We start from the raw sequence: 108,510 nt of genomic DNA, 5'->3' as shown, positions 1-108,510 counted from the left end.
CAGATCTCCCAGGGTAATTCGCGCGACCTTCCTGCTTATGCCTGTCGGATCTACGTCACAGCGTTCCGTGCAAGTATTGGGCTTTGGCAATTTTGGCTACCTTACCCCGCTGCACCGCCTAATCCGCTTCCTGTTCGTCAGGCCAGCATTTTGCCTCGGGCTTCCTTCAGATTCGCAGTCACCCGCGACACCCTTGCCTCTGGCTAACACTTCCCCTTGCCGGGTGTGTAGAGGACTTTCACCTCCAAGTCACCAGCGTGACCACCACAGCCAAGCTGGTTGCGCTTGCGCGCAACGCGCCATGCCTGGCGCACCAAAAGAAAACCCCGCCGAAGCGGGGCTTTGCAGACTGTTTCCCTGACATCCATTTCACTCCGCCTTCCTGGCAGAATCCTACGTGTCCGTGTTGTTACTTTTGCGCATCCTGCGCGGCGTCCATGTGAAGTAGATTAGCCTTGGATCCAACCTGCCGATAGAGGGAAAACGCCAGCACATTGTGTAAGCGTTTGCTTACACAATGTCAGTTTTTAGAACTGTCCGGGCTCCAGCAAGAACAGCGACTCGCTCCCTGCCTTCACCGAAGCACTCAAGGAGTGAATACGCGGCAGCAGGCGGGCGAAATAAAACCGCGCCGTGCCCAATTTGCTCGCGTAGAAATCATCCTGGCTTTCTTTGCCCAAGGCCGCCCTGGCCATCAGAGCCCACATGTAGGCATACGCGGTGTAGCCAAACGCCTGGAGATACTCCACCGACGCCGCGCCGATTTCGTTCGGGTTGCTTTTCGCCCGGTCCAGCAACCATTCGGTCAGCTCATCCAGCGTACCGACCGCATCGTTCAGCGGCTTGGTGAACTCCGCCAGGTCGCTGTTCGCGGTGGCAGTGAAGTGCCGGATTTCATCGGCAAACAACTTGTAGAACGCACCGCCGCTGCCGACGATCTTGCGCCCCACCAGGTCCAGCGCCTGGATACCGTTGGTGCCTTCGTAGATCTGGGTGATACGCACATCGCGCACCAGTTGCTCCTGGCCCCATTCACGAATGTAACCGTGGCCGCCGAACACCTGTTGACCATGGACTGTGGTTTCCAGGCCCAGGTCGGTCAGGAAGGCCTTCGCCACCGGTGTCAGCAACGCCACCAGGTCTTCGGCGCGCTTGCGCGTGACTGGATCTTCGCTGAACTTGGCGGTGTCCAGTTGCATCGCCACGTAGGTGGAAAATGCCCGACCGCCTTCGTTCGAGGCTTTCATGGTCAGCAGCATCCGACGCACGTCGGGGTGGACGATGATCGGGTCGGCGACCTTGTCCTTGTTCTGCGCACCGGTTGGCGAACGACTTTGCAGGCGGTCACGGGCATATTCGATGGCGTTCTGGTAGGAACGCTCACCGGAGGCCAGGCCTTGGATACCGACGCCCAGACGTTCGTAGTTCATCATGGTGAACATCGCCGCCAGGCCCTTGTTCGGCTCGCCTACCAGATAACCCACGGCTTCGTCGAAGTTCATCACGCAGGTGGCGGATGCCTGGATGCCCATCTTGTGTTCGATCGAGCCGCAGTTGGCCGCGTTGCGCGCGCCCAGGCTGCCGTCGGCATTGACCATGAACTTGGGCACCAGGAACAGCGAAATGCCCTTGGGGCCTGCCGGCGCGTCCGGCAGTTTCGCCAGCACCAGGTGAATGATGTTCTCGGTGAGGTCGTGTTCGCCGCCAGTGATGAAAATTTTCGTGCCGCTGACCTTGTAGGAACCGTCGGCCTGGGGTTCGGCCTTGGTGCGGATGATCCCCAGGTCCGTACCGGCATGAGGCTCGGTCAGGCACATGGAACCGGCCCAGACGCCGGCGTACATGTTCGGCAGGTACGCTGCTTTCAATTCTTCACTGGCGTGGGCATTGATCGACAGGCAGGCGCCGGCGGTCAGCATCGGGTACAGGCCGAAGGACAGGCTGGCGGAGTTGACCATTTCCTCGACCTGGGCCGAAACGGCCTTGGGCATGCCCATGCCGCCGTACACCGGGTCACCGCCGACACCGACCCAACCGCCTTCAGCGTAAGTCTTGTAGGCCTGTGGGAAACCTGCCGGCGTGGTGACGGCGCCGTCGGCCCAGTGGCAACCTTCTTCGTCAGCGGCGCGGCTGAGGGGCGCGATGCTTTTGCTGGTGACTTTGCCGGCTTCTTCAAGGATCGCTTCGACCGTTTCGGCATCCACGGCATCGGCCAACGCCGGCAATTGGGCCCAGAGTTTCGCGACCTCGAACACTTCATTGAGGACGAAGCGCATATCGCGCAGGGGCGCTTTGTAGTCAGCCATGGCAAACCTCGCAGGATCTAAACAGTTGGTTCGAAAGAAAACGCTTTTTGCAGTGGCTTGAGTGTACCCCAACAACTTTTGAGACACATAGGGTCGACCTATGACTGTTTTGTTATTTTTAGTCAATATACAGGCTTGAATGTTGATGGTGGCTAGGGAGCTTGCTCCCGCTTGAGTGCGCAGCACTCACAAAAAGGGCTGCTACGCAGCCCAGCGGGAGCAAGCTCCCTCGCCACGGGTTCAGTCAGAGGGCAAACAACTCTGCCGGTAGCTTCATCAGGCAGTCGCTCCCGGCCTCGACCGCAGCCCGATGGGCGGTCGTACGCGGCAGCAGGCGCTTGAAGTAGAACTCGCAGGTCGCCAGTTTGGCCTGGCAGAAATCGCCGTCACCGTTGCCGCTGTCGAGTTGCGACTGAGCCACCAATGCCATGCGCAACCACAGGTAGGCCAGGATGATGTAACCGCTGTACATCAAATAATCCACGGAGGCGGCGCCGACTTCATCTGGATTCTTCATGGCGGCCATGCCAACCCGAGTGGTCAGCTCGCCCCACTGCTGGTTGAGCCCGTCGAGTTGCTCGACGTACGCCTTGAGCTGCGGGTGTTCGGCATTGGCCACGCAGAATTTATGGACGATTTTGGTGAAACCTCGCAACAATTTGCCCTGGCTGCCCAGCACCTTGCGTCCCAGCAGATCCAGGGCCTGGATTCCATTAGTGCCCTCGTAGATCGGCGCGATGCGGCAATCTCGCACCAACTGCTCCATGCCCCACTCACGAATGAAGCCGTGACCGCCAAACACTTGCATGCCGTGGTTGGTCACCTCCAGCCCGGTGTCGGTCATGAAGGCCTTGCAGATCGGCGTGAGGAACGCCAGCAGGTCCTCGGCCTCCTGGCGGACGGTTTCGTCCGGGCTCAGGTGCGCGGTATCGAGCAATTGCGCGGTGAAATAGGTCAGCGCCCGATTGCCTTCGTTGAAGGCTTTCATGGTCAGCAGCATCCTGCGCACATCGGGATGGACGATGATCGGGTCGGCGACTTTTTCCGGCGCCTTGGGGCCGGTCAGCGCGCGCATCTGCAAACGGTCGTTGGCGTACCTGATGGCGCCCTGGAAGCTCGCCTCGCCCAGGCACAGGCCCTGCATGCCAGTGCCGAGCCGGGCGTGGTTCATCATGGTGAACATGCAATTGAGGCCCTTGTTCGGCTCGCCGATGAGGAACCCCTTGGCCCCATCGAAATTCAGCACACAGGTGGCCGATGCCTTGATGCCCATCTTGTGTTCAATCGAACCACAGGACACGCCATTGCGCGCCCCTGCCTCACCCCTGGCGTCGGGCAGGAACTTGGGCACGATGAACAGCGAGATGCCCTTGGTCCCGGCGGGAGCGTCCGGCAACTTGGCCAGCACCAGGTGGATGATGTTATCGCTCATGTCGTGTTCGCCGGCGGAAATGAAGATCTTGCTGCCGGAGATCGCATGGCTACCGTCGGCCTGGGGCACGGCGCGGGTCTTGATGATGCCCAGGTCGGTGCCGCAGTGGGCTTCGGTCAGGCACATGGTGCCTGTCCACTGGCCGGCGGTGAGTTTGCTCAGGTAGGTCTGTTTCTGTTCTGCCGTGCCGTGGGCATGAATCGCCGACATGGCGCCATGAGTCAGGCCCGGGTACATGCCCCAAGATGTGTTGCTGGAGCCGATCATCTCGCTGATGACCAGGCCCAGGGAGCTAGGCAAGCCCTGGCCGCCATACGCCGGGTCCGCCGCCAGCCCATGCCAGCCGCCCTCCACATACTGTGCGAAAGCCTGCTTGAAACCTGTCGGCGTCGTGACTACACCGTTGTCGAAATGGCAACCCTCTTCATCACCGGAGCGATTGAGCGGCGCCAGCACGTTCTCACAGAACCTGGCACCTTCTTCGAGGATCGCGCTGACCATGTCCGGGCTTGCGTCGCTGGCGCCCAGCTCGGCATAGCGACCATGGAAATCGAAGACGTGATCGATCAGAAAGCGCATGTCGCGCAGTGGGGCTTTGTACTCGGGCATGGTGGTTTTCTCCGGTAGCAGATCGTTTCAACCTACTGCCGGCCACCCAGGCCCACAATCACAGTCCAGACGCTGAATGCGCCGTCATCACTCAACCCGCGGCAGCCTCCATGCGCACCGCACCGCGGCGGTTCTGCCCGAAGGCAATCACACAGTTACGCCCCGCGCCCTTGGCGTTATAGAGCGCCTGGTCGGCGGACTTGAGCACTTCTTCAGGCGTGCGTTGCTCGAGGCGTTCCGCGACACCGATGCTGACCGTCACCGAGACACTGGACGCACCGGCACCGGAGCGACGCTGGCGGCCTTGCTGGTCGTCCTGGGGACGACTGTCAGGGTTGCGCAGTTGGATGGCGTACGTCTCGATGGACTGGCGAATGACTTCCAGATGGGGCATGCACTCGTCGATGGTCTTGCCTGCGAACACCAGGGCAAATTCCTCACCGCCGTAGCGATACGCCCTACCGCCACCGCCGATTTTCGACAATTTGCTGGCCACCAGGCGCAGGACCTGGTCCCCCACATCGTGGCCGTGGGTGTCGTTGAATTTCTTGAAGTGGTCCACGTCACTCATCGCCAGCACATAATTGCGGCCCAGGCGCTGCATGCGTTCGTTCAGCGCCCGACGGCCCGGCAGGCCGGTGAGTTCATCACGGAAGGCCATTTGATAGGCCTCATGGGCGACCGCTGCCGCGATCATCAACATCACCTGGCTGCACATGATGTTCAAGGTGAACGGCAGGATGAAGGTTTTCGGCAACATCCAGAACAACCCCAGCACCCCCACCAATTGCGCAGCATGCAGTGGCCGGGGGTTGCGCCAATATTGCCAGGCCAGCAGCAGGAACGCGGCGGCGAACATCGGGTAAGACAATTGGATCAGGCTCATCCAGGCACCGTGCAACGCCGGCCAGCGGATCTCCGAAAGCCACAACAGCAAGGCCTGGGGGTAACTCTGCTCCAGGGCCAGCGCCACGCTGCCAAAGACCAGCAACACCGCGAACCGCGCCACCATGTCCTGGAACAGATGGGTGCGCTCCTGCCACGCGGCGAACAGCCCGAACAACAGCGGCAACAACAGGCAAACGAGATGGAACACCACCGCCGCGTCTTCGCGCACCTTGCCGTTATCGCGATAGAAGTCAGTCTGGGTGTCCAGCAGGAAATAGGCGATGTACACCGTGACCATCAGAAACAGTTCACGTTGACGTCGGTAGACCGCGCAATACGCCCCACCCAGCAACAACACCAGCGTCGGGAGCACGTTGAACAGCGAGGTGAAGAAAACGTTGAGATCCTTGACGTAGGCAGCCGCAAGCCCCGCCAGCAACAGCAGCAATGACGGCAGGAAATGGCTGAAACGTACAGCGGAAGAACGCGGCAAGGGTAAAGCTCCAACCCGGCTGATCAAAGATGGCATTGTGCCTGCAACTGGAGCAGTAAGGCACGCGAGATGTGACAGATGTCACACTGCCATCGCTGTAACGGCAGAGGTGACGGTTTTCTTAGGGTCGAGTTGGATGAATATTGTTTCAGGATCCTGGTTGCCCCTGTGTGCGAGCTTGCTCGCGATAGCGGTGTGTCAGCCATGAAGGTACTGACTGAACAAACGCCATCGCGAGCAAGCTCGCTCCCACAAGGGCCTGCGGTGAATACAAATTTGTGGCAGGCATGAAAAAGCCGCTGCTCCCGAAGAAGCAGCGGCTTTTGGAAGAAGCGCGTGAGGCTTAGTAGCCCAGCGCGAAGTCCTCTTCCTTCATGTCCATCAGGTTGTTGGCGCCCGACAGCATGGTTGCCACGTGGGTACGGGTACGCGGCAGGATGCGCTGGAAGTAGAAGCGCGCGGTCTGCAGCTTGGCGGTGTAGAAGGCTTCTTCAGTGGTGCCGGCTGCAAGTTTTTCCGCCGCCAGGCGCGCCATGTCGGCCCAGAAATAGGCCAGGCAGGCGTAACCGGAGTACATCAGGTAGTCCACCGACGCGGCGCCGACTTCTTCGCGATCCTTCATGGCCGCCATGCCGACCTTCATGGTCAGCTCGCCCCATTCCTTGTTCAGCGCAGCCAGGGGTTCTACGAATTCCTTGACCGCTTCGTTGCCTTCGTTGCCCTGGCAGAACTTGTGGACGATCTTGGTGAAGCCCTTGAGTGCCTCGCCCTGGGTCATCAGCACTTTACGGCCCAGCAAGTCGAGTGCCTGTATGCCGGTGGTGCCTTCGTACAGCATCGAGATACGGCTGTCGCGAACGTTCTGCTCCATGCCCCACTCGGCAATGAAGCCGTGGCCGCCATAGATCTGCACGCCGTGGTTGGCCGATTCGAAACCGACTTCGGTCATGAAGGCCTTGGCGATCGGCGTCATGAACGCCAGCAGTGCATCGGCCTTTTTCTTCTCTTCTTCATCCACGCCGTACTTGACGATGTCGACCTGCTTGGCGGTGAAGTAGACCATCGCCCGGTTACCTTCGGCGAAGGCCTTCATGGTCAGCAGCATGCGACGCACGTCAGGGTGGACGATGATCGGATCAGCGGCCTTGTCTGGCGCTTTCGGGCCGGTCAGGGAACGCATTTGCAGGCGGTCGCGAGCGTATTTCAGGCCGCCCTGGAAACCGATTTCGGCGTGGGCCAGGCCTTGCAGCGCGGTGCCCAGGCGTGCGGTGTTCATGAAGGTGAACATGCAGTTCAGGCCTTTGTTCGCCGGGCCGATCAGGTAACCGGTGGCCGCGTCGAAGTTCATCACGCAAGTGGCGTTGCCGTGGATGCCCATCTTGTGTTCCAAGGAACCGCAGCTCACCGCGTTGCGCTGGCCGATGGAGCCGTCGGCGTTAGGCAGGAACTTGGGAACGATGAACAGCGAAATGCCCTTGGTACCAGCCGGTGCGTCCGGCAGGCGCGCCAGCACGATGTGAACGATGTTGTCGGCCATGTCGTGTTCGCCGGCCGAAATGAAGATCTTGGTGCCGGAAACCTTGTAGGAACCATCGGCCTGAGGCTCGGCCTTGGTGCGCAGCATGCCCAGGTCAGTGCCGCAGTGTGGTTCGGTCAGGCACATGGTGCCGGTCCATTCACCGGACACCAGCTTGGTCAGGTAAGCCTCTTGTTGCTCAGGCGTACCGTGCTCGGAAATGGTGTTCATCGCGCCATGGGACAGGCCTGGGTACATGCCCCACGACCAGTTGGCTTCACCGACCATCTCGCTGACTGCCAGGCCGAGGGATTCCGGCAGGCCTTGACCGCCATGCGCGACATCATGGGCCAGGCTTGGCCAGCCGCCTTCGACGAATTGCTTGTAGGCTTCCTTGAACCCGGTCGGGGTCTTCACACCGGACTCGCTCCAGGTGCAGCCTTCGAGGTCGCCCACGCGGTTCAGCGGCGCCAGCACCTGCTCACAAAACTTGGCGCCTTCTTCGAGAATGGCGTCAACCATGTCCGGAGTTGCGTCCTGGCAAGCCGGAAGGCTCTGATAATGCGCTTCGTAGCCAAGCAGTTCGTCACGAACGAAGCGAATATCACGCAAGGGGGCCTTGTAGTCAGGCATAGCGATAAACCTCTGCTGATGTAACCGGGAATGAACGACCGCGTGGATTTGTTGTAGCGATCAAACAGTTGTTTGAAACATACGTTTACGCCGAAATCTTGTCAAGCACCGATCCGTTACCACTCGTCCCTCGTCTTGAAATTGATCGCGCTTGGCGCGGACCAACGCCACGACTGTCAACCTTTACAGGTTCGGCTTTGCGAGAAAACTGGTGTACTGACTCCGAGGCACAGAACAGCGCCGTTTCGGTCCAGACTAGTTCCCAATGGAGGAAAGCACATGGCCACTCAATCCGCAGGAGACAGTTCGAATCGCATACCAGGCGAACTGGACCGGAAATTTGGTACAGATGGCTATATTCAATTCAATGAACGAGGTAGCGCCACCACGATTGCTCACGACAGGGAAGCCAAATTGGTCTTTGCCTTGCAACTCCAGGATCATTTTGCACTGACGCGCTACCTGCCTAACGGGACCAGGGACGAGGCGTTCCAGGAAATTGGTTGGAATTTCCGGGATGGCGACAAGAGCTGGCCGACACGCGTATTGCTGCAAGAGGATGAGAAAATCCTGCTCATCGGAGCTTCGTCAAAAAACAGCGAGTGGAACCCGGCGGCGGTGCGTTTTCTTGCAAATGGCGGTCATGACATCGTGTTCGGTCGTAGGAGCCTCCCTGGCCCCGTCAATGCAAACCATGGGTCGATATGGAATGACAAACTCGTAGATGGATGCCTGCAAAAAAATCAAAAAATATTGATCTGCGCCACTTACTTCCTTTTTCCTGACGAAGAAAAACCAGAAGCATCGCTTAGTCGCCTGTTTTGCCTGCAACCCAACGGGGAACTTGATACTGGCTTCGGCGCAGGCCGCGGCTTCATCGATATCCGATTCCATGACCACGCAAGCTTCGCCTGTAATGTGCAGGTACAAAGGGATAGCAAGATCATTGTGGCTGGCAGTTGGCGACGCCTGGACGAAACCCTGAGGACGCGAACCGTTGCTCGCTACATGCCGACAGGCGAATTGGACCTTAGCTTTGGTAATAACGGTTTCGCCGATATCGTTGTTGAAGGAGAGGCCGCGCAATTGCTGCCTGCAGAGCGCTTTAAGCCGGAGATCGTTACCCGCGTGCTGGTCCAGAATGACGACAAGATTCTCGTCGCCGGCTACGCCAACGCTCCAGACGACCTGCAAAGCGGCTTACTTGTCAGATTGGAAGCGAACGGTGAAATGGATGGAAGTTTCAATAACGGTGACCCGCTACTGATTTCTCGCACTTTAAACAAACTGAGCCACAACTCGATGACTCTGCAACTGGACGGCAGAATCGTGGTGGTAGGTACCGCCGTCTCGGCAGGTGTAAACCTGAGGCAGTACGAGCGCGTGACTCAGAGCGGACAGTTAGAGGGCTTCTTTTTGGCGCAAAGCCCCGGCGACTGTGCAGATGTGACAGTCCAACCCTTGGGGCGGGTTGTTATTGCAGGCAGCTCTGGAGTTGGTAGCGCAATTACCCCAACGATCTGGGGATACATCGGAAGCTCATGAGGCGGGATGGTATGCACTCAAATCGGCATGAAGCGTTGAGTGCATTTGCCTAACGACGTTCAGGCAAACGTATCGATCAACGTACCGAGCATTTCGTCGGATGCCTTGGCGACATTAACACCCAGTTGCACCTGGAACTTGCCTTGGGCCATATCGACCATGTTGCTGGCCACGTCCGATTGCTGGCTACGGTCCACCGAGCGCAGGCGATCGACCTGGACTTCGGACGACTGGCTGGTGACCGAACGCTCGATCGTATTGTTGGCGATCTGGCTGGAGGCCTGATCGACGCGGTTCTGCCCTGTCTGAATCGTGCTCAGACCGGCATAGAACGCGGTACTTCCTGAGATTTCCATGGCAGAGCTCGTCTTCTTGAAGGGTCGACAGTGGCCATTGAATCAGAAGCCCCGGGAAAAGGCCCGACAAAAACACTAATGGCACAGTGCCGCGTCATAGGCAAAACCTTGGCGGGACTCAGTCCAGCAGATCCAGTTGCAGGTGTCCGGCCACGGCTTCGGCCGTCACGCTCTGAATCCGCGCCACCCTGCCCAGGCACGGCGCCGGAAGTCGCTCGGCCAAGGTTGCCAGGTTTTCTTCCAGGCGCGAGGTGGCCGGGTCGACGATGTTCGCGACCCAACCGGCAAGCTGCAAGCCATCACGGGCGATAGCCTCGGCGGTCAACAACGCGTGGCTGATGCAACCCAGGCGTACGCCCACCACCAGAATCACCGGCAAGCCCAGCGCGATCGCCAGATCGGAAAGATTGTCCTGGCCGGCCAGCGGCACGCGCCAACCACCCGCGCCTTCGATCAAGGTGAAGTCGGCGCCCAGCGCCAGCACTTCGCGCATCGGGCCGAGTAGCGACTGCACCGTCAACGCAACGCCCGCTTCCCGAGCGGCCAAGTGCGGCGCTATTGCCGGTTCGAACGCCACCGGATTGACCTGTGCATACGTCAACGGTATCGAGCATTCGGCCAGCAAGGCCAAGGCATCGGCGTTGCGCAGGCCCTTGGGCGTCACGTCGCAGCCAGAGGCCACGGGTTTTCCGGCAGCCGTGCTCATGCCAGCCTGCCGGGCAGCATGCAGCAGGCCCGCCGCGACGGTGGTCTTGCCTACATCGGTGTCGGTGCCGGTAATGAAATAGGCCTGGCTCATAGCGGTTTCTCCAAAACGGCGTAGACCACCTGGTAAGTCGCCGGCAGTCCCAGCGCCTGACGAAACTGCTCATAGGCTTCAACCAGCGCCAGGATCCGCGCCCTGCCGGTCAAGCCGCCGGGGCGGCCGGGGTTCAGATTGTGGGCGCCCAAGGCTTTCAATTCATGCGTCAGGCTGCGCACGTCGGGGTAATGCAACACATGGGGACGGTTTTCCAGACTGACGACATTCAGCCCGCTGTCCGCGCAAAGGTGTTGATACGTCTCGAACCCACGGAAACGATTGACGTGCACCAAGCCATCCACCTGACGCCAACTGTCGCGCAATTCGTACAAAGTGCCTACACAAAGGCTGGTGAAGGCAAACACCCCACCCGGTTTCAACACACGATGGGCCTCGCTCAGCACCGCGGCAAAATCCGCACACCATTGCACCGCCAGGCTGGAGAACACCAGGTCACAGCTCGCCGCTTGCAAAGGCAACCGCTCAGCATCACCCGCGACAAAATGCGCAGCGCCACCTTGGGGACGAGCATGGTTGAGCATGCCTTCGGCGATGTCCAACGCCAGGCCGGAATCCACGCCATAACGCGCGCCCAGGGCCCGGGTGAAATAGCCAGTGCCGCAGCCCAGGTCCAGCCAACGTTGTGGGATAAACGAAGACGGCAAGCACCCGAGCAACTGTTGGCCCACGTCGCGCTGCAGTTCGGCCACGCTGTCATAGCTGGTTGCCGCCCGGGAAAACGAAGCCGCCACCTGGCGCTTGTCGGGCAAGGCACCGGGCAATTTGGGAAGAGACAGATCAGTCATCGCCGGACTCATGCAAAAAAGCCTGGATCGCCCCCGCGACACCGTGCGGGTCCTCCAGAAGGAATCCGTGGCCGGCCTGTTCGATCAGGCCGATTTCGACATCCGGCAGCAAGACCAGCAACTCACCCGCGGCTTCGGCCGGCACCAGGGCATCGAGCCCGGCAAACAGATGCAATTGCGGGCCACGAAAGCGCTGCAATGCGGCGCGAGTGTCCAATTGCGCCAACAGTTCGAGCCCGGCCATCAAGACCTCGGGCGATGTGCCCGGCGCCCCGGCCAATAACAACCGCGACAACCCGCGTGGGTCGCTGCTGCCCTGGGCGCACAGCAAACTGAAGCGCTTGAGGGTCTGGCGTGGATCGGCCGCACAGCCGGCGAGAAAACCATCGAAGGTTGCTCCATCCATCGCACTCGGCCATTGCTCATGGGCAACAAAGGATGGATTGCTCGCCAGGGTCAGCAGGCCGCAGCAGCGCTCACCCCGACGCGCCGCCAGCGCCGAGGCCAGCATACCGCCCAGGGACCAACCGCCCAGCCAGGCATCCTGGGGCACGGTGGCGTCCAATTCTTCGAGCCATTCATCCGGATCGTTCGATAGCAACGCCGGCAACGGTTCGATTTCCACTCGCAAGTGTTCGTCGAGCCCGTGCAACGCTGCCGCCAGCGGCTCCAGCGGTGAAACGCCCAAGCCCCAGCCCGGCAGCAATATCAGTCGGTCACGCATCGCTTGGCTCCGGTCCCAACAGGGCAAAACACTCGGCCAGTGCATTCAACAATAGCTGCACCTGGGCCTCGCTGTGAGCAGCGGTCAGGGTCACGCGCAAACGGGCGCTGCCAGCCGGTACGGTGGGTGGGCGGATCGCCGTGACCATCAGCCCGCGCTCACGCAGCATTTGCGACAAACGCATGGCCCGTCCCGCATCGCCAATCAGGATCGGCTGGATCGGCGTGAAGCTGTCCATCAATTGCAGGCCGATCTGCTCGGCGCCCTGGCGGAACTGACGAATCAGCACCTGCAAGTGCTCGCGCCGCCAATGCTCGCTGCGCAGCAGCTCAAGGCTCTTGAGCGTGGCGCAAGCCAGGGCCGGCGGTTGGCTGGTGGTGTAGATGTAGGGGCGAGCGAACTGGATCAGGCTTTCGATCAGTTCTTCACTGCCGGCGACAAAAGCCCCGGCGGTGCCAAAGGCCTTGCCCAGGGTGCCCACCAACACCGGCACGTCATCCTGGCTCAAGCCAAAATGCTCGACGATACCGCCGCCATTGGCTCCCAACGGGCCGAAACCGTGTGCATCGTCGACCATCAGCCAGGCGCCCTTGGCCTTGGCTTCACGGGCCAGGGCCGGCAGGTCGGCGATGTCGCCGTCCATGCTGAACACGCCATCGGTAACCACCAGGGTATTGCCGGTGGCTTTTTCCAGGCGGCTGGCCAAACTCTGGGCATCGTTGTGCAGGTAACGGTTGAAACGCGCACCAGACAACAGGCCGGCGTCGAGCAGCGAGGCATGATTGAGGCGGTCTTCCAGTACCGTGTCGCCCTGCCCCACCAGCGCGGTGACCGCACCGAGGTTGGCCATGTAACCGGTGGTGAACAGCAACGCCCGCGGGCGGCCGGTCAGGTCGGCCAAGGCTTCTTCCAAGGCGTGGTGAGGGCCGCTGTGGCCGGTCACCAAATGGGAGGCGCCCCCCCCGACACCCCAACGGAGCGCCCCGGCGCGCCAGGCTTCGATCACTTGCGGGTGATTGGCCAGGCCCAGGTAATCGTTGTTGCAGAACGCCAGCAATGGCTGGCCGTCCACCACCACTTCCGGGCCCTGCGGGCTTTCGAGCAGCGGGCGCTGGCGATAGAGGTTGTCGGCACGACGGGCAGCCAGGCGTGCGGCGAGATCGAAGGGCATGCAGGCCTCAACTGTTTAAAGACTGGCCAAAGCCCCTTGTGGGAGCGAGCTTGCTCGCGATAGCGGCGTGTCAGTCGACATCAATGCGAATGTTCCATCGCCATCGCGAGCAAGCTCGCCCCCACAGGGTCTTGCATTCCAATCCGGGTATCGGTGAGTGGTCAGACAGCGGCGTTGTAGAACTGCTCGCTGCTCTTCTGCTCCACCAGCGCCTGTTCAATCGCTGCCTGGTGCACTTCGTCGGCATGTTCTTCGCGGGCTTCGGGCTGGATGCCCAGGCGTGCGAACAACTGCATGTCCTTGTCGGCTTGCGGGTTGGCGGTGGTCAACAGCTTGTCGCCGTAAAAAATCGAGTTGGCACCGGCCAGGAACGCCAGGGACTGCATCTGCTCGTTCATCGCTTCACGGCCGGCGGACAGCCGCACATGGGACTGGGGCATCATGATCCGCGCCACGGCGAGCATGCGGATGAAATCGAACGGATCGACGTCCTCGGCATTCTCCAGCGGCGTGCCGGCGACTTTGACCAACATGTTGATCGGCACCGATTCCGGGTGCTCCGGCAGGTTCGCCAGTTGGATCAGCAGGTTGGCGCGGTCGTCCAGGGACTCGCCCATGCCGAGGATGCCGCCCGAGCAGATCTTCATCCCCGAATCACGCACATAGGCCAGGGTTTGCAGGCGCTCGCTGTAAGTGCGGGTGGTGATGATGCTGCCGTAGAACTCCGGCGAGGTGTCAAGGTTATGGTTGTAATAGTCCAGGCCGGCCTGGGCCAGCGCTTCGGTCTGTTCCTGGTCGAGACGGCCCAGGGTCATGCAGGTTTCCAGGCCCATCGCCTTCACGCCTTTGACCATTTCCAGCACATACGGCATGTCCTTGGCCGACGGATGTTTCCAGGCCGCGCCCATGCAGAAACGGGTCGAACCGATGGCCTTGGCCCGTGCAGCCTCTTCGAGGACCTTCTGCACTTCGAGCAATTTCTCTTTATCCAGGCCGGTGTTGTAGTGACCGGACTGCGGACAATATTTGCAATCTTCAGGGCAGGCGCCGGTCTTGATCGACAGCAGCGTGGAAACCTGGACGCGATTGGCGTCGAAGTGCGCGCGGTGCACGGTCTGCGCCTGGAACAGCAGGTCATTGAATGGCTGGACGAAGAGTGCTTTGACTTCGGCCAAAGACCAGTCATGACGCAGGTTGGCAGTAGTGCTGGCGCTCATGGGCATTTCCTTGATTATGCTTGGCTGGCGCCTGGGGACATGGAATACCCACAGGCGCGACACGGATGTTCGGCATATTTAAGGAAGAGTCATGCGCTGTCAACCACGATACAAAGGACAGGTTTACATCTGGTTAAAAAACAAACAATCCTGCCTGCTGTGCGGCGAAAGCACCGATACGCCGCAGCCTATCTGCACCCCTTGTGAAAGCGAGCTGCCCTGGCTCGGCGATCAATGCAGCGTCTGTGCCTTGCCGCTGCCCATGGCCGGGCTGCGTTGCGGACAATGCGCCGCGCAGCCGCCGGCCTTCGAACGGGTCCTGGCGCCCTGGGCCTACGACTTCCCGGTGGACAGCTTGATCACCCGTTTCAAGCATCAGGCGAAATGGCCCCTGGGCCGACTGCTGGGCGACCTGCTCGCGCAGTCGTTGCAACATCATTTCGACGAAGGGCTGGAACGCCCCGACGCACTGGTCCCGGTGCCACTGGCGACCCGGCGTTTGCGCCAGCGCGGTTTCAACCAGGCAGCGCTGCTGGCCCGCTGGCTCAGTGGGCCGTTGGCGATCCCTTGCGAAGAACACCTGCTGCGACGCACCCAGGACACCCCCGCCCAACAGGCACTCGATGCCAGGGCTCGGCGGCGAAACCTGCGTCAGGCCTTTGCCCTGGCACCCCAGGCTGCGTTGCACAACCGTCACTTGGCGTTGGTCGACGACGTGCTCACCACGGGCGCCACCGCCCAGGCGCTGGCCGCCCTGCTGCTCGATGCCGGCGCTGCGCGGGTCGATGTGTACTGCCTCGCTCGCACGCCGAAACCCGGAGAGTCGGCTTGACGCGCCACGCCCAAGGCGCCAACGTCCGCTCATCGACCTTTGCACGCAGTTTTCCGTCATGTCCTTGCCCACGCTTCTGACCCAGCACATCGCTCGGCGACCACAACGCATCGCCCTGTTGCAGCACATCGCCGAACAAGGTTCGATCACCCGCGCCGCCAAGAGCGCGGGCCTGAGCTACAAGGCGGCGTGGGATGCCATCGATGAGTTGAACAACCTCGCCGACCAACCGTTGGTGGAGCGCAGTGTTGGCGGCAAGGGCGGTGGCGGCGCCAGGCTGTCGGAGGAAGGCCAACGCGTGCTGCGCCTGTATCTGCGCCTGCAAGCGCTGCAGACACAACTATTGGAAGCGAGCGAGGATGCCGACGACCTGGGCCTGCTCAGTCGCCTGATGCTGCGCACCAGCGCCCGTAATCAATTGTATGGCAAGGTCCTGGGCATCGAGGCCCAGGGGCACAACGACCGGGTACGCCTGGAGCTGGCCCGGGGCCTGGTCATCGAAGCCCAGATTACCCACGACAGCACGCTGCGCCTGGAGCTGGATGTCGGCACCAACGTGGTGGCGCTGATCAAGGCCGGCTGGCTGGAATTACACCCTGTCGAGCAAGTGGAAAAAACGCGGATCAATACGCTGCGCGGCATGATCGAACAGGTCGACGCCGCCGAAGACGGCCCCAGCGAAGTGCGCATCAGCCTGCCCAACGGCCAGACGCTGTGCGCCCTGGCCGACCCGCTTGAGCTACAAAAGCAGCATTTGGAAGGCGGCTCACCGGTGCAAGTGACGTTTTCAGCGACAAATGTGCTGCTCGGCACACCGCTGTAGCGTGTTGCAACAATAGTTTCATCGACCCGCTTTAAGGTGACTGCCAAAACCAGCAGGGAGCCTGAGATGAGCCTATTAGAAGAAAACCAATCCACCGACCTGGAAAAGATCGTCGGCCTGAGCCGGCGCAGCTTCATCAGCGCCGGCGCCCTGTGCGGCGCGGCGATGTTCCTGGGCGGCAACCTGCTGAGCCGCAGCGTGCTGGCCGCCGCCGTGAGCGAAGGCAACAGCCGGCTGCTGGGCTTCAACAGCATCGCCGCCGCCACGGCCGACACCATCACGCTGCCGCCGGGCTACAAAGCCTCGGTGCTGATCAGTTGGGGCCAGCCCCTGCAGAAAAATGCACCGGCGTTCGACCCCAGTGGCAACGGCACCGCCCGCGCACAGGAAGTGCAGTTCGGCGACAACAACGACGGCATGAGCCTGTTCCCGTTCCCCGGCGACAACAACCGGGCGCTGATGGCGATCAACAACGAATACACCAACTACCAATACCTGTTCCCTCACGGCGGCCAGCCACAGTCGGCCGAAGACGTGCGCAAAGCCCAGGCCAGCGAAGGCGTCTCGGTGATCGAAATCCAGCGTCGGCGCGGCCAATGGCAATTCGTCCAGGAATCGCGCTACAACCGCAGGATCCACGGCAACACACCGATTCGCCTGCGTGGCCCAGCTGCCGGGCACGACCTGCTGAAAACCAGCGCAGACAAGAGCGGCAAGAAAGTGCTGGGCACCTTCCAGAACTGCGCCAACGGCATGACGCCTTGGGGCACCTACCTGACCTGTGAAGAGAACTTCACTGACTGCTTCGGCAGCAGCAAGTCGGACCTGCAGTTCGACGCGGCCCAGAAACGCTATGGCGCCACAGTCACCAGCAGTGAAATCAACTGGCACTTGCACGACCCGCGCTTTGACCTGGCGAAGAACCCCAACGAACTCAATCGCCACGGCTGGGTAGTGGAAATCGACCCGTTCGATCCGCAATCCACCCCGGTAAAACGCACCGCCCTGGGCCGCTTCAAACACGAAAACGCCGCCCTGGCGCAAACCAATGACGGTCGCGCCGTGGTGTACATGGGCGATGATGAGCGTGGCGAATTCATCTACAAGTTCGTCAGCCGCGAGCGCATCAATCACAAGAACGCCAAGGCCAATCGCAACCTGCTGGACCATGGCACCTTGTATGTCGCGCGCTTCGATGCCGGCGACGGCAACCCGGACCATCCCAAAGGCCAAGGCCAGTGGATCGAGCTGACCCATGGCAAGAACGGCCTCGACGCCAGCAGCGGTTTCGCCGACCAGGCCGAAGTTCTCATCCATGCACGCCTGGCCGCCAGCGCCGTTGGCGCCACCCGCATGGACCGCCCGGAGTGGATCGTGGTCAGCCCGAAAGACGGCCAGGTCTATTGCACCCTGACCAACAACTCCAAACGCGGCGACGCCGGCCAACCGGTGGACGGGCCTAACCCTCGAGCCAAGAACGTCTACGGGCAGATCCTGCGCTGGCGCACCGACCGCGACGATCACGCCGCCAAGACCTTCGCCTGGGACCTGTTCGTGGTCGCCGGCAACCCGGCGGTACATGCCGGCACGCCAAAGGGCGGTTCCTCCAACATCACCCCCCAGAACATGTTCAACAGCCCCGATGGCCTGGGCTTCGACAAAGGCGGACGCCTGTGGATCCAGACCGACGGCGACTCGAGCAACGCCGGGGACTTCGCCGGCATGGGCAATAACCAGATGCTCTGCGCCGATCCCAACAGCGGTGAAATCCGTCGTTTCATGGTCGGGCCGGTGGGCTGCGAAGTGACCGGGATCAGCTTCTCGCCGGACTACAAGGCTATGTTTGTCGGTATCCAGCATCCCAGCGGCGGCTCAACCTTCCCCGAGCACCTGCCCAACGGTAAGCCGCGATCGTCGGTGATGGTGATTACCCGCGAAGACGGCGGGGTCATCGGCGCCTGACCCTTGTCTGGACCGGGGACATAACACTTCGTGGCGAGGGAGCTTGCTCCCGCTGGGTTGCGCAGCGCGCCCTTCTTCTTTGGGCGCTTCGCACCCAAGCGGGAGCAAGCTCCCTCGCCACAACGATGCAAGTCTCACCGATCAATCCAAGCTGCTTTGCGCTACCATGCTGGGCCGGACGCGGCAGCCCTGCCGCTGCGCAGGAGTCAGCATGTCCCATCCGTTTGAAACCCTCACGCCCGACCTGGTACTCGATGCCGTTGAAAGCATCGGTTTCCTCAGCGACGCCCGCGTGTTGGCCCTCAACAGCTACGAGAACCGCGTCTATCAGGTCGGCATCGAAGATTCCGAGCCGCTGATCGCCAAGTTCTATCGCCCTCAGCGCTGGACCAACGAAGCGATCCTGGAAGAGCACAGCTTCACCTTCGAGCTGGCCGAATACGAAGTGCCCGTGGTCGCGCCACTGATCCACAACGGCACCAGCCTGCACGAACACGCCGGGTTTCGTTTCACCCTGTTTCCCCGTCGCGGCGGTCGTGCACCGGAGCCGGGCAACCTCGACCAGCTCTATCGCCTGGGGCAATTGCTCGGGCGCCTGCACGCAGTCGGGGCGACCCGTCCGTTCGAGCATCGTGAAGCCTTGGGCGTGAAGAACTTCGGCCACGATTCACTGGCCACTGTGCTGGCAAGCGGCTTCGTTCCTCGTAGCCTGCTGCCGGCCTACGAGTCGGTGGCCAGGGATCTGCTCAAGCGCGTCGAAGAGGTCTACGCCGCCACGCCCCACAAGAACATCCGCATGCACGGCGATTGCCACCCCGGCAACATGATGTGCCGCGACGAGGTGTTCCACATCGTCGACCTGGACGACTGCCGCATGGGCCCGGCGGTGCAGGATTTGTGGATGATGCTCGCCGGCGATCGCCAGGAATGCCTGGGCCAACTGTCGGAACTGATGGACGGCTACCGAGAGTTCCACGACTTCGACCCGCGAGAACTGGCACTGATCGAGCCACTGCGGGCACTGCGCCTGATGCACTACAGCGCCTGGCTGGCGCGGCGCTGGGACGACCCGGCGTTCCCCCGCAGCTTCCCGTGGTTCGGCAGCGAACGTTACTGGGGCGACCAGGTATTGGCGTTGCGCGAGCAACTGGCGGCGCTCAATGAAGAGCCGTTGAAGCTGTTCTGACGACCGCCGCGGATCCCCTGTGCGAGCTTCTTGCTCGCGATTGCGATCGAACATTCGACACCCTTGTCGACTGATCCACCGCTATCGCGAGCAAGCTCGCTCCCGCAAGGAATTGCAGTGAAACGCTCACAAAGGTTCACAGCACGACCCGACAAATCTCCTTACAATCACGCCTTTGTTAGCTGCCTAAGCAAGGATTCTGCATGCAAGCCGCCAACCCGCGTCGCGGGTATATCCTGGGCCTGAGTGCCTACATCATCTGGGGTCTGTTCCCGATCTACTTCAAGGCCATCGCCAGCGTGCCGTCGGTGGAGATCATCATCCATCGGGTGCTGTGGTCGGCCCTGTTCGGCGCGGCGTTGCTGCTGGTCTGGAAACACCCGGGCTGGTGGCGCGAACTGCGGGACAACCCACAGCGCCTGGCTATCCTCGCCCTGAGCGGGACGCTGATCGCAGCCAACTGGCTGACCTACGTCTGGGCGGTGAACAACGAGCGCATGCTCGAAGCCAGCCTGGGTTACTACATCAACCCGCTGGTGAACGTATTGCTGGGCATGTTGATCCTCGGCGAGCGCCTGCGCCGCATGCAGTGGTTGGCGGTGGGTTTGGCGGCGGTCGGTGTGGCGCAGCAGGTCTGGCAAGTGGGCAGCCTGCCCTGGGTGTCACTGGTGCTGGCGCTGACCTTCGGCTTCTACGGGTTGATCCGCAAGCAGGCACCGGTCAAGGCATTGCCGGGGCTGGTGGTAGAAACCTGGATGCTGGTGCCGATCGCCATCGCCTGGTTACTGTTCAATCCCACGGCCACCAGTGCCCAGGCGGCATTCTGGACCACCTCCGAAGCCTGGTGGCTGGTGGCGGCAGGCCCCGTGACGCTGGTGCCGTTGGTGTGCTTCAACGCCGCAACACGGCATTTGCCCTACACTACCATCGGTTTTCTCCAGTACATCGCGCCGACGCTGGTGCTGCTGCTCGCCGTGATGCTGTTTGGTGAGCACCTGTCGTCCAGCACACTGGTGGCGTTCCTGTTTATCTGGGCCGGGCTGGCGGTGTACAGCGTCGATGCGGTGATCAGCATGCGTCGGCGCAACTGATCAAAAAACGCACAAACCTCTACAGGCCACGTCTGGCGTGGCCTGCGCTCATCCTTCCCAAGGTTATCCACAACGTGATCCCCGCCGTTTGTGCACAAGCCCTTGAAAACTGATGATTTTTTGAGCATTCCTCGCCGAGGCCCGGCGGGCTTGGGCTGGAGCCGGGTCTCTACAGGTTATCCACAGGCAGGCGCAGTTTTTCCTTGGATAACCTTCGTCACGCTTCGTCGCTGAGCTTGAGCTCCACCATCAACTCATCGGCCAGGGTCTCCAGGCGTTCCTGCAACGTCTCCAGCGACAGGGTCAAGGGCACCCCCAGGATCGCTTCGGCGTGGAACAGCAACTCGCTGCTCATCGGCGCCGGCCGGACGTAAGTCACCAGACGCTCGACATTGACGCCCTGCTCGCTCAACAGCCGGGTGATGTCCCTCACTATGCCGGGACGGTCGTTGCCCACCAGCTCCATGGTGATGGGTTTCCAGGTGCAGGACTCCTCGAGGGCGCTTTCAGCGATCAACACGCGGATGTCGTAAGTCGATAGCCCCTGCAAGGCTTCGATCAGTTCCTCATGGGCCTCGGCGGGGGCGCCGATTCGCAGGATCCCGGCAAACTGCCCAGCCAGGCGCGACATGCGGCTTTCCAGCCAGTTACCGCCGTGGTCGGCGATGCAATCGGCAATGCGCTCGACCTGCCCGGGCTTGTCCGGGGCGAAAACAGTGATGACGAGGTGGTCCATGGCGCAGTCCTCTTGTTGGGGAAGGGACAGTATAGGCAAGCCATGAATCGGCACCGCCCTGCTTTCGTGGCGAGGGAGCTTGCTCCCGCTGGGCTACGCAGTAGCCCCCCTAAATAGGGGAGCGCTTCGCACTCCAGCGGGAGCAAGCTCCCTCGCCACGGTAAATGTGTACATTAATTAGATTTATCTGGAACAATGATCCGTTTTTTTGAGAACATCCGCTACCGCGTCGTGACTGTACTGCTTTAGTCGGTCGCGGAACGACGCAATTAGTCTAATTTTCACAACCGCAATTGATCATGTAGTATGCCGCAGCGAGCACTACATAACGTTGTACCGATGTCTGCTTAAGGCGCAGTCGCATCCCTGAAAAGCCCCGTCAGCAAGGCTTACCACCCAGCCGCCAGCGATGGCATGTACTGGTTCCGGGGTTTGTGCTTTAAATGTCCCGAGGCTTCATTGTCAAAATCGAAGAGCTGAAAAGCGAAATAGCTGAGCAGAGTGAGGCAAGCAATGACTGAACACGTTCAAGTCGGTGGCCTGCAGGTCGCCAAAGTCCTGTTCGACTTCGTGAATAACGAAGCCATTCCCGGAACCGGCCTCACCGCCGACGCGTTCTGGGCCGGTGCCGACAAGGTCATCCACGACCTGGCGCCGAAGAACAAAGCCCTACTCGCCAAACGCGATGATTTCCAGGCGCGGATCGATGCCTGGCACCAGGCCCGTGCTGGCCAGGCCCACGACGCCGTGGCTTACAAAGCCTTCCTGCAAGACATTGGATACCTGCTGCCAGAAGCGGCGGATTTCCAGGCTACGACCCAAAACGTCGATGACGAAATCGCCCGCATGGCCGGCCCGCAGCTGGTGGTGCCGGTGATGAACGCCCGCTTCGCCCTCAACGCATCGAACGCCCGCTGGGGTTCGCTGTATGACGCGCTGTACGGCACCGATGCCATCAGCGAAGCCGATGGCGCGGAAAAAGGCAAAGGCTACAACAAGGTCCGCGGCGACAAGGTCATCGCCTTCGCCCGTGCCTTCCTCGACGAAGCCGCGCCCCTGGCGGCCGGCTCCCATGTCGACTCCATTGCTTACAAAATCGTCGACGGCAAACTGGTGGTCACCCTCAAGGGCGGCAGCAACAGCGGCCTGCGTGACGATGCCCAGTTGATCGGCTTCCAGGGCGATGCCTCGGCACCGACCACCGTGCTGTTGAAACACAACGGCCTGCACTTCGAAATCCAGATCGATGCCAGCACCCCGGTCGGCCAGACTGACGCCGCTGGCGTCAAAGACATCCTGATGGAAGCCGCGCTGACCACCATCATGGACTGCGAAGACTCGGTCGCCGCCGTCGATGCCGATGACAAAGTGGTGATCTACCGCAACTGGCTCGGCCTGATGAAAGGCGACCTGGCTGAAGAAGTCGCCAAAGGCGGCCAGACGTTCACCCGCACCATGAACCCCGACCGTGTCTACACCGCCGTCGACGGTTCGAGCGTGACCCTGCACGGCCGCTCGCTGTTGTTCGTGCGTAACGTCGGCCACCTGATGACCATCGACGCGATCCTGGACCAGCACGGCAACGAAGTGCCGGAAGGTATTCTCGACGGCCTGATCACCAGCCTGGCAGCGATCCACAGCCTCAACGGCAATACCAGCCGTCGCAACAGCCGCACCGGCTCGGTGTACATCGTCAAGCCGAAGATGCACGGTCCGGAAGAAGCTGCGTTCACCAACGAGCTGTTCGGCCGTGTCGAAGACGTACTGAACCTGCCGCGCAATACCCTCAAGGTCGGGATCATGGACGAGGAACGCCGTACCACGGTCAACCTCAAGGCCTGCATCAAGGCCGCCAGCGAGCGCGTGGTGTTCATCAACACCGGCTTCCTCGACCGTACCGGCGACGAGATCCACACCTCCATGGAAGCCGGCCCGATGGTGCGCAAGGCCGACATGAAAGCCGAGAAGTGGATCGGCGCGTATGAGAACTGGAACGTCGACATCGGCTTGAGCACCGGCCTGCAAGGCCGTGCGCAAATCGGCAAGGGCATGTGGGCGATGCCGGACCTGATGGCGGCGATGCTCGAACAGAAAATCGCTCATCCGCTGGCCGGCGCCAACACCGCATGGGTTCCCTCGCCGACCGCCGCTGCCCTGCACGCGCTGCATTACCACAAGGTCGACGTGTTCGCCCGCCAGGCCGAGCTGGCCAAGCGCGCGCGAGCATCGGTGGACGACATCCTGACCATCCCGCTGGCCGTCAACCCGAACTGGACGCCGGAGCAGATCAAGAACGAACTGGACAACAATGCCCAGGGCATCCTTGGCTACGTGGTGCGCTGGATCGACCAGGGCGTGGGCTGCTCCAAAGTGCCGGACATCAACGACATCGGCCTGATGGAAGACCGTGCGACGCTGCGTATCTCCAGCCAGCACATCGCCAACTGGCTGCGCCACGGCATCGTTACCCAAGACCAGGTGATGGAAAGCCTCAAGCGCATGGCGCCGGTAGTCGACCGCCAGAACGCCAGCGACCCGCTGTACCGTCCGCTGGCACCAGACTTCGACCGCAACATCGCCTTCCAGGCGGCGGTCGAGCTGGTGATCGAAGGCACGAAGCAGCCTAACGGCTACACCGAGCCGGTGTTGCACCGTCGTCGTCGTGAGTTCAAGGCAGCCAATGGGTTGTGATTGAGCAGCGCGTGACAACGAAAAAGCCCTGATCGAAAGATCAGGGCTTTTTCATTTGCAAATACATGAGCGCTTTTGTGGCGAGGGAGCTTGCTCCCGCTGGGCTGCGAAGCAGACCCTTTTCCAGCGTTCGGAATCTTATTGACCTGCACTGCGGTCGCTGCGCAACCGAGCGGGAGCAAGCTCCCTCGCCACAAAAGCACCCGATAGCGCCATTCTCACGACAGGCTAGAGATCCATCCCCAACTCATGCTTGACCAACCCCAGCAACTTGTCGGTATCGATCGGCTTGAGCAGAAAGTCCACCACGCTCAGGTGCATGGCTTCGATGGCGTCCTTCACGTCGGCATCGCCCGATACGATGATGATCGGCAGCGCCGCCCGCGGAGACTCGCGCACCAGGCGAATAAGTTCCAGCCCATCAACATTGCCCATCCGCAGGTCGGTGATCAACAGGCCGATCGATGGCTTGGTTTCCAGCATCTTGAGTGCCGTTTCACCACTGGCGGCGGTCATGCAGTGAATCCCGTCCAACGCCAGGATCTCCGACAGCAGCTCACGAGCGTCCTTGTCGTCATCGACGATCAAGACGCGCTGCGGCGGCAGGTCGGGTTCCAGCATGACGGCACTCAGCGCCTCGCGCTCGGCGTCACTCAAAATATCGTGGTCGGACATGGTGCTCTCTACGTTCTTTAAATCGATCCCCTGGCACAGTGGTCAGACATCGTTCTGCGGCGCTTCAATGTGCACTTCGTCGGATTTTTTTCCAAGAACATTTAATGAAGATTTTTCTGACGCTTGGCGTAGGTTTTTTCCGTAAGTTCACCCCTAGGCCGCGACCTAGACTTACGTCCAATGGGCACCCCGCTCTGAGGGGCCGACCATGGGAGAACAGATCGACCACAACAATTCAAAAAAGACTGCGTAATGGTTATGAAAAAAGCGGACGCCTTCACCCAGGCAGGGAAAACCGCGGTGTTGCAAAACATCCAGGGGACACTGCAGTTTCTCCAGCGTTTCCCACCGTTCAACCAGATGGAAAACGCTCACCTGGCCTATCTGGTGGAGCAATGCCTGCTGCGTTTTTATGCCCCGGGCGAAACCATCATCAAACCAGCCGACGGCCCGGTGGAGCACTTTTACATCGTCAAGCAAGGCCGGGTGGTAGGTGAACGTCCGCATACGGCCAAGGGTGGAACCGAGACGACCTTCGAAATCACCACCGGCGAATGTTTCCCCCTCGCCGCGCTGCTGGGCGAACGGGCCACGCGCACCGAACACCGGGCCGGCGAAGACACGTTCTGCCTGCAGTTGAACAAACTGGCCTTCATCAAGCTGTTCGCCCTGTCCGGCCCGTTTCGCGACTTCGCCCTGCGCGGGGTCAGCAGCCTGCTCGACCAGGTCAATCAACAGGTCCAGCAAAAGTCTGCGCAAACCTTGGGCACCCAGTATTCCCTCAACACGCGACTGGGCGAACTGGCGATGCGCCATCCAGTCAGTTGCAGCCCGGACACGCCGCTGCGCGAAGCCGTGAAGCTGATGCACGACCAGCAGGTCGGCAGCATCGTGGTGGTTAATGAACAGAAAGCTCCGGTGGGAATCTTCACCTTGCGCGACCTGCGGCAGGTGGTGGCCGATGGGGCCGGGGATTTTTCCCAAGCCATCGTAGGACACATGACTCAGGCACCGTTTTTCCTCTCGCCGGACCACAGCGCCTTCGATGCGGCCATCGCCATGACCGAACGGCACATCGCCCACGTCTGCCTGGTCAAGGACCAACGCCTGTGTGGCGTGGTGTCGGAGCGCGATCTGTTTTCCTTGCAGCGCGTCGACCTGGTGCACCTGGCCCGGACCATTCGCAACGCGCCCAAGGTGGAAAACCTCGTGGCCCTGCGCGGCGAGATCGGCCAACTGGTGGAACGCATGCTAGCCCACGGCGCGTCATCGACCCAGATCACCCACATCATCACCCTGCTCAACGATCACACCGTATGCCGGGTCATCGAGCTGACCCTGATCGACAAAGGTGACCCAGGCGTGCCGTTCAGTTGGCTGTGCTTCGGCAGTGAAGGCCGGCGCGAACAAACCCTGCACACCGACCAGGACAACGGCATTTTGTTCGAGGCCCGGGACGCCGCCCATGCCGCGCAGATTCGCGGCCTGCTACTGCCCATCGCCCAGCAGATCAACCAGAGCCTGGCCTTGTGCGGCTTCACCTTGTGCAAGGGCAACATCATGGCCGGCAACCCCGAGCTGTGCCTGTCCCGAGCTGAATGGGCCCGGCGTTTTTCGGCATTCATTCGCGAAGCAACCCCGGAAAACCTGCTGGGCTCGAGCATCTATTTCGACCTGCGGGTGGTCTGGGGCGATGAGCAAGGCTGCGAGCAGTTGCGCCGGCAGATCCTCGATCAAGTGGCCGATAACCGTTTGTTCCAACGCATGATGGCCGAAAATGCCCTGCGCCACCGCCCGCCCGTGGGCCGCTTCCGGGATTTCGTGCTGAGTCGCAAGAACGGCGAAAAAGCCACCCTCGATTTGAAAGTGCAAGGCCTGACGCCCTTCGTCGACGGCGCCCGTCTGCTGGCGCTGGCCAACGGCATCGAAGCCAACAATACCCTGGAGCGCTTGCGGCAATTGGTCGACAAGCAAGTGATCGAACCGCTCGATGGCGCAGCCTACGAAGAGGCCTATCACTTCATTCAACAGACCCGCATGCAGCAACATCAATTGCAAACCCGCGAGAACCTGCCCTACTCCAACCGCGTCGACCCCGACAGCCTCAACCATCTGGACCGACGCATCCTGCGCGAATCCCTGCGCCAGGCCCAACGCCTGCAAAGCAGCCTGACGCTGAGGTATCAGTTGTGAGCATTTTTTCCTGGTTGCGCCCAGCCCAACCAATGTTGTCCGAAGAAATGCAAAGGCGCCTGGAACGCCTGCCGACGGCTTCAGCCTTGGGTGAATGCGATCTGCGGAAACAACGCTGGGTCGTGCTGGACCTGGAAACCACCGGATTGAACCTGAACAAGGACCAGGTGCTGTCCATCGGCGCGGTGGTCATCGAAGACGGCGCCATCGACTTCAGCCAGCAGTTCGAACGCACCTTGCAATGCGATAAACAGAAACTCGGACCCAGTGTGCTGATCCATGGCCTGGCGCCCAGCGCCATTGCCGCCGGCAGCGACCCGGCCGAGGCGCTGCTGGCGTTCATGGAGTTCGTCGGCGACAGTCCGCTGCTGGCCTTTCACGCGCCGTTCGATTCCCACATGCTCGGGCGCGCCTTGAAAGACTACTTGGGCTATCGCCTGCAGCATTCATTCCTCGACGTGGCGGACCTGGCCCCGATGCTTTGTCCCCAGGCCAACCTGCGCAAGTCGGGCCTGGACGAGTGGATCGACTGGTTCAAGCTGCAAGTCTTCGACCGCCATAACGCCAGTGCCGACGCCCTGGCCACGGCAGAACTGGCGCTGATCCTGTTCAGCCGCGCCCGTCAGCAACAGATCCTGAGCCCGCTTGACCTGCAACAACGGCTGAGCCAATGGAAACGGCGGCAGCAAGCGCCTTCGCTTTGACTCACCTTGAAGATGAACACACTACCCTGTGGGAGCAAGCTCGCTCCCACGCAGAACCCGGCCTCAATTTCCTTATCCCGCGCCGCCCGACCAGCGCCAATTGCTTTCCCGCCCCCGCCTCTGACACAATCGCGAACAATTCTCGTTACTTAAAACATCGGTGATGCTCCGTGTCGTCAGTCCCTAGCCCCCACAGTGATCTGGTTGGTGCGTTATACCGTGACCATCGTGGTTGGCTATTGGCCTGGCTGCGACGCAACGTGGCGTGTTCGCAACGGGCCGAGGACCTGAGCCAGGACACCTTTGTGCGTTTGCTGGGTCGCGAAGAGCTGAAGGCGCCCCGCGAACCGCGGGCGTTTCTGGTGGCCATCGCCAAGGGCCTGTTGTTCGATTATTTCCGTCGAGCGGCATTGGAGCAGGCCTACCTCACCGAACTGATGCTGATTCCCGAGGCCGAGCAGCCCTCGGTGGAAGAACAGCAAATCATTCTCGAAGACCTCAAGGCCATCGATCGCCTGCTTGGCAAACTGTCGAGCAAGGCCCGCGCAGCCTTCCTCTATAACCGCCTCGACGGCCTCGGCCACGCCGAAATCGCCGAGCGCCTGGGGGTTTCGGTGCCGCGCGTACGGCAGTATCTCGCCCAAGGCATCCGCCAGTGCTACATCGCACTTTATGGTGAGCCGACATGAGTCAGGCCCATGCCAAACCGGTCTCGGCCAGCGTGCTGGATGCCGCCATTGCCTGGCAGCTGTCCCTGGACTCGAGCAGCGCCCAGGAACGTGAAGCCTTCGCCCAATGGCATGCCGCCGACGAAGAACACGCCCGGGCCTGGCGACAGCTGGGCATGCTTGACCAACGCTTCAGTGTGGCCAACGGGCCGGCGCGCGCCGCGTTGCTGCAATCGCGGGTGAGCATTCGTCGCCGGATACGCAAGGTCGGCAGCGGCCTGGCCAGCGTTATCGCGGCCATCGGCCTGGCGCTGTTTGCCGGCGATCGTTACCTGCCGCTGGATTACTGGCTGGCCGATCAGCGCACCGCGACAGGCGAACAGCGCACCCTGCGCCTGGACGACGGCACGCTGATCAACCTCAACACCCACAGTGCCCTGGACGTGCGTTTCGATGACAAGCAGCGCCGCATCGTCCTGCAGGAAGGCGAGATCCTGGTTGAAACCGGTCACGACGACCCGCGTCCGTTCATCGTCGAGACCCGTGAAGGCCGCCTGCGCGCCTTGGGCACACGATTCCTGGTCAAGCGTGAAGACGAAGGCACGCGCCTGAGCGTGTTGAAATCCGCTGTGGCGGCGCATCCCCAGGCCACGGACCAGGAACAGATCCTGCGCGAAGGCCAACAAGTGCTGATGCGCCGCGACGGCCTCGGGCCGACCCTCGCCTTGAACCCCGGCGCCGATGCCTGGACCCGCGGCATGCTGGTGGTGGATAACGCCCGTCTTGAAGATTTGGTCCATGAGCTGGGGCGCTATCGTCGCGGCTACCTGGGTGTGGAGCCGCAAGTGGCGGATTTGCGCATCACCGGCAGTTTCCCGCTGCACGACACCGACCTGGCCTTGACCGCCCTGCTGCCGACCTTGCCGGTGCAGGTCGGATATCACACGAAGTGGTGGGTGGTCGTGGAACCGAGGAACGGGGCCAAGCCCTGAGGGATGTTGTGTCAGGCAGGCCGCCTTCGCGGGCAAGCCCGCTCCCACAAGGGGATGGCGGCGCACACAATATTGCGGGCGACCCGGTCAAAAATGTGGGAGCGAGCCTGCTCGCGAAGCGGCCACCCCACACACCACAAAACCCAGGCCGATCTAAAAACTGAATCTAAATTATTTTCATCCAGCCCTATCACTTTTCAATTTTCATCCGGCACCCAGGCAATTGAGAAATATTTCCATTCAGGAGCCGCCGTATGTCCCGCCCGCTAGACACCCTGTTGCGCCCCAGCCTGTTGGCAATCGCCATTGCCTTCGCCATTCCCTTCGCCAGCGGCCCGCTACTGGCCGCCGAACAGGCCTCGAGCGTGCGCACCTACAACCTGCCTGCCGCGCCACTGGCCAGCACCTTGAACCAGATCGCCAGCCAGGCTGGCCTCGCCCTGAGCCTGAATCCGTCCCTGGCCTCGGGCAAGACCTCGGCCCCGGTCCAGGGCCAGTTCGACGCCACCGGCGCATTGCGCCAGGCCTTGCGCGGCACCGGCCTGCAACTGGAACAAAGCGGCGCCGGCACCTACAGCCTGGTGGCTGTACCTGAAGGCGTCATGGCCCTGCCGGAAACCAGCGTAATCGGCGCCGGCGTCAGCGAAACCGCGTGGGGCCCGACCGAGGGCTACGTCGCCACCCGCACTGCCGCCGGCACCAAGACGGATACGCCGATTGTCGAACTGCCGCGCTCAGTCTCCGTGGTTACGCGCCAGCAGATGGAAGACCGTTCGGTCCTCAACCTCAATGACGCCCTGCGCTACACCGCCGGTGTGCAGAGCAGCGGCTACGGCTCGGATTCGCGCAACGACTGGCTGTTGGTCCGTGGCTTCATCCCGACCCAATTCCTCGATGGCCTGCCGCTGCCCAAGGGCAACTACATCACGCCGAAAATCGAGCCCTGGAACCTGGAGCGCATCGCCGTGCTGCGCGGCCCGGCGTCTTCGGTCTACGGCCAGACGCCACCTGGCGGCATGCTGGACATGGTCAGCCGTCGCCCGCAAGCCGAGAGCAGCCATGAAGTCGAATTGCAGGCCGGCAGCTACGAACACAAGCAGATCAATTTCGACAGCACCGGCAAGGTCGATGACGAAGGTCAGTTCCTCTATCGGCTCAGCGGCACCGTACGTGACAGCAATTCCCAGGTCGATCACATCCCGGACAAGCGCTACAACCTCGCGCCGAGCCTGACCTGGAACATCAACGACGACACCCGCCTGACCTTCCTGTCCCAGTACACCCGCGACGACACCGGCATCACCGGGCAGTTCTTGCCGCTGCAAGGCACCAAGCTGTCTTCGCCGGCGGGCAAGATTTCCCACCACAAGAACCTCGGCGATCCGGATTGGGAATTCTACGACCGTACCTACTACGCGCTGGGCTACAACTTCGAACATCGCCTGAACGACACCTGGCAGTTCCGCCAGAATTTGCGTTATACCAAGAGTGATCTGGAGTCCCAAGGCATCACCGCGGGAACATTTCCTCCTGATCAAGCAGTAAGCCCCGACGGTACAGTCAAGCGCAGCGCCGGGATTGTTGACGAAGACATCAGCCAGTTCGCCGTCGACAACAACTTCCAGGCCGACTTCCAAACGGCAAGCCTGAGCCACACCTTGCTGCTAGGCCTGGATCACCAGCGCTCCAACAGCAATTCGCGTTGGCTGTGGGGTTCCACTGGTGTTCCCGACAGCAATATCCATAACCCGATCTACGGACAGGACTTTTCCAACGTTCAGTATTTCACCATGTACGACTACAACCAGAAGACCCAGCAAACCGGTCTCTACGTCCAGGACCAGATCGCCCTGGACAACTGGCGCCTGACCCTCGGTGGTCGTGAGGACTGGATCCACACCGGCACCGAGTTCCACAACCAGGCCGGTGCGACCAACACCCAGCGCGACAAGAAATTCAGCGGCAACGCGGCGCTGAGTTACGTCTTCGATAATGGGGTGACGCCGTACATTTCCTTTGCCCAGTCGTTCCAGGCGGCGGCGGGTTCAACCGTCAACAGCACCGACGCGTTCAAGCCGACCGAAGGCGAACAGTACGAGGTGGGCATCAAGTACCAGCCGCCCGGCACCAAAACCTTGCTGACGGCGGCGGTGTTCGACCTGACCCAGCAGAACAACTCCGTCACTGAAAACAACATCACCCGCCAAGTGGGTGAAGTACGAGTACGCGGCCTGGAACTGGAGGCGTCCGGTGACGTGACCGACAGCCTCAAGCTGATCGGCTCATACACCTACAACGACAGCGAAATCACCAAAGGCACCGTGGCTGAAGAAGGCAAGCGCATGACCCAGGTGCCGCGTCACCAGGCCACAGCCTGGGCCGATTACACCTGGCACAACGGCCCGCTGGACGGTTTCGGTGTCGGCGCGGGTGTGCGTTATGTCGGCGACACCTATGGCAACACCACCAACACCGATTGGGGCCACGTCGGCTCCTATACCGTGTATGACGCGTCGGCCCATTACGACCTGGGGCGCCTGAACAACTCGCTCAAAGGGGTATCGGTGGCGGTGGACGCAAAAAACGTCTTCAACAAGGACTACCTGTCCACTTGTGACGGTTCCTACTGCTACTACGGCGACCAACGCAACGTCGTCGCCAGCGTGAATTACAAATGGTAAACGGTTAGCATTTGCAAAACCTTTTGAGGGCACGCCGCTGAGTGCAATGTTACTCGTCGAAGTGAATGGATCCGTGGCGAGGGAGCTTGCTCCCGCTTGAGTGCGCAGCGCTCATCCAAGAGGGGCTGCTGCGCAGCCCAGCGGGAGCAAGCTCCCTCGCCACAATGGATTAGCGCCTTGAGTCAATAGTGTGCTCGCCGCAAGCGGCCTTTTTGCATTTGGAACCATCATGAAAAGCAAAACCATCCGCCGCTGGTCCTTCGTCCACACCTGGACCAGCCTGATCTGCACGGTGTTCCTGCTGATGCTGGCGATCACCGGGCTGCCGCTGATTTTCCATCATGAAATCGAGCATCTGCTGGGCGACGCCCCCGAGTTCCGGGAGATGCCGGCCGACACGCCACACCTGGACCTTCAGCAATTGGTGGAAAAGGCCAAGGCCCATCGTCCGGGTGAAGTGGTCCAGTATTTTGGCTGGGACGAAGACGAGCCCAACGGCATCTTCACCATCATGGCGCCGACACCGGACACCGAGCCCAATTCCTCCCATACCTTCATGCTCGATGCGCGCACCGGCGAGGCCCTGGAAATGCCCTCGGCCAACGGCGGTTTCATGATGGTCATGTTGCGCCTGCACGTGGATATGTTCGCGGGTTTGCCGGGCAAGTTGCTGCTGGCGTTCATGGGGCTGTTGTTCGTGATCGCCATCGTTTCCGGGGTGGTCCTGTACCTGCCGTTCATGCGCCGGTTGAAGTTCGCCACGGTGCGCCAGGACAAATCCACGCGCCTGCGCTGGCTCGACCTGCACAACCTGATCGGCGTGGTCACGCTGGTCTGGGCGCTCACCGTTGGCGTCACCGGCGTGATTGCCGCGTGCGCCGACCTGATCATCGCCGCCTGGCGCAACGACAGCCTCAGTGCCATGGTCGAACCCTATCGCAACGCCCCGCCGTTGACCCAATTGGCCCCGGCTACCCGCTTGCTCGACATCGCCAAGGACGTCGCGCCGGGCATGGAACCGAGCTTCATCGCCTTCCCCGGTACGCTGTTTTCCAGCCAACACCACTACGGCGTGTTCATGAAAGGCGGCACCCACCTGACCTCGCACTTGCTGACGCCGGTATTGATCGACGCCAGCACCCTGGAGGTCACCGCCGTGGCCGAGCGGCCGTGGTACATGGACGTCATGAGCCTGTCCCTGCCACTGCACTTCGGCGACTACGGTGGCCGGCCGATGCAGATCTTCTGGGCCACCCTCGACGTGCTCACCATCATCGTCCTCGGCAGCGGCGTCTACCTGTGGCTGGTGCGGCGTAAAGCGGCCAAGCGCGCAGCCGTCGGCACGGAGGTCGTCTCGTGAGGCCTCGGCAGTCGAGTTTCTGGAAGGTGTTTGGTATTCCCGTGGTGATTGGCGTACTGAGCGCAGCAGGGTTGTTTTCGGCGCTGCTGGGCGATGGGATGTGGGATGCAGTGGCCTGGGTGGGCCTGGGGGTTCCGACGGTGCTGGGGACCTGGGGATTGCTCAAGCGCGGATAAGCTCAGCCGGACGCGGCCACTCGCCAGCCGCACCGGAACTGTCTAGGCTAAGTCCTGCCCGCCAATCGAGGAGACTTTGCATGTCCACCCCCAGCATGACGCTGTTCCACAACCCCGCTTCGCCTTTCGTTCGCAAGGTCCTGGTGCTGCTGCACGAAACCGGTCAGCAGGATCGCGTGGCATTGCAGCTCAGCCAGCTCACGCCGGTCAAGCCGGATCGGGCGCTCATCGATGACAACCCGTTGAGCAAGATCCCGGCCCTGCGCCTGGCCAACGGCAGTGTCATCCACGACAGCCGGGTCATTCTCGATTACCTCGACCACCAGCACGTCGGCAACCCGCTGATCCCCCGCGAGGGTGCGGCCCGCTGGCGGCGCCTGACCCTGGCCTCCCTGGCCGACGGGATCATGGATGCGGCGGTGATGATCCGTTACGAAACCGCGCTACGCCCGGCGGAAAAGCACTGGGACGAATGGCTCGAGGCGCAGCGGGACAAGATTCGCCGCGCCTTGGGCATGCTCGAAGCCGAGGCGATTGCCGAACTGGCCTGCCACTTCGACGTAGCCTCCATCAGCGTGGCGTGTGCCTTGGGTTACCTGGACCTGCGCCATCCGGACCTGGAATGGCGCAAGGCCCATCGGCAACTGGCGGCGTGGTTTGCCGAGGTCAGTTTGCGGCCATCAATGCTTGAAACAGTGCCCCGGGTCTAACGCTGCACAAGCTGTGCCGGCCTCATCGAGAGCAGGCTCGCTCCCACATAGAATCGTGTTGCACCTTGTGGGAACGAGCCTGCTCGCGATGGCAGCGCACCGGATCCAGCGGGAACAACCCGGCAATGCGCATCACCAACACTTCGCGCACTCGCTGATCCTCACGCAACCCCAGCGACCGGCTCATTTCACCTCTCCCAGATCAAAGCTCATCGCCGCCGCCGGCTTCGCGCCAACCCCGTACCAGTCCAGCTTGCGGGTCAGCACCATGAACACCCCCAGCAGGCCGAACAGCAACAGCGAACCCATCAACAACGCGTAGTCCTCTGCGCTCAACAAGCCGTAGAGCAAACCGTACAAGCCCGCCAGCCCCGCCGAAAATCCCAGGCCATGGCTGACGCTGCGCAGCACATGGCAGACATAAAAGCCGATCAGCAACACACAGGCACTGGCCGACGCCAGGTAGGCCAAGGCGAAGCCAATGTGCTCCGACAATGACAGCAGCAACAGGTAAAAGAACGCCAGCGCCACACCCACCAAGGCGTACTGCACCGGATGCACCGCCAGGCTCTTGAGCACTTCGAAAAGGAAGAAGCCGGCGAAGGTCAGGGCGACGAACAGCAACGCATATTTGATCGCCCGGTCGCTCTTGAGGTACTGGTCCACCGGGTCGATTAAACTCACACCGAAGGCCCGGCTGCGGAACGCTTCACAACTATCGCTTGGTTCGCAGGCTTGCAGTGTTTCCAGAAGGTTGGTGGAGAAAAACGACGTCTGCCAGTCGGCACTGAAACCCTGCTCATTGATCTCGCGATTGGTGGGCAGGTAGTTGCCAATGAAGCTGGGATGTGGCCAGTCGGCCGACAGGTGCACCTTGGTGGATTTGCCCACTGGCAGAATCTGGAACTCGCCGGTGCCTTGCAGGCGCAGGTCAAAACCGAAGGTCAGCTCAGGGCCGCCCTGGGCGGTGATCATTGGCAGCGGCACATGCACACCCTGCCCCAGCCAGCCGAGCCGCGAGCCAGGCAGGAAGTCGACGGTCTGTTGGTTCAGCGTCAGCGTCAGCGCATTCTCGATGCCGCGAATATCGCTGATGCCAACGCTCAGGTATGGCTCGTCGAAGCGGTAATCGGCAAAGTCCTTGGCAGCGACACCGTAGCGCTCAGGCACCTTGAAGCGGCCATCGATCCGGTTATCGGCATGGAACAAGCGCGCTTCGTAGATGCCCCGGGCACGGGTTTCGGTGCGGATTTGGCCGTCGAGTTCAAACTGCTCCGGTAAAAAATACAACTCACCTGCTCGCTCGACGGTTTCCAGGAAACGCACGCCGGTCTTCTCGTTGGTATTCCAGACCTTCACGCTCTTGCGAAACGGCACCACGATCATCGGCCCGATCAGTTGCTGGTTGTAGCTGGAGCTGCGGGCGATGTCCTGCAGCACACCGTCACGCAGTTCCTGGCGCTCATCAATGAGCCCGTTGATCATCAACAACGGGACCATCAACAAGAGAATCAATAGGGCGATCATGCCCAGTTTTATGGCGAGACTGCGGTTCATGTGGGGCTCTCCCTGTTCGAATGAGGGAGAGTCTGGGGTGGCTGTGTGTTGGGCTTATGGAGCGATTGTGGAGATTGTGTGGAGACGGCCATCGTCGTGCTGGGCGCGAACGCCGGCATCCGCCACGTCCACGGCCTGGAACGCTTCGCGCAGGGAATCTTCCATCAGCTGCCAGGCCTCCTCGGCCGACTCGTCCGGCCCCAGGTGGGTGAACATGTGGTCGCAGCCTTCAAACATTCGCAACCGCACTGGCACGCCGGCCAGACGCAACTTTTCGGCGTAGGCCTCGCCCTCGCCACGCAAGATATCGTACTGCGCGGTGATCACCGTGGCCGCCGGCATCCCCACCAGCGAATCAACCGGCGACAGCAGGGGCGACGCCAACGGATCGAGCGCCTGTGCCGGATCGCTCAGGTAACAGCGCATGAAGAAGCGCATCAGGCCGACACCGAGCAAGGGACGGGCAACGGTGGAAGTCTTCAGCGCTGGGTCTTGGGCCAGGTCCAGCGCCGCATAATCGATCAATTGATGCACCACTTTCAGTGTTCGATGACCTCGCGCCAGGCCCGCCACCACCGCGGCCAGATTACCGCCGGCGCTATGACCACCGACGGCGATCCGCTGGGGATCGATACCCAACGCTTCGGCCTGGCCCGCCAACCACTCGAGCACCGCAAAACATTGCCGCGGCGCTGCGGGAAAGACCTGCTCTGGCGCCAGCGCATAGTCCAGGTTGACCACCAGGCAATTCAGGTTGTGGGCCAGTCGACGGCAATAGCTGTCGTCATGCTCGGGCGTTCCGGCGACAAAACCACCCCCGTGGAAATTCAGATACACCGGCAGCGTCGTCGCGGTCTGGGAATGGGGCCAGTAGAACAACGCCCGCGCGGGTCCCCATGGGGTTGCAATGGTTTGTTCGGCCACGGCGCGCAACGGAAACCGCGCGGGGTCATAGGTGAACTTCGCCTTCATTCGCTTGGCGAAGGCGCGCAGCAACTTGGCCTGCAATTTTTGCCAGAGGCTTACCATGCTCATGCTCCCGGTTGTGTAGCCACGAATAGGACCAACGAACCGAAAGCCATCTCGCCGTAAGGCGGGGCGTGCTGACAGGTCTAGTTATTGTTCGTCAGTGCTAAGCGAAAACTAAACCTAAAAAATGATTATGTAAATTAACCAATAACAAAATTAATCAAATTTTTCTCAAGGCAAGCGCAGCACCACCTCCACCCCACCCTCGACGTTGCCAATCCTGAACTCACCTCCATGCAACTGCACCACTTCCTCCACGAAGTTGAGCCCCAGGCCGGTGCTCTTGCGACCGCTGTCCGGGCGCGGCAGGGAGTAGAAGCGCTCGCTCAGGCGTGGCAGGGCGTAGTCGGGAATCGGTTCGGCCTGATTGAACAGGCGGATCTCGACCTGGTTGTCGATTCGTTCGGCGCTGATGCGCAGCAATCCATGGGCGGGAGTAAAGTCCAGGGCGTTTTCCAGCAGATTACCCAGGGCCTGGCGCAACAGAAATGTCTCACCCGTTAGGGTCAGGTCGGCGGCAATACGTTGCTCGACCTTTAGCTGACGACTTTCGATCCAACCACCGCGCGCTTCCAGCAACTCATCCAGCAAAGCCACCAGCGGCACAGCGACCACGTCCTCCAACCCCTGTCGTTGCTCGATCTGGGCCAGGTTGAGCAAGCGTTCGATCAACTGCTGCATGCGCACGCTTTCACTCTCGATGTTGCTGACGAAACGCTGGTGCTGGGCCGCCGGCATATCACTTTGCAGCAGTTCGGCAGCGCCGCGGATCGCCGCCAGCGGGCTCTTGAGCTCGTGGGTCAGGGTGTGCACGTAACGCTCGACGTAGGCCTTGCCTTCGAGTTGGGTGCGCATGTGCTCCACCGCCCCCGCCAGTTGCTCGAACTCGCCGCCGCGATAATGCGGCACTTCCACCCGGCGTCCCTGGCTGACCGCCTGGGCGTAGCTCGTCAAACGGCGCAATGCTGCGCTGAGCCACCATGACAACAGAGCCCCCAGCAGCAGGCCAAGGACGATCAGCCCGGCGCCGTAGGCCAGCAGGCGCCGCTCCGTGCGGTCGACATAGGGCTGCAGCGAACTGTTGGGCTTGGCCACGGTGACGACACCGATGATCCGGCCGTTATCGCGGATCGGCGCGCCGACATGCATCACTGAAGACGTTGGATCATCGGCAACGCTGCGGGTCGAACGGGCGCCGTAGTGGCCGCGCAGGGTCAGGTAAACGTCGTTCCAGCGCGAATAATCCTGGCCCACCGCCACGCCACTGGAATCGAGCACCACGATACCCTTGGCATCCGTGACGTAGATGCGATGGCTGACCTGGTTTTTCGGCAAGCCCCAGATCGTCGCCGCCGGCTGGCGCTCGCCGTAGGCCTTGAGCAACTGCGGCCAGCGATTCTGGTTGAGGGTGCCGGCCTTGAAATCGTCCCGCAGGATCTCGGCCATCAGGTTGGCCGTGTCCACCAGGGTTTCTTCGGTGGACTGGCGCACGCCGGGGCGGATTTCTTCCATGACCGTGTTGAGCACGAAATACCCGGTCAGACCGATAAACAGCACATACACCAGGAAAATCCGGATCCCCAGCGACATCAGCTGTGCCCCGGGCTGTAGCTGTAGCCCAGGCCCCGGTGGGTCTGGATCGGTTCGGCTTCGGCCCTCACCAGGCGCAACTTGGCGCGCACGCTCTTGATATGGCTGTCGATGCTGCGCTCATAGCCGGCATCACTGGCCACGCCCAGGGCATCGAGCAATTGTTCGCGGCTGAAAACCCGCTCAGGTTGCTCCAGCAGACAATTGAGCAGACGAAATTCGTGTCGGGTGAGGTTCAGCGGTTTGCCGCGATAGTTGATCTGCACCCGGTCGCTGTCCACCTGGAACAACGCTGTGCTTGAGTCCGCCGCCGGTCGCGGCGCCACACGCTTGAGGATCGCCCGGACCCGGGCCGCCACCTCGCGGGGACTGAAGGGCTTGACCACATAATCGTCGGCACCGATTTCCAGGCCCACGACCCGGTCGATCTCGCCATCCCGGGCTGTCAGAAAGATGACCGGAACGTCGCTGAAACGTCTGAGATTTTTACACGTCTCGAATCCGCTGATATCCGGCAGGCCCACATCGAGGATGATCAGGTCGGCCGGGGTGTTCTTCTGGTGATCGAGGGCGGCGGCGCCAAGGCTCAGCCAAGTGGTGTCGAACCCCTCCCCTTGCAGGGCAAACACCAACGTATCGGCGATGGCGGCTTCGTCTTCGACAATCAGGATATGAGGCATGGCTTGCGAGCCCGGCAATAAAGTTGCCGGAACGGTGCCCCAAGGCTTGGGGCACGTCAATCAGGGAAATCAGCAGTCGGGTTTGTCTGCCGTAAAGCGTCGGGCCGGGTTCACCGCTGCATCAAACTCACGCAGGGCCTTGGCGCCAATCAACAGCGGGTAATTGAAGCTGCTGCGGTCGGTCAGGTTGACCTCCACGGTGCGCTTGACGTTACCCAGGCACAGCTCCAGATCCACCACCGGGCGCTTGGTCGGCGCAATTTTTTCGTCGTCGTCCTCGTCTTCTTCAGAGCGGGTCTTGATCTTGCTGATGCGCGCGATCTTGTGTTCGTAGACCTTGTTGCTCGCACCTTTGGTCGCCAGGCGGAACCGCACCCAGTCGTCACCGTCGCGGGTGAACGTTTCGATGTCCTTGGCCGACAGCGAGGCGGTCAGCGCACCAGTGTCCATCTTGGCCTTGAGCACTTCACCACCAATTTCCGGCAGCGCGATGTATTCGTAGCGCCCGTACAGGGTCGGCTCGGCGGCCAGCACTGGAAGGGCCACCAGGGAAAGCAGGGCGAGAAAGGATTTCATGCAATAGGGCTTCCTGTGTGGGGTGGAGGTTTAGACCGTGACGGGTGAATTCGTTCGGTTGGACAGGTACCTGTGGCGAGGGAGCTTGCTCCCGCTCGACTGCGCAGCAGTCGCAAAATCGACCCGATCATGGCCACTATGGGGGGCCGCTTCGCAGCCCAGCGGGAGCAAGCTCCCTCGCCACAAAAGCCCATCCAGTTTAGCCAAGCCCAAGTGAAACTTTCGTCCACGCCGATTTGGCCTGCCGCCGGAAGCTGCTTATCATGGCCCGCCCACCCGCTTGCAAGAGTCACGTATGCGCCGCCTGCTCACCGGCTGTTTCGTCACGCTGCTGTTGTTACTCAACACCCTGGTGCTGTTCGGGCCGCTGATGGTGTTCGCCCTGCTCAAACTGATCCTGCCCGGGCGCTTTCGCGACTACGCCTCGTGGGCGGTGATGTGGATCGCCGAGACCTGGGCCGAAATCGACAAACTGATCTTCGCCCTGTGCATCCCCACCCGCTGGGACATCCGCGGCGGCGGTAACTTGCGTCGCGACACCTCTTACCTGGTGATCAGCAATCACCAATCCTGGGTCGACATCCCCGCCCTGGTCCAGACCCTCAACCGGCGCACGCCATTCTTCAAGTTCTTCCTCAAGAAAGAACTGATCTGGGTGCCGTTCCTGGGGCTGGCCTGGTGGGCGTTGGACTACCCCTTCATGAAACGCTACACCAAGGCCTTCCTGGCCAAGAACCCGGAACTGGCCGGCAAGGACCTGGCAATCACCAAGGCCGCCTGCGAGCTGTTCAAGCGCCAGCCGGTCACCGTGGTCAACTACCTCGAAGGCACGCGCTTCACCACCGCCAAAAACCAACAACAGCAGTCACCCTTCACCCACCTGCTCAAACCCAAGGCCGGGGGAGTGGCGTTCGTGCTGGCGGCCATGGGTGAACAACTCGATGCCGTACTGGACGTGACAGTGGTGTACCCGCAGGAACGGATTCCCGGGTTCTGGGATTTGATCAGCGGCGCGGTGCCCCGGGTCATCGTCGACATCCAGACCCGCGAGCTGGACCCGGCGCTGTGGCAGGGGGATTACGAGAACGACCCGGTGTTTCGCCAGCATGTGCAGGATTGGGTTAACCAGCTGTGGACTGAGAAGGATCGGCGGATTGCGGCGTTGCGTAGCGAAACAATGGATTCCTAACAGTTCTGATAGTTGGCAGCGGCGCAAAACCGCGTGAAACCTTCATCCCGAACATCCTCGGAACCCTGCAAAGACCGCCCCATCTGTTAATACTTCAGACGTTTCCGCTTTTCATGAAGTTTGAGTTCTTATCGCCAAAGGTTAACAGGCAAGAACCAGCTAATTCCAAATCAGCGTAAACAACTGTCAGCATTGACAGTAGCCCTCACCAAGCACAGCCGCAAACATGTCGCCGGGACACATTGTGGAGGCAAGCCCATGAGAAACTTAATGACTGATGGCGGCGCAGGAATTTGCTTACTGATAATCGGCCATGTTCATGCCGCAGAAGTCACCTGTCCGGCTACAACACTCATCCATGGCACCACTGAAACAGTAGAAATTCAGGATGATCGCGAATGGCAGAGCCAAGACCTTGGACAGGAGGCCAATCCAGCGGTGCAGCAATTCAACGGTGCTGAGTTCGCGGTCCATGAACCCGACGAAGATGAACAGGTGCCGAGGAGAGTGATCATTAGCTGCAATTACGGCGAGAACAACCTCACGCTGGATTATCTTGACGCCCAGGAGCCGGCGTCCTTGCCCTGGTCGGCCAACCATTGCGCCAGCCGGGACACCTACTCCTGCAAGCCGGTGAACGCCGACTATTTCAGCTTGAGGTTTTGATGGTTCCGTGGCGGATTTTCGATGTCGCCACCTTCATCAAACACCCGCCCCCGTACCCCAGATCCCCCCCAGATTCTGCAGCAACGAACCTGCCACGCCCTGTTGGCCGAGGTACTGCAAGATAATCGGGGCAAACTGGCCGATCATGCCGCTGTCCATGCCCAGCGCACTGAAGGCATTGTTCAGGTCGCCGGTGTCCTTGACGTTGCCCAGCAAGCCGTCGAGCAGTGCATTCTTCTCCGATCCGCCCCCGAGCAAACCGCCCAGGCCATTGAGCCCGCCGATGGCGCTGTTCCCAGCGATCTGATCCAGGCCCGGAACACTTTTGCTCAACTCGGAAAACTGCGGCTCGCTGAGTTGGTTCTTCGCCAGCCCCAGCATCGCACCGGCACCGCCGATGGCCTGTTCCGGCGTGATCTTGAGTTCCGAGCCCAAGGTGTTGAGCAGCCCGGCGGCTTTCGGCGCGGCGGCCACGGCGCCCTCGCCCTGTTCGCCTTGGTTGCCCTGCATCGCCGACACCACATTGGCTGCATCACTGAGACTGAACTGCGCGAAGGCTGGGCTGGCAGCCAGCGTCAACAGGCAAGACAGAGCAAAACCACGTGAAACCTTCATCCGGGACATCCTCTAGACCATGAAAAAGCCGCTCATCAAGAGCGGCGTAAAGCGAGCGTTGGACTGGCGCGGAGGCAGATTGTTCCTAAACGTATTACAGCAATGGCCGATAGCCACTACAGAAAAATCTTCCAAGCCCGTCAGAAGTGTCTGATTCAATGAAAACTGCGCTTTTTCTTATAGCTATAAGTTACCAAACATCCATATACAGTTCTGAATTGACATAAATAACTGACAACATTGACAGTAGCCCGCCCGACCAAAGCCGTGAATCGTTGATCTGAGCCCTGGAGCCTGGCACATGAGAAAAATACTGGCTGGAGGCGCGGCGTTGCTTTTGCTGATCATCGGCCACGCCCATGCCGGTGAAATAACCTGCCCTGCCGTCACTGACATCCATAAAAACATTGAATCGGTGGAAGATGTTTTTTTCGTCGAGGCACAAGACAACCACGAATGGGAGAGCGAAAGCCTGGTGGACGTGGTCGACCTGGCAAGGCTGCAATTCGAAGGCGCCGAGTACGTTATCCATGAAGCCGACGAGGACAGACAGGCAGCCACAACGGCGACCGTCACGTGCCGGTACGGGGACATAAATCTGAATATGGAGTATCAGCAGATATTGGAACCGGCCTTTTCAGGGTGGGTGAATAATCGCTGCGAAAGCCCGGACACCAAAATGTGCAGGTTAATGGACGCAGACTACTTCAACCTGTTGCTTTGATCGGGAATGGCAACCGCGTCACTGTTCCTGCACAGCATTTCAAGGCGCCCTGCCATCGCCTGCACCGTTACCGTACAGTGCGGCTTTCTCCTGCAGAGTTTGCCTATGAACGTAAAAATCGGCGGCGCGGCCCTCGCCGTCATCCTGACGGGCATGCTCATTGTCCTGGGCGTCAACGAGTACCAGCGTGGCCCGCTGAATCCGGAACTGGCCGACGGCACCAGCGAAGAACAAAAGACCTGGCTGACCATCGAACACCGCATCAAGCGCTCCGCCCCGACGCTTACCGATGTGACCCGCGACCAGCAAACGCTGACGTTGCGCTACCGTCCAAACACCGCCACGGATGACAGCAACGCCTGGGTTGCGGACCTGCTGCGGGTTGTCGGCCATGGCCTGGCGGCGCTCAACGGCGCGCCGGGGGGTAAGCAGTACACGCAAGTGACCGTCAAGGCGCGCCTGCTGGCCGATGATGACGTGGAACTGGTCTACGACATGCAAGGCTTCGACGCCATCAAGACGCAACAGGATGGCTACGTCACCTTCGCCAGCATGCCCCGTAGCCTGGACTTCAGCGCCGATGCCCTGACCCAGGCGCAAGACTATTGCCAAGGCCCCAGCGCCCAGGGCTTCTACCCTGAATTCTGCGACCGGGTCGAGGCCGCGACTGCACACCAATAACCGGGTGGCGAGGGAGCTTGCTCCCGCTCGAGTGCGAAGCGCTCGCCGCTGGTATCTGAAAAGCAGGGGACTGCTCTCCCTTTGTGGCGAGGGGATTTATCCCCGCTGGGCTGCGCAGCAGCCCCTAAAACAGCGAACTCAATCCTCCTGACGCACCGAGCTGCCTGGTTTGGGGGCCGCTTCGCAGCCCAGGGGGGATAAATCCCCTCACCACAATGGAAGCGGTGTTCCTGCCTGAATACTCACGACCAAAAATCCCACAAATACTTGGGAAATCCCCCGCAACAGCGAGCCTTGCCCAGCCCAATAGGCGATGCCTATAGTTCTTCCCGTCGTCCACATGGCGACTCGGGTTTGGCGACTCGATAAACTACGGTCAGAAGCCCTGCTTTTTGGCACGGGCTTTTGCACTCGAAAAACTACTTAATGGTAGTTGTGCGCGGGAGACCTGAGGTCTGCCGGAGTCCGTAGCTATCCGGTTCGCCAACCCGCGTACAGCTGCCACCCATTCGTTTGGCGACGAGTGAGTGGCGGCATCCACCAAGCTACGGGAGATCTACCCAATGAACCGATACATCCCCATCACCGGCGTCGACTGCACCCCCGCCACCCTGCTCATCGACACCCAAGCCCCCCTCGACGTCCTCTACGAAACCGCCGCCTACCGCATCCGTGCCGCCACCCAACTACTGGAAAACATCGCCTTCCGCGAGGAGATCAGTTCCGACGCCGTCGTCCTCCACGACTTCGCCCTGCTCCTGGCGATTCCGTTGCGCGATGGCTGCGACGTGCTGGACGTGATCGGCCGACGATTGCAGGCGCAAGCCCTGGCATGATCGCCTCATGACAGTCATCTGAATATCACTTGCAATCGGTTATTCCCTCTCGGTATTGCCTACTGTCAACTCTGACAGTAGGCAACGATTTGCCCCGATCCTAAGCTCCCGTCGTGTCAACGAAAACAAGGCCATGGGCAACCACGCCTTTATCCATTCGGACAAGCAGGACAATAAAAATGAACGACCGAATCAAGGGAACCGTTAAATGGTTTAACGATGCAAAGGGCTATGGCTTCATTTCTTGCGGCAAGGGTGGCGAGGAATTGTTCGTTCACTACTCGGCGATTGCTGGTGAGGGCTATAAAACTTTGAAGGAGAGGCAGAGCGTTTCGTTTGAAATCGAGAAAGGAGAAAAAGGTATGCAAGCCACGAGAGTGATGCCGGAATTAAGGACCGGCTCCACACAGCGAGCGAACCATGTCGACGAACCGTAAAATGCTGCTCTGCCGCTACCGTTACGACCCACTGGATCGTCTGACCGATTGCATACCCTCGGATCAAGCAGACACCCACCGTTTCTACTTGAAAAACCGGCTGGCCACCGAAATTCAAGGTTCGACGCAGCGCTCGATTTTCCAGCAGGCCGATCTACTCCTGGCGCAACAACAGCGTCTGGACGGCGTCGTCGAAACCACTTTGCTCGCCACCGATCAACAACGCTCGGTACTGCAAGCATGGGACACAATGCAGCCGCATTCCCTCATTTATACACCTTATGGCCACCGTGCCCGGGACAGCAGTTCAATTAGCCTGCTCGGTTTCAACGGTGAACGGCCAGACCCGGTAACCGGACATTATTTACTGGGCAATGGTTATCGGACGTTCAATTCAGTACTGATGCGATTCAACAGCCCGGATGCTTGGAGTCCGTTTGGAGGAGGAGGATTGAATGCATATGCATATTGTTTAGGGGATCCAGTAAATCAGGATGATTCCACCGGACACATGGCGAGAAATCTATGGAAATCTTTCCTGAATTTATTTAGGCCTAAACCTCCGACCCCAACCGCTCATACTGATGTGGCTGTCAAATCAATCAAGAACGTTAAAAGAATTGCAGACAACTCTATAATATTTGATGATTATCAAGATGGATTGCGGTTAAATATAATTGGCCATAGCCCACCCCCACGCTGGGAGAGCGATCCACGCTACATTCTTATAGGTAATGAACTCTTCTCACCAGCGGAGCTATATAAGCATCTTATACGGCATGTAGACCTCAAAAAATATGCATCGCTTAGACTTCTTAGCTGCTACTCAGCTGCCACCGTTCGTCCTTTTGGTGCAGAGCTCGCGACATTGACGAACAAACCTGTAAAAGCATACTCAGGCCCTATCATGGCTAGTTTTTTTTCCAGATCAGGGAAGAGACTAAATATAGCTCATCCGAATATAAAAAAAGCAAAAAAAATAAGCATCTTAAAATCAAAAAAAAATTATTACTTTGAAGGAGAAGTCGTACCTCCCTATCATTCTGTGAAATTCACTTCGCCGCATTCAATAAGACGGCCCTAATCGAAATCAACCAATTACCTTTTGACGATAAAAAACAGTCGAACGCTTCCCCAACAGAGGAAAATCTATGACTTATAAATGCAGGGTCTTATTATGCCACTGCTATTACGATCCATTGGATCGCCTCCATCAGAAAGACAGCTATTACTCTGTTTAGCTGCCCCCCCCTATGGTAAGAGCAATACTGTTCGACATCTTAAAAAAAGCGGCCAAGACCGCACTTTTACCGCTTCATCTACATTACTTACGCCGCACAAAACAACTTATACGAATCAATCACAAACTTCTTCTGCACGCTATCGCACCAGCCATCCCTTCGGCGCATAATCCAGGCTGTTCTTCTACACACCGACAATTTCGGTAAAGTCTCTGAGCAAGTTAAGGTGAGTGACGTATTTTCCCCACTCGCCCCTAACAGAGTTGCTAGTCGACGACTTTAACCAATTGTGCCACAGTAACTTTTGAAATACGCGTACCCTCCAGGGAGTACTGTCGATGCCATTCGAACGCGAAAACCTACTCTGTCGATACCGCTACGACCCGTTGGATCGCTTGGCCGATTGCACGCCAACAGCCCAAGTCAGCTCCCAACGTTTCTACCTCAAGGATCGTCTAGCCACAGAAGTTCGGGGGACGGCGCAGTGCTCCTTTTTTCAACTGGAGGACCAACTCATGGCGCAGCAACAACGCCAGGAAGACACTGTCCAAACCACTTTTCTCGCCACCGATCACCACCGCTCAGTATTACAAGCGCTCAATGCAACGCAGCCTTGGCCCCTCGTCTACACACCTTACGGCCACCGCGTCCCAGAAAACGGTCTACTCAGTCTGCTCGGCTTCAACGGCGAACGGCCAGACCCGGTAACCGGACATTATTTGTTGGGTAATGGGTACAGGGCGTTCAATCCCGTATTGATGCGCTTCAACAGTCCGGACAGTTTGAGTCCGTTTGGGGCAGGTGGATTGAATTCATATGCCTATTGCGTTGGAGACCCGATAAATCGGAGTGATCCAACGGGGCATACTTGGGGCCCGTTAAAGGCTGTCTTGAGGGAAGCAGGGCTCATGAGGCAATCAAATCCGGTAGTTCAACCCGCAGCCTCGCGAAATCCACCGGCAACAACTGGAGCTACTCCGTTACAGACCTCCAATGCTGAAACCTCGGCACGGACGACTAGAGGCATTATAGAGGTCAGTGCCCTCTCAGTTTTTCCCGCTGAGGATCCCAATCGTGGCTTGCACGCTCGGATATTTTCACTAATTAGAGCAGATATTAGAAGCATCTTAAGGACGGGAGCAAGATATAGACCACCTGTTGTAATAATCGTAAATGACGGACTGAACGATTTTCGAGGTCGACATGTTGTTCCTCGGCCTAGTGTCGGAGAGTCGCCTCCGCCCAGTTACGAACATTTTTCTCCGCCACCTTACTCAGTCGCAATGAAAAACATTAGATCAATTGATAGGACTATAAAAAAACATGACACTAAGCCACCCTCCTATTTTCAAAATTAACTTACCCCCCCCAACACTAAACATATTATGCAGCCCAATCACAAACTTCTTCGACACGCCTACATCGAACGTACCAAAGCCTTTCGGCGTGTAGTCCAGGCTGATGATCTGCTCGGACGATTTCCACAACGTTGATGCCGTCCCATATGATCGCTTGCATCACTACACCGTTGTGCTCTCGTGAAGGCTAGCCCTTATGAGCAACGTTCTCCCTCTCCTCCCGCTACCCCACTATCAGAGTTGCTAGTAGGCGACTCTACCCAGTTGCGTCACAGTAACTCTTTAAATGCGCATACCCTCCAAGGAGTAATGCCCATGCCAGTCGAACACGCAAACCTGCTTTGCCGGTACCGCTACGACCCTTTGGATCGGCTGGTCGATTGCACACCAACGGCCCAGGCAAAATCCCAGCGTTTCTATTTGAAGGATCGCCTGGCTACCGAAATCCAAGGCTCGGCGCAGTGCTCCATTTACCAGCAGGATGACCAGCTCCTGGCGCTACAACAGAGACACAACGGCGCCCTACACATCACCTTATTAACCACGGATCTGCAACGCTCGGTATTACACGTGCTTGATGCAACGGGCCTTTCCCCCCTCGCCTACACACCTTACGGTCACTGCGTCCCGGAAAACGGTCTACTCAGCCTGCTCGGCTTCAACGGCGAACGGCCGGACCCGGTGACTGGGCATTATTTGTTAGGTAATGGCTACAGGGCGTTCAACCCGGTGCTGATGCGCTTCAACAACCCGGACAGTTTGAGTCCGTTTGGAGAGGGTGGGATGAATACCTACACGTACTGCTCTGGAGATCCGCTCAACCGGACCGATCCCACAGGCCGTTCTTCAATCTATGGACTTTTCAAATCGATTGGGCGAAATCTCCACCTAAGAAAATCGACACGAATGGCCACCCCTAATATTAAAGAGGCCAAAATGTCGAATTTCAAAATAATCGACAGCCGTGTCGTAGCATTTGAGAGCTCAACCCCCACGCAACGACAATTAATAATCGAAGCCCACGGCACCCCGCATGGCCCGTGGTCTAAAACGGCAGTAGTCAGTAGTGAACGAAGACTGACGCCACAAAATCTTCACGATGCCGCCACCCGCCATGGGATTAACTTCGGCGATTACGACAACGTGGGTTTGCTTATTTGTTATGCAGGAAAAGGTGGAGGCGGATCTTTTGCCGGTCGCTTTGCAAAACTCACAGGAAAACCGGTAGATGCGTATCGAATTAGGGTAGGCATCTCGCAAACTGGTAGTCCGTTAAAGAAACTTCAACAACATGCTCAATTTCCAGGCACTGCGAACCAATCAATTTTTGCAAGCCTTGAAGGCAGAAGCCTTAGTATTGATCCCGAACACGCGGCCTCAGCAATCCGCTTTACCCCATAAAAAAGCCTGACCGATGTAGAACGGTGCCGAAACACGATAATAAAAAAGGGCGACATAACTGCCGCCCTTTTTCCGTCTTGCCTACAACCTTACGCCGCACTAAACAACTTATGCGGATCAATCACAAACTTCTTCGGCACGCCCGCATCGAACTCGCCATACCCCTTCGGCGCATCATCCAGGCTGATCACCTGCACACCGACGATTTCAGCAATGTTGATGCGGTCCCACATGATCGCCTGCATCAGCTGGCGGTTGTACTTCATGACCGGGGTCTGGCCGGTGTGGAAGCTGTGGGATTTGGCCCAGCCGAGGCCAAAACGGATGCTCAGGGCACCGATCTTGGCGGCGGCATCGATCGCGCCTGGGTCTTCGGTGACGTAGAGGCCGGGAATACCGATCTTGCCGGCGACACGGGTCACCTGCATCAACGAGTTGAGCACGGTGGCCGGGGCTTCGTGCTTGACGCCGTCATGGCCGTGACCACGGGCTTCGAAGCCAACGCAGTCGACGGCGCAATCCACTTCTGGCTCGCCCAGCAGCGCAGCGATTTGCTCGTGCAGCGGGGTGTCGGTGGACAGGTCGACGATTTCAAAGCCCTGGGCCTTGGCATGAGCCAGGCGGACTGAGTTGACGTCACCGATGATCACCACCGCAGCGCCAAGCAGGCGTGCGGAAGCGGCGGCCGCCAGGCCAACCGGGCCGGCACCGGCGATGTAGACGGTGCTGCCAGGGCCAACACCAGCAGTGACGGCGCCGTGGTAGCCGGTCGGCAGGATGTCGGACAGGCAGGTCAGGTCGCGGATTTTCTCCATGGCCTTGTCACGGTCCGGCAGTTTCAGCAGGTTGAAGTCGGCGTACGGCACCAGTACGTATTCAGCCTGGCCGCCGGTCCAGTCGCCCATGTCCACGTAACCGTAGGCACCGCCGGCACGGGCCGGGTTGACGGTCAGGCAGACGCCGGTGTGTTGCTCTTTGCAGGAACGGCAGCGCCCGCAAGCCACGTTGAACGGCACCGACACCAGATCACCGATTTTCAGGTTCTCGACATCACTGCCCTTTTCAATCACTTCACCAGTGATTTCGTGACCCAGGACCAGACCGGTCTGAGCCGTGGTACGGCCGCGCACCATGTGCTGGTCGGAGCCGCAGATGTTGGTGGAGACCACGCGCAGGATGACACCGTGCTCAATCTTCCTGCCGCGCGGGTCCTGCATTTTTGGATAGTCGATTTTCTGTACTTCGACCTTACCGTTGCCGAGATACACGACACCACGATTACCAGACATGCTTTCACCTCGCTGTTGTTTTTGTGGAACTGCGTTGCCCAGGCAGGCAGCGCGTTGATTGCTCGGGTTAGTGCTTGTGTCTTTGTTTCTTTGTTGTCTGTAAGGGCCTCATCGCGAGCAAGCTCGCGAATGGGCTGCGAAGCGGCCCCAAAAATCTAAAGAACGACAGTGCGATTGGCGTTCAAGAACACCCTTCTTTCGATGTGATACCCCACGGCCCGGGCCAGGGTCAGCCCTTCGATGTCCCGCCCCTTGGCAATCAAATCCTCGGGATAGTGGCTGTGGTCCACCACTTCCACGCCCTGGGCAATGATCGGACCTTCGTCCAGGTCGTTGTTGATGTAGTGCGCCGTCGCGCCGACCAGTTTCACGCCCTTGTTGTAGGCCTGGTGATACGGTTTGGCGCCCTTGAAACCCGGCAGCAGCGAGTGGTGGATGTTGATCGCCTTGCCGTCGAGCTTGCGGCACAACTCCGGCGACAGCACTTGCATGTAGCGGGCAAGGATCACCAGCTCGGCACCGGTGTCTTCGATCACCTGCCACACCTGCCGCTCCTGGGAAGGCTTGTCGTTCGGGTCCAGGGGGAAATGGTAGTAAGGAATCTGGTGCCAGTCGGCCAACGGCTTGAGGTCGGGGTGGTTGGACACCACGGCCACCACGTCCATGGACAACTGGCCGATGCGCTGGCGGTAGAGCAAGTCGTTGAGGCAGTGATCGGCCTTGGACACCATGATCACGACTTTGGGCCGGTAGTTGGGCGGCGTCAGTTCGAAGACCATGCCAAAGGCTTCGGCCCGCTCGGCCAGGCCGGCGCGGAAGTTTTGCTCGTCAAAGCCATCGGGCTGGCGAAATTCCACACGAATGAAAAAACGTCCCGAGAGCCGGTCGTCGAAGGAGTGGTGCTCGGTGACGTAGCAGCCCTGCTCGAACAGAAAGCGGGTCACCGCGTCCACCGTACCGAGCACGCTGGGGCAGTCGGCGGTGAGAATCCATGTGTCTGGGGCGCGACTCATTGCGGTGACTCCTGTTTGTTATGGATAAGCCCCGCCGAACACAGAACCCTGTGGCGAGGGGATTTATCCCCGCTGGGCTGCGAAGCAGCCCCAAAAGCTTGATGCGATCGGTCTGATACACCGAGGTGGCTGGTTGAGGGCTGCTGCGCAGCCCAGCGGGGATAAATCCCCTCACCACAAAAGTGTTCGGCTTTAGAACGTGTTTTTAGGCCTGCACGCTCAACCCATACTCAGCCGCAGCATCCTGCAACCACAGCCACCAGTAATCGGAGAAGCTGCGGCGAATCACCAGTTCCCAGGTGTCTTCGCCCGTGTGGCGGATCACCAGTTGCGACTTGGCGAACACCGTGCCCACGGCCTTGCCCACCGGGAAGTTGCTCGGGTGTACATCGTAGCTGGTGGATTTCATCAGCACGTCGCGCACGTTCGGACCGGACAGCTCGAGGATCTGCTGGCCGCCGCTGACGTTGACGATCTGGATGTGCAGGTCGCCCAAAGCTTCACGCAGTTTCTGCTCGGCGGCGAACTCTTCGCCGGTGGGCACCACCAGCAGCCACTCGTCCGGGCCGAGCCATTGCAGGCTGGTTTCACCCTTGACGATAACGGTCAGGGCGCCTGGCAATTCCAGGCCCAGGGCCTTGTGCACGCCGGCGGCGAACGCCGGGTCGTGGCCGTCGCCACGAAGGGTCAGGTGGCCCAGGAGTTTTTTCTCGCGCACGGTGACACCGGCGTTCTTGCGGCCCTTGCCCACCAGGCTGGCGAGGTCGGCATGGTGCAGCGACGACTCGGCCTTGGCCCCGGTGGTTGGGCGTTGTTGGTACACGTTGACTGCGGTCATGTGGAGCACCTGTCTCGTAGATTGATCGTTCCCACGCGCTGCGTGGGAATGCCGCCATGGACGCTCTGCGTCCGCTTTTGGGACGCTCTGCGTCCCGGGATGCATTCCCACGCAGGGCGTGGGAACGATCAGGTATCAAATATTCTGCCGGTCGCCCTTCGGATCGAAGAACACCGAAGAAACGATCTCTGCCTCGATCACGCTGCCGTCGGCCAATGGCGCGAACACGCGCTCGCCCATCCGCTTGAGGCCGCCCCTGACCACACCCATGGCAAATGAATAACCCAGGGAGTTGTGGGCATAGCTGGAGGTCACGTGGCCAACCATGGTCATCGGGATCGCCTGCTTGGTGTTGAACACCAGTTGCGCGCCTTCCGGCAGCCAGACATTCGGGTCGATCGGCTTGAGGCCCACCAGTTGCTTGCGGTCTTCACGCACGCAATCTTCGCGATTCATGCCGCGCCAGCCGATCCACGAGAACGGTTTGGTGCGGCCTACGCACCAGCCCATGTTCAAGTCGTCCGGGGTCATCGAGCTGTCGGTGTCCTGGCCGACGATGATGAAGCCCTTCTCGGCCCGCAGTACGTGCATGGTCTCGGTGCCGTACGGGGTCAGGTTGTATTTCTTGCCCGCCTCGACGATCTGCTCGAGCACGCCCATGGCGTAGTCGGCCTGCACGTTGATTTCGTACGACAGTTCACCGGTGAACGAGATCCGGAACACCCGCGCCGGCACGCCGCCCACCAGGCCTTCCTTCCAGGTCATGAACGGGAACGCGTCCTTGTCCAGGTCGATGTCGGTGACTTCGCTCAGCAGCTTGCGGCTGTTGGGGCCCGACAGGGTCATGGTTGCCCAGTGGTCGGTGACCGAGGTGAAGTACACCTTCAGGTCCGGCCATTCGGTCTGGTGATAGATCTCCAGCCATTGCAGCACGCGCGCCGCGCCACCCGTGGTGGTGGTCATCAGGAAGTGGTTGTCCGCCAGACAGGCCGTTACGCCGTCGTCGAAGACCATGCCGTCTTCCTTGCACATCAGGCCGTAGCGAGCCTTGCCCACGTCGAGCTTGGTCCAGGCGTTGGTGTAGACGCGGTTGAGGAACTCACGGGCATCCGGGCCCTGGATGTCGATCTTGCCCAGGGTCGAGGCGTCCAGCAGGCCGACGCTGTCACGCACCGCCTTGCACTCGCGCTTGACCGCGGCATGCAGGTCTTCACCGTTTTTCGGGAAGTACCAAGGGCGCTTCCACTGGCCGACGTCTTCGAATTCGGCACCGTTCTTCACATGCCAGGCATGCAGCGCGGTGAAACGTACCGGCTCGAAGATGTGCCCACAGTGCCGGCCAGCCACCGCGCCGAAAGTCACCGGCGTGTAGTTCGGACGGAACATGGTGGTGCCCATCTGCGGGATGCTCACGTTCAGCGAACGAGCCGCGATGGCCAGGCCGTTGACGTTGCCCAGCTTGCCCTGGTCAGTACCGAAGCCCAGTGCGGTGTAGCGCTTGACGTGTTCCACCGACTCGAAGCCTTCGCGGGTGGCGAGTTCGATGGCGGCGGCAGTGACGTCGTTCTGTAGGTCGACGAATTGCTTCGGCGCCCGTGCGGTGGATTTTTCATGAGGCACCTGGAACAGCGCCAGGGTTGGCTCTTCATGACGGCTCAGGGCTTTGGGCAACACGCCTTCCACTGCCTTGAAGCCGGCTTCGCTGGCCGCGCGCACGCCGCCCTCGAAGCCATCGGCCAAGGTATCGCCGAGGCTGTAGACACCGTTCACACCACCGACGCATACGCGCTTTTGCGGTGCTTCGCCCGGTACGAAACCGAGGATGTCTTCACGCCAGATCGGCTTGCCGCCCAGGTGCGAAGCCAGATGGACCACCGGGCTGTAGCCGCCGGAGCTGGCCACCAGGTCGCAGTCCAGCCATTCGCCAGGGCTGGTGACTTTATGGGCGCGGACGTCGATCGCGGCAACACGTGCCCCGGTGACGCGCTTGCTGCCACGGGCTTCGATCACGGCGCTGCCGGTGAGGATACGGATGCCCTTGGCGCGGGCTTCTTCCACCAGCGCGCCACGTGGGTTGCTGCGCGCATCGGCCACGGCCACCACTTGCAGGCCGGCGTCGAACCAGTCCAGGGCCACGCGATAGGCATGGTCGTTGTTGGTGCTCAGCACCAGTTTCTTGCCCGGTGCCACGCCGTAGCGACGCACGTAGGTGGACACCGCGCCGGCCAGCATGTTGCCCGGCACGTCGTTGTTGCCGTAGACCAGCGGACGCTCGCAGGCACCGGTCGCCAGGACCACGCGCTTGGCACGGACGCGGTTGATGCGCTGGCGAACCTGGCCGATCGGCGCGCGGTCACCGAGGTGATCGGTGAGGCGCTCGTGGATGGTCAGGAAGTTATGGTCGTGGTAACCGTTCACCGTGGCACGCGGCAGCAACACCACGTCGGGCATCGACTTGAGTTCCGCGACAACAGAAGCTACCCATTCGGTCGCGGGCTTGCCGTCCAGGCTCTCGCGGGAGTCGAGCAGGCTGCCGCCGAACTCTTCCTGCTCATCGGCCAGGATGACGCGCGCACCGCTGCGGGCCGCGGCCAGTGCGGCGGCCAGACCAGCAGGGCCAGCGCCGACGACCAGCACGTCGCAGTGGCGGTTCATGTAGTCGTAGGTGTCCGGATCGTTCTCGGTCGGCGAGCGACCTAGCCCTGCGGCCTTGCGGATGTACTTCTCGTAGGTCATCCAGAACGATTGCGGGTACATGAAGGTTTTGTAGTAGAAACCCGGCGGCATCAGCTTGCCGCCGACCTTGCCGAGAATGCCCATCATGTCGTTGTTCACGTTCGGCCAGCCGTTGGTGCTGGTGGCGACCAAACCTTGGTACAGCGCCTGTTGCGTGGCGCGCACGTTCGGGATCTGCGTGGCTTCGGTGGCCCCGAGCTGCAGCACGGCGTTCGGCTCTTCGGCACCGGCGGCGAAGATGCCGCGCGGGCGGGAATACTTGAAGCTGCGGCCAATGATGTCGACGCCGTTGGCCAGCAGTGCAGCGGCCAGGGAATCGCCCTCGAAGCCTTTGTAGGTCTGGCCGTTGAAGGTGAAGCTCAGCACTTTGTTGCGGTCGATCCGTCCGCCGTTGGACAGGCGATTGATCTGGCTCATACCTTCTCTCCCAGAGCCTGTGCAGCCGCTTTCGGACTGTCAGCCTTGTCGGTGAACTGCGGCTTTTGGCCGATCTTGTAGGTTTCGAGAATCTCGTAGGTCACGGTGTCACGGGTCACGTTGAAGTACTGGCGGCAACCGGCGACGTGGTCCCACAGTTCATGGTGCAAGCCACGTGGGTTGTCACGGAAGAACATGTAGTCACCCCACTCCTCGTCGGTGCAGGCGTTCGGATCCAGCGGACGCGGGATATGCGCCTGGCCGGATGCATGGAATTCCTCTTCGGAGCGCAGTTCGCCGCAGTGAGGACAGAAGATGTGCAACATAGGGATTTCTCCTGTTAGTGGGCGACGGCAGCAGCGCCGTGTTCGTCGATCAATGCGCCGTTATGGAAACGGTCGATGGAAAACGGCGCGGCCAGTGGGTGCATTTCACCCTTGGCCAGGCTTGCAGCGAAGACGTTGCCCGAGCCCGGGGTGGCCTTGAAGCCGCCGGTGCCCCAACCGCAGTTGAAGAACATGTTCGGCACCGGGGTCTTGGAGATGATCGGGCAGGCGTCCGGCGTGGTGTCGACGATGCCGCCCCACTGACGGTTCATGCGCACCCGCGAGAGCACCGGGAACATTTCGACGATGGCCTGGATGGTGTGCTCGATCACCGGGTACGAACCACGCTGGCCGTAGCCGTTGTAGCCGTCGATACCGGCGCCGATCACCAGGTCGCCCTTGTCGGACTGGCTGATGTAGCCGTGCACGGCGTTGGACATGATCACGCTGTCGATGATTGGCTTGATCGGTTCCGACACCAGCGCTTGCAGCGGGTGGGACTCGATCGGCAGGCGGAAGCCGGCGAGCTTGGCCATGTGTCCGGAGTTACCGGCGGTCACCACGCCGACGCGCTTGGCGCCGATGAAGCCCTTGTTGGTTTCCACGCCGATGCACACGCCATTTTCCTTGCGGAAACCGATCACTTCGGTCTGCTGGATCAGGTCCACGCCCAACGCGTCCGCCGCCCGGGCAAAGCCCCAGGCCACGGCATCGTGACGGGCCACGCCGCCGCGACGCTGGACGGTGGCGCCCATCACCGGGTAGCGGGTGTTTTTCGAGCAATCCAGGTAGGGGATCTCGTCGGCCACTTGCTTGGCGTTGAGCAGCTCGCCGTCTACGCCGTTGAGGCGGTTGGCGCTGACCCGGCGCTCGGAATCACGGATGTCCTGCAGGGTGTGGCACAGGTTGTAGACACCACGCTGCGAGAACATCACGTTGTAGTTCAGGTCCTGGGACAGGCCTTCCCACAATTTCATCGCGTGTTCGTACAGGTGGGCCGATTCGTCCCACAGGTAGTTGGAGCGCACGATGGTGGTGTTGCGCGCGGTGTTACCGCCGCCCAACCAGCCCTTCTCGACCACGGCCACGTTGGTGATGCCGTGTTCCTTGGCCAGGTAATAGGCGGTCGCCAGGCCATGCCCGCCACCGCCGACGATGACCACGTCGTAGACTTTTTTCGGTGTCGGCGTACGCCACATCCGCTGCCAGTTTTCGTGATGGCTGAGAGAGTGTTTGAAGAGGCCGAAGCCCGAATAGCGTTGCATAGTCATTACTCCAAAACCGACTCAGCGATAAACCGGGAAGTCCGCGCACAGGGCCGCTACTTGCTGCGCGACATTGGCCTCGACATCGGCGTCGCCGAGGTTGTCGAGAATGTCGCAGATCCAGCCGGCCAGCGTGACGCACTGGGTCACCTTGAAACCACGCGTGGTCACCGCCGGGGTGCCGATGCGCAGGCCCGAGGTCACGAACGGCGATTGCGGGTCGTTCGGCACGGCGTTCTTGTTGACGGTGATGTGGGCGCGGCCCAGGGCAGCATCGGCGTCCTTGCCGGTCAGGCCCTGACGGATCAGGCTGACCAGGAACAGGTGGTTATCGGTACCACCGGACACTACATCGTAGCCGCGCTTGATGAAGACGCCAGCCATGGCCTGGGCGTTATCGATCACTTGCTGCTGATAAGCCTTGAAGCCAGGCTCCGCCGCTTCCTTGAAGCACACCGCCTTGCCGGCGATCACGTGCATCAACGGGCCGCCCTGGGCGCCGGGGAATACCGCGGCGTTGAGCTTTTTCTCGATCTCTTCGTTGGCCTTGGCCAGGATCAGGCCGCCACGTGGACCGCGCAGGGTCTTGTGGGTGGTGGTGGTGACCACGTCGGCGTAAGGCAGTGGATTAGGGTACAGACCGGCGGCAACCAGACCGGCCACGTGGGCCATGTCGACGAACAACAGAGCACCGACCTTATCGGCGATCTGGCGGAAACGTGGGAAGTCCAGGGTCTTGGAGTAAGCGGAGAAACCGGCCACGATCATTTTCGGCTTGTGCTCGACCGCCAGGCGCTCGACTTCGTCGTAGTCGATCAGGCCGGTGGTGGTGTCGATGCCGTATTGCACCGCGTTGTAGAGCTTGCCCGAGGACGACACCTTGGCACCGTGGGTCAGGTGACCGCCGTGGGCCAGGCTCATGCCCAGGATGGTGTCGCCGGCCTGCAGCAGGGCCAGGTATACGGCGCTGTTGGCCGAAGAACCGGAGTGCGGCTGGACGTTGGCGTAATCGGCACCGAACAGTTGCTTGGCGCGCTCGATGGCCAAGGCTTCCACTTTGTCGACGTGCTCGCAGCCACCGTAGTAGCGCTTGCCTGGATAGCCTTCGGCGTACTTGTTGGTCAGGCCGCTGCCCTGGGCCTCCATCACGCGCTTGCTGGTGTAGTTTTCTGACGCGATCAGTTCGATGTGATCTTCCTGGCGTTGCTCTTCGGCGTTCATCGCCGCCAGCAGTGCATCATCGTAGCCTTGGATTTGGTCTTGCTTGCTGAACATCGCGTCTCTCCCAGCGGCGGCGGTGCGCCTTTCGTCTCGGTGAGGCACGGACCGTTCGGTCGTGCCCTTTGGATGCGATGGTATGGCTGGCGCAGGCATGTCAAATGCCTATGGACGCCACGCAAAGGTGCGTTTACGACATGCACTCAAATGGAATGGAACACCGACCCTGTAGCGAGGGAGCTTGCTCCCGCTCGACTGCGAAGCAGTCGCAAAACCGGCAAACGCGGTGGACCTGACAAATCGTATTCTCAGGCCTTGGGGCTGCTTCGCAGCCCAGCGGGAGCAAGCTCCCTCGCCACAAGGGGTTATGCGGCGATCTGGCGAACCACGAGCAACACCAGAAAATGCGCCGGATAAAGGCCATACGCCCAACGCCGCATCGCTGGAGGATGAAAACGACCGGCCTGTCGCAAAACCACCCACCCAAGCCCTGGCGCGATCAGGCAAGCCAACAACCCCCAGAGCGCCACCGCATCCCCCAGCCACGCCGCGCCATACAACACTCGCCATTGATTGGCCGCCACGCAGACTACCCCTGGCAAAGCCGCGAAATACCAGGGTCGGCGCAACACCAGTAGCGCGGCCAGCGGCAGCAGCACACCGAAGAACCCGAACATCAGCCGCGACGAAAACAGCGCCGCCAATAGCAACGCCATCGCGGCCAGGCACCGCGCCTCCAGGGTGGGCGTCTGCCAGCAGCGCGCCACCAACAACCCCAACACCAGGGTTGGCATCACATTCAGGGTGGTGGGGTCGGGAATGAACAAGCGGTAAGGGATTTCACTGACGGCACTGAATAGCAGCAACCAGCCCAGGTAACGCCATGGAGCGACGTGGGTTCCACCGCGCCCCAGGTTCGCCGCCATCGCCAAGCAGAACCACGGGAACGCCAACCGTCCTGGCACATACAACCAATCGACGGAAAAACCGACATATCGCAGATGATCGAGGACCATCGACAAAAGAGCCAGCCACTTGAGCAGGTCCAGGGCGCCGTCACGCCGGCTCATGTGTATAGCGGCCCGAAGACCTTGTGACTTTCTGACAGCAACATCCGGTGTGTTCCCCCGCTAATCTTGGGTAAAGTGCGCACCAGTATCGACCACGGCGCTGTGGACCCAAACACGCCGAACCATGGAACGCCCCATCCAGGCATTCCGCCAGGGATCTCTTTACCCAGGACTCTCTATTCAAGGAGCAAGGCCATGACCGACAAGAGTCAACAGTTTGCCAGCGACAACTATTCCGGCATTTGCCCCGAAGCCTGGGCCGCCATGGAAGAAGCCAACCAGGGCCACCAGCGCGCCTACGGTGACGACGAGTGGACCCATCGCGCGGCGGATGATTTCCGGGCCTTGTTCGAAACCGACTGCGAAGTGTTCTTCGCGTTCAATGGCACGGCGGCCAACTCCCTGGCGCTGTCGTCGCTGTGCCAGAGTTACCACAGCGTGATCTGCTCGGAAACCGCCCACGTCGAAACCGACGAATGTGGCGCGCCAGAGTTCTTCTCCAACGGTTCCAAACTGTTGGTCGCGCGCACTGAAAACGGCAAGCTGACCCCCGAGTCGATCCGCGAGATCGCCCTCAAGCGCCAGGACATCCACTACCCCAAGCCCCGGGTCGTGACCCTGACCCAGGCCACGGAAGTCGGCAGTGTCTACACCCCGGAAGAAATCCGCGCCATCAGCATCACCTGCAAGGAACTGGGGCTGAACCTGCACATGGACGGCGCGCGCTTTTCCAACGCCTGCGCCTTCCTCGGCTGCTCCCCGGCCGACCTGACCTGGAAGGCCGGTGTGGACGTGTTGTGCTTTGGCGGTACGAAAAACGGCATGGCGGTGGGTGAAGCGATCCTGTTCTTCAATCACGACCTGGCCGTGGACTTCGACTACCGCTGCAAACAGGCCGGGCAACTGGCATCGAAGATGCGTTTCCTCTCCGCGCCCTGGGTCGGTTTGCTGCAAAACCAGGCCTGGCTCAAGCACGCCCGCCACGCCAACCACTGCGCCCAATTGCTGGCAGAGCTGGTCAGCGACATTCCAGGCGTGGAACTGATGTTTCCGGTCCAGGCCAATGGCGTGTTCCTGCAACTCTCGGAACCGGCCATCGCCGCGCTGACCGCTCGCGGCTGGCGCTTCTACACCTTCATCGGCAAGGGCGGCGCGCGGTTCATGTGCTCGTGGGATACCGAAGAGGCGCGGGTAAGGGAATTGGCGGCGGATATTCGGGAAGTGATGGCCGGCTAAGTAAAGACTCATTCAAGACCGGGCTCGACCACTGTTGGGCCGGGGACATGATTAACCTGTGGCGAGGGGATTTATCCCCGTTGGGCTGCGAAGCAGCCCTGAAAACCCACAACCGCGCTGTATCAGGCTGACCGAGCTGGCTGTTTTGGGGCTGCTTCGCAGCCCAGCGGGGATAAATCCCCTCGCCACAAGAGCTCATCACCCGCCAGAGAGAACGGATCAGAACTCGATCCGCACATCCCCCTTCGGCACGCTGCAGCACGACAGGATGTAACCCTCGGCCTCGTCGTCCTCGGTGATCCCGCCGTTGTGGTCCATTTCCACTTCCCCGCCCAGCTTCAGCACCTTGCAGGTGCCGCAGATGCCCATGCCGCAGGCCTTGGGGATCATCATGCCGAGCTTGGCAGCCGCAGCGTGCACGGTTTCGCCCGGTCCCACGCGAATGCTCTTGCCAGAGGAGGTGAACTCCACCAGGTGCAGGTCCGCCGCATCGACTTCCGGCGCGTCGGCAGCCTGTTCGGCCTGCTCCACGGCGTCGGCGCGGGCTTCCGGTGGTGTAGCGCCGAAGGATTCCTCGTGATAACGCTTCATGTCGTAGCCAGCCGCTTCCAGCAGGCGCTTGACCGCGGTCATGTACGGGGTCGGGCCGCAGCAGAACACCTCGCGCTCGAGGAAGTCGGGCACCATCAACTCCAGCATCTTGTGGTTCAGATAACCGCGATACCCGGCCCAGGGCTCGCCCAGGCCATGTTTTTCGCAGATCAGGTGCAGGCTGAAGTTGTCGATCCGCGACGCCATGTGTTCCAGCTCGCGGTGATAGATGATGTCCTTGGGCGAGCGGGCGCTGTGGATAAAGGTCATGTCGACATTGGCGTTGGTGTCGTAGAACCAGCGCGCCATGGACATGCACGGTGTGATGCCCACGCCACCGCTCAGGTACAGGACTTTCGGGCTCGGGAAATCGATGGCGTTGAACAACCCCACCGGCCCGTGCACCGCCAGCTCCTGGCCTTCATGCAGGGTGTCGTGCAGCCAGTTGGAAACCTTGCCCCCCGGCACGCGCTTGATGGTCACCGAAAAACTGTAGGGCACCGACGGCGAACTGGAGATGGTGTAGGAGCGCATGATCGGCTGGCCTTCGATTTCCAGCTCCAGGGTGACAAACTGCCCCGGCTTGAAAAAGAACATGATTGGCTGGTCGGCCATGAAGCAGAACGTGCGCACATCCCAGGTTTCCTGGATGACTTTGACGCAACGTACGATATGTCGGCCATTGGCCCAGGTCTGGGTCGTGACCGGGTTCAGGAAGTTATTGGACATGCTGATCTCCACGGCCGACTGCCGGCCTTCATGTTGGCGATTGTGCGCAGGCGCCTGAACGGCCATTTACCTATCTGCGACATTCACATACTTATCGCGACCAGCCCTTAACTACCGGGGCTTGCGCGTCGGGAACAGATTGGGCCATGTCGCCCATGGATAAGGTTCGGCCCCTGCGCGGCCCCACACTCGCTCCAACAGACAAACACAATTTTCTGCCTTGCGTAGCACAACCGATCAGCCACTTTTTGATGGTCACGTAGAGGGCCATGAGGATAAAACGATGGACGTCACCACTACCCTGAGCCTGGGCGATCCGCTGGAACCCGCACGCAAGGCCACCGCACAGATGCTACAGGAACGCGAGCGCACGTTCTCGCTGCCTCAGCCGTTCTACAGCGATGAGCGCCTGTTCGATATCGACATGCAGGAAATTTTCCAGAAGGAATGGTTGATCGCCGGCATGACCTGCGAAATCCCGACCAAGGGTAACTACCTGACCCTGCAAGTCGGCAAGAACCCGATCATCGTGATTCGCGGCGCCGACGGCGTGGTGCACGCCTTCCATAACGTCTGCCGTCACCGTGGCTCGCGGTTGTGCACCAGTGACAAGGGCAAGGTCGCCAAACTGGTTTGCCATTATCACCAGTGGACCTACGAACTGGACGGTCGCCTGCTGTTCGCCGGCACCGAAATGGGCGCCGACTTCGACATGAAGCAGTACGGCTTGAAACCCGTGAACGTGAAGACCGCCGGTGGCTACATCTTCATCAGCCTGGCGGAGAACCCGCCGGCCATCGATGACTTCCTGGCGACCCTGGCCCATTACATGGAACCCTACGACATGGAAAACACCAAGGTGGCGGTGCAAACCACCTTGATGGAAAAAGCCAACTGGAAGCTGGTACTGGAAAACAACCGCGAGTGCTACCACTGCGGCGGCGCGCACCCGGAACTGCTCAAGACCCTGCTGGAATGGGACGACGTCACCGACCCGCGCGCCGACCAGGCGTTCAAGGACCACGTGGCCGCCTCCGCCGCCGCGTGGGAAGCCGAGAAGATCCCTTACGCCCACGCCAGTTTCGGCCTGCGCAATCGCATCGTGCGCATGCCGCTGCTCAAGGGCACCGTGTCGATGACCATGGACGGCAAGCAAGGCTGCGCCAAGCTGATGGGCCGCATCAAGAACCCGGACCTGGGCTCGATGCGCATCCTGCACCTGCCGCATTCGTGGAACCACTGCATGGGCGACCACATCATCGTGTTCACCGTGTGGCCGATCAGCGCCCAGGAAACCATGGTCACCACCAAGTGGCTGGTGCACAAGGACGCGGTCGAAGGCGTGGACTACGACGTGGCGCGCATGCGCCAGGTCTGGGACGCCACCAACGACCAGGACCGTCGCCTGGCCGAAGAAAACCAGCGCGGCATCAACTCCACCGCCTACCAGCCAGGCCCGTACTCCAAGACTTATGAGTTCGGCGTGGTGAACTTCGTGGACTGGTACAGCGAGCGCATGCTCAACAACCTCGGGGCCGAGCCAGCGCCATACCTCAAGGGCGTTCCGGTCCAGGGCTAAAACCAGGCGCTTCGGTTGGAGATCATTCCCACGCTCCGCGTGGGAATGCAGCCCGGGACGCTCTGCGTCCCGAAAGCCGAACGCGGAGCGTCCGTTGAGGCATTCCCACGCAGAGCGTGGGAACGATCGTCAGTGAGAAGACCACCGCACACTGCCATCCTCCCCATAAAACGTCTCGACAATCTCCTCCCCCTTCAGCCGCACCTTCACATACCCGTTCAACACCCGCTGCGGATACGCCTCGTCACCCGCCAATTGAGTCTCCGACCACAACACCCCGGCATGCCCGTTCAATTCGCTGGTGGTGCCATAGGGGATCGCTCCGTGCCCGACGCAGCGCGCATGCAATCCGCCTTGGGGCGCGTAGCAGATACCGTTGTGCAAATGCCCCCAATACCAATAATCCGGCTCGCGCCCCAAGGCATCGCATACCGGTTGGTAAAGCGCCGTCTTGTGGTGCCCGGAAATATCAAAACCCTGGTGATGACTGAGCACCATGAGTTTCTTGCGCTTGGGCAGGGTCTTCATCCATTCGATCTGCTGGGTGTTGAGGGTACCGTCCATGTACAGGTTCATGGCGTCCGAGGCGTAGGCGCTGTCGAGGCCAACCACCAGCCAGTCATCGTTGTACAAGGCAAAGTAACTGGTGCCTTGCTGCACCGGGAAACGCTTGGACAATTCCTTGAAATAGCCGTGGGCACCGCTGTACATCTCATGGTTGGAATTGAGGGTGAACGCGCCATGCTTGCCCTGGGGCCAGCCGACCATGTCGACGTCTTCCTGGGAATGGGTGCCGGCGTAATACACGTCACCCAGGTGAACGGTGAAATCGGCCAGGGCCAGTTGCATCTGGTTGGCCACCGCCACCGCCGGGGCATGACTGTCGAACGGCCCGGTGCCCCAGTCGCCAGCGATAGCCAGCACCACGTCGCTGTCCATTTTCACCAACGCCGGGTTGGTGGCGAACGGCGCATGATGCCGCAGGTTCTCGATCCACTTGAGCAGCGCCTCGCTCCACAACAGGTCCAGCAGTTCCCATTTGCGGCAACCGAGCAAGGTGCCGTCCTTGAGTACCCGGGTCGGTAGCTCGTCCTCGCTTTGCGGCAAGGGCGTGACGTTGCCGATCTTGAGGATCGACAAGCCGTGGGACAACTCCCATGGCACGGCCGGTTCGTCGTCCGGCAGGTCGCCATGCTCGATGACATGCCGGGCCTGGTCGTGGCCTCGCTGCAGCAGCTTGACGATGGCCTGGAACTCCTCGGGTTCCAGGTCATTGACGAGTTTTTTCCAAGACATTTCCAACCGCGTGACCAACCCGTGCAGGCGGACCTTGACCTTGTCGAACTCATGCTCCCAATGGTGCAGTAATGACATGTGAACGCTCCTTCGCAATGCCCTGGGCTACAGGGTCTTCATGAATTCGATCAGGGCCCGTTTATCGACGTCCGACAGCTGCGTGCCATACAGATGGCCGCCGTTGTGGTTGCCTTCCAGACGGGTGTCGTATTTGAAATCCGCCGACGCCTTCATCTGCGCGCCGCTGGTGATGAAACCGACCTTCTCCTGGTCGTAGATGTCGGAGCCGGTGTAGAACACCTGCGGACGCTGCTGCGGCGGTTGCAGCAAATCCCACAGGGTCGGCACCGAACCATTGTGCAGGTACGGCGCGCGCAGCCAGATGCCGTCGGTGGGGGTGTTGCTGTAGCTCTGGGTCTTGCGGTAGGCGTTGAAGTCGAACGGCGGTTTCTTGAAGCCGTGGAACGCCGTCACCAACCCTTCGGTGAAAGAATTGAGTCGGTGGGGATCAGTGCCCAACTGGTCGATGTTGGTAGTAACCTGGCCCGTGTCGGTGCGGCCGAAGTCGTGGCAACCGGCGCAGTTTTTCTCCCAGATCGGTTTGCCCTGGGCGACTTTCGCCTGATCCAGGGCGAACGGCCAGGTGGGCGCCTTGTGCCCCAGCAACCAATTGGTCACCCGGTTGAAACTCGGCGGCAGCACCGATTGCGGTGTCGCGCCCACGGCCATGGCCGCGGCGTAATTGCGCTCATGGATGTTGTTGTTATTACCATCCCAGTGCAGATACAGGGATTCGCGGGGTTTCTGGTTCCAGACCTGCGGCAGGTCCACGGTGCCGATGGTGGAGTCATCCGGGAAGCCGAACACCACCATTTTGGTCGGGTTGAAGGTGTCGGTCCGCCCTGGCCCCTGGGCCGGACGCAGCTTCTGCCAGGCGTAGGCCTGCTTCTGCTTGAGCAGCGCACTCTTGGCCATCGGGATGATCAGGTAACGGTTGTACAGCTTCTCGAAAAAGCCCAGTTGGAACTTGCCGTTGATCGCCGCCATGACCGCATCCGGGGTGAATTTCGGATCGCTGGCGCAATCGTAGGCAAACCACTGGAAGGCTTGCAGTTGCAGGGTGTTGGCCGGTGCGCTGGCGACCGGAACGGCGACGTCGCTGGCGTTGGCCCGGTAGGAACCGGTGTGACACAGGGCGCAGTTCGGTTCCACCGTGGGGTAGCCGAGCTGCCGCTTGGCCATGCCGATGGGCAGGTCGTTGCCATTTTCGTAGAGGAAGCCGAACACCTCGTAACCGCCCGGCTTGGGCAGTTTCTCCGGGCACATCTGCGGCAGCACGGCGAACAGGTAGTAGGGAATCCGCGCCTCGATGCCCAGGCCGATGGCGGCGTATTTGTAATGGTCTTCATCGGAGGCGAAGTCTGGCTGCGGCACTTCGCGGATCATCTGGTACCAGGTCTGGTAGCCGATGAAGCCCAGCAGCAGTACCACCACCAACGTGCCAACCTTGAAAGCGTGGCTCTGCCAGCGCCGCGTCCAACCGGCGCGCCACTCTCGCCAACCAGCACAGAGCAAGGCCAGTGGTCGATTGACCTGCGGGCTGCCCAAGTACAGCAGCACGCCCAGGATCAGGAACATGCCCAGGTCGCCCATCAACATCGGCACGAACAACTGGCCCTGGTTGTTGGTGTTGATCAGGTAGATCCAGAACACCACCGCCACCAACCGCGACAGCACGCACAACCACGAATGCACGACGAAACGCGGCGCGTTGAACCCCGAGGGCATGTAGAACAAGCTGATCCCCACCAGCAACATGCCGGTGTTTTCCAGCCAAGGATCGGACAACACGGGCGGCAAGCCGAGCATGGACGTCAGCAACGCCGGCGCGAACAGCGCCGGGATCGCGAAGACCATGTTCATCACAATGCCCACCCAGATGACGCGTTGGAACCAGCGGATGTAAGCGTTCATGGCATCCTTTTTCCTTATTCTTGGCCCAGAGCAAAGCTTTTGTGGCGAGGGAGCTTGCTCCCGCTGGGTCGCGCAGCGGCCCCCAGATTTCAGAAGCGACGACTGCTTCGCAGCCGAGCGGGAGCAAGCTCCCTCGCCACGGGTTAGTTGTTCTCCTAGCCGAGGGCGGTCTTCTCCAAGTGCTCAAGAATGATCGGATACACATCCACCACCGCATCCTTGCCGAACATACAGTCGATGTGGCCGTAGCCCGGCACTTCGTGGCGGCTGAACAATTGCGGGCCGTGCATCTCGCACAATCGCTCATAGGTCTTGAGGGTGCTCTGCGGCAGGTAGCACTGGTTGTCGGCGCCGCTGATGAAGCAGATCGGCAATTTCAACCGTTCGAAATGCGGCATGTAGACGTCGTTGCCCTTGAAGTCCACCAGGTGCCCCTTGCGCACGATCAACGCCAGGTGCTCGAAGGTCTGGATGTTCGACTCGCCGAACAACTCATGCAGGTTGTCGTGCAGGGTTTCGTTGAGGGTGTCGTGGCGGTACAGCGACGCATACATGAACGTGATGCGATGGCAGACGGGGTTGGTGCAATAGCCCTGGGCCTCGATCCGGGCATAGCCGTTAAGGGCCTTGTCGTAGAGTTTGTTGAACCAGCTTTCCTTGGTGTCGGCGTAGGCCGTGAGGGACTTGATGCCGATGGCATCGAGCATCCCCGGCAAATGCAAACCGGCTTTCAGACCGGTGGCGGTGGCCACCACCGTGTCGGCGGCGATCTGCGAACAGACCACCGAACGCACGCCCTGCAAACCCGCCAGCATCGACATGAAGAACGTCGTCGCGCCGTAGCAATGCACCACGCACTGCACGTCACGGGCCAGGGTCGCTTGCTGGATCTGCTCGATGGCGGCCTTGAAATCGTACTGGGCCACCTGGTCGCCGTTCCATTCGTGCTTGCTGGCCGGCAGCAGGATGCTCACCCGCAAATCCAACAGCCAGACGTCGTATTCGTGCTTGCAGAGGTATTCCAGCAGGTTGGTGTGAATGGTGTCAGTGGAGAAAATATTCGAGCCCACGCCCAGGCCATGAACCAACATCACCGGGCCTTTGGTGCCGGCTTGGTAACGGGTCAGGCGCAGCTCGACGTTGTCTTCGGTCTGGAAGAAATGCACCATCGGTGGCGGCGCATCCAACGGCCGTTTCAACCGGGGCGGCGCGTCCGGGTTGAAGTAGACGTCGCCGGCGAAGACACCGCCGTAGCTCTCCCACAAGATGCCGGCAAAGAACTTGCCGAATCGCGCCAATGCCTCCACGCGCTCACGTTCATTGCGGGCGTTGAGCACTTTCATGGTGGTCATTTGCTTGGCGAAGTCGGCCGGCAGAATGTGCATCACCCCGGAGCCGATCACCGCACCGGTCTTGTCCGGTCCGCGATAGAGCGTGACGTACAAGGTGCTGGTGTCGTGCCAGATGTTCAGCACGCCGTTGTCCTCCGGCACGGTCTTGAAGGCGCTGAAGTAGTAGTCGTTGCCGTCCTCGGCGGTCAGCTTCATGTCGTAGTTCATGTGCCGTACGCCAACCTGTTCCTGGTACTGCTCGAACAGGTTGAACACCCCATTGCTGGCGACCAGCGGTTGCGGTGAGAGCAGCGGCGCATCGAGAGTGCCCACCAGGGTCGCGGCGTGTTCCGGCTCCTTGATCAGGCGGTTGAGGTCGGCGGCGGTGATGGTCAGGGTGAATTCGAGGGACGAGTTGTCGGCCCTGCCCCGCTTGGCCGCTGCTTCGTACAGGCTCAGATCGGTGCCCTGGGGCTGGATGAAGGCTGTGGAAAAGTAGCCCTTCATGGTTTCGGTGAATTGCACGCCGAGGGTCGGCGCGGCCACCGGCTTGCGCGGGGCCGAGGGCAGCGTGTAGTCGATGATCCAGCCACGGTCGGCCGCCAGCAGCCCCATGTTGCGCTCGCTCACGGCCGAGATGGTCAGCAGCGGGTTGACCGCCAGGGACGTGGGGATCACCGCACCGTCAGTCACGTACAGGCCCGGGTAGACATCGGTGCCACTGGCGCCACTGAACACCTGGCCCTTGTGGTTGACCACGCCTTGGGTCGCATCCTCGCCCATCACGCAACCGCCCAGAGGATGGACCGAGACGATGCTGTGCTTGAGCAGCTTGGTCCAGATCGGGTTCTCGACCCAGATCCCGCCCAGGGCCTTGGTGCTCTGGTGCAGCCGCTCGTTGCCGAGGGTGACGTTCTCCTGTTCGCCGACGCCGGGCCAGTCGATGCGTAACTGGTCCTTGCTGTCGAGCACCATGCGGCCCTTGGCGTTGTCATGGCTCATGATCAAGTAGGTCTGCATGTTATGCAGCGCACCGTAGTAGGGACCGCGCAAAAAGCTCTCGGCTTCGCGCCCCTTGTACTTGAGGCTGGCGCCGAAGCCGGTGTCGGTGGGCACGCCGATCATTTCGGCAAACGCCGCCATGCTCGGCACCATGGCCCGACCGAGGGCGCCGGGAATCGAACCTTCCTCGATGACCATGCGGCTGCGCCAGTCACCCTCGGTGCGCATGTCGATGACCGAGGTGATGCACGGCCCCACCGGCTCCAGTTCCTTGGCCGAATGGGCCCCGAAACCGATACCGTTGATGACCTGGTCACAATTGTGGCCGAAGCCGAGGATGTCGCCGTTGCCGCTCATGTGCTCGCCCAGTTGGTCGGACATCGCCAGGCCTTTGTCCCGGGAACGCAACATGATCTCGGTGGACCCCAGGGTGCCGGCGGACACCACCACGATGTCGGCACGCACGAACAGGGTCGGCGCCGAGAACATCTCGCGACCGCTGTCCAGGTATTGGAAGTGCACGATCCAGCCATCGCCGTCGCGCTCCAGGTGCCGCACCTCGGCCTGGCAGAAAATCTCCGCGCCGTGGTTCCAGGCATCCGGCAGGTAGTTCATCAGCGTGGTGTTCTTGGCCTTGTTGTTACAGCCCGAAACGCAATCGCCACAACCATTGCACGGCAGCTGTTCGACACCGACGTGGTTGAGGTTGTTGGGCAGCTTGTCGAAGGTCACATTGATCGGCGGCTTGTAGAAATGCGCGCCTTGCTTGAGGTAATCGGCGGACTTCTTGTGGGCATCAAGCTTGGGCAGGTTTGGCTCCGACGCCGGATAGGCGTTGGGTTTGAGCATCTCCCGGGCCCGTGCGTAGCCGTCCTTGAGTAGCGTGTCGCGGTGCTCACGGACCGCCAGCGGCCAGCGCGGATCGTCGAACACGCCAGGCTCCGGCTCCAGCGCAACGTTGGCATTGATCAACGACGTGCCACCCAGGCCGCAACCGACCACCACGTTCTGCTGGGCGTTGACGTGGAGGTCGAACAGCCCGGTGCGCGAGCCGATATGCCCGTCCGGGTCATGGACCTGCAGTTCCTCGGTGGCCGCGAGCAGGGTGTTGGGGTATTCGCCGGGCTGGATCTCCCGGCCACGCTCCAGCAGGCACACCTTGCGCCCGGCCCGGGACAGGCGCGAGGCAGCAATGCCGCCACCGTAGCCGGAACCGATGACGATGACGTCGTAGTGCTCCTGGATATCACTGATGGGGGTCGAGATCCGTGTCATGTTCAAGTCCTCAAGGCAGAAGGGGCAACTCTGCGGTTGCCTGCAAATCGACAGGCGCACGAACGCCTGGCCACTATCCCGTACGGGTTCGAGCGGCAGTCAGCGGTGTTACGGGGAAACGCGGGAACCTGCTGGGGCGCTATAGCCGCGCACGCAGATTGACGGCGCGGCGAGCGGGCCGTTTGGGCAACGAGGTGGGACGCGTCGGGACGCACGTCGCAGGAGAAAATGAATACGAGCGAGGGGGTTGGCTATCCATCATGTGTTCTCCCTGAACCTGATGTGGATAAATGAGCGATGTCCTTGTGCCATGGAGTGAAGACAGCCCACAGACCCTCGTCAAGGGTATGACTTAGAACTGTATGAAATTTGATCTATCACGATTTGCGCTATGCCCGCCGTGGCTTGCAGCGTTTGGCGAACAAGTTATCCACATGACCACCCACAGCAAATGGGGACAAGTACGTGTATGTCCGGCATTTTTCCACCGACAAAGTGAATAAAAACCGTGACTTATGAACAATGACGGTTTTACCGGCCCATCGGTTGTTTTCTGATCAAATACCTGTAAGCCATGCCTGGCAAGGCGTGTGGCGGTAAGCGAACACCTTATCCACAGAAGCGCCAACAGTGTTTGGGGGTAGTTTTGACGATTCTGTGGAAAACCCTTCTGACGGCTTGTAAATCGCGGTTTCACGGAGGTTTTCCTGATAAAAAGGGCTGTTTGATCATTTTATGACCAGCCCACGGAAGCCCCCGGTTCGTCTGGCTTGCAGCGTAGAGCGAACATCTTATCCACAGAAGCGCCAACAGAGATTGGGGGCAAGTGTTGTTATGCACCCGAGCTTATTCACACACAAAACCCATGAAAAACCGTAGGTTAGCCTGTCTGTTTTTTGAGCACTGCCCTGGAGGGCCCGATTGGCGTGGTGTACCGCGAGGGGCGAACAGGTTATCCACAGAGGCGCGCACAGGGATTGTGGGTAACCCCATACTTACCTGTGGGACCGGGCCAACCTGTGCCCCGCGCCAGGGTTTGCGCCGTACCGGTCAAGGCCGATGCATGAGGTAGGCGGCGCCCGTCACCTGAATCATCGGGTGCGGGACAACCTGACAGGTCTTGACGATGCTGAAGCCATGGCGCTCGTAAAAGCGCCGGGCGCCGGTGTTCGCGGCATAGTCGATCAAGCTCAGGCCCTTGAGCTCCAACTGATCGGCACGCTGCTGCGCCCGCTCGAGAAAGCGCACGCCCAACCCCTTGTTGCGCCAACCTTCATGGAGGGCCAGGCTGGAGATATAGAGGGTGTCGGGGATTTCCATGTCGGCGTAGGGCGCCAGGACCGGGTCTGTCACGGGGGCCGCCTGTGGATCATGACGCGTCACATAAGCGTGCATCATGCCAATGACCTGGCCGTTGGCCTCGGCGACAAGGCAGTTCTGGTAGGAAAAATCGACATCTTCCCGGGCATAACGCGCGGCGCCCACGTCAAGGAGATCCTGGCCTGGCTCCGCCAGCTGGCTCCAGATGTAATCCGATGCCCCCTCCGAGGAGATCCGGAACAAACGAGCGATCTCGTGTGTATCCGTGGGCAAGGCCGGACGAATTGCTACTTCCATTGAGGGGACTCCATTGGCGATGAAACGACCTTTTTTACCCACAGGCGTGAGACGCGGCAACCCGCCAGGCCAGTGGTTTTATGGCCGGATGTTGCAGCAGGTCAGGCGGGTGTTTTGAGCGCAGGCCTGGATGGCCTTTGCGGCGGAGCCGGACAGGTTATCCACAGAGGCGCACAGCAACGGCGGGCAAACACATGACCCCCTGTGGGAGCGAGCTTGCTCGCTCCCACAGGGGGACTCAGGTGTTCCTGGGTTTAGCGAACAACCCCTTCCTCAATCAACAGCTTGAGAATCGCCTCGGCCCCGGCCTCAGGGCTCACGCCCTTGAGCACCTGCCCGCCTCCGCCACTGGCCTTGGCCGTGGCGGCTTTCATGCGGTCGGCGCCGCTCTTGGCCTTGATCACTTTCAAGCGTTTGGGGCGTGGCTTGGCCGGTTGCAGGGTCGCCACCGCCAGCAAGGTGTCATCGAGCACCTCCACCTCTTCAGCGTGCAACGCCCCGCGCCGGGCCGGGCCGTAGGCGCTTTGCCGCGGCTTGGGCGCGGCGTTATCCACAGTAGCCAGGAACGGCAGGCGCACTTTCAGGCGACGCCGTTGGCCGCGAGGCAAGGCTTGCAGCACCAGGGCCACACCGCCGTCGATGGATTCGACCTGGGCCAGCCCCACCACCAGCGGCCAACCGAGATTCTCGGCCAGCAGGAACGGCAGCATGCCCGAGCCTTCACCGGTTTCCGCCTGGCTACCGGTGAGCACCACTTGGGCGCCGGCATCACGCAGGTAATCGGTCAGGGCCGGCAGGGCGTCGGCGCCGACGGGGTTTTCCAGCACGTGCAATTCATCCAGGCCCATGCCCAGGTAGGCGCGCAGGGCCGGTTCGGCCACGTCGCCGGCGTGCAGCACTTGCAGGTCGCTGCCGGCCAGTTGCAGGCCCAGCTCCACGGCCCGGGCGTCCTGTTCAGCGCGCCGGGGGCGCCCGGAAGTGGGGTGGGCGCCGATGGACACGAGGCTGATCACTTGGGTACTCATCAACTTATCCTTCTTAAGCCGCATCGCGCTTGGCTTCGTTGCGGTAAGCCTCTACCGCCGCGATCAAGGCCTGGAGAATCGCCGCGCTGTCACCGATCACCGACAGGTCTGCCCGTTTGATCATGTCGCAGCCTGGATCGAGGTTGATTGCCACCACCTTGTCGCAGGCGCCAATGCCCTGCAGGTGCTGGATTGCCCCGGAAATCCCCACGGCCACGTAGACCCGCGCCGTAACCCAAGTGCCGGACGCACCGACCTGGCGATCGCGGGCCATGAAGCCGTCGTCCACCGCCACTCGCGAAGCGCCCTCGGTGGCGCCCAGGGCCGCTGCGGTCTGGTGGAACAGTGCCCAGTCCTTGACGCCGTTGCCGCCGGAGAAAATGAATTCGGCCTCGGCCATCGGGATCGCCCCCGGGTCCACCGCCACCGCGCCGAGGTCTTCGATACGCGACAGGCTGCGGGCCACGCTTGTGGATAACTCCACCGGCAAGGCTTCGTGGCGGGTTTCGCTGACCGGTTCAGCGCATTCGGCCGCTGCCAGGATCAAGCGCGCCAATGGCCGGGCCAGGTCTTGCAGGCCGGCACCGGCGCGGCCGATGCACTCTTCGCCCTTGACCTGCCAGACCCGCGTGGCCGGGCGTTCACCCAGGGCCGCCGCCAAGCGCCGGCCGAGTTCGCCGCCACCGGTGCGGCTGTCAGGCAACAGCCAATGGCGTGGGCTGAACTGGTTATCCACAGCCCGCAGGCCTTGCACCCGTTGTTCCGGTGCATAACCGCTGAATTCCTCGCCATCGAGCACCAGCAAGCGGTCGACACCGGCCGTGGCGAAGGCGTTTTCCTTGTGCTCGCCGAAGACCACCGCCAGCACTGCACCGTCCGTACCTGCGAGCTGATGGGCCAGGCCCAACAGATCGCGGTCGTGGCTGCTCAAGCGGCCCCCGACCATGTCCGGCACCACGCTGATGTAGAACGCCGGTTGCGGCACCTGATGCAGCGGCAATTGCACTTCCACGGCGGCAGTACGCTTGCTCGCGCCTCCCTGCTGGGCGCCGCTGCGGTCGATGCGCTTGATGCCGTTGGGACCGATGAAACCGATGCCATGGACATTCTTGCGAATGACGCCGTTGGGGCCCATCCAGCTGTGTTGCACCGGTTGCATGGCCGCGTGCAGCGGGTGCAGGCGGTTGCGGGCGATCCACTCGGCGCGAGGGTCGCGGCGGATGATGTCGCTCATTAATGCACCTCCGCGGGTTCACGTTTGACCGGGATCACCGGTTTGCTCGGGGCCGCGTCTTCCAGCAGCGCGTCGGCCACCAGTTCGGCGATGTCCTTGATCATCGGCCGCGGCTCGACCACACCTTCGAGCATCGCAGTGCACTGTGGACAACCCACGGCCACCAGTTCGGCGCCGGTTTCGCGGATGTCTTCCATGCGCATGTCAGGGATCCGCTGCTTGCCCGGGATGTCGGTGATCGGCGCACCGCCGCCACCGCCGCAGCAACGCGAACGGAAACCGGAACGCTGCATCTCCTTGACCTCGATACCCAGCGCGCGCAGCACCTGGCGCGGCGCCTCGTATTCGCCGTTGTAGCGGCCCAGGTAGCACGGGTCGTGATACGTCACGCTGTCGCCCTTGTGCTGGCCGAGGTTCAGGGCGCCGGCGTCGATGATTTCCGCCATATAGGTGCTGTGGTGCTGCACCAGGTAGTTGCCATCGAAGGCGCCGTATTCGTTTTTCAGTACGTGGAAACTGTGGGGGTCACAGGTGACGATGCGGTTGAAGCTGTATTTGGCCAGGGTCTGGATGTTGCGTTTGGCCAACAGCTGGAACGTCGCCTCATCACCCAGGCGCCGGGCCACGTCGCCGCTGTCGCGTTCTTCGAGGCCGAGCACGGCGAAGTCGACTTTCGCCGCCTTGAGCACTTTGACGAACGCCCGCAGGGTGCGCTGGTTGCGCATGTCAAAGGCACCGTCGCCGACCCAGAACAGCACGTCGGTGGATTTCTTCTCGCTGAGCAGGTTCAGGTTCAAATCCGCCGCCCAGTTCATCCGCCCGCCCGGGGCAAAGCCACCTGGGTTGTCGGTGGCGATGAGGTTTTCCAGGACCTCGGCACCTTTGTTTGGCGTGGCGCCTTTTTCCAGGGTCAGGTGACGACGCATGTCGACGATGGCATCGACGTGCTCGATCATCATCGGGCATTCCTCGACGCAGGCCCGGCAGGTGGTGCAGGACCACAGCGTCTCGGCGTCCACCAGGCCATTGACGATCGGCTGATGAGGATTGCCGCCGTGTTCGCCCACGGGTTTGCCCGGGTATGGGCTGCCAGCGAACTTCGCATCGGTGCCACCGGCCAGGCCGACGACCATGTCCTGGATGAGTTTTTTCGGGTTCAGCGGCTGGCCCGCGGCAAACGCCGGGCAGGCCGCTTCACACTTGCCGCACTGCACGCAGGCGTCGAAGCCCAGCAGTTGGTTCCAGGTGAAATCCTTGGGTTTCTCCACGCCCAGCGGTGCCGCTGGGTCGTTCAGGTCCAACGGCTTGAGCCCGGTGGAACGACCGCCGCCAAAACGCTCGGCGCGGCGGTGCCAGGCCAGGTGCAAGGCACCGGCGAAGGCGTGCTTCATCGGCCCGCCCCAGGTCATGCCGAAGAACAGTTCCGAGACGCCCCACAGCACACCGACACCCAGGACCGCCGCCACCAGCCAACCGCCGAAGTTCTCCGGCAGGATCCCCGCCACCGGCAGGGTCACCAGGAAGAACGATGCCGAGAAGGCCAACAGGCTCTTCGGCAGGCGCATCCATGGGCCCTTGGACAAACGGGCCGGCGGATTGCGCCGACGCAGATAGACGAAGATCGCACCGACAAACATGACGGCCGTCATCAACAGCAAGGCGTAGCCGAGGAAGCGGTTATGCAGGCCAAACCCGTGGACCAGGATCGCCAGCACCACCGACGCTACCGCACCACCGGCCGTGGCCACGTGGGTGTTGGCAATGTATTTGTCCCGCGCCACCACATGGTGCAAGTCCACCATGTAGCGCTTGGGCATGGCGAAGAGGCCGCCGATCAGGTCGACCTTGGACGGTCGCCCCCGGCGCCACATATTCACCCGCCGCAAGGCGCCGAGGACCGCGAGGCCCAAAGCGGCGAACAGCAGGATAGGAAGAAGGGTGTTCAGCATAGGTGTTGCTCCCAAAGACGCAGGATCATGTGCGCGCCAGTGAGAGCGACGCACCTACTTGTGGCGAGGGAGCTTGCTCCCGCTGGAGCGCGAAGCACTCCCAAAACAGCCCCAGGCGTAAACCTGATGCTTCTCGACTGATGATTGGGGCTGCTTCGCAGCCCAGCGGGAGCAAGCTCCCTCGCCACAGGTAATGGTGGTAATCCGTTAGAAATCCTTGCACAACCGCAGGGCGTCGTAGATGGCGGCGTGGGTATTACGCTGGGCCACGCAGTCGCCAATGCGGAACAGCAGGTAGCCATCGCCGCTCTGCTCCAGGCACGGCTGAGGCTTGATCGCGAACAGGGCTTCGACGTCGATCTGGCCCTTGTTGCGCGAACCTTCCTTGAGCGCGTAGTAGATTTCTTCGTCCGGACGCACGCCGTTTTCCACCACCACCTGGTCCACCACGCGTTCTTCCTTGGCCCCGGTGTATTCGTTCTCCAGCACCGCCACCAGCTTGTCGCCTTCGCGGTAGACCTTCTCCAGCATCATGTCCCCGGTCATGATCACTTCCTTGGGGTACATGCTGCGGTAGTAGGTGGGGAACGAGGTCCCGCCAATGGCCACGCCCGGCTTGATGTCGTCGGTGACGATCTCCACCTGGCTGCCCTTGTCGGCGAGGAAGTCGGCCACCGACATGCCGGTGAACTCGCAAATGGTGTCGTAGACCAGCACGTTCTTGCCTGGCGCGACCTTACCGTCGAGCACGTCCCAACTGCTGACCACCAGCCCTTCGGCGGCGCCCCAGTGCTCGTTCTGCTCCAGGAACGGATGGCCGCCGACGGCCAGCACCACCACGTCCGGACGCAAGTCCATGATGGTTGCCGCATCCGCCGCCACGCCCAGGCGCAGGTCGACTTTCAACCGCGCCAGCTCCAGTTGGAACCAGCGGGTGATACCGGCGATCTGGTCCCGTTGCGGGGCTTTCGAAGCCGTGGTGATCTGCCCACCGATGAATTCTTTTTTCTCGAACAGGGTCACGTCGTGCCCACGTTCGGCGGCCACACGCGCCGCTTCCATCCCCGCTGGGCCGGCCCCCACTACGACCACCTTGCGTTTCGGCCCGGTGGACTTCTCGATGATGTGCGGCACGCCCATGTATTCACGGGACGTCGCGGCGTTCTGGATGCACAGCACGTCCAGGCCCTGGTACTGGCGGTCGATGCAGTAGTTGGCACCGACGCACTGCTTGATCTGGTCGATCTGGCCCATCTTGATCTTGGCGATCAGGTGCGGGTCGGCGATGTGGGCGCGGGTCATGCCGACCATGTCGACGTAACCGCCCTCCAGGATCCGCGTGGCCTGGTTCGGGTCCTTGATGTTCTGCGCATGCAGCACCGGGACCTTGACCACTTCCTTGATGCCAGCGGCCAGGTGCAGGAACGGCTCCGGTGGATAGCTCATGTTCGGGATGACGTTGGCCAGGGTGTTGTGGGTATCGCAACCCGAACCCACCACGCCGATGAAATCCAGCATGCCGGTATCGTCGTAGTACTTGGCGATCTGCTTCATGTCCTCGTGGGACAAGCCGTCCGGGTGGAATTCGTCACCGCAGATGCGCATGCCCACGCAGAAGTCGTCACCCACCTCGGCGCGTACGGCTTTCAGCACTTCCAGGCCGAACTTCATGCGGCCTTCGAAGCTGCCGCCCCATTCGTCGGTACGCTTGTTGACCCGCGGGCTCCAGAACTGGTCGATCATGTGCTGGTGCACGGCGGACAGTTCGACACCGTCCAGGCCACCGGCCTTGGCCCGGCGCGCCGCCTGGGCGTAGTTGCCGATCACCCGCCAGATTTCTTCCGGCTCGATGGTCTTGCAGGTGGCGCGGTGCACCGGCTCACGCACACCGGACGGCGACATCAGGGTCGGCCAGTTGAAACCGTCCCAGCGCGAGCGACGGCCCATGTGGGTAATCTGGATCATGATCTTGGCGCCATGCTTGTGCATGGCGTCAGCCAGGTTCTGGAAGTGCGGGATGATGCGGTCGGTGGACAGGTTCACCGAGCTCCACCATTCCTGCGGGCTGTCGATGGCAACCACCGACGAGCCACCGCAGATCGCCAGGCCGATGCCGCCCTTGGCCTTCTCTTCGTAATACTTCACGTACCGGTCGGTGGTCATGCCGCCGTCGGTGGCGTAGACCTCGGCGTGCGCGGTGCTGAGCACGCGGTTGCGGATGGTCAGCTTGCCGATCTGGATCGGCTGGAACATTGCTTCAAAAGCCATGGCGCGATCCTCGACTTACAACGGCTTGACGATGAACAGGCCGTCGTCGTGGCCTTCTTCGGAACCGCCGTAGACCTGCTCGGCCACGGTGCGGATCTTGCTGCCACGAGCGGCGAGGATCTGGTCCATGGCGCCGGCGAACCAGCCGGTGAACATGTAGTCGACCTTGCGCCCGACCTTGCCGTACACGTAGACGAACGCCGAGTGTTCGAGCTTGACGCTGGCGGTGCCTTTGTCGAGGTCGATGTCCTGGATCTTGAACAGGCCCCAGCCACGCTGGGACAGGCGCTTCATGTAGTGTTCGAACACCGCGACGCCTTCCAGGCCATGGCATTCGGCTTCTTTTTCACACCAGTGCCAGGCGGATTTGTAGCCGGCCTTGTAGAGAATCTCGGCGTAGGCGTCGGCGCCCAGGACTTCTTCGATACCCATGTGGTTGTTGACGAAGAAGTGACGCGGCACATAGAGCATCGGCAGGGCGTCGGAGGTCCAGACACCGGTTTCGCTGTCGACTTCGATAGGCAGTTGGGGGGCGATTTTGGCCATGAAAACTTGACTCCGGAAATGCGTGGTATTGCCTGCGGCGCACAAGGCCGCAGGTAAAGGATTCAGCGGTGCGGCGGCGGTTATTCGCCCCAGACGTCTTTGAGGACGTTGACCCAGTTCTCACCCATGATCTTGCGCACCACCCGCTCAGGGTGACCGCGCTTGAGCAGCGTCTCGGTGAGGTTCGGGAACTCGCCCACGGTACGGATGCCCAGGGGGTTGATGATCTTGCCGAAGCTGGTCAGACGACGGGCGTAGCCCTTGTCGTGGGTCAGCATCTCGAAGAACGCCTGGTCGTGGCCCTGGGTGAAGTCGGTGCCGATACCGATGGCGTCTTCACCGACGAGGTTCATGGTGTATTCGATGGCCTCGGCGTAGTCGTCGATGGTCGAATCGATGCCCTTGGCCAGGAACGGCGCGAACATGGTCACGCCGACAAAGCCACCGTGATCGGCAATGAACTTCAGTTCTTCATCGGACTTGTTGCGCGGGTGCTCTTTCAGGCCGGACGGCAGGCAGTGGGAATAGCAGACCGGCTTCTTCGACTCGAGGATGACCTCTTCGGAGGTCTTGGAACCAACGTGGGACAGGTCGCACATGATGCCGACCCGGTTCATCTCGGCGACGATCTCACGACCGAAGCCCGACAGGCCGCCGTCGCGCTCGTAGCAACCGGTGCCCACCAGGTTCTGGGTGTTGTAGCACATCTGCACCACACCGACGCCGAGCTGCTTGAAGATCTCGACGTAGCCGAGCTGGTCTTCGAAGGCATGGGCGTTCTGGAAGCCGAAGATGATGCCGGTCTTGCCCTGTTCCTTGGCGAGACGGATGTCGGCGGTGGTTTTCACCGGGATCACCAGATCGCTGTTTTCGCGGATCAGTTTCTGGCTGGCTGCGATGTTGTTGATGGTGGCCTGGAAGCCTTCCCATACCGACACGGTGCAGTTGGCTGCGGTCAGGCCGCCCTTGCGCATGTCTTCGAACAGTTCGCGGTTCCATTTGGCAATGATCAGCCCGTCGATAACGATGCTGTCGGCGTGCAATTCGGCTGGGCTCATCAGGCAGTCCCCTTTTATCGGATTTCATGCGCCGAATCGTCTGCCGGCGCTTTGGGGCCAGCATATGCCTGAGGGCCGTGGCGACCCGGTGCAAAAACGACAGGGGAATTGCCGAAAGCGTCAATCCACGACAATGGACTACAACAGGCCCATCCTGCCCGTCTGTTCTTTACCCGACGGTTGCGCCAGAATCCGCCGCATCACTGGTTTTCACTGGACTTGAGCGGCAACGCAATGAAATCACTCTTCCTGGCTTTGGCACTGATCAGCACCGTCGCACATGCGACCGAAGACACCGAACCCAACCCCTGCGACGAAGTTGAAAACGACGTCCAGACCCTGGCCTGCTCGGCCTACGGCAAGACCGCCGCTGAACAGTTGCTCAATGAAAACCTGCAAAGCCTCTTTGAGCGCCTGCAAACCCGCTACGCCAGCGACAAGGCGCAACTCAACGACATCACCGCCAAGGTCAAGACCGCCCAACAACTGTGGCTCAAACAACGCGACGCCGATTGCGCCATCGCCGCCTTCCCGGCCAAACCCGGCAGCGAAGCCTACAAGATCGCCGAAAACGACTGCATGGCCCAGGTGAGCGATGATCGGTCGGAGTTTTTGGAGTCGATTGGGCAGGATTGACCTCAGAGAGGTCGTTCCCGCCCCCGCCTCCTGTCAACTCTGACAGTAGGCGGATCACAAAGAGAATCCTAGGATGACGCCACGCTTGGCTTTGCGGGGATTCTCTTATGCACGCTCTTACCGCCCTGCCCTTCTACGGCGCGGCCATTTTCATTGCCATTGTGCTGGGCATCGAGGCCGGTCGCCGGATCGGCAACCGTCACCTGGCCCAAGACCCGGAGGGCGCCCGCCAAGGCATTGGTGCAATAGAAGGCGCGGTGTTCGGCCTGCTGGCACTCCTGATTGCCTTTACCTTCTCTGGCGCAGCCACACGCCTGGATCAACGGCGCGCGCTGATCGTTGCCGAAACCAATGCCATGGGCACCGCCTGGCTACGCCTGGACCTGCTACCGGCCAGCGAGCAACCGGCCGTGCGCCAGGCGTTCAAGGACTATGTCGACGCCCGCATCGAGTATTACCGCGACCTGCGCGAAGACGAACTCGACGAAGCCGCCCATGATCGCGCCAGTGACTTGCAACAGATCATCTGGAAACGCACGATCGCCGCTCTGCAGCAAATGCCCACTCCGACCCTGGGGGTCAGTGTGCTGCAGGCACAAAATGAAATGATCGATATCACCACCACCCGCGCCGTGGCCCATGAAACCCACCCACCGCTGGTCATCTACCTGATGTTGGTGACCATGGCCCTGATCAGCGCCCTGCTGATCGGCTATGGCATGGCCGGTGCAAAGCGGCGCAACTGGCTGCACAGCCTGGGTTACGCGGCGGTCATGGTCTGCGTGCTGTATGTGATCCTGGACTTCGAATACCCCCGCTTCGGCGTCATCCGAGTCGATTACTTCGACAAGATCATGCTCGATCTGCGCCAAAGCATGAACTGAGTGGGCCGCAGATGAAAAAATCAGAGCGGCGTTCCAGACCAAGATGGATAAACTGCAATTCCACACCTCCGGGCATCAAGGGTTCCAATGATCATTTGCGGCATCGAAATCAAAGGCAGCGAAGCGATCATCGCCATTGCCTCGCTGGAACAGCAGACACTGACCCACGTCGCCCTGAACACCAAGAAAATCACCCTGGACGACGATGACGAAGCCGCCAACGTCAAGGCGTTTGCCGCCCAGGTACGGACTTTCGTGGCTGAGCATGGCATCGAACGCATCGCCATCAAGAAGCGCAGCAAGAAAGGCGAGTTCGCCGGCGGACCGACCACGTTCAAGATCGAGGGGATATTCCAGTTGCTGGAAGGCTGCGAGGTGACGCTGCTGTCACCGCAGACCCTCAACGCGCAGCACAAGAAACATGACTTCGCCTTGCCGGCGACGCTGAACAAATATCAACATGAGGCATACAAGGCGGCGTGTTCGGCATTGATGAAGAAATAGAGCTTTTCCAGCCGAACACAATACCTGTGGCGAGGGAGCTTGCTCCCGCTCGGCTGCGCAGCAGTCGTAGACCGGTTTTGCAGGGTTTACCTGTTGCACCATGGCGCCTGGTTTGGGGCGGCTGCGCCACCCAGCGGGAGCAAGCTCCCTCGCCACAGAATGTATTCCCAGGTTCAATGTTGCTTGCGATACCCCTTCAACCAATCGGCAAACGCCTTGTCCTCCAGTGCATAACCACCACGGTTGGACTTCCACACCAGTTCCTTGTCACGCAGCGCATCAATACAGGATTGGATGGTCTGGGTACCGGGCACGACTTCGCTTCCCATAATCCTCAGCACCTTGCCCACCGCCTCCAGCGTTGAATCGGTGAAGGGCGCGAAGGGTTCGTTGTTTTGCGAGCGCTCGGCCATGACCTGAAGCACGGCGCGTTGCGGCACCGTCAGGGCGTTCCAGGCGCTCTCGAACTCGGTCCAGACGCCGGCGCGCAGCATTTCAGCGCTGTTGCGCAGCAAGTCACCCAACTGGCTCGCCTCACCCAGTTCCAGGGCAATTTCGCCGATGACGCTGCGCAACATCTCTGGACGGCGCCCAACCAACTCAAAAGCCTGGTCCAGATCATCGGCGTTGAACTGGTTGGTCTGGGCCAGGTGCGCGTTCAAATGAGCGGTATAGGCTTGGGTGAAGGCTTTGCCCAGCAACGGAAACGGCGTGATGCTGGACCCGTAGAACGGTTGGTTGCGGCTTAATACCAAGTGCGCGAGCTTGTCGCGATTGGAGCCGGTGAACACCAGCCGCAGGCCGCTGGCATCCCCCTCACGTCCCTGGTTGAGCTGGTCGCGGGCAGCCTTGAGGCCGAACATCGCGTTGACCCCGGCCTCGGTGGTCAAGGCATGCTGGGCTTCGTCGATCACCAGCACCACGGTTTTACCCGCGGCACGGTGCAACAGCTCCAGCGCCTGGGTCAGCGTCGCCCCTTCGGGCAGTTGCGGCTGGCTGAAATCCCAGGACAACGTGCGCAAGAAGCTGAGTTTGTCGATGCCCATGGATTTGGCGAGCTTGCGGATGCCCTTTTCATAAGGCACCAGTGCCCCGGCGATGGCCGAGGCGATCAGGTCGGCAGGGTCCTTCTCCTTGTTGGCCCAAAGGTCGACGTAGACCGCGAGCCAACCTCGCGTCTCGCATTCGGGAATCAGGTCTTCGCGCAGGAACGTACTTTTTCCGGTACGCCTTGGCGCGGCCAGGAACAGGCCTGAGGTGTAATCCTGGATCCCGGCGCCGGCCAGCCCATCGACAATATTGCGGGCCAGATCGGGGCGCCGGAAGACAAAACCGGGGTGCTTGGACATGGTTTTATACTCAATTATGGCGACAGGTATAATTTATAGTCGCGAGTATAATTGAGTATAAAAGCCTGTCAAACCAGCTCCCGACCATCCCCCTGCCGTCGCCGATCCTCCCGCGGGCATCGCTCGAACCGTGCCCGATAGCTGCGGGTGAAGTACGACGGCGACTCAAAGCCGCAGGCGATGCTCACTTCCAACACACTCATGTCGGTCTGGCGCAGCAACTGCCGGGCCTTCTCCAGGCGCAGCCCCAGGTAGAAGTTGCTCGGGGTGTCGTTCAGGTGCAGGCGGAACAGGCGTTCGAGTTGGCGCCGGGTGACGCCGATGGATTCGGCCAGTGCCAAGGTGCTCAGGGGCGGTTCGCTGTGGGTTTCCATCTCGCCAATGACGTGCACCAGCTTCTTGTTGCGAATGCCATAGCGGTTGGCGATTTCCATGCGCTGGTGATCTTTGCGCGGACGGATGCGGCCGAGCACGAACTGCTCGCTGACCTGGATCGCCAGTTCCGAACCGTGGGCCTGGCCGATCAGGTCCAGCATCAGGTCGATGGAAGCCGTGCCGCCCGCGCAAGTAATGCGGCGACGGTCGATCTCGAACAGTTCCTGGGTCACGCTGAGTTGCGGATAAGACTCCTTGAACGCCTCGATCGCTTCCCAATGCAAGGTCACGCGGTGCCCTTCCAATAGCCCCGCCTCGGCCAACACCACGCTGCCGGTGTCGATGCCGCCCAGGGTCACACCTTCGTTGTCCAGCCGATGCAGCCAGCGCTCCAGCGTCGGGGTGGCGAATTTGAGCGGTTCGAACCCGGCCACCACCCAGAGGGTCGCGCCCTTCTTCAGCGGCTCCAGTGCGGCATCGGCGTTGACCGACATGCCATTGCTCGCCAGCACCGGCCCGCCATCGACACTCAGCACATGCCAGCGGTACAGCTCGCCACGAAACCGATTGGCGACCCGCAACGGCTCGATGGCCGAAATGAAACCGATAGCCGAAAAACCCGGCATCAACAAAAAGTAGAAATCCTGGGACATGGAGCGCACTCGGTTGGCGGGTAGCGTGCGGACCTTGATACGCCAGTTGCAAGGCCCATTCAAGAGTCGCTGCAGTGCAAGAGCACGTCGCCGCTGTGCGTTTTGCCAGGCGCCGGGCTGCGTAACTTGGCATCACCGGTGCGCAGATGCCGGAACCCATAACAATAAGCTGCCGAGGAACCCGACATGAAACGACTGATCAGCTCCTGTGTACTTGCACTTTGCGGCACCACTTTCCTCAATGGCGCCGCCATGGCTGCCGAGCCCGCCGCGTGCCAGAACGTGCGCCTGGGCGTGGTCAACTGGACCGATGTCATCGCCACCAGCGCCCTGACCCAAGTGATGCTCGACGGCCTCGGCTACAAGACCAAGCAAACCAGCGCCTCCCAGCAAATCATCTTCGCTGGCATCCGCGACCAGCGCCTGGACTTGTTCCTGGGTTACTGGAACCCGCTGATGACCCAGACCATCACCCCGTTCGTCGAGGCCAAGCAGGTCAAAGTGCTAGAGCAGCCTAGCCTCAAGGACGCCCGCGCCACCCTGGCGGTACCGACCTACCTGGCCGACAAGGGCCTGAAAACCTTCGCCGACATCGCCAAATTCGAAAAAGAACTGGGCGGCAAGATCTACGGCATCGAGCCGGGCTCCGGCGCCAATACCCAGATCAAGGCGATGATCGCCAAGAACCAGTTCGGCCTGGGCAAATTCCAACTGGTCGAGTCCAGCGAAGCCGGCATGCTCGCCGCCGTGGACCGCGCCGTGCGGCGCAAGGAAGCCGTGGTGTTCTTCGGCTGGGCGCCGCACCCGATGAACGTCAACGTGCAAATGACCTACCTCACCGGCAGCGACGACGCCCTCGGCCCGAACGAAGGCATGGCCACCGTGTGGACCGTCACCGCGCCGGACTACGCCCAACAATGCCCGAACGTCGGTCGCCTGCTGAGCAACCTGACGTTCAGCGCCGAAGATGAAAGCCGGATGATGCAGCCATTGCTCGATCACAAGGACCCGCTCGAATCGGCCCGGCAATGGCTCAAGGATCATCCGCAAGACAAGCAGCGTTGGCTCGAAGGCGTCACCACCTTCGACGGCAAGCCCGCCGCCGACAACCTGAAACTGACCAGTAACTGAACAACCGCTATCCATCTGCGCAGCACCAAAGGGCTGCGCAGTGACTTACCACGCCTGAAGGAATCCGCACCATGAACCACGACGTCATCATCACCTGCGCACTCACCGGTGCTGGCGACACGACCGCCAAGAGCCCGCACGTCCCGGTCACCCCGAAACAGATCGCCGCCGCCGCCGTCGAGGCCGCAAAGGCCGGGGCCACGGTGGTTCACTGCCACGTTCGCGACCCTCAGACCGGCAAGTTCAGCCGTGACGTGGCGCTGTACCGCGAAGTGATGGAGCGCATCCGTGAAGCGGACGTGGACATCATCGTCAACCTCACCGCCGGCATGGGCGGCGACCTGGAGATCGGTGCGGGCGAACAGCCAATGGAATTCGGCCCCAACACCGACCTGGTGGGCCCGCTGACCCGCCTGGCTCATGTCGAAGAGTTGTTGCCAGAAATCTGCACGCTGGATTGCGGCACCCTGAACTTCGGCGACGGCGACACCATTTACGTCTCCACTCCGGCGCAACTGCGGGCCGGCGCCAAGCGCATCACCGAACTGGGGGTCAAGGCCGAGCTGGAGATCTTCGACACCGGTCACCTGTGGTTCGCCAAGCAACTGATCAAGGAAGGCCTGCTGGACAACCCACTGTTCCAACTCTGCCTGGGTATCCCGTGGGGCGCACCGGCCGACACCACCACCATGAAAGCCATGGTCGACAACCTGCCGGCGGACGCGGTGTGGGCGGGTTTCGGCATCGGCCGCATGCAAATGCCGATGGCCGCCCAGGCCGTGCTGCTGGGAGGCAACGTGCGGGTCGGGCTGGAAGACAACCTCTGGCTGGACAAAGGCGTACTCGCGACCAACGGTCAGTTGGTGGAGCGGGCCGGCGAAATCCTCAGCCGCCTCGGCGCCCGCGTGCTCACCCCGGCTGAAGGTCGCAAGAAAATGGGGCTGACCCAGCGCGGCTGAACCGAACGTACACATTGGATCTGCAGTGACTGCAGGTCTCAAGACCACCAAGATCAAATGTGGGAGCGAGCTTGCTCGCGATAGCGGCGGTACATCCAGGGCATCTGCTGCACCTGGAATCCGTCATCGCGAGCAAGCTCGCTCCCACAGGGAATCGGCGAATCATTAGGAAAACACCATGAGCTTTATCACCGACATCAAGACCTTCGCCGCCCTGGGCAGTGGTGTAATCGGCAGCGGCTGGGTCAGCAGGGCCCTGGCCCATGGCCTGGACGTCGTCGCCTGGGACCCGGCGCCGGGTGCCGAGGCGGCATTGCGCAAACGCGTCGCCAACGCTTGGGGCGCGCTGGAAAAACAGGGCCTGGCCCCTGGCGCCTCGCAGGATCGGCTGCGCTTTGTCGCGACCATCGAAGAATGTGTGCGCGACGCCGATTTCATCCAGGAAAGCGCCCCCGAGCGCCTGGAATTGAAGCTCGAATTGCACGGCCAGATCAGTGCCGCTGCCAAGCCGAACGCGCTGATCGGTTCCAGTACCTCGGGGCTGCTGCCGAGCGAATTCTACGAAGGCGCCACCCATCCGGAGCGCTGCGTGGTCGGGCACCCGTTCAACCCGGTCTATCTGTTGCCGCTGGTGGAAGTGGTCGGCGGCAAAAACACCGCGCCCGAAGCCGTACAGGCGGCGATGCAGGTGTACGAATCCCTTGGCATGCGGCCGCTGCACGTGCGCAAGGAAGTGCCAGGTTTCATTGCCGACCGCCTGCTCGAAGCGCTGTGGCGCGAAGCCCTGCACCTGGTCAACGACGGGGTGGCGACCACGGGGGAAATCGACGATGCGATCCGCTTTGGCGCCGGCTTGCGCTGGTCGTTCATGGGCACGTTCCTGACCTACACCCTGGCCGGCGGCGATGCCGGGATGCGGCACTTCATGGCCCAGTTCGGCCCGGCGCTGCAACTGCCGTGGACCTACCTGCCAGCGCCAGAGCTGACCGAAAAACTGATCGACGATGTGGTGGACGGCACGAGCGCGCAATTGGGCAGCCATAGCATCTCGGCCCTGGAGCGCTATCGTGACGATTGTCTGCTGGCTGTGCTGGAGGCGGTGAAGGCCACCAAGGCCAAGCATGGCATGGCGTTCAGCGAATAACCCCCCCCTGTGGCGAGGGAGCTTGCTCCCGCTGGACTGCGAAGCAGTCCCAAAACCGGCAAATGCGGTGTATCAGTCAAATCGTATTCGCTGGTTTTACGACCGCTTCGCGGCCGAGCGGGAGCAAGCTCCCTCGCCACAAGGGTGTACACCAGCGACTATTTGTGGAGTTCCAGCATGCCCACCCTAACCACCTATCAAACCCGCATCCTCCCCGAATGGGTCGATTACAACGGCCACCTGCGCGATGCCTTCTACCTGCTGATCTTCAGCTACGCCACCGACGCGCTGATGGACCGGCTCGGCATGGACAGCCAGAACCGCGAAGCCAGCGGCCACTCGTTGTTCACCCTCGAACTGCACCTGAACTACCTGCACGAAGTGAAGCTCGACGCCCAGGTCGAGGTACACACGCACATCATCGGCCACGACGCCAAACGCCTGCACCTCTACCACAGCCTGCATCTGGTCGGCGGTGATAAAGAGTTGGCCGGCAATGAACAGATGCTACTGCACGTCGACCTGGCCGGCCCGCGCTCCGCGCCTTTCACCGAACAGACCCTGGGCCGGCTCGGCGCCCTGCTCGACGAACAATCCGACCTGCCGCCGCCGCTGTACATCGGCCGGATCATCGCCCTGCCTCTCCCCCGATAAGCCGCGAACAGGAGATCGCCATGAACACCGCCGCCGCCTTTGCCGACTTTCGCCATTACCCCTTGATCTTCCCATTGACCGCCGTCACACCGTTGGCCGACCGGATCCAAGTGATGTGGGCCGATGGCCGGGCCAGCCCCTTTCATCACCCGTGGCTGCGGGACAACTGCCCTTGCCCTCAATGCGTCTACAGCGTCACCCGCGAGCAGGTGCTGGAAATCATCGACGTCCCTGAAGACATTGCCCCCGGCGCAACCTACCTCGACGACGAAGGCTGCCTGTGCGTGAACTGGCAGGACGGTCACCAGAGCCGTTTCGACCCGGGCTGGTTGCGCGCCCACGCCTACGATGATCAGTCCCGGGCCGAGCGCCTGGCGAACAAGCCTCGGCGCCAACTGTGGCGGCATGACCTGCAATTGCCAGTGTTCGACTACCCGGCACTGATGGACGATGCCCATGCGTTGTTGCAATGGTTGCTGGCGGTGCGCGACATCGGCCTGACCCAGGTGCGCGGCGTACCCACCGAACCCGGCTCGCTGACACGGATTGCCCAGCGCATTTCCTTTATTCGCGAGAGCAACTTCGGTGTGCTGTTCAATGTGCAGTCCAAAGCCGATGCCGACAGCAACGCCTACACCGCTTTCAACCTGCCATTGCACAGTGATTTGCCGACCCGGGAATTACAGCCGGGGCTGCAATTCTTGCATTGCCTGGTGAATGACGCCGACGGTGGCGAGAGCATTTTTGTCGACGGGTTTGCCATTGCTGAAGCACTGCGCCAGGAAGACCCCGAGGCCTTCGACGCGCTGTGCCGGATCCCGGTGGAGTTTCGCAACAAGGACCGTCGCAGCGACTACCGCTGCCTGGCGCCAATCATCGCGCTGGACGCCCTCGGCCAGGTTTCGGAAATCCGCATGGCGAACTTCCTGCGCGGGCCGTTCGACACCACGGTCGAGCAGATGCCCAAGCTTTACCGCGCCTACCGCCGCTTCATTGCCCTGACCCGCGAGCCACAATTTCGCCTGGTACAGCGTCTCGAACCAGGCCAGCTCTGGTGCTTCGACAACCGCCGCACCCTCCACGCCCGCAATGCCTTCGACCCGGCCTCCGGGGCCCGGCATTTCCAGGGATGCTATGTGGATCGGGATGAGTTGTTGTCGCGGATTCTGGTGTTGCAGCGCTAGGCCGCGTCATCGTTCATCGCCAGACACCCAAGCTTTCCCTGATTCACAGGCAAAAAAATCCCCGATCAAGCCGTGACAGGATCGGGGCAGGTTGCGTTACTGGAGGAGCTGTCGCGCGAGGGTGACCAGACCATCGTGATTCAGCTTGAGGTCAGTGTGCCCAGTCCAGCTCCGTGCAAGTTAGCCGAAAACGACGCCTCCATAGTCATTCATGACATTGCGACCATTTGCCCTTGCCGCCGCTTCGGGTGGCTACCAGAATCGAGACACGACCCCAATCCCTGAACAAGGAAAAGCGTCATGATGTACGCCGATTTGATCGACCAGGAAGACCTGCTGGGCCATCTCAAGGCCCTGGGCCTGCAAATACCCAGCGGCTCCACCGCCGAGCAGGCGTGCGAGTGCGCCGTGCGGGGGCTGGACACCGTCCGGGCCAATGATTTGCGGCGGATGGTCAAGGAGATGTACACCAGCAGCGCCACTATCCTGCCGGCCGTGCGCCAGGCGATTGATAAGCAGCTGTTGCCGGCGTTGATGCAATACCAGCAGAACCATAGCGCCTGACCCTGTGGCGAGGGAGCTTGCTCCCGCTCGGCCGCAAAGCGGTCGTAAAACCAGCGAATGCCATTTGACTGATACACCGCATAGGCCGGTTTTGGGACTGCTTCGCAGTCCAGCGGGAGCAAGCTCCCTCGCCACAGAAAGCTGCTAGAGCCTCACACTGGCAAACGTCGACTCATTACGTGCCTGGCTCAGCGCCGACAGCGGGCCGGACAATGGCGACAGCACCAACGCCTGCGGCAACGGCATCATCGCCACCTGCTGCGTGGTGTTGGAACCGACGCGTTCGTCACGCGGCGGAATGCCGAAGTATTCGCGGTAGCACTTGGAGAAGTGCGGGGTGGAGACGAAGCCGCACACCGAGGCCACTTCGATGATCGACATCGGCGTCTGCTTGAGCAGTTGCCGTGCACGAATCAACCGCAGCTTGAGGTAATAGCGCGACGGCGAGCAGTGCAGGTATTTCTGGAACAACCGCTCCAGCTGACGCCGGGACACGGCGACGTACACCGCCAGTTCATCCAGGTCGATCGGCTCTTCGAGGTTGGCTTCCATCAGCGCAACGATTTCCTGCAACTTTGGCTGGTTGGTGCCGAGCATGTGCTTGAGCGGCACACGCTGGTGATCCTGTTCGTTGCGGATACGCTCGTAGACGAACATTTCCGAGATCGCTGCCGACAGTTCACGGCCATGATCACGGCTGATCAGGTGCAGCATCATGTCCAACGGCGCGGTGCCGCCGGAGCTGGTGAAGCGGTTACGGTCGAGGGTGAACAAGCGGGTACTCATCGATACCCGTGGGAAAGCTTCCTGCATTGCCGCCAGGCATTCCCAGTGCACGCTGCAATCGAAGCCGTCCAGCAGACCGGCGCAGGCCAGGGCCCAACTGCCGGTACAAACCGCGCCGAGGCGACGGGATTGGCGGGCCTGGCTCTGCAGCCACGACACGTGTTCGCGGGTCACGGTACGCTGGATGCCGATGCCGCCACAGACGATGACAGTATCCAGGGCCGGCGCCTTGTGCATCGAGGCGTCGGGGGTGATCTGCAAGCCGTCGCTGGCCCAGACCTGGCCACCATCGACTGTGAGGGTCGTCCAGCGATATAGCTCGCGACCGGACAGTTGGTTGGCCATGCGTAGCGGTTCTACCGCGGACGCCAGGGAAATCAGCGTGAAATTGTCCAGCAGCAAAAAGCCGATGGATTGAGGCGCACGGTTCTGGGGTTGGGCCCCGGAGTTGGACGTCGTCATCGCGGTATCTCCTCACACAAAGCGGGTGATGGCCTCAGGCGGAGGCTCTTTTTATTGGGTTATTTGCCATTGCTCTCCACGAGGGAGACGGGCTTTACAGTGTTACAGCAATTGTCATGCCTAAATTGAATACGCGTTCAATAAATCCTGAAAACGACATCGCGACCTGTCTATTCAAGGTGTATTTCGAGGGACGGTTATCAGGACTTTGGCGGGTGTCAGGGCCCCGTCACGCGGCACCGTGAGCAGATCGGTAGCACTTGTGGGAACTGGGCTGCGGGGCTTGCGCAACAGGTATCACCACAAGTGCGGCGACGGACGGTCGCGTGGCACCCGACGGTGGGGCCGACCGTTCGTCTCTTGTCTGTTTGCGACGCGCTAAAAGGTGGCGTGTTTCGAGGTGGGTGTGCATTTTACGAGCGGTTTTAGTTCTTTGTGGCGAGTGGATTTGTGGCGAGGGGATTTATCCCCGCTGGGCTGCGCAGCAGCCCTCGACTCATACACATCTGTAAAACCATAGGGGGCCGCTTCGCAGCCCAACGGGGATAAATCCCCTCGCCACAGGTGCTGGCCTAAAGAGGGCAGTGGGAGCTTTGGATCAGCACTCCACCGCACTGACCGCCAAGCCGCCGCGCGAGGTCTCTTTGTATTTGTCATGCATGTCGGCACCGGTATCACGCATGGTGCGGATCACCCGGTCCAGGGAGATGAAGTGCTGGCCGTCACCCCGCAGCGCCATTTGCGCGGCATTGATGGCTTTCACCGCGGCAATCGCGTTGCGCTCGATGCACGGCACCTGCACCAGGCCGCCCACCGGATCGCAGGTCAGGCCGAGGTTGTGTTCCAGGCCGATTTCCGCCGCGTTGCACAGTTGCTCCGGCGTGGCCCCGAGGATCTCCGCCAGGCCTGCCGCCGCCATGGCGCAGGCCGATCCCACTTCACCTTGGCAACCGACTTCGGCGCCAGAAATCGATGCGTTCTTCTTGCACAGGATCCCGACGGCCGCCGCACCGAGGAAATAATCCACGACGTTGGCGTCGGTGACCGCTTCGCTGAACTTCATGAAGTAATGCAGCACCGCCGGAATGATCCCCGCCGCGCCATTGGTCGGCGCCGTGACCATGCGTCCGCCGGCGGCGTTCTCCTCGTTGACCGCCAAGGCGAACAGGTTGACCCACTCCATGGCGCTGAGGGTCGAGCCGATGACATTGGGTTTGTTCAGCTCTTGCAGGCTGCGATGCAACTTGGCCGCCCGCCGACGCACATTCAAACCGCCTGGCAGGATGCCTTCGTGCTTGAGGCCCTGCTCGACGCAATCCTGCATGGCCCGCCACAGTTTCATCAGGCCACTGCGGATCTCTTCTTCGGACCGCCAGACCTTTTCGTTGGCCAGCATCAACTCGGCTACTCGCAAGTTGTGGGTACGGCACAGCTCAAGCAATTCTTCGGCGCTGGAGAAATCGTAAGGCAGCTCAGTGCTGTCCAGATCCACCACGCCACTGGAGGCCTGGGCCTGATCGACGACAAAGCCACCGCCGACCGAGTAATAAGTGTCACGGTGCAGCTCGCCGTCGGCGCCCTCGGCCACCAGCGTCATCGCATTGGGATGGAACGGCAGGTTCTCGTCGATCAGGCGCATGTCCCGGGACCATACGAACGGCACCGGCAGGCGACCGTCGAGCAGCAGGGTCTGGGTTTCACGCAGCAGCTCGATACGCGGGCCGATCTGCGACGGGTCGATTGCGTCCGGCCACTCCCCCATCAGGCCCATGATCACGGCGTTGTCGCTGCCGTGGCCAATGCCGGTGGCCGACAGCGAACCGAACAATTGCACCTCGACCCGGCGCACATCATTGAGCAGGGCCTTTGCCTTCAGCGCTTCAACGAACAGCGCCGCGGCACGCATGGGGCCCACGGTGTGGGAACTGGACGGGCCGATACCGATTTTGAACAAGTCGAAAACGCTGATTGCCATTGCCGAAAACCTCCAGAACAGGCACATCCGGGCGCAGAAGCGTCCGGTGACGGAGCTGCTACGCTCAACGCCGGGATGGCCGCATCATCCGGTTTTTGCCTTGGGGTCCGACGTCTGACACCGACGCAATCATGCCCAGCAACGCCGTCCCGTCCTGGCCCCGGTTTTGCGCCGTTTTTCTGCGTATCAGAGGCCCGCCAGGGGCGGAAAAAATCTGTAAACGACGTCACCGACACTGGATGCGACCCTCCCTGTACTGGATACGACCCACCCTGTAGGCGTCAGATTTGCACTGGTACATGATCGGTTACGGCTCGTTTGCAAGGCCGCGTGTCAGAGAGTGCCCACGCGCCACCAACCGCAACATCCAATAAGCGCGGTTGTCCTGACCGGACACCGCCGATAAAACACCAGGAGTCCACCCATGAAAGGTTCCACATCGTTGTTGTTGGCCGCCATGCTGAGTCTTCCGATGCTGGCCAACGCTGCTGAACCCGAACAGTGCAGCACCGTCAATTTCTCCGATGTCGGCTGGACCGACATCACCGTGACCACCGCTACCACCAGCGTGGTGCTCGACGCCCTCGGCTACAAGACCAAGACCACCATGATTTCCGTGCCGGTGACCTACAAGTCCCTGGCCGATGGCAAGAACATGGATGTATTCCTCGGCAACTGGATGCCGACCATGGAAAACGACATCAAGGCCTACCGCGAAGCCGGCACCGTGGAAACCGTGCGCACCAACCTCAAGGGCGCCAAGTACACCCTCGCCGTGCCTCAGGCTTTGTATGACAAAGGCCTGCACGACTTCGCCGATATCCCCAAATTCAAGAAAGAGCTGGACGGCAAGATCTACGGCATCGAACCCGGCAACGACGGCAACCGCCTGATCCAGAGCATGATCGAAAAGAACGCCTTCGGCCTGAAGGACGCAGGCTTCAAAGTCGTCGAGTCGAGTGAAGCGGGCATGCTCTCGCAGGTCGACCGTGCCGCCAAGCGTGGCACCGACGTGGTGTTCCTCGGCTGGGCACCACATCCGATGAACACCCGTTTCAAGATCCAGTACCTGACCGGCGGCGACGACTTCTTCGGCCCCGACTTCGGTGCCGCTACCGTGGCGACCAACACCCGCAAGGGCTACAGCCAGGAATGCAGCAACGTTGGCCAACTGTTGAAAAACCTGGAGTTCACCGTCGACATGGAAAGCCAGCTGATGGGCAACGTGCTCGATGACAAGATGAAACCTGAGGCCGCCGCCAAGGCTTGGCTGAAGAAAAACCCACAGGTACTCGATACCTGGCTCGCTGGCGTGACCACCATTGACGGTAAACCTGGCCTGGAAGCCGTGAAAGCCAAACTTGCGCAATAACTGCTGATGTTATGCCGGGCGAGTTCGCTCGCCCGGGCTGTTTATTCCCTTGCATGCGGACGTTCACTACCATGCTTATTGATCAGAAAATACCTTTGGGCCAGTACATCGCGGGCTTTGTCGAATGGTTGACGCAAAACGGCGCCAACACATTCGACGCAATCGCGCTGTTCCTGGAAACGATGATTCACGGCGTGACGTTCGCGCTGACCTGGTTCAACCCCCTGGCCCTGATCGGCCTCATTGCGCTATTGGCGCACTTCATCCAGCGCAAATGGGGCCTGACCGTATTCGTCATCGCGTCCTTCCTGCTGATCCTCAACCTGGGTTACTGGCAAGAAACCATGGAAACCCTCGCCCAGGTGCTGTTCGCGACCCTGGTTTGCGTACTGATCGGCGTGCCGCTGGGCATTGTTGCCGCGCACAAGCCGATGTTCTACACAATGATGCGTCCGGTGCTCGATCTGATGCAGACCGTACCGACCTTCGTTTACCTCATTCCTACCCTGACCCTCTTCGGGCTGGGTGTGGTCCCAGGCTTGATCTCCACGGTGGTGTTCGCGATTGCCGCGCCCATCCGCCTGACCTACCTGGGCATCCGCGACGTACCGGACGAACTGATGGACGCCGGCAAAGCCTTCGGCTGCTCCCGTCGCCAGCTCCTGTCGCGCATTGAACTGCCCCATGCGATGCCCAGCATCGCGGCCGGTATCACCCAGTGCATCATGCTGTCGTTGTCGATGGTGGTGATCGCCGCACTGGTGGGCGCCGATGGCCTGGGCAAACCCGTGGTCAACGCACTGAACACCGCCGATATCGCCCTGGGCTTCGAAGCCGGCCTGGCGATCGTATTGCTGGCGATCATGCTCGACCGAATCTGCAAACAACCCGACGCTAAAGTAGGGGGTGACGCATGAGCATCATTCGTTTCGAAGACGTCGATGTTATTTTCTCCAACCGCCCCAAGGCCGCGCTGGACCTGCTGGACAAGGGCCTATCGCGACCCGAGATCCTGCAGCAGACCGGCCTGATCGTCGGTGTGGAAAAAGCCAGCCTGTCCATCGAGAAGGGTGAGATCTGCGTCCTGATGGGCCTTTCCGGCTCCGGTAAATCCAGCCTGCTGCGCTGCATCAATGGCTTGAACACGGTCAGTCGTGGCAAGTTGTTCGTCGAGCATGAAGGGCGGCAGATCGACATCGCTTCCTGCTCCCCTGCCGAACTGAAGATGATGCGCACCAAGCGCATCGCCATGGTGTTCCAGAAGTTCGCCCTGATGCCTTGGCTGACCGTGCGCGAGAACATCAGCTTCGGGCTGGAAATGCAGGGCCGTCCCGAGAAGGAACGGCGCAAGCTGGTGGATGAGAAGCTGGAGCTGGTGGGCCTGACCCAGTGGCGCAACAAGAAACCCGACGAGCTGTCCGGCGGTATGCAGCAACGGGTCGGCCTGGCCCGCGCCCTGGCGATGGACGCCGACATCCTGCTGATGGACGAACCGTTTTCGGCCCTCGACCCGCTGATCCGCCAGGGTTTGCAGGACGAACTGTTGGAACTGCAACGCAAACTGCAAAAGACCATCGTGTTCGTCAGCCATGACCTGGACGAAGCCCTGAAGCTGGGTACGCGGATCGCCATCATGAAAGACGGCAAGATCATCCAGTACAGCAAGCCGGAAGAGATCGTGCTCAACCCGGCGGACGACTATGTGCGCACCTTCGTCGCCCACACCAACCCACTCAACGTCCTGTGCGGTCGCAGCCTGATGCGCACCCTGGACAACTGCAAGCGCATCAACGGTTCGGTGTGCCTGGACCCGGGCGGCGACTCCTGGCTCGACCTGGCCGAAGGCAACACCATCAAGGGCGCCCGTCAGAATGGCGCGGCGCTGGACCTGCAGAACTGGGTACCGGGCCAAGCCGTCGAAGACCTGGGCCGGCGTCCGACCCTGGTTGATTCCAACATCGGCATGCGCGACGCGCTGCAGATCCGCTACCAGACCGGCAACAAACTGGTGCTCCACGATAACCAGCAAGTCGTCGGCATCCTGGGCGACAGCGAGCTGTACCACGCACTGCTGGGCAAGAACCTGGGCTAAGCCTGCACACGAAAACGCCGCGAGATGATCGCGGCGTTTTCGTTTGTGCATTTGCTGACTACTGACTACTGACTAGCTTGGCCTGAAATACAGTTGTGGCGAGGGGATTTATCCCCGCTGGGCTGCGAAGCAGCCCCAAAAGCCAGGTGTCTCGGTGTGTCAGACAACATGAGGTCGCCGCTTTTTGGGCTGCTGTGCAGCCCAACGGGGATAAATCCCCTCGCCACAACAGTATTCCAGCTATCAATGGGCGTTAGGCCTCCACACCAGCCGACGAGTGTTATAAAGACATCCCGAAAAAGTCCTCGCCCCGCACGGCGGGTTTCCCATGTGCCTTCAAGCGCCCTTTACACATGGAAATCCCGACAGACAGCGATGACTTGTCATAGAACCTGTTTTTTGTTGATTGAACGTTCAATCAAAACAAAATAGACTGGCTTTCATTCCGGCAGACGACTCTCGCCCGCCGGATGGCCTAAGGAGATGTGCTAGATGCCCAAGGTCGGTATGCAACCCATCCGCCGCCAACAACTGATCGAAGCCACGCTGCAAGCGGTCGATCAAGTCGGCATGGGGGACGCCAGCATTGCGTTGATCGCTCGTTTGGCCGGTGTCTCCAACGGCATCATCAGTCACTACTTTCAGGACAAGAATGGCCTGATCGCGGCCACGGCCCAGTACCTGATGACTGTCCTGAGCGAGAACGTCACCGCGCGCCGCCAGGCGCTGGAGGACACAAGCCCCCGGGCTCACCTGAAGGTGATCATCGAAGGCAACTTCGACGCCAGCCAGGTCAACGGCCCGGCAATGAAAACCTGGCTGGCCTTCTGGGCCACCAGCATGCACCACCCGTCTTTGCACAGGTTGCAGCGGATCAACGATCACCGCCTGTATTCCAACCTGTGTAGCCAGTTCCGCCGCGTGTTGCCCGTCGATCAGGCGCGCAGCGCAGCAAGGGGCCTGGCCGCGTTGATTGACGGTTTGTGGCTGCGCGGAGCGCTGTCGGGAGACGCGTTCGATACCGCCCAGGCGCACCGGATCGCTTACGAATACATGGATTTCCAACTGACCAAAGCAGGGGCACCAGAGCACACAGAACCGCTCGACTCCTGAACCGCCGCCGAACCGCGTAGTCAGCTATAAACGACACGCTCCGGTGGCCAGCCAACCACTTATGCACTTGCGAGGACTTTATGGCCCGTTTCGAACTGCAAAAACTCTACATCGATGGCGCGTACAGCGATGCCAGCGGCGACGCCACTTTCGAAGCCATCAACCCTGCCAACGGTGAGGTCCTTGCCCAAGTGCAGCGTGCGACTTTCGAGGACGTCGAGCGCGCCGTGGTCAGCGCCGAAAAGGGCCAGAAAGTCTGGGCCGCCATGACCGCCATGCAGCGTTCGCGCATCCTGCGTCGCGCGGTGGACATCCTGCGCGAGCGCAACGATGAGCTGGCCGCCCTGGAAACCCTGGACACCGGCAAGGCCTACTCCGAGACCCGCTATGTCGACATCGTCACCGGTGCCGATGTGCTGGAATACTACGCCGGCCTGGTGCCCGCTATCGAAGGCGAGCAGATCCCGTTGCGCGACACGTCTTTCGTCTACACCCGTCGCGAACCCCTGGGCGTAGTGGCTGGTATCGGCGCGTGGAACTACCCGATCCAGATCGCCCTGTGGAAATCCGCACCGGCCCTGGCAGCCGGTAACGCGATGATCTTCAAGCCGAGCGAAGTCACCTCGCTGACCACCTTGAAACTGGCCGAGATCTATACCGAAGCCGGCGTTCCGCCAGGCGTCTTCAATGTCCTGACCGGCAGCGGCCGTGAAGTCGGCACCTGGCTGACCGAGCACCCGCGCATCGAGAAAGTCTCCTTCACCGGCGGCACCGACACTGGCAAGAAAGTCATGGCCAGCGCCTCGAGTTCTTCGCTCAAGGACGTGACCATGGAACTGGGCGGCAAGTCGCCGTTGATCATCTTCGACGACGCCGACCTGGATCGCGCCGCCGACACCGCGATGATGGCCAACTTCTACAGTTCCGGCCAGGTCTGCACCAACGGCACCCGCGTGTTCGTGCCGAGCCATCTCAAGGCCGCCTTCGAAGCCAAGATCGCCGAGCGCGTGGCGCGCATCCGCATCGGTAATCCAGAGGACGAAAACACCAACTTCGGCCCGCTGGTGAGCTTCGCCCACATGGAAAGCGTGCTGGGCTACATCGAGAAAGGCAAAGCCGAAGGCGCGCGCCTGCTGTGCGGTGGTAGTCGCCTGACCGACGGTGAATTGGCCAAGGGCGCTTTCGTCGCCCCGACCGTGTTCACCGATTGCACCGACGAGATGACCATCGTGCGTGAAGAAATCTTCGGCCCGGTGATGAGCATCCTCACTTATGAAACCGAAGAAGAAGTGATCCGCCGCGCCAACGACACCGACTTCGGCCTGGCCGCCGGCGTCGTCACCCGCGACCTGAACCGCGCCCACCGCGTGATCCACCAGCTCGAAGCCGGTATCTGCTGGATCAATGCCTGGGGTGAGTCCGATGCCAAGATGCCGGTGGGCGGCTACAAGCAATCGGGCGTGGGCCGGGAAAACGGCATCAGTTCGCTGAACAACTTCACCCGCATCAAGTCGGTGCAGGTCGAACTGGGCGATTACGCGTCGGTGTTCTGATTGGACATGAGGCCTTGAGTGAACGCTGTTGTGGCGAGGGGATTTATCCCCGTGGGGCTGCGTAGCAGCCCCTCCCCAAGGCCCCCCCATTCTTCAGACAAACCCAGTCGCTGATTTACGACTGCTGCGCAGCCGAACGGGGATAAATCCCCTCGCCACAGGTTCTGCGGCGTCAAGGCGACCACGACCTGAACCCAATTCAAAAGAGGGTGCATTTCATGTCCCACGTATTCGACTACATCATCATCGGCGCCGGCTCGGCCGGTAACACCCTGGCCACCCGCCTGACCGAAGACGAAGGCGTCACCGTCCTGCTGCTCGAAGCCGGCGGCCCGGACTATCGCCTCGACTTCCGTACGCAAATGCCCGCCGCCCTGGCGTTCCCGCTGCAAGGCCGGCGCTACAACTGGGCCTACGAGACCGACCCGGAGCCGCACATGAACGGCCGCCGCATGGAGTGCGGTCGAGGCAAGGGCCTGGGCGGCTCTTCGCTGATCAACGGCATGTGCTACATCCGCGGCAACGCCCTGGACTATGACAACTGGGCAAAACTGCCTGGCCTCGAGGACTGGACGTACCTGGACTGCCTGCCTTACTTCAGGAAAGCGGAGACCCGGGACATCGGCCCGAACGATTACCACGGCGGCGACGGTCCGGTCAGCGTGACCACCCCCAAGGCCGGCAACAACCCGTTGTTCCACGCCATGGTCGAGGCCGGCGTACAGGCCGGTTACCCGCGTACCGAAGACCTCAACGGCTACCAGCAGGAAGGCTTCGGCCCGATGGACCGTACCGTCACCCCCAATGGCCGTCGTGCCAGTACCGCGCGCGGATACCTGGACGTGGCCAAGAAGCGTTCGACCCTGACCATCGTCACCCACGCCCTGACCGACAAGATCCTGTTCGAAGGCAAGCGTGCGGTCGGCGTGCGTTACCTGGTGGGCGCCGCCGAAGAGCGGGTCGAAGCCCGGGCGCGCAAGGAAGTGCTGCTGTGCTCCGGCGCCATCGCCTCGCCACAGATCCTGCAACGCTCTGGCGTCGGTCCGGCCAAGCTGCTGGAAAGCCTCGACATCCCGGTGGTCCACGACCTGCCGGGTGTCGGTGAAAATCTGCAGGATCACCTCGAGTTGTACCTGCAATACGCCTGCACCCAACCGGTCTCGCTGTACCCGTCGCTGCTCTGGTACAACCAGCCGGCCATCGGTGCCGAGTGGCTGTTCAACGGCACCGGTATCGGCGCCAGCAACCAGTTCGAGGCCGGCGGTTTCATCCGCACCCGCCCGGAATTCGATTGGCCGAACATCCAGTACCACTTCCTGCCCGTGGCGATTAACTACAACGGCAGCAACGGCGTGAAGGAACACGGCTTCCAGGCGCACATGGGCTCGATGCGCTCGCCAAGCCGCGGCCGGATCCAGGCCAAGTCCAAGGACCCGCGCCAGCACCCGAGCATCCTGTTCAACTACATGGCGACCGAGCAGGACTGGCAGGAATTTCGCGATGGCATTCGCCTGACCCGCGAGATCATGCAGCAGCCGGCGCTCGATCCGTTCCGTGGCCGCGAGATCAGCCCGGGCATCGAGGTGCAGACGGACGCGCAACTGGACCAGTTCATCCGCGAGCACGCCGAAACCGCGTTCCACCCGTCCTGCTCGTGCAAGATGGGCACCGACGACATGGCGGTGGTGGATGGCGAAGGTCGCGTGCATGGCATGCAAGGACTGCGCGTGGTGGATGCCTCGATCATGCCGATCATCACCACCGGCAACCTGAACGCGCCGACGATCATGATCGCCGAGAAAATCGCCGACAAGATCCGTGGTCGCAAGCCATTGCCACGCAGCACTGCCCCGTACTACGTGGCCGGCGATGCGCCGGTGCGCGGCAAGCCACTGCGGGAAGTCGGGCCTATGGCCCAGTAAGACTCAAGCTCGCTTGGATAAAGATCGCTCCCACGCAGAGCGTGGGAATGATCTCCAACGATCTTTACAGCAGCATCCTGCTCGCGATGGCGCTCGACCAGGCCCTCAAATTCCCTTCTACCTTGATCCCACCCCCACCCCAGGCCTAATCTAGAGCCGCCGCGTCAAATCACCGCACTGCGCCGCACCCTCGCTCCAGACAAGGAGGTTCCATGTTCGACTTCCACCCCCAGCTCAAGCAGCGTTTTGCTGCCTTGCGCACGGGCGCTGAATTCTTTTCCCTGCGTTACGTGCGCGAGTCCGGCCAGCACCTGTCGGTGCGCAAGAATGTCGCCGAACCGCCCAGCCTGGGCCGTGATGAAGGGGCGATGCTCACGGTGCGGGTCAACGGGGTCGAGGCGTATGCCGCTACCAACGATCTGTCCCAAACCGGCCTGCAAGCGGCGCTGGAACGAGCCGAGCAACAGGCCCGCCGGCTCAAGCCCCACGCCCTGCTAGACCTGCGCGAGCAAGCGGTGTCCAGCGACCGCGCCGATTACTTCTCGCCGAATTTCGACCAGGCCTTCCCACCACTGAGCGATTGCTACCAATTGCTCGGCGACGAGTCAGCCGCAGTGCCTCAGGACGAGCGCCTGGTGAACTGGCAAGCCAGCATCGGCCTGACCCAGGTCGAGCAGATCTACCTCAACAGTGCCGGTGCTGAATTGCGCCAGGCCCAACGTTTCATCTACCCAGCCCTGGAAGTCACCGCCTTCGACGGCAACGACAGCCAGACCCGCACCCTGGGCCGGGAAAATTTCGGCCAGCAAGGCAGCTTCGATGTGATCAGCCGCAGCGGCCTGCTCGGCGCCGGGCTGAAAATCGCCGACCAGGCCCTGCAACTGCTGCTGGCACCGAACACCCCGCAAGGCCCCCGCGACCTGCTGCTGATGCCTGACCAGATGATGTTGCAGATCCACGAATCCATCGGCCATCCGCTGGAACTGGACCGCATCCTCGGGGACGAGCGCAATTACGCCGGCACCAGCTTCGTCAAGGCCAGCGACTTCGGACACCTGCAATACGGCTCCAACCTCTTGAACGTGACCTTCGACCCGAACATTCCCGAAGAATTGGCCAGCTACAGCCATGACGACGATGGCAGCGCCGCCAGCAAACAGTTCCTGATTCGTGAAGGCCTGCTGCTGCGTCCACTGGGCGGCGCACTGTCACAGTTCCGTGCTGGCCTGGACGGTGTCGCCAACAGCCGCGCCTGCGGCTGGAATCGCCCGCCCATCGACCGCATGGCAAACCTGAACATCGAACCCGGCGACCAATCCCTGGAACAACTGATCCAAGGCACCGAGCACGGCGTGCTGATGCGCACCAACCGTTCCTGGTCCATCGACGACGCCCGCAACAAATTCCAGTTCGGCTGCGAATGGGGCCAGTTGATCGAGAACGGCGAGCTCAAGGGCGTGGTGAAGAACCCCAACTACCGGGGTATTTCCGCGCAATTCTGGAAGAGCCTGCGCGCCGTGGGCGATGCCAGCACCTTCCAGGTCCTGGGCACGCCGAACTGTGGCAAGGGCGAACCGAACCAGGTCATCCGCGTCGGCCATGCCTCGCCGGCCTGCGTGTTCAGCAACGTTGATGTGTTTGGGGGAGATGCCTGATGAGCACTGTCAAGAATCCGGCCGAGGCATTCAAGGCGTTGGTCGAGTGGCTGCGCGATGCCTTGCACGAGCCTGAACAGTTCACCCTCGGCTACGCCGCCGAGTCCTCGGCCTTCGTCCGTTTCAACCATGGCAAGGTCCGCCAGGCCGGCCTGGTGCAGCAAGCCAATGTCAGTTTCAAACTGATCGACGACGGACGCCACGCCGACTTGCAGATCACCTTGTCCGGCGAAGCCGAGACGGATTTGCAACGTTTGGCCGAAGGCCTGCAACAGCTGCGCGAAACCTTGCCGCTGCTGCCCCGCGATCCATACCTGCTGCTCAACCACGCCCACTGGCAGAGCCATAACGTGCAGGACCATCCGTTGCCGGACACCGAGCAGGCCGTGGCCGAAATCAGCCGCGCCGCCGAAGGCCTGGACCTGGTGGGGTTCTACGCCGCCGGGCCCATCAGTCGAGGTTTCGCCAGTTCTGCGGGGGCGTTCGGCTGGCACCAGGCCAACAGCTTCAACTTCGATTTCAGCCTGTTCCATGAAAACGGCCAGGCCGTGAAAGCCAGTTACGCCGGGCATGAATGGAGCAGTGACGGATTTTCCCGGCGCTTCGAACAGGCCCGCGAGCAACTGGCGTTTCTCGGCCTGCCGTTGCGCACGTTGCCGCCCGGCGAATACCGCGCCTACCTGGCGCCGGCCGCCCTGGAAGAGATCATGGGCATGCTCAGTTGGGGTGGGTTCTCGGCCCGGGCGATTGCCAGCAAGCAGAGCCCGTTGCAGAAGTTCTACGCCAACGAAGCAAGCTTGAGCCCCAACGTGTGGCTGAGCGAGCAGGTCAGCGGCTCCTTGAGCCCGGCGTTTTCCGACGAAGGTTATCCCCGCGATGACCTGGGGCTGATCGCCAAGGGCACGGCCAATGCGCAGTTGGTCAACTCCCGCAGCGCCGCTGAATACGGCCTCGCCGCCAACGGCGCCAGCAGCTACGAATACCCTACGGCGCTGGACATGCGGGGCGGACAGCTGGAGCACAAATACATCCTCGAACAACTTGGCACCGGGCTGTACATCAGCAACCTCTGGTACCTGAACTACTCGGACCAACCGGCCGCCCGCCTGACCGGCATGACCCGCTTCGCCACGTTCTGGGTCGAGAACGGCCAGATCGTCGCGCCGGTCAGCACCATGCGCTTCGACGACAGCGTCTACAGCCTGCTCGGCTCGCAACTCGAAGGCCTGACTCGAGAGCGGGAACTGCTGCTCTCGGCCAGCACCTACAGCCAGCGGGCCACGGCCTCGATGTTGTTGCCGGGGGCGCTGGTGAAGCGGTTGACCTTGACGTTGTAATGACCGGAGTTGTACCCCTGTGGCGAGGGAGCTTGCTCCCGCTCGACTGCGCAGCAGTCGCAAAACCCTGCTGACCCAACGCATCTGAAACACCGCGGTGCCTGGTTTTAGGGTTGCTTCGCAACCCAGCGGGAGCAAGCTCCCTCGCCACAACAGCGATACCTGTTCCTGATCAACACTTCATACAAGAGGTCCCATGCCCAACCGCGCACCGCTCGACGCCGTCACCGCCCGCTGGCTTCCGTGGGTGGTGGCGATTGCCTTCTTCATGCAGTCCCTGGACGGGACCATCCTCAACACCGCCCTGCCCGCCATGGCCAGCGACCTGGCGGAAAACCCGCTGCGCATGCAGGGCGTGATCATCGCCTACATGCTCACCGTGGCGTTGCTGATCCCAGCCTCGGGCTGGATCGCCGACCGTTTCGGCACCAAGAAGATTTTCTTCGGGGCGATCCTGCTGTTCAGCTTCGGCTCGTTGCTGTGCGCCTTATCCAATTCGTTGAGCATGCTGATCGGAGCCCGGGTCATCCAGGGCCTGGGCGGTGCGCTGATGCTGCCGGTGGGCAGGCTGGTGGTGCTGCGGGCGTATCCGCGCTCGGAACTGGTGCGGATCATGGGCTTCATCACCATCCCCGGCCTGCTCGGCCCGCTGATCGGCCCGACCATGGGCGGTTGGATGGTGGAGTACCTGACCTGGCACTGGATCTTCATCATCAACCTGCCGGTGGGCGTGATCGGCTGTTATGCGGTGTGGAAGTTCATCCCCGACCTGCGCGGCAGCGAGCGCACCCGGTTCGATGGCCTGGGGTTCCTGCTGTTCGGTGCGGCGATGGTGCTGATCACCATCGCCATGGAAGGCCTGGGTGAACTGCACCTGCCGCACCTGCGGGTGATGCTGTTGCTGTTCGGCGGCATGGCCTGCCTGGCGGCCTATTGGCTGCGGGCCGGGCACGTCGAGAATGCGCTGTTCCCGCCATCGCTGTTCAAGACCCGGACCTTCGCCGTGGGCATTCTTGGCAACCTGTTCGCGCGCCTGGGCAGCGGTGCCCTGCCGTTCCTGGTGCCGTTGCTGCTGCAAGTCGCCCTGGGCTATTCACCGTCCCAGGCCGGCATGAGCATGCTGCCCCTGGCAGCGGCGGCCATGGTCGCCAAGTCCGTGGCCCGGCCGCTGATCGAACACCTGGGCTATCGCATCGTCCTGACCGGCAACACCCTCGCCCTGGGCCTGATGCTGGCGAGCATGGGCCTGGTCAGCGAACAGACGCCGTATTGGCTATTGCTGGCGCAACTGGCGGTGCTGGGCGCGATCAACTCGCTGCAATTCACCGCGATGAACACCGTGACCCTGATCGACCTGGACGACGCCAGCGCCAGCAGCGGCAACAGCCTGCTGTCGGTGGTGGCGCAGCTGTCCCTGAGCCTCGGCGTGGCCTGCGCCGGCGCCCTGCTCGGCGGCTTTACCGCCCAGGTGGGTAACGACGGGGTCGATACCGTGCTGGGCGCGTTCCAGCTGACCTTCGTAACGGTGGGGATCATGGCGATGCTGGCAGCGACGATTTTTTCCCAGTTGTCCAAGCAGGATGGGCGGCGGCAGAAGCGTCACGACGAGCATATCGAGCACTAAGCCGAGCTTGAGTGGCTTCGGTGAGCTTTTGTGGCGAGGGGATTTATCCCCGCTGGGTTGCGAAGCAGCCCCAAAAAAGGTTGAACGCGATCAGCCTGGCTCACCGAGCTGACAGATTGGGGGCTGCTTCGCAGCCAGCGGGGATAAATCCCCTCGCCACAATAAATTCCCGCCACATGTTCTGCGGTTTGGCCCTCACAGCTCGTCCAGAACTTTCGAAGAAAGTGGCACGAGGCTGCTACACTGCGCAACATTTTGTTTTGCAGGCCAGTCCCGTGACCACCATTGCCACCGCTTTTAATACTTTGCCGCTGTCCGCCGCCATGCTGGCTAACCTCGAATCACTCGGTTATGCCCAGATGACGCCGATCCAGGCGCAAAGCTTGCCGGTGATTCTCAAGGGCATGGACCTGATCGCCCAGGCCAAGACCGGCAGCGGCAAGACCGCGGCTTTTGGCATCGGCCTGCTGAACCCGATCAACCCGCGCTTCTTCGGCTGCCAGGCCCTGGTGATGTGCCCGACCCGTGAGCTGGCCGACCAGGTCGCCAAGGAAATCCGTCGCCTGGCCCGCGCCGAAGACAACATCAAGGTCCTGACCCTGTGCGGTGGCGTGTCGTTCGGCCCGCAGATCGCTTCCCTGGAACACGGTGCCCACATCATCGTCGGCACGCCAGGACGCATCCAGCAGCACCTGCGCAAAGGTTCGCTGGTGCTCGATGGCCTCAACACGCTGATCCTCGACGAAGCCGACCGCATGCTCGACATGGGCTTCTACGACGCCATCGAAGACATCATCCAGCAGACCCCGGAACGCCGCCAGACGCTGCTGTTTTCCGCCACCTACCCGGTGGGCATCAAGCAACTGTCGTCCAAGTTCATGCGTAACCCGCAGCAAGTGAAGGCCGAGGCGTTCCACTCCGACGCGCAGATCGAGCAGCGCTTCTACGAGATCGCCCCCGAGGAACGCATGGACGCAGTGGTCAAGGTCCTGGCGCATTTCCGCCCGGCCTCCTGCGTGGCGTTCTGTTTCACCAAGCAGCAGGTCCAGGAAACCGTCGATCACCTGACGTCCAAGGGCATCTCGGCCGTCGGCCTGCACGGCGACCTGGAACAGCGCGACCGCGACCAGGTACTGGCGATGTTCGCCAACCGCAGCACCTCGGTGCTGGTAGCCACCGACGTGGCGGCCCGCGGCCTGGACATCGATGCACTGGACATGGTGATCAACGTCGAACTGGCCCGGGACTCGGAAATCCATATCCACCGTGTCGGCCGCACTGGCCGTGCCGGGGAGAAAGGCATCGCCATCAGCCTGGTGGCGCCGTCCGAAGCCCACCGCGCCCAGGCCATCGAGCAGTTGCAGAAGTCACCGCTGAGCTGGGACCAACTGGACAACCTCAAGCCCCAGGGCGGCGGCCCGTTGTTGCCGGCCATGAGCACTCTGTGCATCGGCGCCGGGCGCAAGGACAAGGTCCGCCCCGGCGACATCCTCGGTGCCCTGACCGGCGAGGCCGGCATCCCTGGCGCCCAGGTCGGCAAAATCGCGATCTTCGATTTCCAGGCCTACGTGGCCGTGGAACGCGGCATCGCCAAGCAGGCCCTGCAGCGCCTGAACGATGGCAAGATCAAGGGCCGGTCGTTGCGGGTGCGGATCCTCTGACCGCTGTTGATTCACCCTGTGGCGAGGGAGCTTGCTCCCGCTGGGCTGCGCAGCAGCCCTGAAAACCATGAACGCGATGCTTCAGACAGTTCGCTGGCTTTTCGACCGCTTCGCGCTCGAGCGGGAGCAAGCTCCCTCGCCACAAGAGCGAACTCCTGTCAGACCCCAGATATGCAGAGGACACCGTTTTGCGCTCTACCGAAGTCGTGATCATTGGCGCTGGCGCCGCAGGGTTGATGTGCGCACTGACCGCCGCCGCGCGCGGGCGGCAGGTGATGTTGCTGGACCACGCCAACAAGGCCGGCAAGAAAATCCTCATGTCGGGCGGTGGGCGCTGTAATTTCACCAACATGTACACCGAGCCAGGCAATTTCCTCTCGCAGAACCCGCACTTCTGCAAATCGGCCCTGGCCCGCTACACCCAATGGGACTTCATTGCCCTGGTGGCCAAGCACGGCGTGCCCTATCACGAGAAAAAGCTCGGCCAGTTGTTCTGCGATAACAAATCCAGCGACATCCTCGGCCTGCTCTTGGATGAATGCGACCAGGCCGGCGCCAGCCTGCATCTGGACACCTCGATTACACAGATCGAAAAAGCCGACGGCGGCTACCTGCTGCAAACCACCCTTGGCGCTATCGCCTGCCAGTCCCTGGTGATCGCCACGGGCGGGCTGTCGATCCCAACCCTGGGGGCGACCGGTTTCGGCTATCAGGTGGCAAAACAGTTTGGCCATGAACTGCTGCCCACCCGCGCCGGCCTGGTGCCGTTCACCATCACCGATCAGCTCAAGGCGCTGTGCACCGAGTTGTCAGGCACCTCGGTGGATTGCCTGGTGAGCTGCAACGACCAGAGCTTTCGCGAGAACATCCTGTTCACCCATCGCGGCCTGAGCGGTCCGGCAATCCTGCAGATTTCCTCGTTCTGGGAATCGGGGGACACGGTACAGATCAATCTGTTGCCGGACCACGACGTGCCGCAATGGCTGCAACAGCAGCAGAGCGAACGCCCCAATAGCGAGCTCAAGACGTTGCTGGGCGAGTTGTTCACCAAGAAAATGGCCAACCTGCTGGCCGACACCTGGTTCGTCTCCAAGCCCATGAAGCAATACACCCACGCGGAGCTGGCAGACATCGCCGAAAAACTGGCGAGCTGGAACGTCGTCCCCGCTGGCACCGAAGGCTACCGCACCGCAGAAGTCACCCTGGGCGGCGTCGATACCCGGGAAGTCTCGTCCAAGACCATGGAGTCGCTGAAAAGCCCCGGCCTGTATTTCATCGGCGAAGTGCTGGATGTCACGGGGCACCTGGGTGGGTTCAACTTCCAATGGGCGTGGGCTTCGGGGTATGCCGCCGCGCAGTACGTCTGATCCCCACCTGGGTTGAGCCTGCTTTTGTGGCGAGGGAGCTTGCTCCCGCTGGGCTGCGCAGCAGCCCCCTCTCAAGCTCACTCAATCAACCTGATCCACCGTGTCGCCGGGTTT

88 protein-coding genes and 1 pseudogene are annotated in these 108,510 nt (G+C 61.2%); 46 read left to right on the top strand and 43 right to left on the bottom strand.

Going from position 1 to position 108,510, the window contains the following annotated elements:
- Positions 1-527 precede the first annotated feature (527 nt).
- From BM300_RS20770 to BM300_RS20755, 4 genes are all read right to left on the bottom strand, one after another.
- Positions 528-2,306, bottom strand: coding sequence for an acyl-CoA dehydrogenase C-terminal domain-containing protein (locus BM300_RS20770; protein WP_092146379.1), 1,779 nt, complete (start codon positions 2,304-2,306; stop codon positions 528-530).
- A 244-nt stretch (positions 2,307-2,550) separates the two neighbouring features.
- The gene (locus BM300_RS20765) at positions 2,551-4,347 is read right to left on the bottom strand and encodes an acyl-CoA dehydrogenase C-terminal domain-containing protein (RefSeq protein ID WP_092463865.1); all 1,797 of its coding nucleotides are present in this window, start codon (positions 4,345-4,347) and stop codon (positions 2,551-2,553) included.
- Positions 4,348-4,438: 91 nt separating this feature from the next.
- Positions 4,439-5,728, bottom strand: coding sequence for a GGDEF domain-containing protein (locus tag BM300_RS20760; RefSeq protein ID WP_072342400.1), 1,290 nt, complete (start codon positions 5,726-5,728; stop codon positions 4,439-4,441).
- Between the two features lie 343 nt (positions 5,729-6,071).
- Complete coding sequence (locus tag BM300_RS20755; protein ID WP_092146373.1) at positions 6,072-7,877, bottom strand: phenylacyl-CoA dehydrogenase; 1,806 nt, start codon at positions 7,875-7,877, stop codon at positions 6,072-6,074.
- 279 nt (positions 7,878-8,156) lie between these two features.
- On the opposite strand from BM300_RS20755, the gene BM300_RS20750 reads away from it, so the two are divergent.
- Positions 8,157-9,422: an NHL repeat-containing protein gene (locus BM300_RS20750; protein WP_092463862.1), complete on the top strand. Its 1,266-nt coding sequence runs from the start codon at positions 8,157-8,159 to the stop codon at positions 9,420-9,422.
- Positions 9,423-9,481: 59 nt separating this feature from the next.
- Here BM300_RS20750 and BM300_RS20745 read toward each other — a convergent pair whose 3' ends face one another.
- From BM300_RS20745 to bioB, 6 genes are all read right to left on the bottom strand, one after another.
- Entirely contained in the window at positions 9,482-9,778 is a 297-nt protein-coding gene (locus BM300_RS20745; protein ID WP_063324082.1) for a hypothetical protein, read from the bottom strand.
- A gap of 118 nt (positions 9,779-9,896) precedes the next feature.
- Positions 9,897-10,577 (bottom strand): dethiobiotin synthase, encoded by a 681-nt coding sequence (bioD, locus tag BM300_RS20740; protein WP_063324081.1) that lies wholly within the window; start codon positions 10,575-10,577, stop codon positions 9,897-9,899.
- On the bottom strand, positions 10,574-11,386 hold the full coding sequence (gene bioC / locus BM300_RS20735) for a malonyl-ACP O-methyltransferase BioC (RefSeq protein ID WP_092463859.1): 813 nt from the start codon (positions 11,384-11,386) through the stop codon (positions 10,574-10,576). The genes bioD and bioC overlap by 4 nt, the downstream gene beginning before the upstream one ends.
- A complete protein-coding gene (locus tag BM300_RS20730) occupies positions 11,379-12,110 on the bottom strand; it encodes an alpha/beta fold hydrolase (protein WP_092345326.1) in 732 nt (243 codons plus the stop codon). The genes bioC and BM300_RS20730 overlap by 8 nt, the downstream gene beginning before the upstream one ends.
- A complete protein-coding gene (gene bioF, locus BM300_RS20725; RefSeq protein ID WP_092345324.1) occupies positions 12,103-13,281 on the bottom strand; it encodes an 8-amino-7-oxononanoate synthase in 1,179 nt (392 codons plus the stop codon). The genes BM300_RS20730 and bioF overlap by 8 nt, the downstream gene beginning before the upstream one ends.
- Before the next feature lie 161 nt (positions 13,282-13,442).
- Entirely contained in the window at positions 13,443-14,498 is a 1,056-nt protein-coding gene (gene bioB / locus BM300_RS20720) for a biotin synthase BioB (RefSeq protein WP_063324077.1), read from the bottom strand.
- Positions 14,499-14,589: 91 nt separating this feature from the next.
- Between bioB and BM300_RS20715 the strand changes: the two genes are divergently transcribed.
- The 5 genes from BM300_RS20715 (at position 14,590) to rarD (ending at position 20,392) form a co-directional block, all read left to right on the top strand.
- The gene (locus BM300_RS20715) at positions 14,590-15,330 is read left to right on the top strand and encodes a ComF family protein (protein WP_092221521.1); all 741 of its coding nucleotides are present in this window, start codon (positions 14,590-14,592) and stop codon (positions 15,328-15,330) included.
- Between the two features lie 58 nt (positions 15,331-15,388).
- Positions 15,389-16,153: a TOBE domain-containing protein gene (locus tag BM300_RS20710; RefSeq protein ID WP_092146361.1), complete on the top strand. Its 765-nt coding sequence runs from the start codon at positions 15,389-15,391 to the stop codon at positions 16,151-16,153.
- A gap of 66 nt (positions 16,154-16,219) precedes the next feature.
- The gene (locus BM300_RS20705) at positions 16,220-18,115 is read left to right on the top strand and encodes a PhoX family protein (RefSeq protein WP_092463856.1); all 1,896 of its coding nucleotides are present in this window, start codon (positions 16,220-16,222) and stop codon (positions 18,113-18,115) included.
- 211 nt (positions 18,116-18,326) lie between these two features.
- Positions 18,327-19,301: a serine/threonine protein kinase gene (locus tag BM300_RS20700; RefSeq protein WP_092221515.1), complete on the top strand. Its 975-nt coding sequence runs from the start codon at positions 18,327-18,329 to the stop codon at positions 19,299-19,301.
- Positions 19,302-19,504: 203 nt separating this feature from the next.
- On the top strand, positions 19,505-20,392 hold the full coding sequence (gene rarD / locus BM300_RS20695) for an EamA family transporter RarD (protein WP_092463853.1): 888 nt from the start codon (positions 19,505-19,507) through the stop codon (positions 20,390-20,392).
- A gap of 217 nt (positions 20,393-20,609) precedes the next feature.
- On the opposite strand, the gene BM300_RS20690 is transcribed toward rarD, so the two are convergent.
- Positions 20,610-21,128 carry a glycine cleavage system transcriptional repressor gene (locus tag BM300_RS20690; RefSeq protein WP_072342365.1) on the bottom strand — a complete coding sequence of 173 codons (519 nt, stop codon included), beginning with the start codon at positions 21,126-21,128 and terminating at the stop codon, positions 20,610-20,612.
- A 513-nt stretch (positions 21,129-21,641) separates the two neighbouring features.
- Between BM300_RS20690 and BM300_RS20685 the strand changes: the two genes are divergently transcribed.
- Entirely contained in the window at positions 21,642-23,819 is a 2,178-nt protein-coding gene (locus BM300_RS20685; RefSeq protein ID WP_092345320.1) for a malate synthase G, read from the top strand.
- A 228-nt stretch (positions 23,820-24,047) separates the two neighbouring features.
- On the opposite strand, the gene BM300_RS20680 is transcribed toward BM300_RS20685, so the two are convergent.
- On the bottom strand, positions 24,048-24,494 hold the full coding sequence (locus BM300_RS20680; RefSeq protein ID WP_003206256.1) for a response regulator: 447 nt from the start codon (positions 24,492-24,494) through the stop codon (positions 24,048-24,050).
- 258 nt (positions 24,495-24,752) lie between these two features.
- Here BM300_RS20680 and BM300_RS20675 point away from each other — a divergent pair, with 258 nt between their 5' ends.
- The 8 genes from BM300_RS20675 (at position 24,753) to BM300_RS20640 (ending at position 33,978) form a co-directional block, all read left to right on the top strand.
- Entirely contained in the window at positions 24,753-26,687 is a 1,935-nt protein-coding gene (locus BM300_RS20675) for a putative nucleotidyltransferase substrate binding domain-containing protein (protein WP_305882106.1), read from the top strand.
- Positions 26,684-27,391 (top strand): 3'-5' exonuclease, encoded by a 708-nt coding sequence (locus BM300_RS20670; protein WP_092345318.1) that lies wholly within the window; start codon positions 26,684-26,686, stop codon positions 27,389-27,391. Before BM300_RS20675 ends, BM300_RS20670 begins: the two co-directional genes overlap by 4 nt.
- Positions 27,392-27,561: 170 nt before the next feature.
- Positions 27,562-28,080: an RNA polymerase sigma factor gene (locus BM300_RS20665; RefSeq protein WP_046064522.1), complete on the top strand. Its 519-nt coding sequence runs from the start codon at positions 27,562-27,564 to the stop codon at positions 28,078-28,080.
- On the top strand, positions 28,077-29,051 hold the full coding sequence (locus tag BM300_RS20660) for a FecR domain-containing protein (protein WP_092345316.1): 975 nt from the start codon (positions 28,077-28,079) through the stop codon (positions 29,049-29,051). Before BM300_RS20665 ends, BM300_RS20660 begins: the two co-directional genes overlap by 4 nt.
- Positions 29,052-29,305: 254 nt before the next feature.
- Positions 29,306-31,732 (top strand): TonB-dependent siderophore receptor, encoded by a 2,427-nt coding sequence (locus BM300_RS20655; protein WP_092345314.1) that lies wholly within the window; start codon positions 29,306-29,308, stop codon positions 31,730-31,732.
- 229 nt (positions 31,733-31,961) lie between these two features.
- Entirely contained in the window at positions 31,962-33,092 is a 1,131-nt protein-coding gene (locus BM300_RS20650) for a PepSY-associated TM helix domain-containing protein (protein WP_092146345.1), read from the top strand.
- Entirely contained in the window at positions 33,089-33,268 is a 180-nt protein-coding gene (locus BM300_RS20645; RefSeq protein ID WP_063324064.1) for a hypothetical protein, read from the top strand. The genes BM300_RS20650 and BM300_RS20645 overlap by 4 nt, the downstream gene beginning before the upstream one ends.
- A gap of 80 nt (positions 33,269-33,348) precedes the next feature.
- Complete coding sequence (locus tag BM300_RS20640; protein ID WP_092345310.1) at positions 33,349-33,978, top strand: glutathione S-transferase; 630 nt, start codon at positions 33,349-33,351, stop codon at positions 33,976-33,978.
- Positions 33,979-34,000: 22 nt separating this feature from the next.
- Here BM300_RS20640 and BM300_RS31080 read toward each other — a convergent pair whose 3' ends face one another.
- The 6 genes from BM300_RS31080 to BM300_RS20615 all read right to left on the bottom strand — a co-directional run bounded on the left by BM300_RS31080 (position 34,001) and on the right by BM300_RS20615 (position 39,410).
- A complete protein-coding gene (locus BM300_RS31080) occupies positions 34,001-34,165 on the bottom strand; it encodes a hypothetical protein (RefSeq protein ID WP_170862082.1) in 165 nt (54 codons plus the stop codon).
- Positions 34,162-35,535, bottom strand: a complete 1,374-nt coding sequence (gene creD / locus BM300_RS20635) for a cell envelope integrity protein CreD (RefSeq protein WP_092463850.1) — start codon at positions 35,533-35,535, stop codon at positions 34,162-34,164. The genes BM300_RS31080 and creD overlap by 4 nt, the downstream gene beginning before the upstream one ends.
- Before the next feature lie 54 nt (positions 35,536-35,589).
- Positions 35,590-36,564, bottom strand: coding sequence for an alpha/beta hydrolase (locus BM300_RS20630; RefSeq protein ID WP_092463847.1), 975 nt, complete (start codon positions 36,562-36,564; stop codon positions 35,590-35,592).
- A 171-nt stretch (positions 36,565-36,735) separates the two neighbouring features.
- Positions 36,736-38,154, bottom strand: a complete 1,419-nt coding sequence (gene creC, locus BM300_RS20625) for a two-component system sensor histidine kinase CreC (RefSeq protein ID WP_092463844.1) — start codon at positions 38,152-38,154, stop codon at positions 36,736-36,738.
- On the bottom strand, positions 38,154-38,834 hold the full coding sequence (creB, locus tag BM300_RS20620; protein WP_063324059.1) for a two-component system response regulator CreB: 681 nt from the start codon (positions 38,832-38,834) through the stop codon (positions 38,154-38,156). Before creB ends, creC begins: the two co-directional genes overlap by 1 nt.
- A gap of 69 nt (positions 38,835-38,903) precedes the next feature.
- Positions 38,904-39,410 (bottom strand): retropepsin-like aspartic peptidase RloA2, encoded by a 507-nt coding sequence (locus BM300_RS20615; RefSeq protein ID WP_092463842.1) that lies wholly within the window; start codon positions 39,408-39,410, stop codon positions 38,904-38,906.
- A 295-nt stretch (positions 39,411-39,705) separates the two neighbouring features.
- Between BM300_RS20615 and BM300_RS20605 the strand changes: the two genes are divergently transcribed.
- Both BM300_RS20605 and BM300_RS20600 read left to right on the top strand, forming a co-directional pair.
- A complete protein-coding gene (locus BM300_RS20605; RefSeq protein ID WP_092463836.1) occupies positions 39,706-40,599 on the top strand; it encodes an acyltransferase in 894 nt (297 codons plus the stop codon).
- 270 nt (positions 40,600-40,869) lie between these two features.
- Positions 40,870-41,265: a DUF3757 domain-containing protein gene (locus BM300_RS20600; protein WP_139232375.1), complete on the top strand. Its 396-nt coding sequence runs from the start codon at positions 40,870-40,872 to the stop codon at positions 41,263-41,265.
- A gap of 36 nt (positions 41,266-41,301) precedes the next feature.
- Here BM300_RS20600 and BM300_RS20595 read toward each other — a convergent pair whose 3' ends face one another.
- Entirely contained in the window at positions 41,302-41,880 is a 579-nt protein-coding gene (locus BM300_RS20595; protein ID WP_092221497.1) for a DUF2780 domain-containing protein, read from the bottom strand.
- 301 nt (positions 41,881-42,181) lie between these two features.
- On the opposite strand from BM300_RS20595, the gene BM300_RS20590 reads away from it, so the two are divergent.
- The 6 genes from BM300_RS20590 to BM300_RS31845 all read left to right on the top strand — a co-directional run bounded on the left by BM300_RS20590 (position 42,182) and on the right by BM300_RS31845 (position 47,157).
- A complete protein-coding gene (locus BM300_RS20590; protein WP_092463833.1) occupies positions 42,182-42,604 on the top strand; it encodes a DUF3757 domain-containing protein in 423 nt (140 codons plus the stop codon).
- A 105-nt stretch (positions 42,605-42,709) separates the two neighbouring features.
- Positions 42,710-43,285 (top strand): hypothetical protein, encoded by a 576-nt coding sequence (locus tag BM300_RS20585; RefSeq protein ID WP_170862081.1) that lies wholly within the window; start codon positions 42,710-42,712, stop codon positions 43,283-43,285.
- Positions 43,286-43,848: 563 nt separating this feature from the next.
- Entirely contained in the window at positions 43,849-44,121 is a 273-nt protein-coding gene (locus tag BM300_RS20580; RefSeq protein ID WP_092146325.1) for a hypothetical protein, read from the top strand.
- Between the two features lie 179 nt (positions 44,122-44,300).
- Positions 44,301-44,558: a cold-shock protein gene (locus BM300_RS20575; protein WP_092345300.1), complete on the top strand. Its 258-nt coding sequence runs from the start codon at positions 44,301-44,303 to the stop codon at positions 44,556-44,558.
- Positions 44,542-45,642, top strand: coding sequence for an RHS repeat-associated core domain-containing protein (locus tag BM300_RS20570; RefSeq protein WP_092463827.1), 1,101 nt, complete (start codon positions 44,542-44,544; stop codon positions 45,640-45,642). Before BM300_RS20575 ends, BM300_RS20570 begins: the two co-directional genes overlap by 17 nt.
- A 495-nt stretch (positions 45,643-46,137) precedes the next feature.
- Complete coding sequence (locus BM300_RS31845; RefSeq protein WP_371914667.1) at positions 46,138-47,157, top strand: RHS repeat-associated core domain-containing protein; 1,020 nt, start codon at positions 46,138-46,140, stop codon at positions 47,155-47,157.
- Between the two features lie 15 nt (positions 47,158-47,172).
- On the opposite strand, the pseudogene BM300_RS31840 reads toward BM300_RS31845, so the two are convergent.
- Positions 47,173-47,323 (bottom strand): annotated as a pseudogene (locus tag BM300_RS31840) (formaldehyde dehydrogenase, glutathione-independent); the annotation flags it as partial.
- Between the two features lie 149 nt (positions 47,324-47,472).
- Here BM300_RS31840 and BM300_RS20560 point away from each other — a divergent pair.
- Positions 47,473-48,558, top strand: a complete 1,086-nt coding sequence (locus tag BM300_RS20560) for an RHS repeat-associated core domain-containing protein (protein WP_092221485.1) — start codon at positions 47,473-47,475, stop codon at positions 48,556-48,558.
- A gap of 89 nt (positions 48,559-48,647) precedes the next feature.
- Here the strand turns inward: BM300_RS20560 and fdhA are convergent, their stop codons facing one another.
- From fdhA to BM300_RS20520, 8 genes are all read right to left on the bottom strand, one after another.
- Positions 48,648-49,847 carry a formaldehyde dehydrogenase, glutathione-independent gene (gene fdhA, locus BM300_RS20555; RefSeq protein ID WP_092221483.1) on the bottom strand — a complete coding sequence of 400 codons (1,200 nt, stop codon included), beginning with the start codon at positions 49,845-49,847 and terminating at the stop codon, positions 48,648-48,650.
- A 155-nt stretch (positions 49,848-50,002) separates the two neighbouring features.
- A complete protein-coding gene (gene purU / locus BM300_RS20550) occupies positions 50,003-50,860 on the bottom strand; it encodes a formyltetrahydrofolate deformylase (protein WP_092146317.1) in 858 nt (285 codons plus the stop codon).
- Positions 50,861-51,065: 205 nt separating this feature from the next.
- Positions 51,066-51,698 (bottom strand): sarcosine oxidase subunit gamma, encoded by a 633-nt coding sequence (locus tag BM300_RS20545; RefSeq protein WP_057450497.1) that lies wholly within the window; start codon positions 51,696-51,698, stop codon positions 51,066-51,068.
- A 135-nt stretch (positions 51,699-51,833) separates the two neighbouring features.
- Positions 51,834-54,851: a sarcosine oxidase subunit alpha gene (locus BM300_RS20540; protein WP_092146315.1), complete on the bottom strand. Its 3,018-nt coding sequence runs from the start codon at positions 54,849-54,851 to the stop codon at positions 51,834-51,836.
- Positions 54,848-55,177, bottom strand: a complete 330-nt coding sequence (locus BM300_RS20535) for a sarcosine oxidase subunit delta (RefSeq protein ID WP_014340581.1) — start codon at positions 55,175-55,177, stop codon at positions 54,848-54,850. The genes BM300_RS20540 and BM300_RS20535 overlap by 4 nt, the downstream gene beginning before the upstream one ends.
- Positions 55,178-55,191: 14 nt before the next feature.
- A complete protein-coding gene (locus BM300_RS20530) occupies positions 55,192-56,442 on the bottom strand; it encodes a sarcosine oxidase subunit beta (protein WP_003206307.1) in 1,251 nt (416 codons plus the stop codon).
- A 21-nt stretch (positions 56,443-56,463) separates the two neighbouring features.
- Positions 56,464-57,717, bottom strand: coding sequence for a serine hydroxymethyltransferase (glyA, locus tag BM300_RS20525; RefSeq protein WP_003206308.1), 1,254 nt, complete (start codon positions 57,715-57,717; stop codon positions 56,464-56,466).
- Between the two features lie 308 nt (positions 57,718-58,025).
- Positions 58,026-58,730 (bottom strand): TraX family protein, encoded by a 705-nt coding sequence (locus BM300_RS20520; protein ID WP_092146313.1) that lies wholly within the window; start codon positions 58,728-58,730, stop codon positions 58,026-58,028.
- 195 nt (positions 58,731-58,925) lie between these two features.
- Here BM300_RS20520 and BM300_RS20515 point away from each other — a divergent pair, with 195 nt between their 5' ends.
- Entirely contained in the window at positions 58,926-59,966 is a 1,041-nt protein-coding gene (locus tag BM300_RS20515; protein WP_092221480.1) for a threonine aldolase family protein, read from the top strand.
- Positions 59,967-60,185: 219 nt separating this feature from the next.
- Here the strand turns inward: BM300_RS20515 and gbcB are convergent, their stop codons facing one another.
- Entirely contained in the window at positions 60,186-61,286 is a 1,101-nt protein-coding gene (gene gbcB / locus BM300_RS20510; protein ID WP_060743118.1) for a glycine-betaine demethylase subunit GbcB, read from the bottom strand.
- Between the two features lie 283 nt (positions 61,287-61,569).
- On the opposite strand from gbcB, the gene gbcA reads away from it, so the two are divergent.
- Positions 61,570-62,865, top strand: a complete 1,296-nt coding sequence (gene gbcA / locus BM300_RS20500) for a glycine-betaine demethylase subunit GbcA (RefSeq protein ID WP_092146311.1) — start codon at positions 61,570-61,572, stop codon at positions 62,863-62,865.
- 129 nt (positions 62,866-62,994) lie between these two features.
- On the opposite strand, the gene BM300_RS20495 is transcribed toward gbcA, so the two are convergent.
- From BM300_RS20495 to BM300_RS20450, 10 genes are all read right to left on the bottom strand, one after another.
- Positions 62,995-64,239, bottom strand: coding sequence for a metallophosphoesterase (locus tag BM300_RS20495; RefSeq protein WP_092221475.1), 1,245 nt, complete (start codon positions 64,237-64,239; stop codon positions 62,995-62,997).
- Between the two features lie 27 nt (positions 64,240-64,266).
- Positions 64,267-66,135 (bottom strand): c-type cytochrome, encoded by a 1,869-nt coding sequence (locus tag BM300_RS20490; RefSeq protein WP_092463825.1) that lies wholly within the window; start codon positions 66,133-66,135, stop codon positions 64,267-64,269.
- A gap of 155 nt (positions 66,136-66,290) precedes the next feature.
- Positions 66,291-69,743, bottom strand: a complete 3,453-nt coding sequence (locus tag BM300_RS20485; RefSeq protein WP_092463821.1) for a GMC oxidoreductase — start codon at positions 69,741-69,743, stop codon at positions 66,291-66,293.
- Positions 69,744-70,793: 1,050 nt separating this feature from the next.
- Positions 70,794-71,360: a GNAT family N-acetyltransferase gene (locus BM300_RS20480; RefSeq protein ID WP_092221469.1), complete on the bottom strand. Its 567-nt coding sequence runs from the start codon at positions 71,358-71,360 to the stop codon at positions 70,794-70,796.
- Between the two features lie 254 nt (positions 71,361-71,614).
- Positions 71,615-72,385 carry an electron transfer flavoprotein subunit beta gene (locus BM300_RS20475; protein ID WP_063324042.1) on the bottom strand — a complete coding sequence of 257 codons (771 nt, stop codon included), beginning with the start codon at positions 72,383-72,385 and terminating at the stop codon, positions 71,615-71,617.
- A 13-nt stretch (positions 72,386-72,398) separates the two neighbouring features.
- Positions 72,399-73,619 (bottom strand): electron transfer flavoprotein subunit alpha, encoded by a 1,221-nt coding sequence (locus tag BM300_RS20470; RefSeq protein WP_092221467.1) that lies wholly within the window; start codon positions 73,617-73,619, stop codon positions 72,399-72,401.
- On the bottom strand, positions 73,619-75,568 hold the full coding sequence (gene dgcB, locus BM300_RS20465; protein WP_092463819.1) for a dimethylglycine demethylation protein DgcB: 1,950 nt from the start codon (positions 75,566-75,568) through the stop codon (positions 73,619-73,621). Before dgcB ends, BM300_RS20470 begins: the two co-directional genes overlap by 1 nt.
- Positions 75,569-75,775: 207 nt before the next feature.
- A complete protein-coding gene (gene dgcA, locus BM300_RS20460; protein WP_047230382.1) occupies positions 75,776-77,836 on the bottom strand; it encodes a dimethylglycine demethylation protein DgcA in 2,061 nt (686 codons plus the stop codon).
- Between the two features lie 15 nt (positions 77,837-77,851).
- On the bottom strand, positions 77,852-78,382 hold the full coding sequence (locus BM300_RS20455; RefSeq protein WP_003177589.1) for a 4-vinyl reductase: 531 nt from the start codon (positions 78,380-78,382) through the stop codon (positions 77,852-77,854).
- An 80-nt stretch (positions 78,383-78,462) separates the two neighbouring features.
- A complete protein-coding gene (locus tag BM300_RS20450) occupies positions 78,463-79,440 on the bottom strand; it encodes a dipeptidase (RefSeq protein ID WP_063324039.1) in 978 nt (325 codons plus the stop codon).
- Between the two features lie 234 nt (positions 79,441-79,674).
- On the opposite strand from BM300_RS20450, the gene BM300_RS20440 reads away from it, so the two are divergent.
- From BM300_RS20440 to BM300_RS20430, 3 genes are all read left to right on the top strand, one after another.
- A complete protein-coding gene (locus BM300_RS20440; protein ID WP_092463813.1) occupies positions 79,675-80,076 on the top strand; it encodes a lysozyme inhibitor LprI family protein in 402 nt (133 codons plus the stop codon).
- A 107-nt stretch (positions 80,077-80,183) separates the two neighbouring features.
- Positions 80,184-80,960 carry a bestrophin-like domain gene (locus tag BM300_RS20435; protein WP_092463810.1) on the top strand — a complete coding sequence of 259 codons (777 nt, stop codon included), beginning with the start codon at positions 80,184-80,186 and terminating at the stop codon, positions 80,958-80,960.
- Between the two features lie 87 nt (positions 80,961-81,047).
- Positions 81,048-81,464: a DUF3010 family protein gene (locus tag BM300_RS20430; RefSeq protein ID WP_092463807.1), complete on the top strand. Its 417-nt coding sequence runs from the start codon at positions 81,048-81,050 to the stop codon at positions 81,462-81,464.
- Positions 81,465-81,637: 173 nt separating this feature from the next.
- Here BM300_RS20430 and BM300_RS20425 read toward each other — a convergent pair whose 3' ends face one another.
- Both BM300_RS20425 and BM300_RS20420 read right to left on the bottom strand, forming a co-directional pair.
- The gene (locus BM300_RS20425; protein WP_092463804.1) at positions 81,638-82,813 is read right to left on the bottom strand and encodes an ATP-binding protein; all 1,176 of its coding nucleotides are present in this window, start codon (positions 82,811-82,813) and stop codon (positions 81,638-81,640) included.
- Between the two features lie 68 nt (positions 82,814-82,881).
- Complete coding sequence (locus BM300_RS20420; RefSeq protein WP_092463802.1) at positions 82,882-83,841, bottom strand: GlxA family transcriptional regulator; 960 nt, start codon at positions 83,839-83,841, stop codon at positions 82,882-82,884.
- A gap of 186 nt (positions 83,842-84,027) precedes the next feature.
- On the opposite strand from BM300_RS20420, the gene BM300_RS20415 reads away from it, so the two are divergent.
- The 6 genes from BM300_RS20415 (at position 84,028) to BM300_RS20385 (ending at position 89,477) form a co-directional block, all read left to right on the top strand.
- Positions 84,028-84,972 (top strand): choline ABC transporter substrate-binding protein, encoded by a 945-nt coding sequence (locus BM300_RS20415; protein ID WP_072342223.1) that lies wholly within the window; start codon positions 84,028-84,030, stop codon positions 84,970-84,972.
- Positions 84,973-85,043: 71 nt separating this feature from the next.
- On the top strand, positions 85,044-85,931 hold the full coding sequence (locus BM300_RS20410; RefSeq protein WP_092463800.1) for a 3-dehydrocarnitine:acetyl-CoA trimethylamine transferase CdhC: 888 nt from the start codon (positions 85,044-85,046) through the stop codon (positions 85,929-85,931).
- A gap of 178 nt (positions 85,932-86,109) precedes the next feature.
- A complete protein-coding gene (locus tag BM300_RS20405; RefSeq protein WP_092146283.1) occupies positions 86,110-87,075 on the top strand; it encodes an L-carnitine dehydrogenase in 966 nt (321 codons plus the stop codon).
- A 177-nt stretch (positions 87,076-87,252) separates the two neighbouring features.
- On the top strand, positions 87,253-87,729 hold the full coding sequence (locus tag BM300_RS20400; RefSeq protein ID WP_072342209.1) for a thioesterase family protein: 477 nt from the start codon (positions 87,253-87,255) through the stop codon (positions 87,727-87,729).
- Between the two features lie 20 nt (positions 87,730-87,749).
- Positions 87,750-88,913 carry a gamma-butyrobetaine dioxygenase gene (locus BM300_RS20395; RefSeq protein WP_063324029.1) on the top strand — a complete coding sequence of 388 codons (1,164 nt, stop codon included), beginning with the start codon at positions 87,750-87,752 and terminating at the stop codon, positions 88,911-88,913.
- A gap of 300 nt (positions 88,914-89,213) precedes the next feature.
- Positions 89,214-89,477: a hypothetical protein gene (locus tag BM300_RS20385; RefSeq protein WP_018612353.1), complete on the top strand. Its 264-nt coding sequence runs from the start codon at positions 89,214-89,216 to the stop codon at positions 89,475-89,477.
- Between the two features lie 144 nt (positions 89,478-89,621).
- Here BM300_RS20385 and BM300_RS20380 read toward each other — a convergent pair whose 3' ends face one another.
- Both BM300_RS20380 and BM300_RS20375 read right to left on the bottom strand, forming a co-directional pair.
- Entirely contained in the window at positions 89,622-90,725 is a 1,104-nt protein-coding gene (locus BM300_RS20380; protein WP_003177576.1) for a choline metabolism transcriptional regulator GbdR, read from the bottom strand.
- Positions 90,726-91,323: 598 nt separating this feature from the next.
- A complete protein-coding gene (locus BM300_RS20375) occupies positions 91,324-92,700 on the bottom strand; it encodes an L-serine ammonia-lyase (RefSeq protein WP_092146280.1) in 1,377 nt (458 codons plus the stop codon).
- Between the two features lie 424 nt (positions 92,701-93,124).
- Here BM300_RS20375 and BM300_RS20370 point away from each other — a divergent pair, with 424 nt between their 5' ends.
- The 11 genes from BM300_RS20370 to BM300_RS20320 all read left to right on the top strand — a co-directional run bounded on the left by BM300_RS20370 (position 93,125) and on the right by BM300_RS20320 (position 108,396).
- Positions 93,125-94,072 carry a choline ABC transporter substrate-binding protein gene (locus BM300_RS20370; RefSeq protein WP_063324026.1) on the top strand — a complete coding sequence of 316 codons (948 nt, stop codon included), beginning with the start codon at positions 93,125-93,127 and terminating at the stop codon, positions 94,070-94,072.
- A 71-nt stretch (positions 94,073-94,143) separates the two neighbouring features.
- Positions 94,144-94,989, top strand: coding sequence for a choline ABC transporter permease subunit (gene choW, locus BM300_RS20365; protein ID WP_014340605.1), 846 nt, complete (start codon positions 94,144-94,146; stop codon positions 94,987-94,989).
- Positions 94,986-96,164 (top strand): choline ABC transporter ATP-binding protein, encoded by a 1,179-nt coding sequence (choV, locus tag BM300_RS20360; protein WP_063324024.1) that lies wholly within the window; start codon positions 94,986-94,988, stop codon positions 96,162-96,164. Before choW ends, choV begins: the two co-directional genes overlap by 4 nt.
- A 492-nt stretch (positions 96,165-96,656) precedes the next feature.
- On the top strand, positions 96,657-97,277 hold the full coding sequence (betI, locus tag BM300_RS20355; RefSeq protein WP_063324023.1) for a transcriptional regulator BetI: 621 nt from the start codon (positions 96,657-96,659) through the stop codon (positions 97,275-97,277).
- Positions 97,278-97,357: 80 nt separating this feature from the next.
- Positions 97,358-98,830: a betaine-aldehyde dehydrogenase gene (gene betB / locus BM300_RS20350; RefSeq protein ID WP_092146278.1), complete on the top strand. Its 1,473-nt coding sequence runs from the start codon at positions 97,358-97,360 to the stop codon at positions 98,828-98,830.
- 218 nt (positions 98,831-99,048) lie between these two features.
- Positions 99,049-100,752 carry a choline dehydrogenase gene (betA, locus tag BM300_RS20345; RefSeq protein ID WP_063324021.1) on the top strand — a complete coding sequence of 568 codons (1,704 nt, stop codon included), beginning with the start codon at positions 99,049-99,051 and terminating at the stop codon, positions 100,750-100,752.
- Positions 100,753-100,964: 212 nt separating this feature from the next.
- Positions 100,965-102,407, top strand: a complete 1,443-nt coding sequence (locus BM300_RS20340; RefSeq protein WP_092345276.1) for a TldD/PmbA family protein — start codon at positions 100,965-100,967, stop codon at positions 102,405-102,407.
- Positions 102,407-103,744 carry a TldD/PmbA family protein gene (locus BM300_RS20335; RefSeq protein WP_092463798.1) on the top strand — a complete coding sequence of 446 codons (1,338 nt, stop codon included), beginning with the start codon at positions 102,407-102,409 and terminating at the stop codon, positions 103,742-103,744. Before BM300_RS20340 ends, BM300_RS20335 begins: the two co-directional genes overlap by 1 nt.
- Before the next feature lie 196 nt (positions 103,745-103,940).
- Positions 103,941-105,368 carry a multidrug transporter subunit MdtD gene (gene mdtD / locus BM300_RS20330; protein WP_092221445.1) on the top strand — a complete coding sequence of 476 codons (1,428 nt, stop codon included), beginning with the start codon at positions 103,941-103,943 and terminating at the stop codon, positions 105,366-105,368.
- A 323-nt stretch (positions 105,369-105,691) separates the two neighbouring features.
- Positions 105,692-107,029 (top strand): ATP-dependent RNA helicase DbpA, encoded by a 1,338-nt coding sequence (gene dbpA, locus BM300_RS20325; protein ID WP_256572627.1) that lies wholly within the window; start codon positions 105,692-105,694, stop codon positions 107,027-107,029.
- 188 nt (positions 107,030-107,217) lie between these two features.
- Positions 107,218-108,396, top strand: a complete 1,179-nt coding sequence (locus tag BM300_RS20320; RefSeq protein ID WP_092463795.1) for a BaiN/RdsA family NAD(P)/FAD-dependent oxidoreductase — start codon at positions 107,218-107,220, stop codon at positions 108,394-108,396.
- The last annotated feature ends 114 nt before the right edge of the window (positions 108,397-108,510 follow it).

The sequence above is a fragment of the Pseudomonas sp. NFACC46-3 genome, assembly GCF_900114515.1.
GTDB classification, from domain to species: Bacteria; Pseudomonadota; Gammaproteobacteria; order Pseudomonadales; family Pseudomonadaceae; genus Aquipseudomonas; species Aquipseudomonas fluorescens_Q.
This window is presented reverse-complemented; position numbering and strand designations above follow the sequence as displayed.

Excerpts from the sequence above, each read along its gene's own strand:
- BM300_RS20700 (WP_092221515.1), top strand. The coding sequence starts at position 18,327 with ATGTCCCATCCGTTTGAAACCCTCACGCCCGACCTGGTACTCGATGCC.
- BM300_RS20710 (WP_092146361.1), top strand. The coding sequence starts at position 15,389 with ATGTCCTTGCCCACGCTTCTGACCCAGCACATCGCTCGGCGACCACAA.
- BM300_RS20440 (WP_092463813.1), top strand. The coding sequence starts at position 79,675 with ATGAAATCACTCTTCCTGGCTTTGGCACTGATCAGCACCGTCGCACAT.
- BM300_RS20745 (WP_063324082.1), bottom strand. The coding sequence starts at position 9,778 with ATGGAAATCTCAGGAAGTACCGCGTTCTATGCCGGTCTGAGCACGATT.
- BM300_RS20770 (WP_092146379.1), bottom strand. The coding sequence starts at position 2,306 with ATGGCTGACTACAAAGCGCCCCTGCGCGATATGCGCTTCGTCCTCAAT.
- BM300_RS20470 (WP_092221467.1), bottom strand. The coding sequence starts at position 73,619 with ATGAGCGACATCATCCGCCGCGACCCTCGCGCCGAGTGGATCGCCCGC.
- BM300_RS20395 (WP_063324029.1), top strand. The coding sequence starts at position 87,750 with ATGAACACCGCCGCCGCCTTTGCCGACTTTCGCCATTACCCCTTGATC.
- BM300_RS20475 (WP_063324042.1), bottom strand. The coding sequence starts at position 72,385 with ATGAGTACCCAAGTGATCAGCCTCGTGTCCATCGGCGCCCACCCCACT.
- purU (WP_092146317.1), bottom strand. The coding sequence starts at position 50,860 with ATGAGTCGCGCCCCAGACACATGGATTCTCACCGCCGACTGCCCCAGC.
- BM300_RS20680 (WP_003206256.1), bottom strand. The coding sequence starts at position 24,494 with ATGTCCGACCACGATATTTTGAGTGACGCCGAGCGCGAGGCGCTGAGT.
- gbcB (WP_060743118.1), bottom strand. The coding sequence starts at position 61,286 with ATGTCCAATAACTTCCTGAACCCGGTCACGACCCAGACCTGGGCCAAT.
- BM300_RS20615 (WP_092463842.1), bottom strand. The coding sequence starts at position 39,410 with ATGAAATCCTTTCTCGCCCTGCTTTCCCTGGTGGCCCTTCCAGTGCTG.
- BM300_RS20335 (WP_092463798.1), top strand. The coding sequence starts at position 102,407 with ATGAGCACTGTCAAGAATCCGGCCGAGGCATTCAAGGCGTTGGTCGAG.
- BM300_RS20420 (WP_092463802.1), bottom strand. The coding sequence starts at position 83,841 with ATGTCCCAGGATTTCTACTTTTTGTTGATGCCGGGTTTTTCGGCTATC.
- BM300_RS20545 (WP_057450497.1), bottom strand. The coding sequence starts at position 51,698 with ATGACCGCAGTCAACGTGTACCAACAACGCCCAACCACCGGGGCCAAG.
- BM300_RS20690 (WP_072342365.1), bottom strand. The coding sequence starts at position 21,128 with ATGGACCACCTCGTCATCACTGTTTTCGCCCCGGACAAGCCCGGGCAG.
- creB (WP_063324059.1), bottom strand. The coding sequence starts at position 38,834 with ATGCCTCATATCCTGATTGTCGAAGACGAAGCCGCCATCGCCGATACG.
- BM300_RS20590 (WP_092463833.1), top strand. The coding sequence starts at position 42,182 with ATGAGAAAAATACTGGCTGGAGGCGCGGCGTTGCTTTTGCTGATCATC.
- BM300_RS20585 (WP_170862081.1), top strand. The coding sequence starts at position 42,710 with ATGAACGTAAAAATCGGCGGCGCGGCCCTCGCCGTCATCCTGACGGGC.
- BM300_RS20410 (WP_092463800.1), top strand. The coding sequence starts at position 85,044 with ATGAACCACGACGTCATCATCACCTGCGCACTCACCGGTGCTGGCGAC.
- BM300_RS20370 (WP_063324026.1), top strand. The coding sequence starts at position 93,125 with ATGAAAGGTTCCACATCGTTGTTGTTGGCCGCCATGCTGAGTCTTCCG.
- BM300_RS20640 (WP_092345310.1), top strand. The coding sequence starts at position 33,349 with ATGTCCACCCCCAGCATGACGCTGTTCCACAACCCCGCTTCGCCTTTC.
- BM300_RS20455 (WP_003177589.1), bottom strand. The coding sequence starts at position 78,382 with ATGGCCAAAATCGCCCCCCAACTGCCTATCGAAGTCGACAGCGAAACC.
- betA (WP_063324021.1), top strand. The coding sequence starts at position 99,049 with ATGTCCCACGTATTCGACTACATCATCATCGGCGCCGGCTCGGCCGGT.
- BM300_RS20605 (WP_092463836.1), top strand. The coding sequence starts at position 39,706 with ATGCGCCGCCTGCTCACCGGCTGTTTCGTCACGCTGCTGTTGTTACTC.
- BM300_RS20520 (WP_092146313.1), bottom strand. The coding sequence starts at position 58,730 with ATGAGCCGGCGTGACGGCGCCCTGGACCTGCTCAAGTGGCTGGCTCTT.
- BM300_RS20650 (WP_092146345.1), top strand. The coding sequence starts at position 31,962 with ATGAAAAGCAAAACCATCCGCCGCTGGTCCTTCGTCCACACCTGGACC.
- BM300_RS20380 (WP_003177576.1), bottom strand. The coding sequence starts at position 90,725 with ATGACGACGTCCAACTCCGGGGCCCAACCCCAGAACCGTGCGCCTCAA.
- BM300_RS20755 (WP_092146373.1), bottom strand. The coding sequence starts at position 7,877 with ATGCCTGACTACAAGGCCCCCTTGCGTGATATTCGCTTCGTTCGTGAC.
- BM300_RS20450 (WP_063324039.1), bottom strand. The coding sequence starts at position 79,440 with ATGAGCCCAGCCGAATTGCACGCCGACAGCATCGTTATCGACGGGCTG.
- BM300_RS20375 (WP_092146280.1), bottom strand. The coding sequence starts at position 92,700 with ATGGCAATCAGCGTTTTCGACTTGTTCAAAATCGGTATCGGCCCGTCC.
- BM300_RS20630 (WP_092463847.1), bottom strand. The coding sequence starts at position 36,564 with ATGGTAAGCCTCTGGCAAAAATTGCAGGCCAAGTTGCTGCGCGCCTTC.
- BM300_RS20705 (WP_092463856.1), top strand. The coding sequence starts at position 16,220 with ATGAGCCTATTAGAAGAAAACCAATCCACCGACCTGGAAAAGATCGTC.
- fdhA (WP_092221483.1), bottom strand. The coding sequence starts at position 49,847 with ATGTCTGGTAATCGTGGTGTCGTGTATCTCGGCAACGGTAAGGTCGAA.
- BM300_RS20675 (WP_305882106.1), top strand. The coding sequence starts at position 24,753 with ATGAAAAAAGCGGACGCCTTCACCCAGGCAGGGAAAACCGCGGTGTTG.
- BM300_RS20730 (WP_092345326.1), bottom strand. The coding sequence starts at position 12,110 with ATGCGTGACCGACTGATATTGCTGCCGGGCTGGGGCTTGGGCGTTTCA.
- BM300_RS20515 (WP_092221480.1), top strand. The coding sequence starts at position 58,926 with ATGACCGACAAGAGTCAACAGTTTGCCAGCGACAACTATTCCGGCATT.
- BM300_RS20765 (WP_092463865.1), bottom strand. The coding sequence starts at position 4,347 with ATGCCCGAGTACAAAGCCCCACTGCGCGACATGCGCTTTCTGATCGAT.
- dgcB (WP_092463819.1), bottom strand. The coding sequence starts at position 75,568 with ATGCTGAACACCCTTCTTCCTATCCTGCTGTTCGCCGCTTTGGGCCTC.
- BM300_RS20715 (WP_092221521.1), top strand. The coding sequence starts at position 14,590 with ATGCGCTGTCAACCACGATACAAAGGACAGGTTTACATCTGGTTAAAA.
- BM300_RS20535 (WP_014340581.1), bottom strand. The coding sequence starts at position 55,177 with ATGTTGCACATCTTCTGTCCTCACTGCGGCGAACTGCGCTCCGAAGAG.
- bioF (WP_092345324.1), bottom strand. The coding sequence starts at position 13,281 with ATGCCCTTCGATCTCGCCGCACGCCTGGCTGCCCGTCGTGCCGACAAC.
- gbcA (WP_092146311.1), top strand. The coding sequence starts at position 61,570 with ATGGACGTCACCACTACCCTGAGCCTGGGCGATCCGCTGGAACCCGCA.
- BM300_RS20385 (WP_018612353.1), top strand. The coding sequence starts at position 89,214 with ATGATGTACGCCGATTTGATCGACCAGGAAGACCTGCTGGGCCATCTC.
- glyA (WP_003206308.1), bottom strand. The coding sequence starts at position 57,717 with ATGTTCAGCAAGCAAGACCAAATCCAAGGCTACGATGATGCACTGCTG.
- choV (WP_063324024.1), top strand. The coding sequence starts at position 94,986 with ATGAGCATCATTCGTTTCGAAGACGTCGATGTTATTTTCTCCAACCGC.
- BM300_RS31845 (WP_371914667.1), top strand. The coding sequence starts at position 46,138 with ATGCCATTCGAACGCGAAAACCTACTCTGTCGATACCGCTACGACCCG.
- BM300_RS20595 (WP_092221497.1), bottom strand. The coding sequence starts at position 41,880 with ATGAAGGTTTCACGTGGTTTTGCTCTGTCTTGCCTGTTGACGCTGGCT.
- BM300_RS20655 (WP_092345314.1), top strand. The coding sequence starts at position 29,306 with ATGTCCCGCCCGCTAGACACCCTGTTGCGCCCCAGCCTGTTGGCAATC.
- BM300_RS31080 (WP_170862082.1), bottom strand. The coding sequence starts at position 34,165 with ATGAGCCGGTCGCTGGGGTTGCGTGAGGATCAGCGAGTGCGCGAAGTG.
- BM300_RS20560 (WP_092221485.1), top strand. The coding sequence starts at position 47,473 with ATGCCAGTCGAACACGCAAACCTGCTTTGCCGGTACCGCTACGACCCT.
- BM300_RS20340 (WP_092345276.1), top strand. The coding sequence starts at position 100,965 with ATGTTCGACTTCCACCCCCAGCTCAAGCAGCGTTTTGCTGCCTTGCGC.
- rarD (WP_092463853.1), top strand. The coding sequence starts at position 19,505 with ATGCAAGCCGCCAACCCGCGTCGCGGGTATATCCTGGGCCTGAGTGCC.
- dbpA (WP_256572627.1), top strand. The coding sequence starts at position 105,692 with ATGCTGGCTAACCTCGAATCACTCGGTTATGCCCAGATGACGCCGATC.
- BM300_RS20750 (WP_092463862.1), top strand. The coding sequence starts at position 8,157 with ATGGCCACTCAATCCGCAGGAGACAGTTCGAATCGCATACCAGGCGAA.
- BM300_RS20425 (WP_092463804.1), bottom strand. The coding sequence starts at position 82,813 with ATGTCCAAGCACCCCGGTTTTGTCTTCCGGCGCCCCGATCTGGCCCGC.
- BM300_RS20430 (WP_092463807.1), top strand. The coding sequence starts at position 81,048 with ATGATCATTTGCGGCATCGAAATCAAAGGCAGCGAAGCGATCATCGCC.
- BM300_RS20435 (WP_092463810.1), top strand. The coding sequence starts at position 80,184 with ATGCACGCTCTTACCGCCCTGCCCTTCTACGGCGCGGCCATTTTCATT.
- BM300_RS20660 (WP_092345316.1), top strand. The coding sequence starts at position 28,077 with ATGAGTCAGGCCCATGCCAAACCGGTCTCGGCCAGCGTGCTGGATGCC.
- BM300_RS20530 (WP_003206307.1), bottom strand. The coding sequence starts at position 56,442 with ATGCAACGCTATTCGGGCTTCGGCCTCTTCAAACACTCTCTCAGCCAT.
- BM300_RS20575 (WP_092345300.1), top strand. The coding sequence starts at position 44,301 with ATGAACGACCGAATCAAGGGAACCGTTAAATGGTTTAACGATGCAAAG.
- BM300_RS20580 (WP_092146325.1), top strand. The coding sequence starts at position 43,849 with ATGAACCGATACATCCCCATCACCGGCGTCGACTGCACCCCCGCCACC.
- BM300_RS20415 (WP_072342223.1), top strand. The coding sequence starts at position 84,028 with ATGAAACGACTGATCAGCTCCTGTGTACTTGCACTTTGCGGCACCACT.
- BM300_RS20490 (WP_092463825.1), bottom strand. The coding sequence starts at position 66,135 with ATGAACGCTTACATCCGCTGGTTCCAACGCGTCATCTGGGTGGGCATT.
- BM300_RS20480 (WP_092221469.1), bottom strand. The coding sequence starts at position 71,360 with ATGGAAGTAGCAATTCGTCCGGCCTTGCCCACGGATACACACGAGATC.
- bioD (WP_063324081.1), bottom strand. The coding sequence starts at position 10,577 with ATGAGCCAGGCCTATTTCATTACCGGCACCGACACCGATGTAGGCAAG.
- BM300_RS20485 (WP_092463821.1), bottom strand. The coding sequence starts at position 69,743 with ATGACACGGATCTCGACCCCCATCAGTGATATCCAGGAGCACTACGAC.
- BM300_RS20540 (WP_092146315.1), bottom strand. The coding sequence starts at position 54,851 with ATGAGCCAGATCAATCGCCTGTCCAACGGCGGACGGATCGACCGCAAC.
- BM300_RS20495 (WP_092221475.1), bottom strand. The coding sequence starts at position 64,239 with ATGTCATTACTGCACCATTGGGAGCATGAGTTCGACAAGGTCAAGGTC.
- bioC (WP_092463859.1), bottom strand. The coding sequence starts at position 11,386 with ATGACTGATCTGTCTCTTCCCAAATTGCCCGGTGCCTTGCCCGACAAG.
- creC (WP_092463844.1), bottom strand. The coding sequence starts at position 38,154 with ATGTCGCTGGGGATCCGGATTTTCCTGGTGTATGTGCTGTTTATCGGT.
- mdtD (WP_092221445.1), top strand. The coding sequence starts at position 103,941 with ATGCCCAACCGCGCACCGCTCGACGCCGTCACCGCCCGCTGGCTTCCG.
- BM300_RS20400 (WP_072342209.1), top strand. The coding sequence starts at position 87,253 with ATGCCCACCCTAACCACCTATCAAACCCGCATCCTCCCCGAATGGGTC.
- creD (WP_092463850.1), bottom strand. The coding sequence starts at position 35,535 with ATGAACCGCAGTCTCGCCATAAAACTGGGCATGATCGCCCTATTGATT.
- BM300_RS20405 (WP_092146283.1), top strand. The coding sequence starts at position 86,110 with ATGAGCTTTATCACCGACATCAAGACCTTCGCCGCCCTGGGCAGTGGT.
- betI (WP_063324023.1), top strand. The coding sequence starts at position 96,657 with ATGCCCAAGGTCGGTATGCAACCCATCCGCCGCCAACAACTGATCGAA.
- choW (WP_014340605.1), top strand. The coding sequence starts at position 94,144 with ATGCTTATTGATCAGAAAATACCTTTGGGCCAGTACATCGCGGGCTTT.
- betB (WP_092146278.1), top strand. The coding sequence starts at position 97,358 with ATGGCCCGTTTCGAACTGCAAAAACTCTACATCGATGGCGCGTACAGC.
- BM300_RS20600 (WP_139232375.1), top strand. The coding sequence starts at position 40,870 with ATGACTGATGGCGGCGCAGGAATTTGCTTACTGATAATCGGCCATGTT.
- BM300_RS20685 (WP_092345320.1), top strand. The coding sequence starts at position 21,642 with ATGACTGAACACGTTCAAGTCGGTGGCCTGCAGGTCGCCAAAGTCCTG.
- dgcA (WP_047230382.1), bottom strand. The coding sequence starts at position 77,836 with ATGGCTTTTGAAGCAATGTTCCAGCCGATCCAGATCGGCAAGCTGACC.
- BM300_RS20570 (WP_092463827.1), top strand. The coding sequence starts at position 44,542 with ATGTCGACGAACCGTAAAATGCTGCTCTGCCGCTACCGTTACGACCCA.
- bioB (WP_063324077.1), bottom strand. The coding sequence starts at position 14,498 with ATGAGCGCCAGCACTACTGCCAACCTGCGTCATGACTGGTCTTTGGCC.